This window comes from Aeromonas aquatilis (assembly GCF_054052405.1).
Window position 1 is genome coordinate 1 of the sequence record NZ_JBSTYP010000016.1, and the last position, 87,847, is coordinate 87,847.

The following is an 87,847-nucleotide window of genomic DNA, read 5'->3' on the forward strand; positions in this document are numbered from 1 at the left end:
CTCTGAGCATGGTGCAGTCCATTTATTGACCATGCAGCAATTAGATCAAACCCCGGGATCGGCGTCCAGGGGTTTGTCAGCAGTCTGAGAGCGCCTGGTGGCGCTCTTTCCATTCTATCAATAATCAGAACTTCATGTTGAACTGGGCAGAGGCCAGGAAGGCGTTGCCGTGGGAAGTACCTTGCCAGCGGTTCAAACTATCATGTTTCGGCAGGCCTTCATCGACGTCAACCTTTTTGCCATCCAGATAAGCCATACCAAAATCAACGCTCATATCGGTGTTGATATGGTAGGTAGCGCCAGCGCTATACCAGATACGGTCTGAGTCCGGAATACTCAAGCTACGGTATTCAGCTTCAATCGGGGTGTTGTCATAGGCGAAGCCCAGACGTGCTTCCCAAGCCGGGTTGATATACCAGGTACCACCGATGGAATAACGAAGAGAGTCTTTAAAATTCTCTGGTTTTTGCAAGCATTGACCAACAATTGCGCCATCTTTACAACCATTGCTGGTTGCTTTGAGTTCTTCAAACGCACTCCAGTCAGTCCAGTTGACGGAGTAATGAACTGCAAATTGCTGATTCAAACGGTGATATCCGGCAAATTCAGCTTGAGCTGGCAAGTCCAGCTTTAGATTGCCATCTACTGTTTTAAATACAGGCTTGCCATTCTGGAGACCGGCTACACCGGCAGTCGCTCCCTGAAAATCACCATCAAAGCTCATATCCACTTGTGAGCGATAAGTCAGAGCAAAGCGATGGTTTTCGTTAACTTCATAGAGAGTACCGATGTTCCAGCCAAAGCCCCAAGTATCCCCCTTAAGATGAGCGACATTGGTATCTTTGGGCAACGCTGTGCCAGTGTAACCCGCAAAACGGTTGAGTTCTGCAGCACCGTAAACGGCATTGATACCGGCACCGACACTGAAGTGTTCATTGATACGATAGGCAATGTTCGGGTTGATATTGAAGGTCATCAACTCGGTATTACCAGCACCGGCACCAGCCGCGAAGGTTTCCGTATATTCGGTTGCGAGACCGTAGTTGGAGAACAACCCAATACCCCAAGCCCACTGGTCATTTAGTGGCTGAATAAAGTAAGAGGCGGGGACGAAGGCTGCCGGAGCAATGCCTGACTCGCTTGCATCGGTTAATTTGGCAATTTTGTTCCCGTTTGCATCAACCCGATTTATTGCACCATCCACATCCACATCCGGTTTGATGTAGGTGCCGGAGACAGAAACCGCCATCTTGTCGAAGGTGGTCATGGCGGCCGGGTTACGGGCCAGAACGGAGGCGTTGTCGGCGATAGCCGCTTCACCGGCATAGGCGCGACCCAGACCGGAGGCCGAGTGCTCGTTCAACTGGAATGCCGCGGCATGGACTTGACCGGTGGCCAGCGCGATGGTGGCGGCAATCAGGCTCTTCTTGAAAATAGTTGTCGTCATGGTGTTCTCTCTTGTAGGCAGATTTTTTTGCCGATATTGGCTGCACGTTCAATGCAAACCTCGACAAAATCCGTTTTTATTTCAGCTTCTTCCCAATCAATTCTGGCGTGATTCTATGGATCTGGTAGGAGGTAAGAAATCAGACCAGTGACAGCAGAATACATAAAAGTGATCGATGTGTTAATCATTTGTTTTAACCTGCTGTTTAATTCATCATTTTCAGGGGCTAAAGATGGATTATTGACCTGGATTGCCGATCTCCGTCACAAAAATAATTTTGTCAATTTTTCGAAATTTTGAGGCAAATGAGTGACAAAGGGGAGTAATCAGGGGGGAACAGGCAGCGGCTGGTGACCGCCGCCTGCTATTGAGGATGGTTCTGAGGTTGTTAACCGGCGATGTTAAATGTCCCACTGCAGACGTGACTGCAGTGCGTTGGCAACGGGGGCAAGTGGCTCTTTCATCTCGCCAATCAGTACCATGTTGGCGCCTTTGAGCTGGACAATCTCCCCTTTGAGGGTGCCATCTTCAAAGGTGGCCTGTTGCAGGGTTAATGGCACATGTTTGGGCACTAAAAAGAGAGTGACTGGCCCCATCTTTCCCTGGATCACCATGTGCAAGGCTGGTCCTTGATAAAACGAGCAGTGATTGACATAGGTCACCTTGAGCCCATCCATCCCGCTTAAGGTGGCGCCATACTTCTCCATCTTGGCATTGATGTTATGCAGATTGACCTGCTCATCGACACCTTCAATAAAGGGCTCTTCGCCATAGACATGAGCCATCGCCACCTGTGCGAGGGAGAGGGCCGCAGGAGCCGTTTCTGGCAGCGTGATCCAGCGGGTGCTCATTCCCAGCAGGAAGGCGACCGATGCAGCCAGGGCGATCTGGCTCCAGGATGTCGATGTCCGGAGCTTGACCGGTGCCGTGCCAAGGGGTCGGGATGGCGGCATCTCATCTGGCGCGTCACTGTCTTGCAGCATGGCTTGCCTGAGCAGGATCCGTTCGGCTAGTCCGGCGGGGACCTCTACCTGCATGGCGCGCTTGAGGCTTCTGTCGAACTGCTTCATCTCGTCGAGGTAGTTCTGATTGGCCCGGCTGGCTTCAGCGGTTTTGAGAAAATCCGGTTGTTGATCGTTGGGCTGGATCATGGCGTTGCGGCGAAATTCGAGTTCATCCATGTCCGTGTCCTCTTGCTTGGTTCTTCTGCTCCATCGCCTCCTTGATCTGGTTGCGGGCGCGAAACAGGCGGGTCATGACGGTGTTCTTGTTGAGGCCGAGCATCTCGGCAATCTCCTCACCACTGAATCCTCCCACGACTTGCAGCAGCAGTGGCTCCTGATACTCCTCGGGCAACCGAGCGATGTGACGGTGCAACCACTCGTTCTCCATCTCCTGTTCGCTGTGCAGCGCATCGTGCTGGGGCTGAGGGTGATCGTCGAGATCCACCAGCTCTAGCTGTTTGCGTTCAAAGCGGCGAGCGTTCTCCCGTCTGAGGATGGTGATCAGCCACCCCTTGGCCGCCTTGTCATCCTGCTGGGTGTCGATAGCCTTCCAGGCACGCAGGAAGGTCTCTTGCACCAGATCTTCCGCTACGTTGGGATCCCGGGTCAGCCAGTAGGCATACCGGTAGAGATCGCCGTGAAGCGCATGAACCAGTGCTTCAAATTTGGTTTGTTTGTCAGCCATGGGATCAGAGACCGGCGAAGTAGCCGGATCATTTCCACCAATATGCTGCTGAGCACGTTTTTTTCTAAAAAACAGCAGTGCCATAGGGCAATCCTTGTCAGGGGGCGTGGCGGCGGGAGCGGGAACTCCTGTGCGCCAGCAGGTAAATCAGATGCGCAATACCGGCGGTTTCATCAGCCCTGAGGGTACGCGCCAGAGCGCGCCACTCGATAGGCGGGCCAGAAGAGGGCCGAGCAAAACAGGCTCGCTCGAGTGCGGCGAGCGTGTTGCCGACCCGATTATGCCCAGCGTCAGGCAACTGGCCTAATTGATAATAGGAGACCTGCCAGCGCATGGTCGCCCACAGGATCAGTGCCTTGCGACTGGCATCCGGCTGGTGTTGGGCAAGGGCACGTTGCAGTTGATAGAAGGCGCGCCAGCGGGGCCAGTGGCGCCATAGCGCACGCAGCGTTATGGCCAGCACGACCCACCAAAGGCTCTCTCGCAGTGCCATCTGCGATGTCTGCTGATCAGGTTGCCGATTTGTCGTTGCCTGAAACGTCAGCGTGATGGCAGGTAGGCTGGCCTGCTCAATCCGGCCACTTTGGGTATTAAACCAGGGCAGAACAATGGGGGGCAGGTGATAGTCGCCGCTCTGCTCCGCGACCAGAGTCTGGCGCCACTGTCGCTCAAACAGTAGCTTGCCATCTCGGTAACGCTCCTGCTGTTGCTCGCCATCGGGATGTGCCTGTATGCCGTTTGGCAGTTGATGGGCCATCAGGGGGGCAAGCTGTATCTGGCCGCTGTCACCATTTTCCATGGTCAGGGTGAGGATACGGATCAGCGGTTCACCCATTTCCCCCGTGGAGGCCGGTTCAAGCCGTTGACTCAGGGTCAGCCGGGTGGCCACCTGCGTGGCGGGGGCTTTGTCGACCCGAACCTCGAGTGGTGCCGCGCGGGCCGAGAGTTTTTGCGGCTTGTTCCCTTGCTGCGTGAGCTGCCCCTGCAAGCGGGGTGAGTCGAGGTACCAGAGTCCCGGCGCTTTTGCCTGAATAAGCCAGCTGCGGGTGAGCCGGCCGGGCAGACCAGCCTGAGCGGGGGCGATCCACTCGTCGCTACCGAGGCGACGGATAGTGAAGTTAGCAGAGCTGAGTTCGCTCAGCGCCGGGTTTTGCATACTGGTGGGCAGCCACAGTGTCAGCCGGTAGATCACCGGCTGGCCGGGATAGAGCGGGCCCTGATGATCAAGGCTGGCCTGCATCTCGAGGGGCGAGGGTGCTGGGGGCTTGGGCAGCGCGGCTGTTTTCGCCTCTCTCAATGGCAGGGTGAGCGAGGGGGTGAACTCATTTCCGAGCTTGAGCGGGGCAATCACCACCTCTGTATTTGCGGGTGAATTGCTCAGGTGCAGCGGGATCTGCCAGCGAGTCAGTTGTTGTACCGGGGTGGTGACCCGGCTCATGGTTACTCTGCCCACCGCAAACTGGCGCAGTAAAGGGGTGAGCTCCAGCTCGCTGCTCTGGCGCTCGTCATCCGCTTCGATGATCAGCAGCCAATCGCTGGGGTCAGCCCCCGGCAGCAGCTCTGCCCGGGGGGGCAGGGCCCAACCAAGTGGACTCGTCAGTGCGAGCAACAGCCCCCATCCAGCCCGCGTCACCAGGGCTCCTCCACCTTGATCAGATCCCGGCGCAGCGCCTCTTTGCGCAGCCGCTGCTCCAGCAGCAACACCGGGGGAGAGGGGGGCAGGGGCATTGCTGCTGCCTGCTGAGCAGCCGCTGGTTCGTGCTGTTTGCTGCTGTTGGTGTCGAGAGCTGCGGCCGCTCCTCCCTGTAACAGTGAGAGGTTATAGAGCGCATCTTCATGGCCGGGTTCAAGCGCCAGAGCGGCCAGATAGGCCTCTTTGGCGGCCGCAAACTCCCCCAGTTGCAGCAGGGCATTGCCGCGGTTGTAGTGGGCGGTGGCACTCGTCGCTTCCTGATAGGCTGAGATAGCTTGCCGGTAGGCACCAGCTCGATACCAGGCGTTGCCGCGCCAGACTGGATCGTTGAAGGTGCGGGCAGCCCTCTGAAAATCCCCCTCTTGATAAGCCTGCATCGCTTGCAGATCTCCCTTCTCTGCTGCTTGCAGATCTTGCGGCGTAAGCAGCTGAATTCCCACCATCAGCGCCACCATCAACCGGGCGCCGACTCTGGCCAGCAAGGCGAGCGGTAACAAGGGGATTAGCAACCAGGGGCCAAGATCCAGTGGCGCCGTGGTGAGGGCCGAGGTCGTGGTGGGGAGGGGGGCAAAGCGGGGGACGTCGCTGCCAAGCCACTGTAGCTCACCGCCGAGGCGATTGGCCAAGGCGGTAATGGCCTGACTATCGGGGGCGGGCAACTGAGCGGGCATGCGGGTGGCAAACCCCAACTCATTGGCCGGAATGGCAGGCATGGGGGCCGGTTGACCGCTGCTGGCAAGCAGAATATCGAGGCGTGCCGACTGGGTGTCGCGGCAGAGAAGGCGTTGCTGGCAGGGCCACAGAGCAGCGATTTGGGTCATCTGACTCCGGGTGAGGTCGTCGGTGATCAGCAGCAGACGCGCTTGTTCTCCAGGGGCCAGCTGCTTCATGGCAAGTTTTACTGCCCGTGCAGGGTTGCTGCCCTGCAGCGGCATTATATCGGGGCGCAAGTCGGGCAGTAGCAGCGAAAGGGCCTGATGATCCCGGGTGGGCGGCATGGCGAGGTAGGCATCGCCCGCGTAGAGGATCAGCGCAATGCGCTCGCCATTGGCGCGGCTCAGCAGCTGCTGTAATTGCCATCTGACCCGGGTTGCCCGATCCGGTTTGAGATCGGTGGCGGTCATCGAGCGTGACAAGTCGAGCAGCCAGATATCGAGCGGCGCCGCAGGTTGCTGTTGCAGCTCACCGCGCAGTGCGGGGCCACTCAGGGCCAAAATCACAGGCAGGGTTGCCAGCCAGAGCCAGGGGCGCTGAGGACGGGATGCTGGCAGCAAATAAGCCTGCATCGCAGGTGCGAGCAGCGGGGGCTGGCGACGGCGGCGCCATCCTTGCCAGAGCCAGGGGATGAGTGCGATCAGCCACAGGGGGCGGAGCAAGATCAGCTCCATCTGCGCGTGCCTCGTGCCAGCCAGCTACGCACCATACGCAACTCCAGCTTGCCACGCCCTGCCGGCAGCAGCAGCAAGCCACCCAGCAGAGCCAGCGGCCAGGGGTAGAGCTCGATCACCGGTTGATAATGGGCTACGGGCATGGGGGCCGGTTCAAGGGCATTGAGAGCCGCGTTGATGGCATCGAGATCGCTCTGGGTTCGCGCCCGGAAATAGCGCCCCTGTCCTGTCTCGGCCAGCTCTTTCAGGAGCGGTTCGTCCAGTTCGCTGCTGGGATCGGCCTGACCGCTGCCCGCCTCATCGTAGGGTTGGATAAAGGTATCGGGATCGGCCCCAACCCCCAGCGTGTAGATCCGTATTCCCCGTGCCGCGGCGAGTTTGGCCTCCTGCAGCGGGTCGGCATTGCCTGCGGTATTGCGGCCATCAGTGACTAGCAGCAGGGCGGTGGGGCGGCCAGGATCCCCATGCTGACGTGCCAGCTGGATCGCCTCGCCAAGGGCGGTGGTTCGGCCGACCAGATCAAAATCGAGCTCATCGCTCAAGGTCAACAGCGCGGGGATCTCCTGAGTGAGGGGAGAGAGCAGATAGGCGTGATCGGCAAAGACGATGAGGCCCACCCTGTCTCCGGCCCGTTTGGCGATCAGCGCCTTGATCTGCTGACGCACCGCCGTCAGCCGCGCTTGTTGTTCGCCGCTGTCGAGCATATCGGGGGTACGCATGCTGTCTGACAGATCCACCGCCAGCAGCAGATCCCGACTCCCTTCATATTGGATAACCGGTTCCCCCCACCACTGGGGGCGGCAGAGGGCGAGGATAAGGGCGCACCAGAGCAGCATGGCGCGCCAGAGCGGCAATCCGGCCTGAGGACGCAGCAGCGCAAACCCGGGGTGAGCCAGATAGCCGCGGCGCAGGGGTGGCAAGCCGAAGCGCACCAGCAAGGGCAGCACCAGCGCCAGCGCAAACCAGGGCCAGGCCAGGATCATGGGTGCCTCCGCGCGGCTTTACGCCTCGAGTGGGGAGATCGTTGCAAGAAGAGGGTCTGACCCCAGCGCCGATAATTTTGCTGCAGCTGTGCGCACTGATCGCGAGTCGGGTTCTGGCTACCATAGAGCCAACTGCTCCAGTGAGGCGAGAACTGGCTAAAATCGCTGCCGCCGTGGCGATCGACAAAGGCGAGCCACGCCTCTCCCTGCAACTGGCGCGCCTCGGGCCAGCGTTGCAGCGATTCGTGACGCAGGGCTTCCTGTATGCGTACCACCAGCAGCGCCGGATCTCCCTCCAGCTGACGGCACCAGCGGCGGTAACGTATCACCCTGCGGGCAATCAGGACGATCAGCAGCAGCAATAGGCCTGTGATCAATAGCCAAAATAGCGCCTGCACTCTGGGGTCAAGACTCTGTTCAATCAGATCCGGCCCCGGGTGGATGTCTCGCATCAGGGCGGCCAACGGCGGAGTGATGGCGTCGGAGGCGGGACTGGCGCTGTTGAGTTTGGCGGGTGAGATCATCCCTGATGACATAACCCCTCCTGCCATTGCTGTTGTAGCGTCTGGCTGTTATCGAGCAGATAAAGGCGCTGCACCAGCGGCAACAACAGTTGCTTGCCGTGGGCCAGCTGCTGCTCGGCGGCATGCCGGTAGCGCTGGGAGAAACCGGCATGGCTCCCATCCAGCCAACCCTGATAGTGCTGTCCTGGCCGATCGATGGCCACTGGCAGCTGGCCGTCAGGGGGAAGGGCTGCTTCAAGGGGATCGCGGATCTGCCAATAGTGAATATCGTGGCGCCGTGACAGTTGCTGCAACTGCTGACAGAGCGCCGACTCGCAGGGTCTGTGATCGGTGATGATCGTCAGCTTGGCACCGTGAGGTAGCTTCACGCCGGACAAGGTATCGGCCAGTGAGTGAGAAAGCGCCCGGCGGGCCAGCCCTTGCTGATAGTGATGGCAGAGGGATTCGAGCAGAGGCAGCACGCTGCCGCGCTGGCTCTGGTGATGGGGGATAAGCCCGTGGCAGACCAGGGTGTTGTGCTGCTTCTCCCCTTGCCAGATCAGGGCTGCTGCCAGCTCGCATCCCAGACGCGCCTTGAGCTGCAGCGTGGAGCCGAAATACATGGCGGGAGAGAGATCGATCAACAGCCAGTGCGCCTGATCGAGCTCCTCGCTATAGAGGCGGGTATAGGGACGACCGAGGCGTGCGGTCACTCGCCAGTCGATATGGCGTACCTCGTCACCAGCCTGATAGGCGCGCAGCTCTCGAAACGTGAGTCCGGGAGAGCGGCCCGGTTTGCCGCGTTCGCTGCTGCTTCTGCCTGCGTGAGGTGACTTCTTGGCTTTGGCCCAGAGCCGAATATTGAGCAGCCGTGGCAGCGACAGGGCGATATCGGGATGTAGACCGGGATCTAGGGGCATGGCACCTGATCCAGCAGTTGGGCGATCAGGATATCGTTATCCAGATTGTCGGCCAGTGCCTGATAGCTGGGTATAAGGCGGTGGCGCAGCACCGGATAGGCTTGCAGCTGGATATCTTCCGGCAGCACATAATCTCGTCCGGCAAGCCAGGCGCGGGCGCGGGCGGAGCGAGCCAGCCCCAATGTGGCGCGGGGGCTGGCCCCTACGGCAATTAGTGGCTCAAGGGCAGGGCACAGGCCGCTGCCCGGGCGAGTGGCGCAGACCAGCTCCACCAGATAGTGCTCCAGTCGGCTTTGCATGGTCACCGCCAGCACTTCACTGCGGGCACGTTGCAAGCTGGTCTGGCTCAGGGTCACTGGTGCCGCGCCAAGCTGTTCGCCGCTGGCGTTGAGCTGCAAGATGGCGAGCTCCATCGTAGGGCTCGGGTAATCCACCATCAGCTTGAGCAGAAATCGGTCGAGCTGGGCCTCCGGCAAGGGATAGGTTCCCTCCTGCTCGATAGGATTCTGGGTGGCGGCCACCATAAAGAGCGGCGGCAGCCGCCAGCTCTTTTTGCCCACTGTGATCTGGTGTTCGGCCATGGCTTCCAGCAGCGCCGATTGTACCTTGGCCGGTGCCCGGTTGATCTCGTCGGCCAGCACCAGATGGTTGAACAGGGGGCCTGGTTGGAATACAAAACTGGCATCCTGCGGGTGAAACACCTCGCTACCGGTGAGATCGGCAGGCAGCAGGTCGGGGGTAAACTGGATACGGGCAAAGCGCCCCTCGACGGCGCCAGCGAGCGCCTTGACGGCGCGGGTTTTGGCAAGGCCGGGGGCCCCTTCGATTAACACATGTCCTTCACATAACAGGGCAATCAGGAGCCCTTCTATTAGCTCCTCTTGCCCCAGGATCTGACTGCCAAGATAGTCCCTAAGTGCTCTGAACTCGGCCGCTGCCATGCGATAAACCCGTTGTTTTTATGGAAGTTGATCTTTTTATACTCCAGTTGCTTCCCAAGGGCGAGCAAAGGGGCCTTGTCGTGCTTAATTTAGTTTCAATCAGCTGTATGAAACTTGTGATTGGATTGTTAAGATGTGGCGCAATGAGGTCAGACCTCTGCCTTTTAAACCAAGGAGCCAGGATGAAACAGCCATTGAAACTGACGACTCGCCAGGGCGAACGGATTGCCGTCGTGGCGGGGCTGCGTACCCCCTTTGCCAAGCAGGCCACCGCCTTTCATGGCGTGCCTGCAGTCGATCTCGGCAAACTGGTGGTGAGCGAGATGCTTGCCCGTACCGATCTCGATCCCACGCTTATCGACCAGCTGGTGTTTGGTCAGGTGGTTCAGATGCCGGAAGCCCCCAACATTGCCCGCGAGATCGTGCTCGGTACCGGCATGAGCGTCAATACCGATGCCTATAGCGTCTCCCGCGCCTGCGCCACCAGTTTCCAGGCGGTGGCCAACGTCACCGAATCCATCATGGCCGGTACCGTAGACATCGCCATTGCCGGTGGGGCTGACTCCTCCTCCGTACTGCCTATCGGGGTGAGCAAGAAGCTGGCCCGCGCCCTGGTGGATCTCAACAAGGCGCGCAATCTGCAGCAGCGCTTCAATATTCTGCGTCAGCTGCGGGTCAAGGATCTGCTGCCGGTGCCGCCCGCAGTGGCGGAATACTCTACGGGACTTTCGATGGGACAGACCGCCGAGCAGATGGCCAAGAGTCACCAGATCAGCCGCGAGGCGCAAGATGCGCTGGCTCATCGCTCCCACACCCTGGCCGCGCAGGCTTGGGCTGATGGCAAGCTCAGCGGTGAGGTGTTTACCGCCCATGTACCGCCTTACAAGTCACCGCTGGAGCGGGACAACAATATCCGTGAAAGCTCGGATCTGGCGAGCTACGCCAAGCTCAAGCCGGTGTTTGATCGGGTCCATGGCACAGTCACTGCTGCCAATGCCACGCCGCTGACCGATGGCGCTGCTGCCGTGCTGTTGATGCGCGAAGGTCGGGCGAAAGAGCTGGGCCTCGAACCGCTTGGCTATATCCGCAGCTTCGCCTTCTCGGCCATCGATGTCTGGCAAGACATGCTGATGGGCCCCTCCTATGCCACGCCGCTGGCGCTAGACAGAGCCGGCATCACGCTCAGCGATTTGACCCTGATCGACATGCACGAAGCCTTTGCCGCCCAGACTCTGGCCAACCTCAAGATGTTTGCCAGCCACGAGTTTGCCCGTGACAAGCTGGGCCGCGATCAGGCCATCGGCGAGGTGGACATGGAGAAGTTCAACGTCCTCGGCGGTTCGCTGGCCTATGGCCACCCCTTTGCCGCGACCGGTGCGCGGATGATCACCCAGACCCTGCACGAGCTACGTCGTCGCGGCGGGGGACTGGGGCTCAACACCGCCTGCGCGGCGGGCGGATTGGGCGTGGCTATGGTGTTGGAGGTTGAATGATGAGCGCTAAGACTTTTTCCCTGGATGTTCGCAAAGATGGCATCGGTATCCTTACCATGGATGTGCCGGGCGAGAGCATGAATACCCTCAAGGCCGCTTTTGTCGAGGAGATCCGCTCCGTACTGGCGGAGGTGAAACGCAACAAGGATTTGATCGGTCTGGTGATCACCTCAGGCAAGAAGGACTCCTTCATCGCCGGCGCTGACATTACCATGCTGGCCGCCTGCAGCAGTGCCAAGGATGCCGAGACCCTGTCACGAGATGGACAGGAGATCTTTGCCGAGATCGAGGGGCTGACCATTCCGGTGATCGCCGCCATTCATGGTCCCTGCCTCGGTGGCGGGCTGGAGCTGGCGCTGGCCTGCCATGGTCGGGTGGTGACCGATCACGGAAAATCTGTGCTGGGATTGCCGGAAGTGCAGCTCGGTCTGCTGCCGGGCTCTGGCGGTACTCAGCGTCTGCCGCGCCTTATCGGGGTGGCCAAGGCGCTGGATCTGATGCTGACCGGCAAGCAGGTGCGCGCCAAACAGGCCAAGAAATTGGGGCTGGTGGATGATGTGGTGCCGCCGTCAATCTTGCTGGATGCTGCCATCAAGCTGGCCAAGAAGGGCAAACCGCGCCATCAGTTGAAACGGGATCTGCAGGGCAAGGTGCTGGAGACCAACAAGCTGGGTCGCAAGGTGCTGTTTGATCAGGCCAGCAAGGGGGTGAAAGCCAAGACCCGTGGCAACTACCCGGCGCCAGAGCGGATCCTGGACGTTGTGCGCATCGGCGTGGAGGAGGGGATGAAGGCTGGTTTGGCTGCCGAATCCCGTCACTTTGGCGAGCTGGTGATGACTGCTGAGTCTGCCGCCCTGCGTTCCATCTTCTTTGCCACCACCGAGATGAAGAAAGAGGTCAGCTATCAGGGGGCCGAGCCGCGCAAGGTGGCCCATGCCGCCGTGCTGGGCGGTGGTCTGATGGGGGGCGGCATCGCGTTCGTCACCGCCACCAAGGCCGGTGTGCCGGTGCGGATCAAGGATGTGGCAAGCGCCGGGATCGGCAATGCCATGCGCTACAGCTATGACATTCTGGCCAAGAAGCTCAAGCGTCGTCACATCCTGCGCAGCGAATTGGAAAAGCAGATGAGCCTGCTGACCGGCACCCTCGACTACTCCGGTTTCCACCGGGTCGACATGGTGGTGGAGGCGGTGTTTGAAGATCTCAATCTTAAACACCAGATGGTGAAAGACGTAGAACGTGAGTGCGGTGAACACACAGTGTTTGCCTCCAACACCTCCTCTCTGCCCATCAACCAGATTGCGGCAGAGGCGGCGCACCCGGAGCGAGTCGTGGGGCTGCACTACTTCAGCCCGGTGGACAAGATGCCGCTGGCGGAGATCATCCCGCACGCTGGCACCAGTGCCGAGACGGTCGCGACCACGCTGGCTTTTGCCCGTGCCCAGGGCAAAACCCCCATCGTGGTGAAGGACGAAGCCGGTTTCTACGTCAACCGCATCCTCGCGCCCTACATGAATGAGGCGGCAAGACTGGTGCTGGAAGGGGAGCCGGTGGAGGTGCTGGATAGCACACTGCTGGACTTTGGCTTCCCGGTTGGCCCCATCACCTTGCTCGATGAGGTCGGTATCGACGTGGGCGCCAAGATCTCCCCCATTCTCGAGAAAGAGCTGGGCGGCGAGCAGTTCCAGGCGCCCAAGGCGTTCGACAAGCTGCTGCAAAATGATCGCAAGGGACGCAAGAACGGCAAGGGCTTCTACCTCTATGGCAAGGCGGCACCGCGCAACAAGCTGACTGGCAAAGAGGGCAAGAAGACGGTGGACGAGAGCGTCTATGGCGTGCTCGGCATCAAGCCTTCAGCCAAGCTGGCCCGTCAGGAGATCGCGGAGCGCTGCGTGTTGCTGATGCTCAACGAAGCGGCCATGGCGCTGGATAGCGGTGTGGTGGCCTCGGCCCGTGATGGCGATATCGGTGCCATTTTCGGCATCGGCTTCCCGCCATTCCTTGGCGGCCCGTTCCGCTACATGGACACGCTCGGGATCGATCATCTGGTTGGCCGTCTGGAGTATTACCAGAAGCGCCACGGCGACCGGTTTGCTCCCTGTGCCCGTCTCAAGGCGATGGCCGCAGAGCAGCAGACCTTCTACTGATAAACCGCTGCAGAGTGACTGCAAGGCAAAGAGGCCCGCACACCATGCGGGCCTCCTTCTATGTTGTGGTTTGTTCAGGTTGTGCTGCGATGATGCCGGTAGAGGCGAAAGCTGATAAAAAACGGCCCACCGAAGTGGGCCGTCGAGATATAGGTGCATCGGTCAGATCCCCGGTTTGCGCTCCGGGCAACGACCTATGATATCGGGCGGCAGCTCGCCGTTATCCTGCTCCAACACTACGTCGAACCCCCACAGCTGATGCAGGTGCTTGAGCACCTCATGGCGAGAGTCGCCAAGGGGGATGCGGTTGTGGGGCACATAGCGCAGGGTGAGGGAGCGATCCCCCTTCACGGCGACGTTGTACACCTGAATATTGGGCTCCAGATTGCTGAGGTTGTACTGGGCCGACAGAGTATTGCGCACCTGACGGTACCCCTCGTCATTGTGGATAGCGGAGACCTTCAGATAGTTCTTCAGATCGTCGTCATCAATGGCGAACAACTTCATATCCCGCATCACTTTCGGGCTTAAGAACTGGCTGATAAAGCTCTCATCCTTGAAGTTCTGCATGGCAAAGTGGAGGGTTTCGACCCAGTTGCTGCCGGCGTAATCGGGGAACCAGTATCTGTCTTCCTCGGTCGGGTTCTCGCAGATGCGGCGCAGGTCGGTAAACATGGCAAACCCCAGCGCATAGGGGTTGATCCCCGAGTAGTAACGACTGTTGTAGGCCGGTTGATAGACCACGTTGGTGTGGCTGTGCAGCACCTCCATCATGAAGCGATCGCTCAGCTTGCCCTCGTCATAGAGGTGATTGAGGATGGTGTAGTGCCAGAAGGTGGCCCACCCCTCGTTCATCACCTGGGTCTGCTTTTGCGGATAGAAATACTGGCTGATTTTGCGCACGATACGCACCACTTCCCGCTGCCATGGCTCCAGCAGGGGCGCATTCTTCTCGATGAAATAGAGAATGTTCTCCTGGGGCTCTGCGGGGTAGCGTCTGTCCTCCACCCCTGCCGCTTTATGCTGCTTTGGCAGGGTACGCCACAGCTCGTTGACCTGAGTCTGCAGGTAATCTTCCCGCGCCTTCTGACGTCGTTTCTCCTCTGCCATCGAGATCTTCTGTGGCCGCTTGTAGCGATCGACCCCGTAGTTCATCAGGGCATGACAGGAGTCGAGCAACTTCTCCACTGCATCGATGCCGTGTTTCTCTTCGCACTCGGTGATGTATTTTTTGGCGAACAGCAGGTAGTCGATGATGGAGGAGGCATCGGTCCACGCCTTGAACAGATAGTTGTTCTTGAAGAAGGAGTTATGGCCGTAGCAAGCGTGGGCCATCACCAGCGCCTGCATCGGCATGGTGTTCTCCTCCATCAGGTAGGCGATGCAGGGATCGGAGTTGATGACGATCTCGTAGGCCAGTCCCATCTGGCCGCGCTTGTAATTGCGCTCGGTGTGGATAAAGCGCTTGCCGAACGACCAGTGTTGATAGCCGATGGGCATGCCGACGCTGGAGTAGGCATCCATCATCTGTTCGGCGGTGATCACCTCGATCTGGTTGGGGTAGGAGTCCAACTTGTAGAAACGGGCGACCCGGGCGATCTCCTGGTGATAGGTCTCCAGCAGATCGAAGTTCCAGTCCGGTCCATCATCCAGTGGCGCTACACGTTTTTCAGTTTCGATCATGTGACCTCCTCACGCCGCTTGTTTCTTGAACAGCTCGCGGAACACCGGATAGATATCCTCGACTTTACGAATGTGTTCCATCGCAAAGTGGGGGAACTGGCTGGCTACCGACTCATATTCGTGCCACAGGGTCTGATGGGCACGGGTGGTGATCTCGATGTAGGAGTAGTAGCGCACCCTTGGCATGATGTCCCGCGCCAGGATCTCCCTGCATTGCGGTGAATCATCTGCCCAGTTGTCACCATCCGATGCCTGCGCAGCATAGATGTTCCACTGGTTGGCGGGGTAACGCTCATTGATGATGTCATTCATCATCTTGAGGGCGCTGGAGACGATGGTGCCGCCTGTCTCCTGGGAGTAGAAGAACTCGTGCTCGTCCACCTCCTTGGCCTGTGTGTGGTGGCGGATGTAGACCACCTCTACGTTCTTGTAAGTCCGGCTCAGAAACAGATAGAGCAGGATATAGAAACGCTTGGCCATCTCCTTGGTGGCCTGATCCATGGAGCCTGAGACGTCCATCAGACAGAACATAACCGCCTGGCTGGAAGGGACGGGCCGTTTGACGAAGTTGTTGAACTTGAGATCGAAGGTGTCGATAAACGGCACCGCGTCGATCCGCCGCTTCAGCTCCCTGATCTCCTTCTCGAGCTGGGCAATTTCGGCAAAGTGTTCGTTAGGATCGGCGGCCAGCAGGGCCAGCCGCTCTTCCAGTTCATGCAGTTGGCGTTTTTTGCCAGCTTGCAGCGCCATGCGACGCGCCAGCGAGTTTTGCAACGAGCGCACCACGTTGATGTTGGCGGGCACCCCGTTGGAGGTGTAGCCCGCCCGGTAGGTTTTGACTTCCATCAGCTGGTTGAGCTGGGTTTTCTGCAGCCGCGGCAACTCGAGATCTTCAAACAGCAGATCGAGGTACTCATCCTTGGAGATCTGGAACACGAAATCATCGGCCCCTTCACCCTGATTGGAGGCCTGCCCCTCGCCGGAACCCTGACCGCCGCCCCCTCCTTTGGGGCGGTCAATCTTGTCGCCGGAGACGAATTGATCGTTACCGGGATGCACCATCTCCCGTTTACCGCCTTGCCCCTGATGAAAATGGGGCTCGCCGATATCCTTGGTCGGAATGCTGATGCTCTCGCCCTTGTCTACGTCCTGAATGCTGCGCTTGGAGACAGCATCAGAGACCGCTTGTTTTATCTGCTTCTTGTAACGGCGGATGAAACGCTGCCGATTGACAGCGCTTTTGTTTTTGCCGTTGAGCCTGCGGTCGATAAAATGCGCCATAACTCCCCCTTGAACAGTCAGGGTCAGGATGACTTGCGTACCCTGAGATACCATTCGGAGAGCAGTCGCACCTGCTTGCGGGTGTAGCCTTTCTCCATCATCCGTTCGACAAAGTTATCGTGCTTCTTCTGCTCCTCGGCCGAGGTTTTGCTGTTGAAGGAGATAACCGGCAGCAGCTCTTCCGTGTTGGAGAACATCTTCTTCTCGATCACGGTGCGCAGCTTCTCGTAACTGGTCCAGTTGGGGTTACGGCCTGCATTGTTGGCCCGGGCACGCAGCACGAAGTTGACGATTTCGTTGCGGAAATCTTTCGGGTTGCTGATCCCGGCGGGTTTTTCAATTTTCTCCAGCTCGCTGTTGAGGGACGCTCTGTCAAACAGCTGGCCGGTTTCAGGGTCACGGTACTCCTGATCCTGGATCCAGAAGTCGGCATAGGTGACGTAGCGATCGAAGATGTTCTGACCGTACTCGGAGTAGGACTCGAGATAGGCGGTCTGGATCTCCTTGCCGATGAACTCCACATAGCGCGGGGTCAGATAACCCTTGATGAACTCAAGGTAGCGATCGTGCAGCTCTTGCGGGAACTGCTCGCGCTCGATCTGCTGCTCCAGCACATAGAAGAGGTGCACCGGGTTGGCTGCCACTTCCGCGTGGTCGAAGTTGAAGACGCGGGAGAGGATCTTGAACGCAAAGCGGGTAGAGAGACCATTCATCCCCTCGTCTACCCCGGCGTAGTCGCGATACTCCTGATAGCTCTTCGCCTTGGGATCGGTGTCTTTGAGGCTCTCGCCATCATAGACCCGCATCTTGGAGTAGAGGCTGGAGTTTTCCGGCTCTTTCAGCCGTGACAGTACCGAGAATTGGCCCAACAGTTCGAGGGTGCCCGGGGCGCACTTGGCCTCGGTCAGTTCGCTGTTGACCAGCAGCTTCTCGTAGATCTTCACCTCTTCCGAGACGCGCAGGCAGTAAGGCACCTTGACGATGTAGACCCGGTCGAGGAAGGCCTCGTTGTTCTTGTTGTTGCGGAACTGCTGCCACTCGGATTCGTTGGAGTGAGCCAGCAAGATGCCGTCAAAGGGGAGGGCTGAGAGCCCTTCTGTACCGTTGTAGTTCCCCTCCTGAGTTGCTGTCAGCAGCGGGTGCAGCACCTTGATGGGGGCCTTGAACATCTCCACAAATTCCATCACCCCCTGGTTCGCTTTACACAGCGCACCTGAGTAGGAGTAGGCATCGGCGTCATCTTGGGCGAAGTGCTCCAGCATGCGGATGTCGACCTTGCCGACCAGTGAGGAGATGTCCTGGTTGTTGTCATCGCCCGGTTCGGTCTTGGCGATGGCAATTTGATCGAGGATGGAGGGGTTGACCTTCTCTACCTTGAACTTGGTGATGTCGCCGCCAAACTCGTGCAGGCGCTTGGCCACCCAGGGGGACATGATAGGACGCAGGTAGCGACGCGGGATGCCGTACTCTTTTTCCAGGATCTCCCCATCCTCTTCGATATCGAACAGGCAGAAGGGGTGATCGTTGACCGGTGAGCCCTTGATGCGATAGATGGGTACCTTCTGCATCAGGGATTTGAGTTTTTCTGCCAGCGAGGATTTACCGCCGCCAACGGGGCCCAGCAGATAGAGGATCTGTTTCTTCTCTTCCAGCCCCTGGGCGGAGTGTTTGAGGTAGGAGACAATCTGCTCGATCGCCTCTTCCATCCCGTAGAAATCCTTGAAGGCGGGATAGCGTGCCACGACGCGGTTAGAGAAGAGTCGGCTCAGTCTGGGGTTGGCAGAGGTGTCTACCATCTCCGGCTCACCGATGGCGGTCAGCAGACGTTCGGCTGCGGAGGCGTAGCAGGCTTTATCCTGCTTACACATATCCAGGAACTCCTGGATGGTATATTCCTCTTCTCTCGCTTTTTCATATCGCTGTTGGTAATGCTCGAATATGCCCATAACTTTGCCCTCGTTATAGTCGCTTACCCTGAAAAAAGTGGATGACTACTTTTGTGTTGTGCGCTTTTAAAGCCTAGTCAACAGCCTCCAGTAATCCATCACGGTTGATTGGTTAAATTCTGAAGAATCCTGCCCGATCCTTGTGCGGGGAGGGTCAGTCAACAACACCGCTATGTTACTGACTGTTAAATTATTTTTGCCATGATAGTGAGGTAAATGTCAAAGACATAAAAAATAAATGTTTATGGGAAAGAGGGAACTTATTGCGAAAAGATTAAGGGGTTTGACGAAAGGCAATGGGGCTGCGGGTTGGCGGGGTTATCAATGAAAGTGTCATTACGTGAACGTCAACGTAAATTGGTTTGTTTGGAGTTTATGTTCTAATTTTTACATTGACGCTACATTTTGAGTGCCATAGATTGGCGATGTGTGAGCAGCAAGACGCTTTAGCAAGAGAGTTGACTGTTGCCTCACCAAGCTCTGTTTAAGCACGTTTCCGTTGGCTTGACCCTCGCAACCGCGAGGGTCTTCTTTTTCTTTTTCTGTGTCTGTAAACGCTTGTTTCTGCTGGTGGCTATTGAAGCCACCAGCACTCATCTAGCAAGGGTAGGCTTGTTGCACTGCCGCCAGGACGCGGGCAAACGGGTGGGCGGCCAACTGGCCTGCACCCGCCAGCGATTTGGCTTTGACCCGGCTGGTCAGCGGTGTGGTGATGCCGCACAGGAAACGGGCCAGAACACGATCATCCACCGAACCTGTCTTGGCAATGAGCGGATCGCACCAGGCGCGGATCCCCGCCTCGTTTGGCATGGTCAGTGAGGGGAGGGACGGGAGATGCGCCACCTCGCCGCGACAAACCGAACAGTGGCCACAATGAACCAGCGCCACCTCATCGGCAAAATAGCGGGCGAGGCGGTGGCTCAGGCACTCACTTGATGTGAAAAAGTCGAGCATGGCTTGCAGTCTGGCCAGCTCGCTCTGCTCTTTTTGCAGGAACAGGGCGTGCAGGGCGTTTGCCTCTTGTTCGTTGTCCCACCCCTGACGGGTGATCCGGTAGACCTCGGTCATCTGTTTGCTTTCAAGCTCGATCCAGCCTTGCTGCTGCAGGTAGTCGAGCGCCGCAACGGCCCGCTGCCGCTCCCCCTGATAGCCTTGCCAGAGGGCGTCAAAGTCCATGGTGCACCAGCTGCGCGCTTGCGGGGCGCAGGCGAACAGTTGCTCCAGAAACTGGCGACGATCCGGATTAAAGCGACTCACAATCTCGCCTTTATCCAGCACAAACTTGAAGCGGTAATCTGCGTAGTAGCTGTAGGCCGGGGTGATGATGCCCGCCATCTCCAGATAGACCAGCAGGGTTTTAAGGGGCAACTGGCGGATATTGGTGTCGTTGGAGAGGCGCAGCAGGGTGAATTCCCACTCGTTCCCGCTCTGCTTGATGATGGCAAGGAGCTGGAGGATGGCACTCAAATCCGGCGTATCGCCGTAGACGAAGTTCTCCAGCACCGGCAGCTGGCTCTGGTTGGCCAGCACGATACAGCGCGATGGCTGGCCATCCCGTCCGGCGCGGCCAATCTCCTGGCTGTAGTTCTCGATGGATTTGGGCAGATCGTAGTGAATGACCCGCCGGATATCTGCTTTGTCGATCCCCATGCCAAAGGCGATGGTGGCGACGATGCAATCCACCTTGCCCGCCATGAAGTCGTGCTGGATCTGACTGCGCAGCGCCGAGTCGAGTCCGGCATGATAGGCGCGGGCGTTGATCCCTTCTCTGATGAGTTGCTCGGCGCAGGCTTCGGCGGTGTGCTGCAAGGTGACGTAGACGATGGTGGGGGCAGCCTGATCGTTGGCCAACTCCTGCGCGAGCCAGCTATCCCGCGCGTCGGGCGACAGGGGAATGACCGCCAGATCAAGATTGGAGCGGTAGAAACCGGTGACCACGACCCCTTCCGGCGCGATGCCGAATTTGGTCTGCATATCCTGAATAACCGCCGGTGTGGCGGTGGCGGTGAGCAGCAGCACCTGCGGGATCTTCAGATCATGGCGATAGCTCGGCAGCTTGAGGTAGTCGGGGCGAAAGTTGTGGCCCCACTCAGAAATACAGTGAGCTTCGTCAACCACCAGCAGTGATAGGGGCACTTGCTGGATAAAACGGCGAAAACGCTCGTTCTTGAGTCGCTCCACCGAGATCATCAGGATCTTGAGCTGGCCATCCAGCGCCTGCTGCATCACTCGTCGGCTCTCCTCCGGGCTCTGGCTCGAGTCGAGGGTGGCGGCGCTTAGTCCCTTGCTTTTAAGGAAGGCGAGCTGATCGTGCATCAACGCCAGTAGCGGCGAGATCACCAGGGTCAGGTGTGGCAGGGCGAGGGCAGGCAGCTGATAGCAGAGGGACTTGCCGGAGCCGGTGGGAAAGATGGCGGCGGCACTCTGACCTGCCAGCACCCGGCTGATCACCGCTTCCTGACCTGGCCTGAGTGCGGAGAAACCAAAATATTGGTTGAGCAGGGATGGGATCATGGCAAGGCTCCGCGGCAAATGGGGGATGATAGCACAGCGACACGGTCACGGGTGGCACAGGAATGGTCGTGAGGGTAAGGGCAGAGAGTGTCGATAAAACGTACAAAAATGGGTGGTTGCGCTGTGGTTAAGGTTTTGTTGCGGTTTTTTGTGATGGAAACGGGATATTTTTTGGTGAGTCTCTGGAAAAAAAAGATGGCGAATGGGATATTCCGACATGCAATCCGGTGATTGGCGGATCGGCCCGACAGAAGGCTGGCCACAGACACCACATTCGGGCGACAGGGGTCTCCCGATGGGTGGTTGCAGACAGGACTCATGATTCATGCACTACGGTGCTTAGGGACTTTTTTGATGACACAACAACACCCCCTCCTTCGGCTGGTCAATAGCACCAGTCTGGTCAGCCAGATCCTGGTTGGTCTGGTATTCGGTATCTTGCTGGCACTGTTTGCGCCAGAATGGGCGAAAACGGCCGGTCTGCTCGGCAGCCTGTTCGTTGGCGCACTGAAAGCGGTGGCGCCGCTGCTGGTCTTTGTACTGGTGATGGCGGCCATTATTGGTCACAAGCAGGGCCAGAAGACCAACATGAAGCCGATCCTGTTGCTCTATCTGTTTGGTACCTTCTCTGCGGCCGTGGTCGCGGTGATTGCCAGCTTCCTGTTCCCCTCCAACCTCCATCTGGTGGCCAATACTGCCGAGATCACCCCGCCGGGCGGGATCACCGAGGTGCTGCAGACCCTGCTGTTCAACGTGGTGACCAATCCGGTCAAGGCGCTGATGGATGCCAACTATATCGGGATCCTGGCGTGGGCTGTCGGTCTTGGTATCGCCATGCGCCATGCCAACGAGAGCACCAAGGCGCTGATCACTGACCTTTCTCATGGTGTCTCCGCCATCGTGAAAGCGGTGATCCGCTGTGCTCCGCTCGGGATCCTGGGTCTGGTTGCCTCCACTCTGGCTGAGACCGGCTTTGACGCCCTGTTTGGCTATGCCCAACTGCTGGTGGTGCTGATCGGCTGCATGCTGTTTATCGCATTCGTGGTCAACCCGCTGATCGTCTTCTGGAAGATCAAGCGTAACCCCTATCCGCTGGTGCTGACCTGCCTCAAAGAGAGCGGCGTGACCGCCTTCTTTACTCGCAGCTCTGCCGCCAACATTCCGGTCAACATGGCGCTGTGTGAAAAACTGCGCCTGCCGGAAGACACCTACGCGGTCTCCATCCCGCTGGGTGCCACCATTAATATGGCGGGTGCGGCCATCACCATCACAGTGCTTGCCATGGCGGCGGTACATACCCTGGGGATGGAAGTGGACATGGCAACGGCCGTGCTGCTCTCTGTGGTTGCAACCGTCAGTGCCTGTGGCGCGTCCGGTGTAGCCGGTGGCTCTTTGCTGCTGATCCCGCTGGCCTGTAGCCTGTTTGGCATCAGCAACGACATCGCCATGCAGGTGGTGGCCGTCGGCTTTATCATCGGCGTATTGCAGGATTCTGCCGAGACAGCACTTAACAGCTCCACCGACGTGCTGTTCACCGCCGCAGCTTGCATGGCTGAAGATGAAACCTTGCTGGATGTGGCTTCGGTACCGAGCCGCGAAGCCTGATCTCGCAACGGTCAGTTTCGCAACACACTTGCGCCCTCTTCGGAGGGCGCTTTTTATTGCCGGATTTGCTCTCTTTTCCTCTTTGAGCAATCTCATTGGCTGATGTGCCAGACATTCTGTCGCCCTTGTCCAGGGCGCTACCTTATCTTTATCCCTTCGAGTTGTGCTTACTCCCTCTGTTGTGCGTCACACACCTTTGTCTGCTCTGCCAAGAGCCGATTACTATGGCTTACCCCAGATCTTCAAGACAATCACAGCATCACAGAAGAATGGAGGTGGCTGGCTGCGGCAGATGAACCCAACCCGTCCTATCAGACACGCCATCATGGTTTGGTGAGGGGGAGTAAACGTGTTGTGGATATTGAGTTGCGGGCATGGGGGGGAGTCATGGTGATACCCGACGTGTTCAGTCATGGCGCTGGTGATCATGCAGACAGTCAACAGAGTGAAAGGTGTAATAAGGAGAGAGAAGGGTAATCGCGGTGGCACAGAGTGCAGAGAGAAAAAGCCAGCCGAGTGTTCGACTGGCTTTTTGCTATCAATGGTTGGTGGGGGATTAACCGACCAGCTGATAGAGGATGGCGGAGATGGAGGCCAGGCCCATCACGGTGACGAACACGTTGCTGATATGGCCCTGATACTTGGCCATGGCCGGCACGTGCTTGATGGCGTACATCGGCATGATGAACAGGATGGTGGCGATGATGGGGCCGCCCAGCGATTCAATCATGCCCAGGATGGAGGGGTTGGCAATGGCGGTGCCCCACAGGGTCAGGATGAAGAAGGCGATGATGAACATCTCGACTTTCTTGGCGTTCGGCTCTTTGCCGGACTTGCGCATGTTCTGCACGATCATCCCCTTCAGACCTTCACGGGCACCCAGATAGTGACCGAAGAAGGAGGAGACGATGGCTACGAAAGCAACCAGCGGACCGAAGTAGGAGATGATGGGGCTCGCATGCTGGTTGGCCAGGTAGGAGAGCACGGCGATGTTCTGGGACTTGGCTTCTGCCAGCTGGGCTGGGGTCAGGCTCATGACGCAGGAGAAGACGAAGAACATCACGAAGCCCAGCAGCACCAGAGCGGTACGCTTGAGGATGGCATCGGCTTTCTTGGCTGCGTGCTCACCATGCTCGCGGCGCTGGGCCAGGGCGAAGCTGGAGATGGCCGGGCTGTGGTTGAAGGAGAAAACCAGTACCGGGATGGTCAGCCACAGGGTAGTGGCGAAATCCTTGGCAGAGGGAACCTGCTCCAGCGCGGCACCGGTCCAGTCCGGGATCAGGTAGAGGGAGATACCGGCCAGAATGGCGATCAGCGGGTAGACCAGGAACTCGGTCACTTTCAGCATCAGCTTCTCACCGGCCAGCATCACGGACATCATGCCCATGATCAGCACGATGGAGAGGATCCAGCGCGGCGGTGCACTCATCTGCAGCTGGTTGACCATGAAGCTGTCAACAGTGTTGGTGATGCCGACGCCGTAGATCAGCACAATGGGGTAGATGGCGAAGAAGTAGAGCAGGGTGATTAATTTACCGGCCCCCACGCCAAAGTGCTCTTCCACCACTTCGGTGATGTCCGCATTGGGTTTCTTGGAAGAAAGCACGAAGCGGGCCAGGCCGCGGTGGGCCAGATAGGTCATGGGGCCGACCAGCAACGCCATGACGACCAGTGGCCAGAAGCCGCCCATACCCGCGTTGATCGGCAGGAACAGGATGCCGGCACCGACGGCGGTACCAAACAGGCTGATGACCCAGGTGGTGTCTTGTTTCGCCCAGCCTTTTGCTTGAGCGGAGCTGATTCCTTGCTCCTGTGCAGTCGCAACATCCTGTGCGCCAGTGACAGTATTAGACATCTATCTCACCCCGAATGTGTGGTTTTTATTAAGTCGGCGCAAGGATAAGGTTTTTTTAATCAAAAATGTTGATCAAATTCATCTTTACGGCACAGAAAGCCGCACTTTCTTATGAAAATGTGATCAAAACAATAAAAGTTCAATTTTTGTTTATCAATTGGCACGTTATTTTAGTGTTAACGATTAAATATCACTCGGCAAGATGTAGGTAAATTGTTATCTCTCAAGATGCTGGGCTAGCTGGTTGATCATGCTGGCGGTGGCTCCCCAGATAAAGTGCTGCTGCCAGGGGATCCAGTAGATGGTGTGCTGCTTTCCCCCTCTGGCGATGATCAGGGGGATGTGGTTGCGTCGATCCAGCAGATGGGCCAGCGGTACTTCGAAGGCATGATCCACCTCATCCGGACTCAGAGTGAGGGGATAGTCGCCATCAAGCAGCCCGAGTACCGGCAGCACCTCGAATCGCGACACCGTATTGAGCGGGTTGAGGGTGCCGATCACCTCGATCAGCTGTGCCGGAATGCCGAGCTCCTCTTCGGTTTCCCGCAGCGCCGTGGCAATCAGGTTCTCGTCATCGGGATCCTGGCGCCCACCGGGAAAGCTAATCTGCCCCGCATGGTGGCGCAGCCGGGGGCTGCGCCGGGTCAATAACACGCTGAGCCCCTCGTCGCGCGCCACCACCGGGATCAACACCGCCGCCGGACTGAGCCCGCCAATGGCGAGGCGATGGGCCGGGGCGGGTTGCTGCAACTGGAAGCGGGTCAGCAGTTCGTGGCGATCCATGGCGTGTGTTATGTCCTCTGTGGTGGCCTGACTGTGGGGAGGGTTATAGCGCAGAGAGGGGCGGCAGGATGCGGGCAACCTTGTCATAGGTCTCCTGATATTCGCTGTCGGCATCGGAGTCGGCTATGATGCCGCCACCGGCCCAGCAGTGCAGATGCCCCGCTTCGGCGATCAGGGTACGAATGCAGATGCTGGTATCCATCCGGCCGTGCTGACTGAGATAGCCGATGCTGCCACAATAGGCATTGCGGCGCTGGGGTTCCAGCTCCTCGATGATCTCCATGGCGCGGATCTTGGGGGCGCCGGTGATCGAGCCACCCGGGAAACAGGCACGCAGCAGATCCACCCCTTGCCAGCGTGCATCGAGCTCACCGTGGATGGTGGAGACCAGATGATGTACCGCCGGAAACGACTCCACGCTAAATAGATGAGGCACGCTGACCGAGCCCGGCCGGCTGACCCGACCGATGTCGTTGCGCAGCAGATCAACGATCATCAGATTCTCTGATCTGTCCTTGTCGGCCTGCGCCAGCTCCAGCGCGACTTGCCGATCGGTAGCCGGATCAGGGTGGCGAGGGCGAGTGCCCTTGATGGGCTTGGTCTCGATATGGCGGCCATCGAGCAGCAGGAACCGCTCGGGGGAGAGGCTCAGCAGCGCGCTGTCCGGCAAGCGGATAAAGGCTGAGAAGGGAGCCTTGTTGGCGGCCGCCAGCAGGCAATAGGCCTGAAACTCATCCCCCTGATAGGGGGCGCTGAAACGCTGAGTCAGGTTGATCTGGTAGCAATCCCCCGCGGCGAGGTATTCCTGAATGCGGGCAAACTTCTCGCCATATTCCGCGCGGCTCATATTGCTCTGCCACACCCCCTGCAAGGCAAAGGCGGGGGGCGGTTTGGTCTGTTGTTGTTCGAGCCAGGCCAGCCGTTTGGCAAGGCCCGCTTCATCCCCCCAGTGCACCAGCTGCCACTCACCGGTCGCCACATTGCGTAGCAGCGCCCAGTCATAGATGCCCACCGCCATGTCTGGCACCGCGATATCGGCGGCTGCCTGCACCGGCAGCCGTTCGAAGCGGCGGCCCAGATCATAGCCAAACAGACCGAGGGCCCCGCCAATGAAGGGAAGTCGAGTGGCGCATAGATCCAGCTCCCCCAGCAACTGTTGCTGGGTATGGGCCAGCAGGGCGAGGGGATCCTCATTGTGCTCGCGGATCTCGCCATCTTGGGTGAGGGTGGTGACCAGGCCCCGGGTCTCGAGGGTCGCTAGCGGATCGGCAGTGATGATATCAAAGCCGTTGTCGGCGCCGAGTGGCCCCGCCGATTCCAGCAACATGGCCCACGGCTGATGTTGCAGACGGGCAAATAGCTGATGGCGTTCAGCACTCTGGTCTAGATAATGGATATGCAGTGTTGGCGTCATTTTATGTTACACAGGCAACAGTTTAGTTCCCGAACCCTAGTCGGTGCTGGTGTGCAAGCGTATCATAGGTGTCGGTGACTTAAGAAAAAACTGCCGTGTTGTACGTTTTTTGCTGGTTGATAGTTTTTAGCCAGCACGTCAGCACGGCCCATCATATGGAAGCTCTTGCTCTGCTCCGTGGCAGAGATAAGGACCAGTGAGGATAATATGAGCATTATAAAAAAACAGGATTTCATCGATTCCATCGCAGATGCCCTCCAGTACATCTCCTATTACCACCCCCTGGATTTTGTCCAGGCAGCCAAAGCGGCCTATGACCGCGAGGCCAACCCGGCCGCCAAAGATGCCTTGGCCCAGATCCTGATCAACTCCCGCATGTCCGCCGAAGGTCATCGTCCGCTCTGTCAGGACACCGGTATCGTGACCTGTTTCGTCAAGATCGGCATGCAAGTCCAATGGGACAGCGACATGACAGTGCAGGAGATGGTGGACGAAGGGACCCGTCGTGCCTACACCAATCCTGACAACCCGCTGCGCGCCTCCGTGCTGGCCGATCCGGCCGGCAGTCGCAAGAATACCAAAGACAACGCCCCTGCCGTGGTCCATATCGACATGATCCCCGGCAACAAGGTGGAAGTGAGCATCGCGGCCAAAGGCGGCGGCTCCGAGAACAAATCCAAGATGGTGATGCTCAACCCCTCTGACGATATCGTCGAGTGGGTGCTGAAAACCGTGCCGACCATGGGCGCAGGCTGGTGCCCGCCCGGCATGCTGGGCATCGGTATCGGTGGTACTGCCGAGAAAGCGGCGGTACTGGCCAAAGAGGCCCTGATGGAGCACATCGACATTCAGGAGCTGATCGCCCGTGGCCCGCAAACCACTGAAGAGAAGCTGCGGGTCGAGCTCTACGACAAGGTCAACAAGCTGGGGATCGGTGCCCAGGGGTTGGGCGGCCTCACTACCGTGCTGGATGTGAAGGTCAAATCTGCGCCGACTCACGCCGCTTCCAAGCCGGTGGTGATGATCCCCAACTGCGCCGCGACCCGTCACGTTCACTTCGAGCTGGATGGTTCAGGGCCCGCCGAGCTGACCCCGCCGAAACTGAGCGACTGGCCGGAGATCACCCGTGAAGCGGGTGGCAACGTGCGCCGCGTCAACGTCGATGGCATCACCAAGGCCGAACTCGCCAGCTGGAAGAGCGGTGATACCGTGCTGCTCTCCGGCAAGATCCTCACCGGTCGCGACGCAGCCCACAAGCGTATCGCCGACATGCTGAAAAATGGCGAAGGGCTGCCGGAAGGGGTTGATTTCACCAACCGCTTCATCTACTACGTGGGCCCGGTCGATGCGGTGCGCGACGAAGTGGTCGGCCCGGCTGGCCCCACCACCTCCACCCGGATGGACAAGTTCACCAACATGATGCTGGGTGAAACCGGCCTTATCGGCATGATCGGCAAATCCGAGCGTGGCCCGAAAACCGTTGAGAGCATCAAGCAACACAAGGCCGTCTATCTGATGGCCGTCGGTGGCGCAGCCTATCTGGTGGCCAAGGCTATCAAGAAGGCGCGCGTGGTAGCCTTTGCCGATCTCGGCATGGAAGCGATCTACGAGTTTGAAGTGGAAGATATGCCGGTGACCGTTGCGGTCGATTCCGAAGGCAACAACATCCACGAAACCGGCCCGGCCTACTGGTCGGCCAAGATTGCCGAGCTGGACGGCAAACTCTCCTCCTGAGTGACCGTTTCCGCTGCCTGTTAAAACGGCATCGGCCATGTAAACAAGGCGCGTCCATCCGGATGCGCCTTTTTGCTTGACTGGCCTGTGATGGCTCAAGTTGGCCGTTTGCGGCAAGCTGGTATAAAAAAGGATGGCGTGACGCCATCCTTTTTCGTTGTACTTGTGCTCTGGCAGCAGACAGCTGAGCAATCGCCCTTGGCTTTAGGCCTTTTTCAGGTAGGCAGCAACCAGTACGATCTGCACGCCATTGACCTTGCCTTCGATATGAAGAGGGTTGTTGGTCAGACGGATGCCCTTGACCAGGGTGCCGCGCTTGGCGGTGAAACCGGCGCCTTTCACGTCCAGATCCTTGATCAGGGTGACGGAGTCGCCCTCTTGCAGCACGGCGCCGTTGGAGTCAACGGTCGGTACGCTGTCGTCATCTTCGTCAGCAATACCAGCTTCAGCCCAAGCCTTGGCTTCGTCTTCCATGTACATCATGTCCAGCAGATCCTGAGCCCACACTTCACCCTTGCCGGAGAGAGCTTTCAGCTGGCGCCATGCCATCACCTGCACCGCAGGCACCTGGCTCCACATGCTGTCACTCAGGCAACGCCAGTGGTTCACCACCAGGGTATCCGGTTGTTCCAGCTGACCACGGCAGGTATCACAGATAGCAACGCTGTGATCATCGTCGCTGGCGGGAGAGTGAGGCACCACGAAGGCGGTCAGCGCCTGCTCGGCGCTGCACAGTTCACACTTGGCGCCCGCGCGCGCTTGCAGAATGGCGTTGATGGTCATGTTGTTGGTCCCATAGCTAGTGTAAAGCGACCCGCGTTAGGCGAGGCGCGTGAAAGAGGGGGCGGAATATAGCATAAAACCCTGCATTTTGTCTGGTTGGGCTGCAAGCTGGGTCTAAGCCGTCCCCTTGCCTGTATGCCAAACGACAGTTTACTGCCCGACAGGAGTGCAATTTAAAGCGGGATCGCTAGAATGAGCCTCCTTTTTGACTGCAAGGCAGGGGCATTCGTGCTGGCTCAACGTTTTCAACAACTGGATCGACTGCTCACCCGCTACCGACGCTGGTGGCAATATCAGCCATATCATCATTTGACCATGGCCTTTGCCGATGAGGCGCCCGAACTGGCGGCACTGCTCAATGGGCTGACGCTCGGCCAGTTGGCAGAGCTCGATGCGAATATGGATGCACTCAGCACGCTGCTTGCCCCCTGGATTGCCGAGGGAGCCGAGCTGCAGCAACTCAGTCAGCTTGCTCCGTTTACCCCTGAGCCCATCACTTGCAGCAAGGAGATGGCGCTGCATATGCCGGGGCGCAAGCAAGCTCAGATCGAGTCGTTCACCGCCTGTCTGCCTGCCCATCAGGGCCCCTATCTGGAGTGGTGTGCCGGTAAGGGCCACCTTGGGCGGCTGGTGTCACTTCATCGACAGGCTCCGATCCTCAGTCTGGAGTTGCAAGAGCAGCTTTGTGATGAAGGTCGGCTGCTGGCCGAGCGGGATGGCGCCAATATGACCTTTACCTGCGCCGATGCCTTTGCCCCCGAATCGGTGGCGCTGATCGCCCCCGAACATCACGCCATAGCACTCCATGCCTGCGGCGAGCTCCACACCCATCTGCTGGAGCGGGTGGCCGAGCGCAGTGCCAGCGGCGTGACCATCTCTCCCTGTTGTTACCACTTGATCCGCAGCAGCCACTATCGCCCGCTGTCGGCGGCGGCCAATGCCAGCGAGCTGGTGTTGAGCAAAGCGGATCTCAAGTTGCCGCTACAGGAGACGGTGACTGGCGGTGCGCGGATCGCCCGCCTGCGCGAGCAGGAAGTGGTGTGGCGGCTCGGGTTTGACTGCCTGCAGCGTCAGGTGCGCGGGGTGGATGAGTATCTGCCGGTGCCCAATATGCAAAAGAGCCTGCTGACCGGCACCTTCGAGGCATTCTGTGTTTGGGCTGCTGAACGCAAAGGGATTGTGCTGCCCGCCGGGCTCGACTATCCCGCCTGGTTGGAACACGGGGAGCGCCGCTTTGGTGATGTCGCCCGCATGGAGCTGGTGCGCCACTTGTTTCGCCGTCCCCTCGAGATCTGGCTAGCGCTGGATCGAGCGCTATTCCTGCAAGAGCAGGGTTATCGGGTCGAAGTGGGGGAGTTCTGTGCCAAACCCATGACCCCGCGCAATATCCTGATCCGAGCCGTGCGTGCCTGACATCCGGCTATTTTTGAGCATTTTTCTTGAATATTGATGATGGTTGACTGGCTGAGCGTGTCAGCCATTTTTTTCTTAGCGAATAATGAGTGGGTGGAGATTGTCGTCTCCTTATCCGAAAGGGAATTAGTTTGCAGCTTTAGCCAATAAACCGAAAACAAAAAACAGGATAGAGGGGGGCGCCATGGAACTGGTGGTGATCCGCCATGCAGAGACGCAGGCCAATGCGGAAGGGCGTTATCAAGGCTCGTTGGATATCGGGCTCAACCAAGATGGCGCGCGGCATATATGCTGGCTGGCCGATGAGATAGCGACCACACTGGCCCCGTTCGATCGGCTGCTGGCCTCACCCCTACTGCGGACAAGAGAGTGCGCGGCCATCTTGTCTCGCCAGTTGGGATTGCCTGTTGAGCTTGCGCCGGCCTTTTGTGAGCGTAATGTCGGCCTGTTTGAAGGGCTGACACAGGCAGAGACGAGGGCGCGATATCCCGAACTGTGGGCGCGTAATATCACCCGGCGCTGGACGGAAGCACCTCCCGGTGGTGAAACCCTGGACGAGGTGATTGCCCGGATCTCACAGGGAGTGACTGAGCTCGTTTCGACCATGCAGGGGGAACGAATATTGCTGGTGGCGCACGGTGTGGTCGCCAAGGTGATCCGCGCTGTAACGATTGCCGGATTTGATGACTTCTTCGAGTGGCAACTGCCCAACGGCGGCATGCTGGCGGTCAATCTTGGCTCATCTATATCACAGTTACGATTCAACCGGCCGGTTGGGCAGGGTTAATTGAACGCTGCTTTTTCTACTCTTCGATATCCAGCAACACCAGAATGGCGCTGTCGCCGCCCCATTCGCGAGGAGCCTGATGGAAGGCGCGCACATTGGGGTGCTGGGCCAGCCAGCTGGGAATGCGCTGCTTGAGAATATGTTTGCCGATACCGTGCATCACCGAGGCGACGTGAATGTTCTCTTTTTGGCAAAGGGTGAGCAGGGCAGCCAGCTCCTGTTTTGCTTGCTGCTGGTTCATGCCATGCAAGTCGAGATAGATCTCCGGCGGATAAATGCCCCGCTTGAGCTTTTTCAGCTCAAATTTTGACACATCTTCCCGCACGTAACGGGTCGGCCCATCGTCGTCGAGATGGGGCTGATACTCATCGCTGAAATAGTGGTCAACCCCAAGCTTTTCGCGGGTTTCGCGCAATTCGCGTTTCTGCTTGACCGGGCGTAACTCGGCCCTTATGGTATCTTGCTTGATTTTCCGGGTACCTTTTATCGCATCGCGGAACAGCAGGGTTTCCTCGTCTGTCGGTGAGGGCGTTTTTTTCATCAGATGCTCATGTATTAGGTATGCGTCTTGCCCGCAACGTAAACGGGGCTCGGGCCGGATATTACTCGACTTGGAGGTGGATTTGGACAAGATATTTATCGATGAGGTGGTTGCCGAGATGCACACCATCCAGGACATGTTGCGTTGGGCCATGAGTCGTTTCAACGACGCCGGGATTTTTTACGGTCATGGAACCGACAACGCCTGGGATGAAGCTGTGCAGCTGGTACTGCCCGCGTTACATCTGCCACCGGATGTAGACCCGGCCATGCGCCACTCCCGTCTCACCAGCAGCGAGCGTCACCGTATCGCCGAGCTGATTATCCGCCGCGTACAGGAGCGGGTACCGGCCGCCTATCTGACCAACAAGGCTTGGTATGCCGGTTGGGAGTTCTACGTGGACGAGCGGGTGCTCATTCCCCGTTCACCCATTGCGGAGATGGTGGCCAACCGTTTCGCGCCCTTCCTCAAACATGAACCGACCCGGATCATGGACCTGTGCACCGGCTCCGGTTGTATTGCCATCATCATGGCCCACGAGTTCCCGGAAGCGGAAGTGGATGCCATCGACATCAGTATCGATGCGCTGAACGTGGCCGAGCGCAATATCAACGATCACGGGCTGGAGCAGCAGGTCATTCCGATCCGCTCCGATCTGTTCCGCGATCTGCCGGCGGGCGACAAGTACGATCTCATCGTCTCCAACCCGCCCTATGTGGACTCCGAAGATATGTCGGATCTGCCGGACGAGTTCCGTCACGAGCCCGAGCTGGCGCTGGCGTCCGGCTCCGATGGTCTCAAGCTGACCAAGCGTCTGCTGGCCCATGCGGCAGATTTCCTCAAGGATAACGGTGTGCTGGTGGTCGAAGTGGGCAACAGCATGATCCATCTGGAAGCCCAGTTCCCCGAGATCCCCTTTACCTGGGTTGAATTCGAAAACGGCGGCCACGGCGTCTTTGTGATGACCCGTGAAGAGCTGGTGCAGTATCAGGATCATTTCGCCATCTACAAGAACTAAGCAGGAGCGCGCATGGCAGGGAACAGTTTTGGTCAACTCTTTCGGGTCACCACCTTTGGCGAGAGCCACGGCCTGGCGCTGGGCGCCGTGGTCGATGGTTGCCCGCCGGGGCTGGAGATAAGCGAAGCGGATCTGCAGGGGGACTTGGATCGGCGCAAGCCGGGCACCTCCCGCTACACCACGCCGCGCCGCGAGCCGGACGAGGTGAAGATCCTCTCCGGGGTGTTCGAGGGCAAGACCACCGGTACCTCCATCGGGCTCTTGATCGAGAACACCGATCAGCGCTCCAAGGATTACTCCGATATCAAGGATCTGTTCCGGCCAGGTCACGCTGACTACACCTACCACCAGAAGTATGGTCAGCGGGACTATCGCGGCGGTGGTCGCTCTTCTGCCCGCGAGACCGCGATGCGGGTAGCGGCGGGGGCGATCGCCAAGAAGTACCTGAAACAGGTGCATGGCATCGAGATCACCGGTTTTCTCTCCCAGCTCGGCCCCATCAAGGCCGAGGCGTTTGATGCCGCGCAGATTGAGCAGAATCCCTTCTTCTTCCCCGATGCGGGCAAGCTGGAAGCGCTCGATCAATACATGCGTGACCTGAAAAAAGAGGGCAACAGTATCGGTGCCAAGGTGCAGGTCATTGCGCGCAATGTGCCGGTGGGCTTGGGTGAGCCGGTGTTTGAGCGTCTCGACGCCGACATTGCCCACGCCATGATGGGCATCAATGCGGTGAAAGGGGTGGAGATCGGCGATGGCTTTGCGGTAGTGGAGCAAAAAGGCTCCGAGCATCGTGACGAGATGACCCCGTCAGGTTTTGCCAGCAACCATGCGGGCGGCATTCTGGGCGGTATCTCTTCCGGCCAGGATATCGTGGTGAGCATGGCGCTCAAGCCCACTTCCAGCATCACTGTGCCTGGCAAGACCATCAATACCGAAGGCGAGGCAATCGAGATGATCACCAAGGGTCGTCACGATCCTTGTGTAGGTATTCGCGCCGTGCCCATCGCCGAAGCCATGCTGGCGCTGGTGTTGATGGATCACCTGCTGCGCCATCGCGCCCAGAATCAGGGGGTGTTGACCCATACCCCACAGCTGCGCTGATAGCTGTTGCTGCTCATCGACTGATCGCTCCCTGTTTGGGGAACAAGTTCGACAATACCAAAAAGGCGACCTTCGGGTCGCCTTTGCTATTTTAGGTGGCGGCTTACCCCGTCAATGCTTGCGGAGGGCGCGGGTCAGCAGATCCGCGGCGCCTGGATCGGCATTGAGGCGACACCTGGGGGGCGAATACTTGTTGTGGGGTTTGGGCAAGGCATGAATGGCCTCGTTGACTTTGAGGATCTGTTCTTCGCTCACGCTGTTTTTGGCAAACATCAGACTGACCGGCTGGTGGTGTAGCAACAGTTGGCAGCTGATAAACTCTTCGGCCCCCAGCTGGGCCAGCCGGTAACGGGCATATTGCCACTCCATGATGATGCCATCGAGGCGGCGAGCCAGCAGCAGATCGATCATTCGCTCATCGGCGTTGTATTCGGTCGCCATTTTTAGCGCCGGGCAGCTATCCATCTGATGCATGGGGCGGGTGCCGCGCAACTTGCCTATCTTGAGCCCTTTCTCGTTACACAACGCGGGCAGATTATAGAGCTGCGCCCAGCGATCCTGATGGCCGGGGATCGGGTTATTACTCAACAGCACATAGGCGCTCTGGCGGTAGGGATCCGAGAAGCGGGCGTACTGTTGGCGCTCCGGCAGAGGGAGTGCGGCCATCGCCACATCCAGCTGATCGTGCTCCACCAGATGCAGTGCCCGTGCCCAGGGGATCTCGCGAAACTTGGGGGTGAAGCCCGCCCGGGTGAGGATCTGGCGGGTCAGGCTGACATCCAGCCCGTCCAGCTCGCCCCGGTTGTCGATCTGGCTGAAAGGGGGCCAGTGGCTCCAGGCCACGGTCAGGGCCTGGTCGGCCTGCAACTCAGGGGAGAGCAGCATAAGCAGCAGGCCGATCCGAATGGACCATCTGCTACGGATTGCATATCGCGTGGTCATAGCCAAACCTCGTTATCCCGTTCTTCTATCATGTGGCCCGTCGTCTGCATGTCCGGGCCGGAGCTGCGGAGACAGATATTATGTTGGCAGTTAATAGTGTGGTGCCTGCGCCAGCGGTCAACGGGATTATTCGGGGGGCAGCAGGGGGCTTTTCTGTTTGTGCTGGGAGGAACATCACATTTTTCTCGTTTCTCCTCAATAACTCCGCTAGACTGCGCCCCTATTCTTTCCCCTTTGCTCTGCTCCCCGGGGAAATCGTTGTGTTCTCAACAGGCCCGAGTCTGGCGAGATGGCATCGGCTCAGCAGAGGAGCCCCATCCCGGATTGTCGGCGCCCCTATCCCTAGCAGGTAACTATGAGTTTTACTTCCCTCGGTCTGGCCGAACCCTTGTTGCGTGCCGTTGCCGAACAAGGCTACGACACCCCGTCTCCCATTCAGCAGCAAGCGATCCCCGCCGTTCTGGCTGGCCGCGATCTGATGGCGGCGGCCCAAACAGGGACCGGCAAGACCGCAGGCTTTACCCTGCCGATGCTGCAACGTCTGATGGAGAGCAAGCGCAAGGTCTCTCCGAACCGCGTCCGTGCGCTGGTACTGACCCCGACGCGCGAGCTGGCCGCCCAGGTGGGCGAGAGCGTGCGTAACTACGGCAAACACCTGCCGATGCGCAGCCACGTCGTGTTCGGCGGCGTCAGCATCAATCCGCAGATGATGGCGACTCGCCGTGGTCTGGACGTGCTGGTGGCCTGTCCCGGCCGCCTGATTGATCTTTACAACCAGAACGCCGTCAAGTTCGACGAAGTGGAGATCCTGGTACTGGACGAAGCGGATCGCATGCTCGACATGGGCTTTATCCGCGATATCCGCCGTATCCTGGCTCTGATGCCGAAGAAGCGCCAGAACCTGCTCTTCTCCGCGACTTTCGCCGACGAGATCCGCGAACTGGCCACTGGTCTGCTGGATAACCCAGCAGTGATCGAAGTCGCCCCGCGCAACAGCACCGCGGAGCGTATCGAGCAGCTGGTGCACCCGTGCGACAAGGCCAACAAGATTGCCCTGCTGAGCCACCTGATCTCCAGCAACAACTGGCAGCAGGTGCTGGTCTTTACCCGTACCAAGCACATCGCCAACCGCGTTGCCGAGAAGCTTGAAAAAGACGGCATCAGTGCCGCCGCCATTCACGGCAACAAGAGCCAGGGTGCCCGTACCCGCGCACTGGCCGGCTTCAAGGATGGCAGCGTGCGCGTGATGGTCGCGACCGACATCGCCGCCCGTGGCCTCGATATCGACAAGCTGCCGCAGGTAGTGAACTTCGAGCTGCCGAACGTGGCGGAAGATTACGTACACCGTATCGGTCGTACCGGTCGTGCTGGCGCTGCCGGTCACGCCATCTCGCTGGTTGCGGCCGATGAAGGGAAGCTTATCAAGGCCATTGAGCGTCTGACCAAGCAGAACATCCCCTGCGAGCAGGTGCCCGGCTTCGAGGCGTCCCGCGAGACCCTCGATAACATCGCCCGTGGTATCGGCGCGCCGCTGCGCAAAGAGCCCCGTGATCCGAGCGAGCAGCGCCGTGCGCCGCGTCCGCAAGGTCAAGGCCTGCGTCAGGGTGCCGCTCGCTCCGGCAACAACGGTGGCAACGCAGGCGCTAACCGCTCAGGCAACGGCGGCAAGCCCAAGCCCCAGGGTGGTCAGCGTCCGGCTGAGGTTGCAGCCAAGCCGGCTCAGGCCCGTCGTCCACGTCGCGCCAGCCACAACCAGTAAGGGCAAGGAGAGCCACGCTCCCGCTCTGATCGGTTAAACGAAAAGCCCTGCCATATCGGCAGGGCTTTTCTATTTCTGCTTCTGCAGTTCCGCGTTTGGCTGACCTGCTCTGGTCAGGAGAGCAGGGCGGTGCTCAGGAGACAGGCCGCGCTCAGCAAAATGACGGTGAAGGTCAGCCCCATCCCCACTACCCGATAGCGGAAATTCTCCGGTGTGCGGCTCATGCCGAAGGCGTGACAGAGGCGACCAAGCAGCAGGGCACACCCCAGCAGATGAACCAGCCAGGGGGCATGGCTGCCGGTTTCAACGAAATAGATGAGCAGCAGGGTGAGGGGGACATACTCGGCAAAGTTGGCGTGTACCCGCATGGCCCGCAGCATGGCGGGATCATCGCCGTGTCCCAGCGCCACTTTCTGGCGGTGACGGGTGCGAATGGTGCGCACGCTGAGCAGGACAAAGAGCAGGGCAAGGAGGGCCGCATAGATGGGCAGTATGGTCATGGCATAGGGCTCCCGAGGTGATGGATAAGCATGGATCTGTTGTGCGCTCAATGGCTTGCCCTTGAGGGTAGCAGTAAAGAGGGCACGGCCATGGCGTCCTGATCGCCCTTGCCAGATAAAAAAAGCCCCGCCAGTCTGGCAGGGCTTGTTGTCTGGTTTTAGGTTGCGTGCAGCGTAATCAGCTGCACTTCGCCAGTCAGGCGCCGTAGGGGAGAGAGGAGTGGTGCAGTACGATGAGCACCTTGCCATCATCCCCCTTCTTGAAACCCCAGCTCTTGTCGACAGTGGTTTCTTTGTTGTCGCGATCCACCAGATGCACCTTGCCCATGGTCAGCGTCATGTCGCCGTTGATATAGACTGCGGCATTGTCATAGCGGTAGCTCTGCCAGTTTTTCAGGGCAAAGCCGCTACTGCACTTATCCGCTTCCATTCGTTCAATAAAACTGATCTCCATCAAATTTCAGGACAAAATAAATGCCGTAGATAACATTTAACATACTAGTTGTGTCGGCGTTTGATATCCTGCTTATCCGAGCAAAACGGTTCCAAAGGAACTTGGGATGTAACTATTTGTTGCTTTCTTTTCTAGCCATTTAAATTGATTTTCTGAGTGGTTGTTCAAAGAATATAGCCTTCATTTGTGCAAGCTAATATCAATCATTTTATGGTCTAAAAATACGAAATTTAAATTTACCAGAATAAAGGGAATACAAAATGGGAAAAATTAAAGATCCAGCGACAATCGTGAGTGAATTCGGAGTTGATCCTGTTGTTTTAGATCAGCTTGGTGTTGTGAATGTATTGCTGAACACTGATACATTGTTGTTTATTGATCCTCTACTATTAGCAGAAAGTGCTCACATTGAAATTCGAGAGGGGGCATTCCAATCATATGTAAATCGATTTTATCAGATTATAAAGCTTTTGGCTGTATCTAAAGAAGAAGATGATGTTCCTTGGCGAAATGCTAAAAGATTATTTAAGTTTTCTGAGGTCAGTTGGACATGTTTAGGTTATGGAACAACAGTTAGAGGTTCTGGCTTTGGAAAGGATCTAGTCGCGAGCACCTTGGATACTGCATCAAAAATCGTTTCACTTGGTGTAGATGATATCGACCTTTTTATGGCGTTAGCTTTATTTGAGGAAGGTATTGGCCCTGATCGAATAAGTGATATGACAACGAATATCATCTTAAATGATCTAATATCTTTTTCTATACGAGTTAATGGCATACTGAATATTCCAACAAGAAAATTTATAGTTGGAGGTAAATCGTATGAGCTAGTTGTTAATCCATACTCAAATCAGCCATTATTATTTGTTCCAAATGATATCGTTCGTGATTTACCGATAGCCTCCGATTGGAGTGATATAGCAAGAGTTGTGAAAGAAAATGAAGAACTACGGGAGAGAGTCAATAATCACGTAGGTGAAGTTTGGGCTACAATGACTAAAAAAGAAAAGCAGAGGTTGAAAGATGCAGCTCTGAAAAGTAAGGAGGCTTTTCAGCAAGTATTGGACATGATCCACGAGGTAGAACCAAAGCCATATGATTTCAAAAATGATAGAAATGGAGAGTCTTTTTGGACTGAGCTTTTACATAAAATATCAATAAATTATCCATACGACTTATCTGAATTCTCTGGCAGAAAATTAAATCAAGAAGAAGTTGTGGCAGTTGTCAATAAAATATTGGAGCAATTTCAAGATCTGATAGAAAATAAGGGGCTTTGGAAAGAACTATGGGATGAAAATGGAAAGCCTAGGAAAGAGAAGGCTTCACAGAGACTTTTTTTTGCAGTGGCGTATAGCTATTGCAAAGCAAATAACATTGATCTGACACCGGAAGCTGACTCTGGCAACGGGCCTGTAGACTTTAAACTATCAAAAGGATTTAATTCAAAATTGGTTGTTGAAATTAAACTATCTACCAATAGTAGCTTGGTTCATGGATATGAAAAGCAGCTGGAAATATATAAAAAGGCTGATGATACAGATTTAGGGTTTTTTTTAATAATTGATGTAGGTGGAGTAGGCAAAAAAATATGGTGAAGTGCAAAGAATGCGAGACGAATTTATAAAGACGAATGGTAAAGCATCGGACATTTGGTTTGTTGATGGAAATCAAAAGGCATCTGCAAGTAAACGAGCCTAGCAAATGCCCCGCCAATCTGATTGGCGGGGCTTTGTTATTTTTAGGCATTCCGTATCAGCGAGGGCTTATAGAGCTGGCAGCAGTCCCAGGCTGACGCTGACCTGTACACCGACGATCAGCACGCCCATGGCGGCGGCCAGTCCCAGCGCCACTAAGCCACCCGGGGCGCGGTAGTGGTGGGCGGGCGCCTGTTTGCGGCTCTGCCACACCAGCGCCACCGGCAGCAGCACCGCGAGGATCGCCAGCGCAATGGCGGCGTAGCCAAGCGCCATGATAAAGCCCTGCGGGAAGTAGAGGGCAAACAGCAGTGGCGGCACAAAGGTGATAAGGCCGGTTTGGCTGCGGCCCTGCCAGTTGTCCTTGCGGCGGGTCACCTTGGCCATAAAGTCGAACAGTCCCAGCGTCACCCCGAGGAAGGAGGTGGCGAGTGCCAGATCTGCAAACAGGTGCATCGCCTGATTAAACGCAGGCCAGCTCACCAGCTTGCCGACGTTGGCCAGCAGGCTGTCCAGCGCGCCGCCGGTTTGCAGCAGGGCTTGCTGGCCGAGCAGACCGAGGATCGCCACCTGCCACAGCACGTAGAGGATCAGCGGTAGGGCTGAGCCCCAGACAAAGACCCGACGCAACTGCTTGGGGCAGTCACCGAGGTAAAGCATCACACTCGGAATGGAGCCGTGAAAGCCGAACGAGGTGAAGATGACCGGCAGGCCCGCCAGCAACAGGCCCTGACCCAGCGGCATCGAGAGCAGATGCTGACCTTCGGTGCGGGGCAGCAGCAACGCCAGCACCACCACCATAATCACCAGTTTGACGGTGAACATCAGCCGGTTGAGGTAATCCACCGAGCGGGTGCCGACACAGACCATGCCGCCAAACAGCAGAGTAAAGGCCCAGGCGGCCTGCTCCTGGCTGATGGTCATGCCCGCATCGGCCAGCGCCTGTGCCAGCAGGCTGCTGCCGCCGCTGATGTAAGCGGAGGCCAGCGAGTAGAACAACATCAGGATACAGAAGGAGGCGATGCGCTTGCCCCAGGGGCCGAGCAAATGATCCGCCAGCTGGTGCAGGTACCACTTGCCGGTGTTGAGGCTTGCTTCTACTTGCAGCATGGCGGTAAAGGCCATCAGGGCCCACAGGCCAATCATCAGCAGCAGGGTGGCGGGGCCGCCGAGGGAGGAGGAGGCCAGCGGCAGGGCCAGCATGCCGGCGCCTATAGTGGTGCCGGCAATCAACAGGGTACAACCCAGGGTTTTGGTATTCATGTTATCCATCCGAACGTAGCGGTGTCAGTGCAAACAGGCGATGTCAGCAGTGACGTCAACAAGAGGGGGCCAATTGGCGTTATCAGCAGGCGCCTCCGGGGATAAGGCCGGAGGCTAGCAATATCGGAACGGGAACATCTGTACCTAAAACCTGTCACTTGTAAAAGATGCTTGCCACGTTAGCGGATCAAAATAGCGGAAACAACCTCTTTTATACGGATCTTGTGCTAGCTCGTGGCAACAGTTGGAAATAAATGATGACAGTGATGGCTAATTGCAGAAAAAAGCACCGAAAAAGTGACTGGCAGGGGGTTCATAGATACAGATAAGCCAAGTGGCAGCAGCACGGATAGGGGCGCGGGGAGGGGGTTGTATTGACGTTGGCGTGGCGTTGAGAGGCAAAAGAGTTGTGGAGGTCGGTTGCTTAGTCGGTCAGACGGGTGGAGAAAGCAAAGCGGGCGGGTAGGGTTGTGGGGGAAAACAATAAGGCTGCCGATGCTGGCAGCCTTATTGTCATCTGTTCTCTTTGCCCACCCATTGACAGCAAATCGGGTCTGCTGCGGTCAGGTTAGCGACGGCGCTTGAGGGTGCGGCTCACATAGTGCAGCCCGCTCTGGTATTCGCCGTTCACCGCCTTGAGTGCCAGCTCCAGCGCCTGGTTGGCCAGCGCGTCGTGCTGCTGGGGCAGGGAGTTGATGCCAAAGGGGAGGAAGTCGAGCAGCCGATCGTCCCCGAAGGTGGCCATGGCAAGCTGGCTCATATCGATCTCCTGCTCCAACAGGTAGTCGAGTACCCCCTCCATCAGGATATAGGAGGTAGTGATTAGCGCTTCGGGCAGTTGACCCAGCTGCTGGTGCAGATCTTTGATCAGGCGATACCCCTCAAGGCGAGAGAAGTGATCCCCCTCGCACAGGTGGCGAGCCGCGATGTGACTGGCGACCGCCTGCTCGAAACCGGCTTTCCGCTCCTGACTGATCGTTAGTGCCGGCAGCGCGGTGATCAAGGCGATATGGTGCAGAGTCGGGGTGAGCAGGGAGCTGGTGAGATCAAAGCTCGCTTTCTCGTTTTCACTGGCGACGGTGACGAACTTGTCGGCGGCCATCGCCCGGTCGATGGCGAGGATCTGGCTGCCTTGTGCCTGCAATTTGCCGTAGAAGGGGTCGTCTGGCGGCAGGCAACTGGCCACCAGCAGGGCGTCCACATGGCGGCTCACCAGCATCTGGGCCAGCTCTTTTTCTGTGGCGGGCTCATCTTCCGAGCAGACGATCAGCAGCTGATACCCCTGCGCCCGCGCCCCCTGTTCCAGCCGTTTGGCCAGCTTGGCGTAACTGGCGTTCTCAAGGTCGGGCAGGATAAAGCCGAGGGTCTTGGTCTGGCCGCCACGTAGGGAGGCGGCGCGGCTGTCCGGCTGGTAGTTGTGGGCGGTGACGACGGCCATCACCTTGTCACGGGTGGCCTGGCTGATGCGGTATTGGTCGGCTTTGCCATTGATCACATAGCTGGCCGTGGTGCGCGAGACACCGGCGAGGGCGGCGATTTCATCCAGTTTCATCATATTGGCTCTGTTTGAGTTGCTAGGCCCACGGGCACTGCCTGGTAAGGGCACCGAAAAGTGTGCGCGGGATCATATCATTGAAAAGCACTCTTTGTGGGTACTTGATCAATTCGCTGAAACGATTCAGTCTTAGTGTAAGTGAAACGATTCAGCCTGTCAGCAACGAAGAGACCCAGTGGCCTGAAAATCGGGCCCCGATCACAGTGAACCGTGTTCGGGTCTATTGTCAGCTGGCGAGTTATCCGAATGTTCAATTGTGACGTACCGGCGTGGCCGGAACCTGATGGAGAGTCTCTATGTTGAAGTTGGCGCGAGAGCAGATCTTGCTGGGGCAGTCGGTGGCGACCAAGGCCGAGGCGATTGCCCTGTTGGCAGGCAAACTGACCGAAGCCGGTCTGGTGGAGGCGGGCTATGTCGATGGCATGCTGGCCCGTGAAGCGCAGCATGCCACCTATCTTGGCAGCGGCATCGCCATTCCCCACGGCACCACCGACACCCGTCATCTGGTACAGAGCACCGGCGTCATGGTGGCCCAGTTCCCCAACGGCATCGAGTGGGATGAGGGGCAGATCGCCTACGTCACCATCGGCATCGCCGCCAAGTCCGACGAGCATCTGGGCATCTTGCGCCAGCTCACCCATGTGCTGGGTGACGAGCAGGCGGCAGCCCAGCTCAAAGAGGCCACCGACGCCGACACCATCATCAATATCCTGACCGGTGCCACTGCTGCCAAAGAGGTGCAATACCTGACTCTGGCCGACTTCCCGGCCGATGATCGCGACCAGCTGTTGCTGGGCGCTGCCGCCCGCGCCAAATCCGCCGGTTGGGGCGATGCCGCCATGGTAAGCGCCCTGCTGGCAAGCGAACCGGCCTATCTGGGCGAGGGTATCTGGCTGGCGCGGGCCAATGTTTTGCAAACAGCATCGGCCCAGACCGGCTGGGTGTTGGCAACGCCTAGCAGCGAACTTCGCGCAGGGGAGCTGCCGGTCAGCGCCATGCTGCTGCTGTGTGCCGCAGATAGCGGCCATCTGCCGCAGCTGGAGAATCTGGCCAAACTGGCGGCTGCTGGTCAGCTGGCGACGCTGGCGGGCAGCGACGGGTTGGCCATGTTGCTGGCGGGGCCTGCGAGCGGTCTTTCCGATACTTTCACCATCATCAACCCTCACGGGTTGCACGCTCGCCCGGGTGCCATGCTGGTCAAGGTGGCCAAAGAGTTTGAATCAGATATCCGGGTGGCCAATCTGGATGGCAGCGGCGAGGCCGTCTCCGCCAAGAGCCTGATGAAGGTGATCGGCCTTGGCGTCAAGTGCGGTCACCGTCTGGCATTTCGCGCCGAAGGGGCAGATGCCGAAGCGGCCCTCAAGGGGATCGGTGAGGCGATCGCCGCCGGTCTCGGCGAGGGGGCGCATTGATGAAGATTGTCACCATTACTCTCAACCCTGCCCTTGATCTCACTACTCGCCTTGAGGCGATGAGCCTGGGCGAGGTCAATCTGGTGAGCGAGGCCAACCTGCGTGCCGCAGGCAAGGGGATCAACGTCGCCATGGTGCTCAAGGACTTGGGCCGCGACGTGGGCGTCACTGGTTGGCTGGGCGCTGACAATGAACAGAGTTTTGTCTCCCTGTTTGCTGAGCGGGCGCTGGATGATCACTTTGTCCGCGTCGCGGGCAGCACCCGCATCAACGTCAAGATCTCCGAGCAATCCGGTCGGGTCACCGATCTCAACCTGCCGGGGCTCACCATCCTGCAAGGGGAGGTGAGCTCGCTGGAGCAGGCCATCGACCAACTGGCTGCGCATGCTGAGTGGTTCGTGCTGGCGGGCAGCCTGCCCAAAGGGGTGGCCCCCGATTACTGCGCCCATCTGATCCGCTTGCTCAAGGCCAAGGGTAAGCAGGTGATCTTCGATTGCAGCGGCGCGGCCTTAAGCGAAGGGATCAAGGCGGCGCCGACCCTAGTCAAACCCAATCTGGATGAGCTGAGCCAGTGGGCGGGCCGCCCCATAAAGACTCTGAGCGAGCAGGCCGAGTGTGCCCGCGCGCTGCAGGCAAGCGGCATCCCCAACGTGGTGATCTCCAACGGCGCCGATGGCCTCATCTGGTTTGCCCAGGATGCCGTTTGGCAAGCCATTCCGCCGCGGATGCAGGTGGTCAGCACGGTCGGTGCTGGCGATTCCCTGGTGGCCGGTCTTGCCCATGGTCTGAGCCTTGGCTGGACGCCGGAGCAGACCCTGCGGCTGGCCACCGCCGTCTCGGCCTTGGCGGTCAGTCAGGTCGCGGTCGGCTTTGACGATATCAATGTGCTCAACTTTTTACTTGAACAGGTGCGCGTAGAGCGTCTGGATGCGCTGGCACCGGTTCAGTGCAATGCCCCCTCAATGGAAAACTCAGGAGATGCCCAATGAAAGCAATCTTGGTTACGGCTTGCCCGGCGGGCATTGCCACCAGCTTTCTCGCTGCAAAACGGATAGAACAACAGGCCAAACTGGCTGGCTGGGAACTCACCCTCGACGTCGGCTCCAGCGTGCAGCCCCGCCAGGTGCCGAACAAGGATCAGATTGCCGCCGCTGACCTGGTGCTGGTTGTCGCCAGTGCTCCGGTGGTTCTCGCTGCCTATGATGGCAAACGAGTCTATCAGGGCAGCATGGATCTCGCCCTGCAGGATCCGGCCGCCTTGCTGGAAGCCGCCGCCAACGGCGCCAGCCTCTATCACCATCAAGCCGCCTCCGCCGTTGCCAATGCTGCCGCCAAACCGGCCGCCGCAGGCAAGCGCATCGTGGCGGTGACTGCCTGTCCGACCGGGGTGGCCCACACCTTTATGTCGGCAGAAGCGCTGGAGACCATGGCCAAACAGCTGGGTTATCAGATCCGTGTCGAGACCCAAGGCTCGGTCGGTGCCCAAAATGCCCTGACCGCCGAGGAGATTGCATCCGCCGATCTGGTGTTCCTCGCCACCGACATCGAAGTGGACATGGCCCGTTTCGATGGCAAGCCGGTCTATCGCACCAGCACTAGTGCTGCGCTGAAGAAAACCCGCGCCGAGCTCGACAAGGCGTGGAACGAAGCAAAACTGTATCGCCACAGTGGCGCCAGCCAACCCAAAAAAGAAGAGAAAGCAGGCCCCTACAAGCATTTGCTGACCGGTGTCTCCTTCATGCTGCCGATGGTGGTGGCGGGCGGCCTTATCATCGCGCTCTCGTTCGTGTTCGGTATCGAGGCATTCAAGGTGGAAGGCACCCTGGCCGCCGCTCTGATGAAGATCGGTGGTGGCTCCGCCTTCGCCCTGATGATCCCGGTGCTGGCCGGTTACATTGCCTACTCCATCGCTGACCGCCCGGGTCTCGCTCCCGGCATGATCGGCGGTATGCTGGCAAGCTCGCTGGGCGCCGGTTTCCTTGGCGGTATCGTGGCCGGTTTCCTGGCCGGTTACAGCGCCAAATACCTGAGCGACAAGGTGCGCCTGCCGACTACCCTGGAAGCGCTCAAGCCCATTCTGATCATTCCACTCTTTGCCAGCCTCTTTACCGGTCTGGTGATGATCTATGTGGTGGGTGGCCCGGTGGCCGGCATCATGAATGCCATGACCACCTTCCTCAACAACATGGGCTCCGCCAACGCCGTGCTGTTGGGTGTCATCATCGGCGCCATGATGTGCTTCGATATGGGCGGCCCGGTCAACAAGGCAGCCTACGCCTTCGGGGTCGGCCTGCTGGCCTCCAAAACCTACGCCCCGATGGCAGCCGTGATGGCCGCCGGTATGGTGCCGGCGCTGGGGATGGGGATCGCCACCTTCCTGGCCCGTACCAAGTTCATCAAGGCGGAGCAGGAAGCGGGTAAAGCCTCCTTTGTACTGGGTCTGTGCTTCATCTCCGAGGGGGCCATTCCGTTTGCCGCCAAGGATCCGATGCGCGTTATCCCGGCTTGTATGGTTGGCGGCGCCCTGACCGGTGCGCTCTCCATGCTGTTCGGCTGCGAACTGATGGCGCCTCACGGTGGTCTGTTCGTGCTGTTCATCCCGCACGCCATCAGTAACGTCATGATGTATATCGTGGCGATTGCAGCAGGCTCGCTGCTGACCGGCGTCTCCTACGCCATGCTCAAGCGCGGCGAAGAGCAGGCCAAGCTGGCGACAGCCTGATAGCCCTTCCACTTTTAAAGCAAGCAGTTCAATGCCGCCCGGTTGTGAGACCGGGCGGCATTTTTATATGCCACGCTAAATGGATCATTCCATGTTCGTTCCGTTTGTAGGCCAGAACAACGCCAAGACAGACGCCAGGTATTCATTGTGTGGGGCAGGGGACTTGGCAGGTATCACTCATCCTCCCATGCCTGGATATTTGTTACGCAAGGGATTGAGGCTCGCAAGTGCAGCTGAGCCTATATAGTCACATATGCGAGCGACTGGATGACAAAATCAATGCGATCAATTCCACTCTAATACTGGGGGCGTAGGCATATAAGGATGCTGGAGAGAACAAATATTGCAGTTAAGACCGCTCCAGAATGTCATCGTGCTACATGAAGATGGTATGTGATGGGGCAATAGGGCCAGGTATTAACGATTAATGCAGCAGCAAAAACGCAGAGTGATCACTGATAAATTCAATTCATATGCCAACAAACAAGGATTTGAGAACACTATACAAGCTGTTGAATTAGTCAACATCTCTGGCCAACACCTAACCCCGGAGTTACGCATCGAAAAAGCGAACAAACTAAGCGGGAGGGCCCGTTAGAGAGATAACATGCAGCGGTAGCGACTGCTATTGAGGGAAGGCTAAAGGGATCGGAAGCGGCGATAGAGGATAAAGAAAAAAGCCACACCGGTCGGTGTGGCTTTTGTTATGGGGTTAACCCGGGTCGGTTACGGACGACCAGCAGGACTGGTTGCCACGTTGACGGCAGCCGTGCTGCCGCCATGGCGACCAGATGTGCTCACCTCGTTACGTACCAGTGGCGGGTAGTTCACCGGCTCACGGGCAGGCAGGGCAGGGGCTTCGGCAGGGGTTGCCATAGGCGCGGATGCCTTGCGGGCACGAGCCAGCAAGCCAGTACCGTGTGCGACCTGTTTGGTAACGACCGGCGCCTCTTCCACCACAACGGCTGGTGTTTCGATAACTGCGGCTTCAATAACCGGAGCTGTTTCAACAACGTGTGCGGTTTCAACCACGGTAGCGGTGACTACTTCGGCAGCCGGCGCAGCGACCTGGGCTACTTCTGGTTCTGCGGCAACTACAACCTCAGCGACAGCTTCAACAACCGGGCTCGCGGCCACATCGGCTTGAGTTGCTTCAACCTGGGTTTCGGCCTGTTCGGCAGCTTCTTCAGCAACGGCTTCGACAACCACATGCTCGGTCAGTGCGGCAGAGGCTTGCAGGGCTGCAGCGACGGCTTCAGCGCTCGGGATGGTAACAACAGGCACTACCGGCTCTTCAACCTGTGCTTTGGCAATATCTGCCTGGGCAGCGGTGGTCAGAGTGGTGGTATCTTGCTGTTCTTCGTCACGTTGGCTGCGGGCATCTTCGTTGATGCGCTTGCGGCGCTGGCCTTCGATACGCTGGCTGCGTGGAGTGCGGCGTGAACGGCGCTGGCCTTCACTCTGCTCTTCCTGTTCGTTACCTACGGTGGTATCGATCCCCTCAGCTTGCACGGCTGCATCGTCAACAGCCAGGGCAGGGGTGTCAGCAGCGGCGACATCGACGCGGATCTGCTTGCGCAGTTGACGACGTTCGCGGCGCTCGGCCACTTTCTGCTCTTTTTCCTGACGCGGCTCGATGACGACTGCATCAACGGCTTCTACCGCTTCAACTACGACCTCGGCGCGCGGCTCACGGGGAGCACGCGGTTCACGGGCAGGACGTGGCGCACGCTCTTGACGAGGTTCGCGAGGCTCGCGCTCCTGACGAGGTTCACGTTCCATGCGCTGTTCGCTGCGCACTTCACCACGGGTCTCACTACGTGCTTCACGTTCCTGACGGGGCTCACGCTCTTTGCGGGGACGGCGATTGCGGTTTTCACCGGCTTCGCGGTTGCCACCTTCACGCTTCTCGCCCGCTTCCGCATTGTTGCGGTTGCCACGGTTGTCGTCACGACGAGGACGCTGACCACGGCCGCGGCCTTCTTCGCGCTGGTGACGTTGACCTTCATCCTTGCGTGCTTCACGAGCTGCAGGTTTCTCGGAGGGAGCTTTCACGTCGGCAGGGGCTGCATCGCTGCTGAACAGGCCGGTAATGCCTTTGATCAGCTTGCTGAAGAAGCCGGCTTCGGCAGGGGCCGTAGCAACGGGAGCCGCCGGCTGTTGCGGTGCAACAGGGGCCGGTTGTGCCGGTTGGGCAAAGCCTTGCAGCAGCGGTTGCTCACGCTCGATCACCTGAGCTTGCTTCGGCTGGTAGACCGGCTTGGCAATCTCGGTTTTCAGCTCATAGCTGGCCGCTTCCGGGATCTCGTTCTGACGAATGCGGGTCACTTCGTAGTGCGGGGTTTCCAGATGCTGGTTCGGAATGATGTAAACACGCACATCATTGCGCTGCTCCAGACTGGCGATGGCAGCACGCTTCTCGTTAAGCAGATAGGCGGCAACATCCACCGGCACTTGGCCGTGAACCTGCTCGGTGTTGTCCTTCATGGCCTCTTCTTCGATGAGACGCAGGATGGACAGGGCGAGGGATTCGTTGTCACGGATCACGCCTTGACCCTGGCAACGGGGGCAGATGTGGCTGCTGGACTCGTTGAGGGAGGGGCGCAGACGCTGGCGAGACATCTCTAGCAGACCGAAACGGGAGATCCGACCCAGTTGGATGCGGGCGCGATCCTGATGAACCGCTTCACGCAGACGGTTTTCCACTTCGCGCTGATGGCGAACCGGCGTCATGTCGATGAAGTCGATAACGATCAGGCCACCCAGGTCGCGCAGACGCAATTGACGGGCAATTTCATCGGCCGCTTCCAGGTTGGTTTGCAGCGCAGTCTCTTCGATATCGCCGCCCTTGGTGGCGCGGGAGGAGTTGATATCGATGGAGGTCAAGGCTTCGGTCGGATCGATAACGATGCTGCCGCCGGAGGGGAGGCGCACTTCACGCTGGAAGGCTGACTCGATCTGGCTCTCAATCTGGAAGTGGTTGAACAGGGCTACTTCACCCTTGTACAGCTTCACACGGTTGAGAAAATCGGGACGTACCAGCTCGATATGGGCCTTGGCGCGTTCGAAAATCACCGGATTGTCGATCAGGATCTCGCCCACATCGCGACGCAGATAGTCACGGATGGCACGCACGATGACGTTGCTTTCCTGGTGGATCAGCACCGGCGCAGCGCGCTCCTGAGAGGCCTTGTGGATGGAGTCCCAGTGGTTGAGCAGGACGTTCAAATCCCACTCCAGCTCTTCCGGAGACTTGCCCACACCGGCGGTACGCACGATCAGGCCCATGCCTTCCGGCACGGTCAATCCGCTCAGGGCTTCTTTCAGTTCGGTCCGCTCATCACCCTCGATGCGGCGGGAGATACCACCGGCGCGGGGGTTGTTGGGCATCAGCACCAGGTAGCTACCTGCCAGGCTGATAAAGGTGGTGAGGGCTGCACCCTTGGTGCCACGCTCTTCCTTGTCGATCTGGACGATAACTTCCTGACCTTCGCGGACCACTTCTTTGATGTTGGGACGACCCTGATAGGAGTAACCGGAGGGGAAGTAATTGCGGGCGATCTCCTTCAACGGCAGGAAACCGTGGCGCTCGGCGCCGTAGTCAACAAAAGCAGCTTCAAGGCTGGGTTCTACGCGGGTGATCTTACCTTTGTAAATGTTCGCTTTTTTCTGCTCGTGTCCCGGACTTTCAATATCCAAATCGTAGAGCTGTTGTCCGTCAACCAGCGCTACGCGCAACTCCTCTTCTTGAGTTGCGTTGATAAGCATTCTTTTCATTGAGTTCTCATTATTGTGTCATTTTGATTTCCTCCATCTGGGTCCTGCCAGCGCCGGCCTCGGGTCTTCAGCATACTGGGGCAACCTCCCGGTTGGGGTATGCATGAGGCGCAAACTAAGGGCGTTCTGGTCATCACTTCTCGAGAAGGAATGAATAAGGATGCCGAAATGGAGACAAATAAACGGTGATGTTTGTGTTCTCCATGCGTTGTACCTCGCACCCGGGAACCGTCATGTTCTTGTATACACGGTGTTTCGGGATTGGGTGGCATACATTTTGGCCACTTAGTACAAGGCTTGAACACAATGACAAAACCTTGTTTATTATCCCATTTAAACCTCTTTTATAGCAAGGTGCCATTTTTCAACAAACCATGCAGCCAAGGGGCGCAGGCAGTGTTAAAATCCGCGCCATGACACAGATACAACAACAAGTGCAGCTGCTCACCATCGAAGCTGAGCATGACGGGCAGCGCATCGACAATTTTCTCAAGACTCAGCTAAAGGGCGTCCCCAAGAGCCTGATCTATCGCATCCTTCGCAAAGGTGAAGTGCGAGTAAACAAAAAGCGCATCAAACCGGAGTACAAACTCTGCGCAGGTGACGAGGTGCGGGTACCCCCCGTACGCGTTGCCGAGAAGAATGAGCTGCCATCGGCCAACCTCGGTGTTATCCAGCGTCTGGAGAGCCAGATCCTGTTCGAAGACGATGCCATGATCGTGTTGAACAAGCCCTCCGGCATGGCAGTACACGGTGGCAGCGGTCTGAGCTTTGGCGTGATTGAAGGGCTGCGAGCCCTGCGTCCGGAAGCCCGTTTCCTCGAATTGGTTCATCGACTGGATCGCGACACCTCTGGTGTATTGCTGGTTGCCAAAAAACGCAGCGTCCTGCGCAGCCTGCATGAGCAGTTGCGCGTCAAGACCATGCGCAAGCAGTATCTGGCGCTGGTGCGTGGCAAGTGGCAGGCTCACGTCAAGGTGGTCAATGCCCCGCTGCGCAAAAACGATCTGCAATCCGGTGAACGGGTGGTGCGGGTCAGTGCCGATGGCAAGCCCTCCGAAACCCGGTTCCGCATCGTGCGTCAATTTGCCGAAGCGACTCTGGTCGAATGTAGCCCCATCACTGGCCGTACCCACCAGATCCGCGTGCATACCCTGCATGCCGGTCATCCGATCGCCTGTGACGATAAGTACGGTGAAGCGGCGTTTGACGAGAAAATGCGCAGCCAAGGGCTGAAACGGCTCTTTTTGCATGCCTGGAAGCTCAGTTTCACCCATCCGGCCGATGGTCGCGAGATGCAGGTAGAAGCGCCGCTGGCACCTGAACTCGACAACTTCCTCAACAGCTTGTCACGCTGATGCAGGATATCCGGCTCGCCATTTTCGATTGGGACGGTACCCTGATGGATTCGGTGGGCCGGATTGTGGCCTGTGTGCAGGGGGCCGCCAGAGATTGTGAACTGGCGGTACCTGCACCAGCCCAGATCCGGCAGATCATCGGATTGAGCCTCGATGTCGCCATGTCCCGTCTGTTCCCCTTATGCAGTGACAGTGGCGCTACCAGAGATGAGCGCCAGATCGCCGCACTCATCGATCGCTATCGTCATCACTATCTGCACGACGCTACCCCCAGCCCGCTGTTTGCCGGGGCAGGTGAGTTGCTACATGACTGGCAGTCACGAGGGCTACAACTGGCCGTCGCTACCGGCAAATCACGCCGTGGGCTGGATCGGGTATTGGATGAGACCGGGCTGCACCCGTTGTTTGTGACCAGCCGAGGGGCCGATGAGGCTCGCTCCAAACCTGATCCGCTGATGCTTGAGCAGATCCTGGACGAGCTGGGGTTTTCAGCTCGGCAGGCCGTGATGATCGGCGACTCTGTTCACGATATGGCGATGGCCGAGGCGATCGCCATGCCGCGCATTGGTGTCACCTGGGGGGTGGATAGTAGTGATGCTCTCAGTCGTCACGGACCTGTAGCGGTGGTGGACTCCATGACGGCTCTTCACGCGCTGTTGTAGACGCCTCTCTTTTAAGAGACATCAATCTAATTGATAACAGAAGCCCGGTGTATTGACCGGGCTTTTTATATCCTCGATCTAGCTTATCTATTTACCCGCAATCAGGGCAGGGCAATACCGTGGCGCTCCAGCAGTTCGATCAGGCCGATCAGTGGCAGACCGATCAAGGCGTTAGGGTCGCGCCCCTCCAGCCCCTTGAACAGAACGATCCCCATCCCTTCACACTTGAAGCTACCCGCACAATCTAGGGGCAATTCTGCCTCTACATAGCGGCGAATGGCGGCTTCATCGAGGTTGCGAAAATGGACGGTGAAAGGTTCCACCAGTTGATGAGCCTCACCGGTTGTGGCATTCACCACGCACAGGCCGGTGTAGAAGGTGACACTGCGACCTTGAGCCGCCATCAGCTGGGCGATGGCATTGTCGATGGAGCCAGGTTTGCCGAGGATGCGTCCATCGCAGACACATACCTGATCAGAACCGATGATCAATCCATGATCACGATGTTGGGCGACAGCATCTGCCTTGGCACGGGCCAGTCTGGCCACCAGCGCGTCGGCGGATTCGCCAGCCAACGGTCGCTCATCCACATCGGGGGCTGCACATTCAAAGGGGAGACCGAGCTTCTCCAGCAGGGCTTTGCGATAGCGAGAAGTTGAGGCGAGGATCAGATTCTGTGGCATGATTCGGTACCGTGATGAAATGTTATTTTGTTTCAATGGTTTACAGCTTGTTTTTATCCGGCTGGGGCGTCATTGGGGCAAAAAGCCCTTTTGACTGCATCTGTTCCCAGATCCGTTGTGCCTCTGGTTTATTCGCCGAGTCGAGCCATTTTCCATATACCCGCTGCAGCATTTCAAGGTTCTTGTGGCCCATTTGGGTGGCAATATAGGCAAGATTACCATGTGATGTCAGATTCCAAGAGGCATAGGTATGGCGAAGCTGGTAGAACCTGCGATAGCGAACGCCGGATACCCTGATCACTCCCCTCCACATTTTGCTGATCGCCGCGGCGCTATAGAATTTTTCGACCAAGTTGTTGTGCGCCGGGTCTGATGGGCAGAAGACCGGCCTGAGCCAGAACCTTTCCCATCCATCATCGACATCCACGTTGATCTCATAGGCCGGTAACATGAAGGTGAACAACTGCTGTGATCTGAGCGCCTCAATTACTGGCGGCTGCAAATCAACAATTCTGGTTTCCCCCGTTTTTGGCAATTTGAAATATTTGGCCATGTCATCGGAGTTTCGACGGATCAGCATCACCTTCTTTTGCAGATCGATATCTTCCCACGCCAGCGAACGTAATTCACCGGTTCGAAGACCCGTGTAGATGGCGAGTGTAATCATATTGCGTTGCTGTTCGTCTTTGCAGGCTTTTAGCAACCGCTGGAACTCATCAAACTCAAAGGGATCAGCACTGCTGCCTTTCCCAACAGGGACATACTCAAATTGCTTTGAGAGAGTCGAGCCTTCTTTACCGAAATTATTCTTTTCACACCAAGCCAGCATCTGGCGAAAGCGAGCCATGCAGAGGTTTATGGTTCTCGGCTTACGGTTCGTGCTCAGGGTATTTCTCAGTAGTTGTAAGTCCAACGGTAGTAATGTGGAGAGTTTTCGGTCAGCCCCCAGGATCTTGATGCAGGTTTTCAGGCTATACGGGTATGAGGCTTGTGTGGTGGGTTTGAGGCTGGGGCCATGGAGGGCCCAGTACGTCAGATATGCCTCCCACAGTGTGGGGTTTTGTTGTGCTGGCTCGAATCGGGATAGCGCTTTGCTATCAGGGAAGTGTCTTGCGTAATTGAAGGTATTGGTGGCGATTTCGTAATGGATACTCGCCAGCTTGTTTTCGGCAAACTTTACGTTGGTCTTCGTAATGGGGAGGTTCAAGACCTCCCGGCAGCGGATGCCTTTATACGAAAAGTTCAATCGCAACTTTTTGCCATGGATCTCCAATCCTTTGGTTTTGATAGCTAGATCAGCTGCGATTCGACCCATTTGTCGTACTCCACTATGTTGTAGCGGACCTGGCGATCCGGGGCATAACACCAGATGCGGCCTTCTGGCCATTCTCCTTTCAGGCGCCGTCCTTCGGCGGCTTTTTCAGTCATTCCCGTCAGTTCAGCAAAAAGCTTAGGTCTTACCCATTTAGCACAGGGATAGGCGAATTGATGCATGTTTGGTTCCTCAGCAGTCTGGATATGTCATTCAGGTTTGTCTGGGGCGGCAACATGGCGGGATCTTCATGCGGGAGGAGGATCTCAACCATGTAATCTTGATGGAAGGGCCGTCAAATCGGAGGGGGATACAGCGCGGGGGCAATGATGCCCCCGTTCGATGGTGTTGAAAGTGGGATTAGTCGTTTTTGCTGAGCAAAAACAGAACCAGTGATTGAAAGTGAGCCTGGGAGGTGATGGATTCCAGCTTCACCATGTATTTACCATTGACGATGAATGCAGGAACGCCACGCAGCTTATAGCGACTGACCATCGCGTCGTATTGTGCGGTTTTGCCCGAGATGGCAAAACTATCCACGGTATCGTCGAAGTGGGCTGCAGGTACACCAGCCTTGATGAAGGTCTGGCGAACATCGTCACGGTTACGCAGCGTGCGGACATTGTTAAACAGCAGGGGGGTCACCTTGTCTTCCACCTGGAGCTCATCGGCAACAGCAAAGGCGCGCTGTGTTTCTGCTCCCATTTCTCGTCCCAGGAAAGAGACCGGTACTTTTTTGAACGGCACATTTTGTGGCAGGTTTGCTTTGAGCTCGCCAACAATGGGTTCAAAACGGCCGCAGGTGGGGCAAAAGTAGGAGAAAAACTCCAAGACTTCGGGTTGTTCACTCTTCGGCTGTGACAACACGTCGTAGTGTTTGCCTTCTTGGAACTCTGGTGCGGCTGAAACTTGGAAACACAACAGCAGAGTGGCAAGCATGCCTGCAATCTTTTTCATCATGACTCACTTTAATCGTTGGCTAAATAATTGAGCGCGAAAGGTTAGTGACTTATTTATCAATGGTCAACTTTCAACGCTTGCTTTCACCACCTTGATTTCAGTGGGTAGGGATTGTCAGAAGGATGATCCCTGAGCTTTCGTGGGGACAGCTTACTTATCCACTGTTTCTGTGTGCCAGGCAGTGGATGGTTTGGGGGTATCAGGCTGCATCTCTAGTGGGCTCTGCTCCTGCGAGCATTAGAGATTGCTTACTGATATCTGAAATTCGGCAGGTGCCGTGCCAGTTTGGGGCGAAGATGAGCAGCATGGATCCTTTGGGGTTGCCCTTCATTTCTTTGCCGGTTGCCTTGTTGATGAAATTGATCCGGCCATTACGCCATTTTCCATGTTCATCGTGGTAACCCTTGATGTGGCGAACCTCGCTGGCCAAATCCCCGGGGTACCATTCAGTGCTGGTGTCCTGCGGTACCAACATGACGGTACCTATCCCCTTATGTTGCTGCTCGATGGCTTTATCTCCCCATGGACCGATATCGGAATAGGGTGGGTTGAGCCAAGCCCAGGGGGCACGCAGAAAGGGGCTGATGAAGTCACCCCAATCCACACGGAGCGCATCAATGCCTGGTGTCAGATAGTGCTGGCATAGGGCTGTCTCTGGTAGGGCTGCAGCATCAAGAGCAAAGTGGAACTCCCGATCCAACGCTCTAAAAAGGAACATTGGCGTCTGGGTGAGATCTCGGGTATCGATAGGTGTGGTTGAACCTCGGAAATCAGCCATTTAGCAGATCCTTATGTTCTTGTTCTGAGCTCATGCTGAGAGATTCAGCGCGAATGACGTGGGGTAGTTGATTCGGGGTTGTTAAAGGACGTGAAAGAAAAAACCCAGCGATTGCTGGGTTTAGTTCGTGGTATGGGTTATCAAGGTTGGCGGCGAATAAACGCGACGGCAAGTGTGCCCAATGCAGCGGATGCGATAATTCCACCTAACCATGGCTGTCCTTGAAGTCCGACATAGCCACCACCGATAACGCCAATGCCGCAGACAAAAACGGAACAAACCATACCGAACAGGCGCTCTGTCAGAATGTATCTATCTACTCGTTTTGTTCTTGCTCTGCGATCTTCGGCTTCAATTTTGGTTTGTTCAACGACAAAATCTACAAGATCGGGGCGGAATGAGTGTAATTTTTCGAGCTGTGCAACGGGTAAAATGGGCGAGTCAGAATCATGCGAACTGACGGCCAGCTCACTTCCATTAGCGCTTTTTGCTCGCACCTGATGTTGCTTTGCCATAAACGGTATCGACGCTCTTGGTGAAGTCTCTGCCCAAGTTTTTCGCGTCTCGACTTAGGTTTTCAGCGTCTTCTTTAAACCCACCAGAGTGGGCATAGCTGCGTGGCTGAAAGCCCGTAAATACGTTCGAAAATCCTTGCAGGATGTTGCGTAAGTGGTTCATAGATCCTCCTGTCAACAGGTAACCATTGGTTATATTGACATGCCCAGTATCTTTTTTCTGTTCACATAAAGCAACTTTTTACACTGAAAGTGTAGAGTTTGAGCCCTCTTGAGGGGCGGTTGGATTATCAGTAGTTGATAGTCAGGTGCGCGATCTTGTGGCTGGCAATGTGCCTGATGAGGTTGACTGCGTTCTCTTCCTCAATGCCCAAGCCCATCATGTCCATCATGATTGAGCTGTGGATCCGGCCGCGGTGATCTCGGTCGGCAAGGCGGCGGGCATCATCTTCGTCTTTGAGGCGTTGTTCATCGGCGATGCGCTGGCGTTCCTGCTCTGCCGCGCGGGCCGCCGCTTCTTCAGCTTGTTGTGCAGCGTTGGCTTCGGCCTGCTTGCGGGCCAGCTCGGCAGCTTCTGCATCACATCGGGCTTGGGCTTCACGCTCTATTGCTATCTGGGCTTGGTGCAGTGCTTCCTGCTCACGGTGCCGAGCCGCTTCACGCTCGAGACGTTGACGGTCTTCTTCTTGGATGCGAGCGCTCTCAGCGGCTTGCTCTGCTATCAGGCGTTCGCGGTCGATGCGCTCCTGCTCGGCCTGCTTTTTACGTAGTTCCTGCAGCTCTTCCTGCTCGGCTTCGTACTTCTGGCGGGCGGTTAGTGCCTCGCTAAGGCGTTTGACTGCCAGCTCCTGAGCAATGGTCGCCTGAGGCAGCAGCTCTTGCCATGTGTCGTCCAGAACGGTCTGCTCGACCTCCAGCAGCATGGCCTGCAGATCTGCCGCTGCACACTCAGTGCTGGCTGCAGTGTTGAATGCTTTGAGCCGAGCGAGGCGGTCTTGCAGACCTGCAACCCGGGTTGCTTCTGCTTCTTCAAATTTGGTGAGCGGGGCGCGTACTTCTTCTTTCAGGGCGTCCAGAGTGTCGCGGATCAGCTTACGGTTGGCGTCAATCCGTGCCGGGATCTCCTTGTACTTGGCGGTCAGCACTTTGCCGACGCCATCCAGATAGGATTTGGTCTTGGCTACGGCATAGGCGACGCTGGCGATCTCTTTGCGGCCCTTGGCGGTTGAGACATCAGGCACCAGACTGGATGCCTTCTTGCGAATGTCTGCCAGCATGGAGTTAATTCCATCCCCTTCGGTGAACAGGGCAATTTCTGTTGTGGGGTCGAGGACAACCAGTTGGGTCTGGGCTGTGTCGGTCTTGGCTTGTTCGGTCATGGTGGGTCCTTGGGTATAAAAAGCCTGCTGGTCGGTGCAATGCTATTTACTTAAGAGAATGTGAGTTTCAGCCCACGTAGTATCAGGGCTAAAAAGCGAGGGAGGCATGATGCCTCCCTCTTTCTATTGCAAGCTTTGCTGGATAAAGGCTGGAGTCAGATTGACTGGATCCTGCCTTGTTCACTCATCTCAAGTCACATTTATGAATGACTCGTCAAAAAGTACTTATCAGAATGACATTGCTGCCAAGCGGGGGGTCTGTTATTGCTGTTTGCAGTCCTTATAGGCGGTCTGCCACTCGCCGGCCAGATCCCACATCTCGACAAATCCTTCACTTCCTTTGCTCCACCAGATGGCCTCGTGCTCGTCCGTATAGCGGGCGCCGGAGGCTGAAATGGCCTGAGGCAGGGTGTAGTCTTTGCCATCGGGCAGGGATAGCTTGATAAAGTTGAGGCTCTCGTCGGAGAGGGCGAAGTAGCGCACTTGCACCTTCTTGCCCTGCTCGCACCTGTAACTGATCGGTTCACCACCTATGACAGTGAGGCTCTTGCCCTGATTGCAGCCAGCTAGTGCCCCCATGGCCAGCATGCCGATGGTCATCATATGAGCATTTTTCATGATAGCAGTCCTATTTATGTTATCCGAGCATGCGACTAACAGCTTGAAGCTGATCTGCAATAGCTGTCTGGCGTCTGCGTCGATAGTGGTCCGGAACCTTATGCCAGCGCAGGCTCGGCTCGGGCGGTATCAGCCACCGGCTGGGCTAGCGCCCCTTCCAGAATGTCGAGGATCTGGCTGTCGATGGTCTCATCGAATTTGCGGGCAAACAGATGCTCGCTTTGCAGCAGCGCCGTGGCATCTTCCGCCAGATAGTCCCGTGGCCTCAGCTTGATGTCTCCCATGGGGATCCAGTCGATGGCCCGTTTGTCGTCATTGACGATCCGGCCCTGATAGCTGGTGTTCATGATCACTGTCTGGAAGAACCCCTCATCGGCGATCAAGGTGTTTTGGTAGAACGTTTTGAAGCGAGCCACCTCGGGGCTGTGGCTGACAAATTCACAAAAAGCGCGGCTCAGGATCATCCACTGATTGCCAATGTAGGGGGTGACCCCTTCCAGATAGGGGCGGGTGGCGACCTGTTCACAGATCAGCTCCTGCTCCGTCTCGGTCACATGGTGATCGATGCGGTGCAATGTATCGGGGCGCAGCTTGCGCTGATCGAGGACTTTGAGGAAATCCTTGCCGCGATGGCCGCGCAAGAAGCGGTGGATCTGCACCTGGGTGCGCAGCGGAAAATCCTGGGCACTCAGATTGATGAAGAACTCCCATTCCACACCCTGTTTCAGCAGTGCCGCTATGCCGCGCAATTCGGCATCCACCAGACTGTATCCTCCCCACAGTGCATTCTTGCTCGCGAGCATCGAGGCATTGGGATAGTCGCTAAGGAATAGGCCGATCTCCTGCTGCAACTCAGGGCCCGAGCTTTTGTCGACGTGGATCAGGTAGTGATTACTATCGTGGTAGATCGCCTTGAACAGGCGCTTGAACTGGTCGGGATAGCGATGAACCAGAATGAGGTAGGCAATCATGGCGGTGTGTCCTGTGTTGGCGGCAGGGCAGCGCCAAACAGCAGGCCGCTTCAGGCCGATGGCTTGAAGCAGGTTCCCGTCGGGCTGACCGCTGTCGCAATAAAAGAGAGTGAGGCGCATATGACAACAGTGAGAACAGGCTGCGACAGGGGGGATGCGCCTTATGGCATCGGGTCAATACAGCCTATCTGGCAAGTCAGGTTGAGGATGAGAGGGGGGCAAGGGTGCCCTGGCGGGAGGCTCTTTTGCATGACAAGCTAGTCATCAGGTGCAGAGCGCAAGCGGCCGGTAAGTGAGGGGCCACAGTAGCACGGTTCGGATGGGTGGCGTCATATATCGCCGCAGCTGAATGAAAAGTGCTCAATAGAGTACAGGTTTAGCCTCGAAATCCTGCACCAGCCACTCATTTGACCTTTTTGAGCTTGGCTTTGCGCTCGCCAGCAACCTGTTTGATGCCGTCGGCTATGGCATGGTCGCCGGTTTCGCTGGCCCATGCCCAGGCGCTGGTATAGGCCTGCTGCCATTCGACGGTATCGCTTGCTGCTTCGATAGCTGCGCAGTGGTCCGCGTATGCGCTGGAGTGGTCAACCTGCTCACTGGTATCAAGGGGTAGTTGCGGTTCCATCTCTTCTGGCTGAATGAGCTCTTCTGTGGTGCGTTTTGTCTCCATGGCCTTGGCAGGGGAGGACTCTTGGCGCATTGCGTTAAGTGCGCGGCTTTTTTCTGGCAGGGCCTCTTTCTCCTTCGACTTGAACCAGTCGCCGGGCTTGCTCATGCCATCCCGCAGGGAGGCATAAATCTTGCGCATCTGGACGTACTGCGCTGGCTGCATTGTGTCCGCGCGTCTGCCGAGATATGTCTGCACCTGCTCTGTTGTTACCCCAAACTCAGCACTGAACGTATCGAGCATGCGCTTGATCGACTCGGGACTTGTGTCAGCGTGAGTGTTCAGGGTTACCTCACATTGACGCTGGGCGGCCTCTATCACATCCCCCGGGATCACCCCGAGAATGCAGGCGCGCAGGCGGCGAGCACCATTGTTTGCCACTAGCTCGTAGATATCGCGCGGATCTTCCAGTTGTTTTTGACCGTTTTTGGTGTGGCGGATGTGTGGGACTGTGAAAATCTTTAACTGCTTGGTGTTGGTTTCTACATCCCAGGCGAACGCCTCCACAATGGATTCGCCTTTGCGTTGCTCCAGCTCGCGGATGCCGAACTGCATATTTCCCCAGGCTTGTGCCAGTGCCTCTGCCAGTCTGATACTTGGGCCGGTTACATCCGACCCGCCACGGTTATAGCTGTATAGCGCCCCCTCTGCGAGGGTTGGGCGTGAGCATGCTTGTAAGATGCGATCTGCGGCTTCTACGGGATTGCGCGGGAATTTCTTGGCAATCACCATTGCTGCTTGAACTTCTTGAATGGCCCGCTGTTGCTCGACAGCCACTAATCCTTGCTCTTGACGTTGACTGGCTGCGCCAAATGGGTTTGAAATGGTTTGGTTCATGCTGCCTTCCTTGCCCATGCTGGGCGGTTAAGTGGTATCAGGTCGTGCCAATCGTTGTTAACGCGGCACTCGTGGTACTTGATAAGATCTCGGCGGTAGAGCTCTCTGCCTGACTCTTTCCATTCCAGCTCCAACGGGCGGACCCGTACTGGGTAGCGGCCGCACTCAATGGATGAGCTAACAGCCAGAAAGATGAAGTCCGGGATCTCGCCGTAAATTTGAAAGAAACCATCGGAATACATCGCGTCTTGGACGTGATAGCGGAACTCCTCAACGTGGCGTTCGAATCTGGCCATGTCATCCACCTTCTTCACGTCAGCCAAGATGGGGAAGTGGCTGAGCTGCTTGTCTGGGCGGCACCGGCAGAGCTCATCAGTTTCGGCGTCAGTCCAGTAGAGCGACCCCTCACAGATGCCATCTTGTTCCAGCAACCAGCGGGCATCAGGATGGGCAAACACGCTTTCACGCATCAACTTGAGCTTGCGGTCGTCCTCGAACGAGATGACGGTTTTCCCCAGCTCGGCACAACTGGCCAGGAATGCCTTCTCTTCGTCCTTACCCGCATTGGTACGGCGGTTGAATTCAGGAGCGATGATGTAGCTCTCTTTGAAGGTTGCAGGCTCCAGCAAGAGACAATGAAGTGCGGTTCCCATATCCAGTGCAGCGACTTTGTCGGTATCGATAGGCGCGTATCTACGCCAGATGTAAGTTGCCGGGCTCTGGGCAATGTCATCCAACTGGGATTTACTGACTCCTGGGCCGAAGTGGTAGTCCTGATTGCTGAGACCTGGTACCAGGCCGTGTAGCCGTGAGGGACGGGTATCAACAAGAGTGTTCATGCTGCACTCCTCTGTTGGTATTGCTCCCATTGTGCATCGTTCATGGTGTCGTGAAGTGACGCTACGTGGTCACCCCAAGCGCTATCGGCCAGTGCAGTCAGTCTCTCCTCGATCAACTGCTGGAGTTGGCGTGTTAGCGGCACGTTGTCGTCAGAGACGATCAACAGGTAGAGGGCTTGATTTAGCTGGGTCGCCTGGTCGGCATTGACCTCGGCCAGCAGGGAGACAGCATCGATATCGAGTTGGCCGGATAGCAGTGGGAGGCGGTTTGCCTCCACCCACTCGGCAATCCATTCAGCCCTGGCATTTGCTTCGGCCTCTTTACTGTCCAGCAGTGCAAGCAGAATGTGTTCATTAGTCATCGCTAGAACTCCATTTCTAGGCGCAGAGCGCGCTGCAGGATAAGGATCTTCATTGTGATGCCCCCAATTTATCCGGCGCGTTTTCTTGGCCTGTAACCAGCCAATGGAAGTGGGCAGACAGCTCCGGATGCTGGGCAAACAGCAGCAGGGTACCGCCGCTAATCTCCCGGTAATTCAGTTCATAGTTCTTGAGCGTGGTGGATGGGATGCCCAGCAAGTCGGCGAACTTGGGGCGGCTCAGGCCAAGGCGCTGCCGTAACTGGCGCAAGCGTTGGCGGCAAGCATCATTGAGCGGTGGGATGGTCAGGTCGCTTTGTTCGGTACGTTTTTTCATGGTCAGGTCCTGTGGTGGTAAAAACAAAAACCCCGGCGCGAGAGCCGGGGCGGATGGTAGTTTGGTGCTTGGGATGAGGGTTATAAGTCATCCAGATGTTGTAGGCGCTGTTCTTCAAGGATGTCTTCAATCGCGCGACGTGTTTTCAATCGTTGGCGGTTTTGTTCAATCTCCAGCCGTGTCGGCCGGTCATCTTCTGTTAGTTTGCGCAGTCTCGGTGGGGCTAGGTCACCGAGAAAGACAGCCATTTGAGCGGGTGTCAGTCGTTTCATGGTGAATTTCCATTGGTTGAATATTAATCACATTTTCCGAGGCGGGATTAAGATAGCGTGTGATGTGTCTCGTTCTCAACTGGAGGGTAGGGGATGACATCATTTTTTATGCCTTGCCCCTTATGTGGGGAGCGGGCACATGCATTGTTGGTTGAAGATGGCCGAGCCAAGGATATTGATTGTCCTGATTGTGGCTGCTACATCGTGGCGTTTTGCGCTGAGATGCAACTAATTGAAATTAATGGTGATATTCAAATGGCGGAGATCAGATCCAGGTTGCAGTCAGGGCCAATAGATGGCTGTTTGCGATACATCGAGTTCAGTTCTGACCATCAGGAGTTTGTGATCAACATACTTCCTCGATAGGCATCGTTATGAGTTTTTTAGTGATTAATTTTGTCCCAGGATGATGCTGTTGGGACATGGCTGTGGCCGAGCAACAGGTGCTGGTTGGTGTGCCACAAATGGAAATGTGGTTTATGGGAGGATCCCACTATGCGCCAATGGTATTGCTTGAAAATTGACTATCCCCAGCCAGCTCTTGATGTGATGCAAATCGTGCAGGAGTTGTTTGATGATGTGTGGCCTGACGGTCTGAAACATGCCGTGGTGTTCTCACGGCTAAATGATGACCATGACGAAATGAGTCTGTATTTCTCACCCGAGACAGCACGTATTGCCCATGTAGTCGATGCTCGGCCATGCAAGCAGCCGCTCATCGTGTTGCAAAACGGGTTCAAGATGGTGGTCGGTGATCTGCTGACCAAGCATCGTTCACGTGATATCGGCAATTTGCATCAAGGTTGATCAGTATTCACAGCTGCTTTCGCAGTTATCAGGGAAGAATGAAATGAGAAAAATCGGTTTAATGGTAACCCTCATGATAGGTGTGTCTTTTTCAGGTTTGACGCATGCCGATCTAGAGCAGTGTTTAGCCAATGCCAAGACTCAAAATCAAATCCTGGCTTGTCTTAACGAATACAACAAGGGTTAGGTATGGAGCAGGGAGGTGTTCAGATGAGCTGACACCTCCTTGTATTTTGAATCTTCGTTAGCCAAATGTCTGGTTTAGTCCCTTGAGTTGGCTTGCTTTATTGAAGCTGGCCATTACAAGCCACGTATTGATGTTGATTGTCCTCCACATCCAAACGCCACTCGTGACGCTTGGATGTGGTGCCTGGTCAGGCACACATCACCTCATCCAGCCGCCCAATTTCTGATTCTACAGGTCAGGGCAGATCCACCGGGAACGTGGATTTCGTTCGAGGTATCCCAATCCTTATTGTTAAAGAGCCTGGCAACGCTGAATTCAGGTTGCAGTTAGCCAAAGCATCCTTGCGGAGCCTGAGAAAGAGGCTTTGGCTAGGGCGCTATCAGGGCAGCGCCAGACCCGGGTCAGACGGCGTGGCGAAGATAGTCAATGCGCCAGTGGAAGAGGGAGCAGTGCCTAGTGGCGTTGGCTCTTCGTTGCTGGGCTGCACGGGCTGCAACAATGTGATGTTGCTCTGCGGCCAGCATGGCCAGATACAGGCGCTGCTTGATGGCCTGGCGGCGTGTTGCATTGCCATTCAGGCGGTCTGCAATGAGGGTCATGAGCTGGTCTGCTCGTTTAGCCGCTCTGGAAAAAATGCGCATGGTCATGGTACATTTGCTCCTGTTGACGGGTTGGTCCCCGTCAGCTCCTGCCTCGCCTCTGGCGTGGTTGGGTCCTGTATAGCCAGGGTTGGTCCCCTGGCAATCTGACTAGGGGTGGTACCCTGGTCCTTCGAAGCCCGCCTTGTGCGGGCTTTGTCGTTCTTACGCGCTGGTCAAGCGCATGCCCTGGTAAGGGGCGGGTCCTGTTGCTGGTGGCCGATGATTCATAGCCTTGTCGGAGTAGTCTGATTGTTTTACAGAACAAGATGGAAGTTAATATTGAAGAACCAAATAGTCAACACAAATTGTTCGCTAATGTGAATGTTTTTTTATGGGCGTATCTTTGAAAGATTTTAGGTACAAAAAAGCCCGCATTGTGCGGGCTAATGGTGAGGGGGGAAGGATTACTACTCCTTCATGTCTCTACGTAGTTCGATCATTCGGCCATAAACAAGCGCATCCTTGAGAGGGATTACACCAAGCCTGGGATCATCGGTTACCAATGTAATGCCTGACAGTCCATCTAGGGCTTTGAGCAGGCGCTCCTGCTTGTTGCTATCGAGTCTTACCAGCACGATATCGTTGTGGCGAGGGGCTCGATCTGCAAGGTCAATGATACAGATATCACCATTTTTGATGCCAGACCCCATAAGGTTATCGTCATTGGCGATCACGCCAATAAGATGCCCTTCTGCGTCACTAAAAATGCTGCGTCCGCTCTCTAGCGTTGAAAGGGCATCCGTCGGGTGCTTGCCAAGCTCAGGCATCTCCCATACTGGCACCTCACCGAGATTGGTAGCAGAAACATAGGTTCCACTTTCCTTTCCAGTGTAAAGCCAAAGAGGATCACAACCTAAGGCCTTCGCGATAGATAGCAGGCTGCTAACCCGCAGATCTTTAAGCGGGTCAGATAAGAGAACAGATATAGCGGCCTTGCTCACCCCAGATTTACGTACAAGATCAGCCTGTTTGAAGCCGCGCTCACTCATCATGTATTCCAGTCGATCTCTGAAAGAGGTCATGTCGATTCTGTTCTCATAATAAAACACTTCATCATTTTGTCTCATTTATAGATCGTTATGGTGATCATTGATATGTTCATAGTAAGGAACTAACATGACGCTTGTACTGCTACTACCACAGGACCCGACCAATGAAGAAACGTGAAGTGATCGAGCATTTCGGCAACATGGCCCGCGCGATGAAAGCCATCGGCATCTCCCGCAGCCTCGCCGTGAAGTGGGGCGACGTGATCCCGGCTCAGCATGCAGTCAGCTTTGTCATCGCCAGTAATGGTGAGCTGCGTCTGGGGTTGGACGATTACCCCCTAGACAAGGACCAAGACCATTCCGCTCAACAAGCCGCCTGACCACCGGCTTTATGACCACACCAAAAGGACCTGACCAATGGGACGACCAGCACTGCCTGATCACGCAAAAATGGACTCTATTTCTCCACTACGCCTACGCGGCAACCCAGCACAACGCTGCGTGTGGCAAGAAGTCGGGGCTGAATTTGGCATGACGGAAACCGCCTTCGCGCGCACCTCACTTCTGATCTTGCTTAATTCCATATCGAAACATGAACCCCTGATCTTGGCGAGAGCCGTCAAACGGGCCAATCGGAGCCTTATCGAGCAGGGGTTTCCACCTGTGACCATCGAAGAGATCCTGAACGGTACTGGCCTTCCTGAGCGGGGATTGCTGACCTTTTTACCCTCCGACGAGATCGCCTATGACGAGGAGCGCCCCAAGAAGCCGCTCCAAAAGCTCGTTGGCCTGATCAACTTCATTCTTGGGAGATAACAGCATGCCCATTTTTACCCGACCGCCACGCCCAGCATCAGAACGCGTCAGCGAACGCGACAACATCGTATTGAAAGCAGTTATGCATGAGTTGGCATTAGCGATTGATGAACCGTTGATCTCGACCGCCCAGGCTGCAGGAACTGACCGGCAGGCATTGCGCCTGGCGCGTGAGCTCCAGGCCCGAGCGGCTGAGCGCGAAGAGGGGCAACCTAGCGCGTAGCCAATCTGCCCGGCTCACCACCGGGCAACAAGACACACAGGATCCGACTATGACCAAATTGACTCTGGCCCGTGGGGAGTGCCCCATGCTGCATGCTTTTAACGATGACACCTGCACCGAGGAACAGGCTTCTGAGAGCCTGGGAGGAGGACAAGAATGAACATCAACTTTCTTGACCGACCAATAGCCTTTCATCGCCCTTTTGTAGCCATTACGGGTTCAGTCACTGCCGCTCTGTTTCTATCGCAGGCCCTCTATTGGGCAAAGCGCTGCAAAGAGCATGAAGATGGCTGCTCATGGTTCTATAAGACCCAGGCTGACTGGGAGGAAGAGACGGGGCTGACCCGCTACGAACAAGAAGGGGCGCGCAAGGCATTACGCAATCTTGGGGTGTTGAAAGAAAAGCGGGTGGGTTTACCGGCGCAGCTATATTTCTGCATCGATTTGGTTGCACTTGAAGCTGTCATGAATGCATGTGATGTCTTGCAACCTAGTATGCGGAAAACCAGCAAACAGGCGAGGGGAAAACCTGCAATCAGTAGTGCTGGAAACCAGCTATCTATTACAGAGACTACTACAGAGACTACTACAGAGACTACTACAGAGATCCAAGATCCCCCTGTATCCCCCCAGGGGAAAACGCGACCTGAAAGCGAAACTTCGCGTCGAGGTACCCGCTTGCCGAATGACTGGTTCCTACCTGCAGAGTGGGGGAGGTGGGCCAGCCAAGAAACTGGATGGCCACGAGAGCGGATCCTCCTCGAGGCCGCGACGTTCGCCGATTACTGGCAGTCACTGCCCGGGGCCAAAGCAACCAAGCTGGATTGGGAGAAAACATGGCGAAACTGGGTGCGTCGTGCTGCCAGCTCGTTTAGGACGGCAGCACAGCGCAAGCCATTGGCAAACCTGCAGGCGGCCCAGAACGCAGCACAGGCTCTCAGAGAGTCGGGGAGGGGGGTCTATGACGACAACACACCCCTCTAACGTGACAGCCCTGCCTGGGATGCAGGAACGGCCATTGATGAGCGACCGCATGGCGGCGTTTATGGCCGAGGAGCTGTTGCCGATGATGGCTGGTAGCTGGCCCGCAAGCGCAAACCAGTTGGATGCCAATGCTCGCGGCGTGGCACTGGCCTGGGGTGGCGTGCTGCACGGGTACACTCCAGCCCAAATCCGGGAGGTGGTGCTGGATATGGCTGCTGACGTAGATCGCCAGTTTGCTCCGCGCCCGGCAGAGGTTCGGGCGGAGATACTTCGTCGTTTTCCTCCTGTACGGACAAAGCTACGCCAGCTTGTGTTCTCAATCGCAGCGTGCCAGATGGAGGCGACAGTTACCGTACTGCAGCGTGACGGCGAGGTTACTAGCGATGCCGTGAAGGTTGAGATGGAGCGGATCCTCACCGACCGCCGCCAACTCGGTTACACCATCACAGGTAGGCTATAGGTATGTTCAACCCAGATATGATCGCAGCCGTAAAAGCAGCGAAATTCTGCTGGGTGGTGGTCTACCCGGCCGTTCGCGGGGAAAGTCGTGAGCGTGTGTTGCTGGAGGTGGCAAATGAGATCACCGTGTTTGGGCACACGGATTACCAGTGCGGGGCAGGGCATTGGCTGGTAAGCGACAGGATGTCAGTGTGCTTGGCACAGGAGTTATTTTCCTTAGTGGCTGGGCTCTGGGCCAGCCACTACCACCTTAATCACTAAACGCAACGCATAGTAAAAATGCCACGCGTTGCGAATCACTCTTGAACAGTTTGTTATGCGACACTTTCGGCAAAACTCTTCCAGTCTTCGTTTTCTACTAATGTAGAGCGATACACTTTTATGTTTGAGCAACCGGAAATATTCTTAATAACGGATTTAACATGGTCAGCGACTGATTGTGGCAGCCATGGACTCAGGACAATACGGCTAATTGACGCCAAATCAAATTTCAGACGTAGCACCGGGCCAAGATCGGTATCCGAACCGACAAAGAGTCTAAACTCTTGTTCATCTTTAAAAACTATTCGCTTCAAAAATGGAAACTCATTTGTTTCGGGATTTATCTCTCTAAGTTCTGTAATTTTTTTATACTCAACGGATTTGGTTTGTAAATCAGTTTGGTTTTCCAGGCTTGTTAAAAGCTTATCTCTGTTGAACTCAACATATATCCCACTAGTGCCACTTGAGAAAATCTTCCAATGGTGATACGTTTCAGAAGCTTCAGTCAAACAAAGTGCATATGTGGACTTTAGACCTTTAACCTTGGCATATTGTTTTATATAGAAAGAGTCATTCCTATCATCCCATGTATCCGGATTCAATAGAGCCATCTCTTTTGTCACCAACATATCTATTAAAAAAGGTAGCTCTGTATATCTCTTTAATGAAAGTCCCAATTTTAACTCCTTATTTTCTGTTGCATAACGCCCGCCTAAGGGGCTGGCAACGCATTGCCGAACTCAAAAAAAACACCGTAAACACTGAACTTCAATTTTGAACTAAAGCCGCCACGCGTTGGCAATCCCCCCCTCTTGAGCCGTTTGTTATGTCATTTTACACGTATAGCACTTCTTTAACGCTATTACGCCAACCTCGATACGCATCTTTAATTGCTTTTATTGCAGCTTCCATTTCATCAGATAACTGTCCATAAGCAGCGCTATCATCCCAAGAGCCGGCTCGATCACAATTCAATTGCGGCGCAAGGCACATTCGATAGTTATCAGCCGACTGGGTATATGGGTATATATCAAAGTGTTCATCAACAAAATGAACAAATTTGGTCAATGACTCACATAACAACTTCGTTTTTTCGTTGATATCTTTACACACAAAAGAGTTGCTTGATGACATCGCTTTAATAACAAAGTTGCGCATGCTTTCATCACTATCTCTGCAAAGCGAATGGTCACTTCTTAAACGAGAAAGGATATGAGACAAAGTCTCTTCAGTGATAATATCGTTCAGTTGACTAAAAATAGACCTGTCATGTAACTCTTTTTTCTCGAGAGTTGCTTTTGATGTTACAGATGACGCAACTTCATGCAGGCCTGTATTCAATAAATGATAGACCAAACCGAGACAACACAACAAAAAACCCCATAGCGCATCTGAGTCATTAGTTATTGATAATTCGAGTGTTTTACCCAAAGCTGCATTAACTACAGTAATCCACAAAGGGGTACTCATTAAAGACAAACCACAAACTACTATTAGCCATGTGATTTTGTTATAAAACTTTGGTTTTAAGGCCTCAATCAATTTAAGAACAAAACTAAAGAACTTTTCCATTATTTACCTAACTATAATTAAAGTGACATAACGTTTGAGTTCAGGAGCCTTGCGCGGCTTTATGCGCAAGGTCCCCTGCAACGATGGGTTGGGCATACAGCTACTCACGCTCAGCCCAACCCGAGCCGGCAAAGTACGCAGAGTCTCTGACGATTAGATTCAACTTTGACGTGTATGACCGAGAGTTCAGGTCCTTGTAGTTGATCTCAATCTGAGCCGAAGCGCCGTAATTCAATACGTTCTTCTCCTTGTCGGTACTTGTGAGGCCAAATCCGTTCTTAACACTCTTCCCAGGGTGTAGTACCGCGATGCGCCCTTCATCGGTAAAGCAGCGTTCAACTTCTTTTCTGAAGCGGTCACGTGCATTCGAGTCTAGGAGTTTTTGAATAGCGTCAGCGGTAGCTTTAAGTCGGATATCTGTAGCGGGGCGGTTCCCAACATTATGGATAACGAGATTGAACGCAATCGCTTCATTCCCTCCGTCGTGAGTGGCGATCTCGGCCGTAACTATTGGTCGGTTGGTTTCGAGCCAAGCTCGCCGCGTGAAGATGAAGGCCGACAGTGACACCAGAAATGCGCCAGCGGAAATGGCTATAGGGATGATTGAAATCGGCTCGATATTCATTGCGAGTCCATGTATGCCCAACGTTTGGTTAAGGGGCGGGCTTTAGCCCGCCCCAGTGAGCGAAGCGAACGATTTGAACCAGTTGTTATGTGTTTCGGCACGGACTAGATTCTTCTCCGTCATGCAAGGTCAATCCACACTCAAATGCAACATACTCATGATCAATGTCATGATCGCGGCCTTGGTATTCCACCATTTCAGAGTGGAAAGTACGCTCAGCCATCGGTGACTTACAGTGGGGGCAAAAGTACTCGGACATGAGCTCGTGAGCATTTGAAATTTGACGACTAAGTTCGTCTGCTTCTTCTTTTATTGATTCCAATTCCTTCTCTTTTTGTGAGATTAGAGATTGGTTTTTCTCCTTGTCGCCAGATAGGCGCTCAATTTCTTGAATTAATATATCAACTCTTTCAGATAGTGATCTGGCTAATGCGTCCGGCTTTTGCTTTTCCGCGAGAGATAGCTGACTCTCCAAAAAAATAGCCTTCTCTTTTAGTAGCTCTATCGTTGCGTCCTTTTGACTTACTAACACCCTATACAAAACGAAAAGAGCCGAAATGAATGCCAAGATTGAAACTACTTGCGTATAGAAAAGTACTTCAATGCTCATGAGTTTCCCTTAAGCACATAACGCTTTGCTAAGCGGCAATAAAATAGTTGGCTAAAATTAGCGAGGAACGAGCAAAAGCCAACTGTTTTTTGTCCGTTTGAGCAACTTGTTAAATGGCTGGCTACACCTTACTTTACGTGTTTCATGTATGTAGTACTGGTACCGTTATCTATAATCTCATCAGCAAATTTTTTACATAGGCTATGCGATGCAATATTATCTTTATCAACTTTAAGCTCAAGATAAAACTCGGAGATACCGTTTCTAAAAAAGCCTTGTTTCATTTCATCAATGCTTTTACTTAAAACTTCTTGTCCAAACCCTTTTCCCCTGAATTTTTTTAAAGTTGTAACTCCAACATCAAAGCAAGGCTTCTCTTTATATTGGTCTGTATTAACAGCCACACAAGATGCTTTGATTCTGGTACCTGTCGCCATTAGAGCGTATGTGAAACGGATTTGCCCCTCCGGTCTATCCATATGAACCCGTAATTTTTTATGTATTGCACCGGCATCTGTTTTGATTAGATTATTATTTAAAGCTTTTTGGAATGCCTTAAAAGCAATTTCTGCTGTTTCCTGATTATTCATATTACCTCTAGCTTTAATGCTCTAAAAATGGGAGTGCGCGAAACGTTATACAAGCCATTTAACGCCGCCAGCATGCGCGGCTTTGTTGCGAAGGCGAAGCCGCAGCGAAGAAGACGTCGCCATGACTGGCCTTGTTAGTGCATTTAATTACCGGAAGTCCGGATAGGAAACTCGCCCCGTCTCACTTACGGATATAACCTTTTGTTTTATTAAATTCGCAATAATGGCATCTTTATCTGGCTCTGATATGCCACCTTGGAATTGAAACATCGCAGCTATGGAATTAGAAAGTGAAGATAATTTAGCCGGTTTAAGCTTCAACAAACGTTCTGTAACGTAACTTATCTGATCCTGCCCATCAGGCCCAGAAGCCTTTCGTGGGGCCGGATATTCCTCCTCTTCCTGCTTTCGACCAAGTTGGAGTAACAGCTGCGCAAGTCTGAACTTGTCTCTGTAGCTCAATGCCTCACACGCTTTTGCTATTTCCTCATATGCCATACTTACTCCTTGTTTGAGAACGAACTTGGTGCACTAACAGTGATTAGATGGAAGGCGGTACTAACACGTTAGTAGTGCCTTCCATCTAACTCCGCCCGCCCTGATACGGGGAATCAAAAATTATATTTTAAATCAATCTGTTACCTACTGGTCTCTGAAGCTGAACGTGTTCGCTTGACTTCCTCTTTTTGCTCCAGCATTACGACTGTGTATAACAACAGTGATGGGGCAAACGCATTGGCTACCGCCCCTAGGTTACAGCCCCCAGATTGCTGCTTTTGACCAGTTGTCTGACGGTATTGAAGATCACCATCCTAAGGCCCTGAGTGAGACATGGGCATCAGTCGAATAGCTTACCAATCGAATCTCTGAAAGTTGAGCGATTTATCCGCTAACTCTGTGATATCAGACATGTTTTTGATGCAAATCAGGAATTAATCAGTAGTGGGTTATTTATTAATTATCGATGTGGTAGAACCAGTGGTATCCATAAGAGAACTAGATAGGATGGGTTGTGAAACGCATACTTTTACTGGCTCTGTTGAGTGTTGGCTTCGCGGCCAGCGCCAAGGAGCAAGTGCCTGATGCCAGGCTTGTAGATGAGCAGATCAAGCAGCAGATTATCCAGGAGTCCATCGATAGCTATCCCGGGAACTGTCCGTGTCCATACAACTACGCCAGGAACGGCAGCCGTTGTGGCAAACGCAGCGCCTGGAGCAGGGCAGGTGGCTATGCGCCGATCTGCTACAAGGAAGAGATAACGGACGAGATGGTTAGTGAGTGGAGGGGTAGGGGGGCAGCAAGATAAGGCAGCACACAGCAATCAGTTACAAAGAGCTGCCGACCATGCTTTCCAACTTAAGTGGTTGGCATATCTTGATACTGCAAATAGATGGCGTGAAATGCTTCCTTATTCTGTAGGGCTGCAGCAACACAAGCTGGGTCAAGGTGACTACCAGCTTGTTCTTCCAGATAGGCAAACGCCTCATCAAATGACCAGGCTCGTTTGTAAGGGCGTTCACTACTTAAGGCATCAAATACATCCGCTACGGCAACGATACGCGCTTCGAGCGGAATTGCATTTCCCTCCAATCCCTCTGGGTAGCCATTGCCATCAAAACGTTCATGGTGGTGGGCAACGATGTTCTTGAGCATGTCAGTGTGGTGGATCCCATCAAGATCAAACTCGCAGATCATTCTCGAGATGATGACCTTTCCTTTGATGGCATGGGTTTTCATGACATCGAACTCTTCAGCGGTCAACTTACCAGGTTTCCGTAAGATGGCGTCGGGGATCGCAATCTTGCCAATATCATGCAGGCCGGAGAAGCGGTAGATGAATTCAACATCCTCATCAGTCAGGTTGTGAGTTGAGGCCAGAGCTTTGGCTATAGTACGAGAATACGCCGACATTCGGAGTAGATGGTTGGCGGTCTCTTCATCTCGATAGCGACTGAACTCCAATGCTGTTGCCAAGGCGCTTCCGAGAATCTTGATGGTCATAAACTCCATAGCGATGACACTGGACAGCATCTGTGCATAAGACGAGAGCTCGCCCTGAACATTCTCATCAAAATAGTTCGGTTCTACAGCATCACAGAATAGAAAGCCGAAGAGCTTATTATTGAACCATAATGGCTCGGTATAACTGGAGGCATAGCCTGCAGCGAGCAGTTTGCGATTGTTTTCAGAGTCAGGGTGCTGAGAATGCTTCAGATTGTCGATGACTCTGGGTTGCTTGTGCTCAGCGAGATGCCGCAATGAGGGCACATTGCTTAATTTGGCCTCGTATTGCAAAAAAGGGGAGTGGCCCTCTGTCGTGCTTGTTGCAAATGTCTTGAGCATATCGGTGCGCTGATCATAAATCGCGACAGAGACCTGCCCTAACTTGTTCAAGTGCTTCCTTAGGTGAACATGCATACTTTGCAATCTTTCGTCAAATGAGCCATCCATAGCTATCCCATCCCTGCACAGACAATCACTGATTTCATTATCATTTGTACTTTTGAGGTTAACAGATAAATGATGAATATGTTAATTGAACGGGGTGCATTTTCACCTATAGCTTGATGGGAATCCTTCATAAGCTATTGTTATATCTCAATTTCATTGAGATTTCCTAAGTTCTATTTGTGCTTATGTATAAACCCTGATTAACAGTCTGAAAATACTTTATGCAGCTATGAAAATAACTCTCTCGGAGGCACAAAGGCGGCAGTTAAGAACCGGATCTCTCACGGTGAGATGGTCAGTGATTGGTGGGGGAGTGCCCAGATACCCCTCCCTACGACGCAAGCTGGGCAGGCCCTTAAGAAGCTTTTGCCGCCAGCTCAGATCGCACCTCTGATGCCGTACGAAGTATCGGCAGTCCTATCAATGCGATCACCACCATCGATAGCCCAGAGACTATCGCCACGCCGAAGCCTGCTCGCGCACCATAGGTATCAATAACAAGGCCGGCCAGCAACCCGCCAAGCGCGACACCAATGCTGATGCCTGTCGTCATCCAGGTTAGACCCTCGGTGAGCTTGGAGGGTGGCAGAATAATAGTGCCAAGGTTCATCACGATGATCATCGTTGGCGCGAACGAGAGGCCTGCGATGAAGAGGATGCCTGTCAGGATGTAGACGTTCGGGGAGAGGATAGGCAATAGCGCGGTACCGGCTGTAACCAGTATCCAAAAAATGAACTGCCTCTCAATCGGTAAGGCAATTCTCAATGCGCCGAACGTCAGGCCAGCAACCAACGATCCCAAGGCATAAGCGGCCAGGATGAAACTGGCGGCTGTTGGCCAACCTTGTGCATTGGCAAAGGCTACGACGGCGACATCGATCGAGCCGCCGATCACGCCCATTGCCAAAAGCGCCAAAATGATGATGCGAAGGCTGGGGATCTTCAAGATTGACTCACTGCTCCACTTACTGCGCTTGACCACCTTTGGCTCAGTTTGCCGTTGTAGGACAAAGGCTGTTACGCCAATAGCGAGCAGTAAGATGGCAGCAAGAGGTCCAGCTTCGGCGAAGGCACTCGTACTCATGCCAATTGCCAGTGGAGGGCCAATGATAAAGGCCATTTCCGTGAGGACCGTATCCAGGGAAAATGCTGTGTGCAACTGTGGCTTCCCGCGAAAAAGCACTGTCCATCGGGCTCTTATCATGGCCGGCATTGTCGGCATCGAGCCAGCCAATGCTGCCAGGATAAATAAAAGTAGCCCCGGAGCGTTCATGTAGGCAGCCGTCACGAGCATCAACAGCATGCCAATACTGAATGCGGTCACGAAAGGTAGAACCCGGCTCTGGCCATGTTGATCCACCAGTTTTGATATCTGAGGACCTATAAGCGCATTCGATAACGTAAATGTGCCTGCGACCGCACCAGCCAGCCAATAGAGATTACCCTGTTGTGCCAGCATAGTGATGATGCCAATGCTGATCATTGCGTATGGCAAGCGGGCAATCGAACTCGAGATCACTAACCCTTTGACGCCAGGGGTTGTCAGAATTTCGCGATAAGGGTTAGACATAATATTTCCATGTTGTAATTCGATGAGGAAAAACGTTCCGTTTTCCTGCCTATTTTCCGTGATGAGATTCACTGCAGAACTCTTTTCCAAAAGCGAGTATTAATGTGTGCAACTGACAGAAAGGATCGGGAGATAACCTTTATCCCTCCATACAATCATTTGAAAGTTCGTTTTGCCAGAGATTAATTCTTAAGCGTTGGGTCTGATTTCGTGATGCAAAAGCTATTGGATAGGGCTGTGCGTGGTAGGGGATGAGATGTTATATCTCTAAAGGTGTTCGATTGGGTATGCTCAAGGGGTTTTCGGAGGATCAGGATGTCAACAGAAGAACTCTTTGAAAAAGCCGCAGTCTGGGCGCAGTAGCAGAGACAGTTCATAATCAGCTTGCAGTTGTGTGATCAGTTCAATGCTTCTTTAGCTGTTGCAAGTCGGCTCATTCGCAAGTTAATCACCCATCCCCGGATCACTGCTGAGTGCAAGCAGGAGAAGTGTGTCGTAGACGATAAGCATTCTATGAAGATGTTGATGGTTAAGGTCACCAACGTTGTACGCGAACTCATTGGACCACCAAAGCAAGTAAAACCAGCAACAAAATACGACATTCTGCTAGTAGAACGATCAGAGTAGGGGATTGTGCATTGTCATTCATGGGGAGTTCAAGTGTAATGTAAATGATGAGGTTCATATAGAGATATCTTATCTCTGTTTGATAGTCCATCCTGGCTGTAAATAAGTGCATCAACAAGGATTTTCCTAAGTCTACGCAAGTGTGTGGGGGCATGAAATTGAGGCGGAGTGAATGTAGCAATGAAAAAATTTGACTTGAATATTGACCGGATGCTTGAAAACTGGGATGCACATCATGCGATTCGGGAAATTATTGCCAATGCACTCGATGAGCAGATTTTGACGAGCACGGGGGACATTATCATTGTCCGTGACAGTGATAGCCAATGGCGTATCAGAGACTTCGGACGTGGCCTAAGACACGAGCACTTTACAATGAACGAGAATCAGGAAAAGCTTGTACATCCTAGTCTCATTGGAAAGTTCGGTGTCGGTCTTAAAGACGCTTTAGCTACATTCGATCGTTTAGGCATCGAAACTTGTATCCGCTCTAAGTTCTGTGATGTCACCTTTGACCGCACTGAAAAGCACGATTTTTCCGATGTCATAACCCTGCATGCCTGCATCTCTGAACCCTCCGAACCGGAATTTATCGGGACTGAATTCACCCTTAAAAACTGCTCAGACGAAGATATTGAGAAGGCAAAGCAGTTGTTCCTGCGGTTCTCTGGCGAGGAGATGCTTGAAAAAAACCAATACGGGGAAGTTCTGCAAAATACAGGAAATACCTCCTATATCTACATCAACGGCATTCGTGTGGCTGAAGAAGATAATTTTCTATTTTCCTACAACATCACGTCACTGACCGCCCCAATAAAGAAGGCTCTCAATCGAGAGAGAACGAACGTTGGGAGATCTGCCTATTCTGATCGTGTGAAGTCGATCCTGCTAGCATCATCGTCAGAAGCCGTCGCCAAGGCTCTCGTTGAAGACCTAAGTAACTTCGGAAGTGGAACGCTGCACGACGAGATGAAGTGGACGGACGTTTCTGTACATGCTTCGAAGATTACGAATGCTTCGGGGCATGTTTTGTTCCTAACGGACGAGGAAATCATGAATGCTCCACGTTTCGTCGAGGAGGCACGAGCGAAAGGACGACAAATCATCACGATCCCCAGCACCGTCAAAGAGAAATTGTCGGGACAGATAGATACCGATGGCAATGCTATTCAGGATTTGGGCAATTTTATTTCTAAATGGAACGACTGCTTCGAGTTCCGTTTCGTCACCCCCAAACAGCTTACCCAAGACGAAAGGCTGATTTTCGACATGACTAGCAGGATTGCCGATCTAGTCGGAGGACTTCCGCTGAGGGTTCAGGAAGTGAAAATCTCAGAGACAATGCGACCTGAGACGGGGAGTTTCTCTGAAGCCCTAGGGTTGTGGAATGGTTCGGAAATTATAGTTAAACGCAGCGAACTTATTTCAGTTGAACGTTACGCAGCCGTACTGCTACACGAGCTCGGTCATGCTAGAAGCGGTGCAACTGACGTCACTATCGGCTTTGAGCAAGAGTTAACTTCGCTACTTGGTATGATTGCATCTAAAGCGCTGTGTACTAGTCATGTGGGTGCCAAATTACCACAATCAACTGACCGCGCCAAAGTACCGGCCAAGAAGGCTGGGTTTTGGGCTAGTTTATTCAGGACCTCTTCAAAGTGATGGAGCTTTGCTAATCCCATTTCTTTCTGTTTGATGACTCCCGGCTCAGATAGGTTGGGCTTCGACAGCGTAGCCCAACGTTTACCTGATGGAGATACGCAAAAGGTATGGTGGTGGTATGCACCCGACATGTGGTACCGAAACTCCCACAGGATTTCGTCCTTTTGGCGTGGAGATCCAGCAGGCTGTGATAGCGTATTCTATTGTATTAATGAGTATTTATATTAACTGAATTACTGCTCTAATATGGACTCTGTCTATATATACTTAAGTTAATACCATTCATATTATGAATAGACAGCGCATGATACCTATAAATGTCATTTTAATTGGCATTGTGAGCTGATTTTTATTGGTGATGGTAGTAGGTAACTCTTCTTTTAACGGTTGAAATGTTTATTATGTTTCTTTTTTTCTTGGGCAGTTGACATTTGAATGGTTAATGCTGTCTAGTGACTGTGTATCGATACAAAAAAGAGGTTACTGTACAACTGAAAGTGAGGATATCACAATGATTAACTTCTCTACCCTGTCTCGTCGAATTTCAGCAATCACAGAAGAAAATGCAATGTATACCAAAGGTCAGATTGTTATTCTTAAATGATAGCATCCTGATACAGGCTGCATCTTATTTAGATGCAGCCTTATTTTTGGGGAGATGAAAATGTCTTTTTCGAATGTTAAGCCGCTCATTAAAGAATCGCATCATGTCATTCTTGCTGATGATGGTGATATCTGTATTGGGGAAATTCCTAGTGTATCTCAGATCATAAGTGACCCACCTGCATGGGTTTTACCTGCACTTGAGAAAATGGATGGGAAAAGAACGGTTCCACGAATTTTAAAGGAGTTGCTTAGCGAGGGGGTTGAGATACAAAGTGATTGTCTTGAAAGGCTAATTGTTGGTCTCGCTGAGAGAAAACTGCTTCAGGATAACTCATTTTTTTCAAAAATCCTTTCAGGTGAGGAAATCGAACGATATAACCGCCAAATTCTACAGTTCTCATTAATTGATGCCGATAACCAACACCCATTTATCTATCAAGAGCGACTCAAGCAAAGTCGAGTGACTATTTTCGGCTTGGGAGGGTGGGGCACATGGTGCGCTCTTCAGCTTGCTATGTCTGGTATCGGCACCTTACGATTAGTGGATGGTGATGATGTTGAGTTGTCCAACATCAATAGGCAAGTACTTTATCGTACCGATGATATCGGTAAAAATAAAGTCGATGCCGCTAAAGAAGCCATTTTTGCTTACAATGAGAATGTACATATTGAGACCTTCTTTGAGTTTGCATCATCAGACCGTAACCGGTTAGAACAAATCGTTGGGGATAGTACTTTTATTATCCTTGCATGGGCAGCTCTTGGTTACTACCGTAAGGACACAATTGAAGAAATTATTCATAGTATAGCTAAAGAAAAATACATTCCAATTATAGAGTTGGGAGGGGATCCAATGGAAATTTCTGTTGGGCCAATATATCTCAATAATGGTGTTCAGAAAAGTTTTAATGATGTTGAAAATGAAGTGAAAGATAAATATTACGATACTGACATAGAAATTAGAAAATTCCAGGAGGCTCGCCTAAAACACTCATTCATGGATGGGGAGCGAAGGGTCAATGCATGGCAAAGTGCACCTTCCTTATCGATTATGGCCGGCATAGTCACGGATCAAGTAGTGAAAGTCATTACAGGTTATGATAAGGCTCATCTTGTTGGGAAGAAATTCATTCTCTCATTGCAAAATTTTAAAACACGTGAAGAGAACATTTCTAATGAAAATTAATGATATATCCTTTAATAAGGTAGGATATCTAACCACCAACATATCATGTCAATTTAAAGCAGAGTTAAATGATATTTTTAACGCTGCTAATTCTGAAAGTGAGGAGTCTTGGACTTATATCTATAAGTATGCTCATGAACAAAAAGACCTGCCATTTACTACGGCGCAGCATAAAATAGATCGGATTTACTCAAAATGCTTTAATGGTTTTTGTAAAAATGAATTTAGTTTTTTCTTTAGAAGATTATTAAATGAAGGTATTGAAGATTTTGTAATATCTGAGGCGTCAAAAAAAGCATATGCTTTTTGCAACTCTGATATCTTTAAAAACCTTATTGAAAATGTTACAGGTAGAAATATCGGTGATATCGACGTCTTCTATATTAATAGATTTGACAGGGGGTGTTTTTTAAACACACATACTGACCGTGGGGAAAATATAGGTATTGCGATAAATATTACCAAAAATTGGGATCCAAATTTTGGTGGATTAACACATATCCTTGATGAGAGTCGTAAAAATGTTATCGAAACGTTGACGCCTAAATTTGGTGAAATGTTTATTTTTGATGTATCTGAAATGCAAGTGCCTCATTTTGTGTCTATGGTCGCAGCAAATTCTAAAGATAAAAGAATGTCTATAATTGCACGATATGGGAAGGCTAAAATAAATGGCTAAACGCTCTATATGGTTAATGTTGCTAATGGCCTTAATATGGGGTGCATCTTTCCCTGTATCAAAAGTTGCGGTTGATATTATAGGGCCATATGCATTTAGAATGGCAGGGTCGATAGTTTCTTGTTGCGTTATGTTTATTCTTTTTAAAAAAGAAATATTAGGGAGCGTAAAGAGCATTAGTTTTAATGAAATAATAAAGCTAACCATAATCGCAGTCCCTAATATTTTTGTTGTTCCAATGCTTAATAGTGTGGCCTTGTACTACACCTCTGTTACGAATGCGACTATTCTTGTTTATACGATGCCTTGTTTCACATCTATCATTTTGATGGGTATCGCCAGAAGAATTAACTTTCTATCGATGGCTTCATTAGCACTATGTTTTACTGGAATAGTCTTTACCCTAAAGGAGGTGAATATAGGAATAGGGGAGGTGGTTATCATTTTTAGTGCTATATCTTGGGCAATAGGTGCTGTCGTCTCACAAAAGGTGATTACGCTGGTGCCTTTTAAAGCCAAGCTATTTTGGCAAATTCTGATATCAACTGTTCTAGTGTCTTTATGCTATCCATTTTTGCAGAGTGGGTCGTTATTACAACCGATTATCAATGTGTTTGGTAATACTCAAGTTTTATTCAGTGTTCTGTATTTGGGTGTTATTGGAAATGCATTGGTTTATTACATATGGTTTTATCTAATACAGCATGAAAGTGCTGAGTCTACCAGTTATGCTACGTTACTATCGCCAATAATAAGTGTGATCATAGCCTCTTTGTTTATGAATGAGGTTCTTACAGTCAAGCAGACTCTTGGTTTTGTCTTGATTTTAAGTAGCGCAATATTGGTGAATGTTTTAAGACCTTACTTGAAAAATAACAGATAAAAAGATATCTTCATAAATTATCGGCGTAGTCGAGCGCGCTCGGTGGTTCGTGGCGCTAGTTGTTCGCGAAGGAGGGGAGGGTGTTCAGTCCTTCCAGGTATAGACCTCCCAAGCTAGGCTGTATCTGAAAGACTACATGCTCTCTATGAATAGGTGTAGATAGCAGGCATTCTAGGTTGTCAACTTGTATCTTTTTCAAAATGACTTTATATATTATACCAATGAATCCCCCCTTATATTTCATATAGGTGATCTATAAATGACAAAGCTTGACTGGTTAATCCGGTTTAGACGAGCCAAAACACATACAACGTTAGATTTTATGCTAGATTCTGTTTTGAACAAATTGGAGTCTATTGCTGAAAAAGGTGAAGCTATTCGAGGGCATGAACTGCGCCAGAATGAAATCGATCTTGGCCAACACTGTCGCAGATAAAGCTAATTTTTAAGGGGGGCTAGATCGTCCAGTAGCTTTCTATGTAAATGAGCTTAGGTGGAGATTGTATTGAAAAGCCCTCCAAGGTATTAGGTGAAGCCCTTCGTTGACAGAAAGTAAAGGCGATGATGATCCGGAATGAATAGAGCTCCAAAGTGTGATGTAACGGTATGGGGCAAGCCCCACTGCGCATAAATCAGATTTGGTATGGTGTGGTTGGTTGTCGTGGTTATGATTTGCGATACCTGAGTTCGATGTCGATACGGGGTGTAGGTTATGTCGCGATAATTGCAAACAGTCTTTGCACACCAGTGCTATTTTAACTAAGAGGTCTCAGTCCTGGTTGTACAAAGGTCAGTATTGGGAAGGGTGACGTGCCAGTTTTCATCAACGGACATTATGATGGCGCGGTGAGAGCATCGAGAAGAGGTTTATGAGTAATTGTGGGTCCTTGAGGCTTTATAATCACCGCTATGAAAGGGGATTGAATAGATTGGCCTAGTCATGAATAAATTTTTTTGAATATGGAAAATAAAAAGACATCAGTTTAAGGCCGATGTCTTAAATCACGGATATAGCATCTTCACTTGGTATATTTCTGTTGTTAATCGTTCAGCACTCTTTTTATTTAGAATGTCCGTGGTGGATTGGTTGGGGTATCTGTTTGCACTAAAGCCCATTTGGCTATTTCATCTTTGCGCATAAAGCTGACTCCGGAGTGGCTTTTGGCATATTGAATGAATTTGTCTAACACGTTGACAACTCCCGGTATGCCACCAATGCGATCATGCAAGCTGATAGACATCATGCGTCGCTGGGATACGCCTTCCACATAGAGTAAATCGAACTCATCTTTCAGCTCTTGCAAGAAATCAGCAGCCGTGATGGCACTATTACCGCCCCCTAACCGAACAATATCATTGTTACGTAACGTATAAGGAACGACGACAAAGGGCTTTCCTTCCACTTGGATAATGGATGGCTCATCTCGTGACAGGTCATCGATATGATAAATAAAGCCAAGTTCTTGTAGTATCTTCAGAGTGTCTTTACTGTGACGCATCCAAAAGGCATTGAACCCAATGGGGCGCTGCCCCGTAATTCGTTCCAATGTTTTAATGCTCTCAATATAAGATGAGCGCTCTTCTATTGGTGACATGCTAAATTGTGGCGTCCAGGTCTGGCCATGGCCGGAGATTTCATGCCCTTCATCTGCTACTTGTTTGGCAAGGCGCGGATTTAACTCTGCAGCGCGCCCCACCATGTGTGAGGTCACCTGAACACCATGTTTTCGCCACAAACGCAGCAAGCGGGGTACGCCTTCATTCATCCCATAGTCATACCAAGTGGGCGTGATGGTATCTGGGTAGCCCGGTTCCATGGGTGGAAAAGGACCTTCTGCATTCTTGTCTTGAGCGCCGGCTTCAAATTGCATGGAAATTGATATAATAAGCCGTTCACCGTTAGGCCAAAATTGTCTATTCATTGTATTTCCTTCTGAGGCGTGAGTTGTATTTTTGTCTGGTGACGATTCCGTCATATCTATTGCTAAGGCCGCCTGGCCTAATCCCACTCCAGCAACCAAGACGCTACTAGCCTTTAAAAAACGTCGACGTTGATTCATATCTCATCTCCTATTTATGCTGTTTTAATATAGGCAGTCCAGATCAAGAAGCGATCCTTTCTGACGTTATTTTCGAGAGTGTAAATAAGTTTCTTCCTACTGAGGTTATTAATAGGAAAACCTCTGTGCATTGACTGTTTCTAAGAGAGTAAGGTCGATTTTTTATGACGTCGGATTGCTTCAGCGCCGATCGCCAATATCAATGATGCTATCAATGTCTCTATGGCTGGATACAAGGCAAGAATAGCAATAGCACCATATACAAGGACGCCTAGTCGGTGCCAAAGAAGCAGTGCCCCTCCGCTTGCCAGTGCCGCAATGGCAAAGGTTGCAATAGATGCACGAGCGACACTATCGGTAATGTTTTCCCATCCACCCTGCGCCAATAATCCGGGCATAAACAGGAAAGCAAAGGGGATCAGATAGATGATGGAACTGAGCCGCATCGCCTCTTTGGCAATGCTGAACCACGAGGTCTTGGCAATGCCGGCGGCTACAAAGGCTGCCACACACACGGGCGGTGTGATGGCGGAAAGGGCAGCGTAATAAAGGACAAACAGGTGGGTGGCCAGCGGCTCAAAGCCAATACGGATCATGGCCGGAGCAAGAATGGAGGCTACCAGGATATAGGCTGCCGTGGTTGGTACGCCCATGCCCAATATCAGGCAAGCCAGGGCAACGACCACGGGAGCCAGTAATGGCATGCTGGAAAATTGCGACACTATGCTCGAAGAGAGATTGACACCAAACCCGGTCAGGTTGATGACAGTGACCAAAATCTGGGCGCCTGCTAGCAAGATGGTAATTGTCACAAAGCTGTTACCCGCATCGCGAACCCCCTCCATTATCTTGCCCATACAGACTTTGGCATCTTGTTGACTGCGCACATTTAACCCAAGAAACAGAGCCAGAATCACGACAGTACCCAGAGTGGCGGAAAAGGAGATAGAGCGACCGTTGAAGATGGCCCCGATAAGGACGATCAAGCCCCCCAGCAAAGGCATTAACCTTTTGGGATCCAGGGTTGATGACCAAGAGGGCATCTCCTCTTTAGGGACCAGTGGCAGTTTCCAGCGTTCGGCCACTATGTGGATGATGATAAAAAGGGAGGCATAAAACAGAATGGCCGGGATCAGCGCGGCGAGCGCTATGGTCTGATAGCCAACTCCGACTAGCTCTGCCATGACGAATGCGGCTGCACCCATGATCGGGGGAGCTAATTGTCCTCCGGTCGAGGCAACAGCTTCCACCCCTCCGGCTAGCCGGGGCGGATAGCCAAGTCGATTCATCAAAGGGATGGTGAGGTTGCCCGTTGTCGCGACGTTTGCCACGGCGCTGCCGCTTATCATGCCAAACAGGCTGGAGGCGATGGTGGCCATTTTGGCCGCCCCTCCGGGGGAGCGGCCACTGATCCGCATGGCAAATTCCATAAAGGCTTGTCCGCCCCCCGTACAGAGCACCATGGCCCCAAACAATACGAAGGGGGCTATGGTCGTGGCGGCAACCCCGGTCAGCATGCCCCATAGTCCCAGATCGCCAAGATAGAGGCTCTCGACCATGAAGGCAGTGTCGAGCCCGCGATGGCCCAAGGCGCCGGGGACCAGGTTGCCGTAAAGGGAGTAGATGAGAGACAGCACTATCATGATAGGGAATGCCCACCCCACGATACGGACCATCAGCACCAGCAATGCCAGTATAATGGCCGCTAATGAGATGGTATCCGTTACGTTGGCCTCAGGCAGAGAGGTGATGATTTCATCTGACCGAACAATCACGGCTAAGCAGGCAAGGCCGCACAGGATGGCCAGCCCTATATCAACCGCGCCCCGGACCTTACTTGGGTGCTCTTTTGAGGGAAACAGGGCATACCCCAGCACTATGATCAGCAGCAAAAAAAGTGGCCGTTGAATCAAGTTGGTGAACTGACCAAACAGGGAAGTTAGCATCACCAGCAATACTGCCGTGACGCTGAGCCCCGTGCTCAATCCGCCTCTGAGCCTTTCAAGTTTCATTAATCGTGTCATAGGTGTCACTCACTGGTCATGAAAGCGGGGATCAGGGACGCAGATGCTGCGGGATCTCGTAGCCTTTCTCCACGAGATAGCGGATCACCCCAGGGTGCAGGGGGATTGTCGAGGCATCGATGGTCAACTGGCGCATGTCGTACTCTTTGATAAGCGGCATCACGCCGGCTTGATAGCTCGTATCTTCGAAGACGGCTTTGGCAATCTTGTAGGCGGTCTCCTCATCAAAGTCGGGTCGGACTACGGTGGCATAACCGATTGACCAAGCGCTGTAGGGGGAAACCCCCTCGGCGGCGCCAGCGGGTATATCCATGACACCCACATCTTTGATTTTGGTTTTGATGATCTGTTTTTGTTCGTCACTCAGTCCCAGTATCCGGATCGGGGTAAAGGAGGCCAGATCCAGTGTGGAGCCATCGACCTTGTTGCCTACGCCGCCTTTCACATAGCCGACAATCCGGTTGTCCTTGATGGCATCGACCATGTCGCCTGTTGTGCCCCTGACATAGTCGGGCTTGATATTGAGCGCCTCAAGCACGCGCTCGGCGGTACTTTCGGTAGCCGATCCTCGAATCCCTGGATTGAACTTTTTGCCGTTCAAGTCAGAAAGCGAGGTGATCCCGGAGTCAGCGTGCACGATGACGTTTTGTGGCAGCTCGGCATAGATCCAGAGCATGCGGGTCTCAAGGTGCTGGGGGCTGGGGATAGAGGGATCGCGCCGCGCTGAGAGGCTAGCGATGTTGGTTGTAACCAAGCCCAGGTCAATTTGGTTGCGAGCGAGTCGGCGCAAGTTGTCGAGCGATGCTCCAGTTTCCACGACTTGCATATCGATACCGGCCTCTTTGAGGGCCTGAGCCACCGCCACATAGTAACCATATTGGTTGGATGACGATGCCGTTGTGCCGACGGCCAACTTGGTTTGCGCCTCGGCTATGGCTGTCGTCATCAGCACGGATGCCATTGCCAACCCCTTGATGACACTCAGATAACTTGTTCCAATCTGCATATTGAATCCTTGATTGTTCACTTGGTTGCCCTCTTCTATTGTAGATTGTCTACAATCTGCATTTGTTGTATACGTTAGGGCGTCTATTTTGTAAACACCGATGTTAATCGTTTGTGATGGAGGAGTGATGGCAATCTACGAAGAGCGAATCTATGAGATTCAGGCGGGACGAATGAAAGAGTATTTAGAACGCTACCGCCAACTGGGCTATGAAGTGCAAACTCGCCATTTGGGGCGGCCCATAGGCTATTTCGTCTCCGAAATAGGGGACCTGAACCTAGTTATTCAACTTCGCCGATATGACTCTTTAGCTGACAGGGCCCTGCGACGCGCCAAGATGGAGGCCGACCCAGCCTGGATCCGCTATCGCGAGGCAAATTCGCTACAGGTCAATCAAAAGAACCGTATACTGTTGGCCCAGGATTTTTGTCTGTTATATGACCAGCAAGGTGACGACGCTGAATGAGCGTAACTAATAAACCGGACGATCTACTTACCGCCCTGCGTGAGAGCAGTATGGCGACCATCATCAGGGATCATATCGAGGCGGATATCATCGGAGGCCTCCTCAAAGGAGGCAGCCATTTGACCGAGATTGCCCTTGCCCAGCGTTTTAATGTCAGTCGTGGACCCATTCGTGAGGCGCTGCGCACCTTGGAGGGGCAAGGGCTGGTCAATCAGCAAAAAAATTGTGGCTGGTTTGTGCGCCTCCTGTCTCAGGAGGATATCCAAGAGGTATTTATCGTCAGAAAAATTCTGGACGATGGCTTGGCCGATATGCTGGTAGCCCAGGCGCCAGAACAACTACAGATTGTCGCCGATAATTTGAGTGCCTTGGCTGCGGCCATGGATCAGGCCATTAGCCCTCATGATAGCGGCACCTTTGCCAAGCTAAACCAGCGGTTTCACAACGTGTTGCTGGAAGCCTCCAATAACAGCCGATTGATGAAACTCTATCGCAACATGATGGGAGAGGTGGCCTCCCATGTTGCCATGAGCCTCACCTGTTCTGGTGCCATGGTGGTATCTAATCACGAGCACTATCAAATGATCGATGCCCTGCTGGCCAGAGATGGGGCCGTGTTACGCATCCTGTTTCAACAGCATAGAGAGCACACCCTAGCAAGAATGCTCGAGCACTCCATCTAGCGACACCAGACTCCTCGGCACCAGTCCCTCGGCGATCTGGTGGTCCGAATTGTGATGGGGCATCAGTGATGAGGCTTGTGGTTAATGGATTAACCTTTTAGCTTGTTCTGACGAGGCGCAGATGCGCCATCTGATAAAGCGTCACTGAGGAGTAGATGATGATGAAGCTGATGATCCCGCCCATGGTGGATTTTGCGACTGGCCGTTTGTCCGGTGCCGAACTGGTGGAGAAGAGTACAAGGTTGGCTGATCTGCATGGCTTGTTTGCCGATCCGTCGGCTGAAGCGGAGGTTGATCCGCAAACTGTGCTCTATCGCGTGGCGATGTTGCCCAGCAGTGGTGTGGAGGGGGATCTCAACATGGGCGTCACCCATCTTGAGGCTGGCAGGATAGGGAGCGAGTTTTTTATGACCCGTGGTCATATCCATGCCCGGGCCGAGCAGGCGGAGTACTACTTCGGGTTGTGCGGGACCGGCTTGCTGCTGTTGCAGGATATGGCTGGCGTCTGTCGGCTTGAGCAGGTTTTCCCCGGCAGTGTGCACCATATCCCGGGTCACGTGGCCCACCGGTTGATCAATACCGGCGAGACCCGGCTCTCTGCGCTGGCGGTCTGGCCTGCCATTGCCGGTCATGATTACCGGCTGATGGCAGAGCGGGGGTTTGGCCTGCGGGTGGTCGCAGGGAAGGAGGGGGAGCCTTGTATTGTGAGCAGTGTAGTGAGCAGTGTGATGAGCAGCGAGGTGAGCGCTTCAATCACTTAACCATCAGCCAGCTGGGGTCGTGAGCGACCCCGTTAGCGGCTGCCGCAGGATTGGCGCACCACCAGGGAGGGGGGCAAGATGATGCTCTTGGCCGGTTCGTCATTGCCGGCAATCCGTTCGAGCAGCAGT

At 54.5% G+C, this 87,847-nt stretch carries 81 protein-coding genes; 29 read left to right on the plus strand and 52 right to left on the minus strand.

The features are described from left to right. Positions 1–124 precede the first annotated feature (124 nt). The 9 genes from ACW5W8_RS08060 to ACW5W8_RS08100 all read right to left on the minus strand — a co-directional run bounded on the left by ACW5W8_RS08060 (position 125) and on the right by ACW5W8_RS08100 (position 9,564). Entirely contained in the window at positions 125–1,447 is a 1,323-nt protein-coding gene (locus ACW5W8_RS08060) for an outer membrane protein transport protein (RefSeq protein WP_498627253.1), read from the minus strand. A 401-nt stretch (positions 1,448–1,848) separates the two neighbouring features. Then, positions 1,849–2,628: a DUF3379 domain-containing protein gene (locus ACW5W8_RS08065; protein ID WP_498627254.1), complete on the minus strand. Its 780-nt coding sequence runs from the start codon at positions 2,626–2,628 to the stop codon at positions 1,849–1,851. Beyond that, on the minus strand, positions 2,621–3,220 hold the full coding sequence (locus tag ACW5W8_RS08070; protein WP_139730872.1) for a sigma-70 family RNA polymerase sigma factor: 600 nt from the start codon (positions 3,218–3,220) through the stop codon (positions 2,621–2,623). The genes ACW5W8_RS08065 and ACW5W8_RS08070 overlap by 8 nt, the downstream gene beginning before the upstream one ends. A gap of 13 nt (positions 3,221–3,233) precedes the next feature. After that, positions 3,234–4,745 carry a BatD family protein gene (locus ACW5W8_RS08075; protein ID WP_498627328.1) on the minus strand — a complete coding sequence of 504 codons (1,512 nt, stop codon included), beginning with the start codon at positions 4,743–4,745 and terminating at the stop codon, positions 3,234–3,236. 20 nt (positions 4,746–4,765) lie between these two features. Beyond that, entirely contained in the window at positions 4,766–6,217 is a 1,452-nt protein-coding gene (locus tag ACW5W8_RS08080) for a VWA domain-containing protein (RefSeq protein WP_498627256.1), read from the minus strand. Then, the gene (locus tag ACW5W8_RS08085; RefSeq protein WP_498627257.1) at positions 6,208–7,200 is read right to left on the minus strand and encodes a VWA domain-containing protein; all 993 of its coding nucleotides are present in this window, start codon (positions 7,198–7,200) and stop codon (positions 6,208–6,210) included. Before ACW5W8_RS08085 ends, ACW5W8_RS08080 begins: the two co-directional genes overlap by 10 nt. Further along, positions 7,197–7,736, minus strand: coding sequence for a DUF4381 family protein (locus tag ACW5W8_RS08090; RefSeq protein WP_498627258.1), 540 nt, complete (start codon positions 7,734–7,736; stop codon positions 7,197–7,199). Before ACW5W8_RS08090 ends, ACW5W8_RS08085 begins: the two co-directional genes overlap by 4 nt. Continuing rightward, positions 7,721–8,623: a DUF58 domain-containing protein gene (locus ACW5W8_RS08095; RefSeq protein ID WP_498627259.1), complete on the minus strand. Its 903-nt coding sequence runs from the start codon at positions 8,621–8,623 to the stop codon at positions 7,721–7,723. The genes ACW5W8_RS08090 and ACW5W8_RS08095 overlap by 16 nt, the downstream gene beginning before the upstream one ends. Further along, on the minus strand, positions 8,614–9,564 hold the full coding sequence (locus ACW5W8_RS08100; RefSeq protein WP_064341237.1) for an AAA family ATPase: 951 nt from the start codon (positions 9,562–9,564) through the stop codon (positions 8,614–8,616). The genes ACW5W8_RS08095 and ACW5W8_RS08100 overlap by 10 nt, the downstream gene beginning before the upstream one ends. 182 nt (positions 9,565–9,746) lie before the next feature. Here ACW5W8_RS08100 and fadI point away from each other — a divergent pair, with 182 nt between their 5' ends. Together fadI and fadJ are read left to right on the plus strand one after the other, a co-directional pair. Next, positions 9,747–11,057 (plus strand): acetyl-CoA C-acyltransferase FadI, encoded by a 1,311-nt coding sequence (gene fadI / locus ACW5W8_RS08105; protein WP_201951195.1) that lies wholly within the window; start codon positions 9,747–9,749, stop codon positions 11,055–11,057. Then, positions 11,057–13,204, plus strand: a complete 2,148-nt coding sequence (gene fadJ / locus ACW5W8_RS08110; RefSeq protein ID WP_498627330.1) for a fatty acid oxidation complex subunit alpha FadJ — start codon at positions 11,057–11,059, stop codon at positions 13,202–13,204. The genes fadI and fadJ overlap by 1 nt, the downstream gene beginning before the upstream one ends. Positions 13,205–13,366: 162 nt before the next feature. On the opposite strand, the gene ACW5W8_RS08115 is transcribed toward fadJ, so the two are convergent. The 4 genes from ACW5W8_RS08115 to ACW5W8_RS08130 all read right to left on the minus strand — a co-directional run bounded on the left by ACW5W8_RS08115 (position 13,367) and on the right by ACW5W8_RS08130 (position 20,628). Beyond that, on the minus strand, positions 13,367–14,887 hold the full coding sequence (locus tag ACW5W8_RS08115) for a SpoVR family protein (protein ID WP_498627261.1): 1,521 nt from the start codon (positions 14,885–14,887) through the stop codon (positions 13,367–13,369). A 9-nt stretch (positions 14,888–14,896) separates the two neighbouring features. Further along, entirely contained in the window at positions 14,897–16,168 is a 1,272-nt protein-coding gene (locus ACW5W8_RS08120) for a YeaH/YhbH family protein (RefSeq protein ID WP_042030883.1), read from the minus strand. A gap of 23 nt (positions 16,169–16,191) precedes the next feature. Then, positions 16,192–18,114: a PrkA family serine protein kinase gene (locus ACW5W8_RS08125; RefSeq protein WP_498627263.1), complete on the minus strand. Its 1,923-nt coding sequence runs from the start codon at positions 18,112–18,114 to the stop codon at positions 16,192–16,194. Between the two features lie 597 nt (positions 18,115–18,711). Next, a complete protein-coding gene (locus ACW5W8_RS08130) occupies positions 18,712–20,628 on the minus strand; it encodes a RecQ family ATP-dependent DNA helicase (RefSeq protein WP_498627265.1) in 1,917 nt (638 codons plus the stop codon). A gap of 354 nt (positions 20,629–20,982) precedes the next feature. Here ACW5W8_RS08130 and sstT point away from each other — a divergent pair, with 354 nt between their 5' ends. Then, a complete protein-coding gene (gene sstT / locus ACW5W8_RS08135; protein ID WP_498627266.1) occupies positions 20,983–22,233 on the plus strand; it encodes a serine/threonine transporter SstT in 1,251 nt (416 codons plus the stop codon). 556 nt (positions 22,234–22,789) lie between these two features. Here the strand turns inward: sstT and ACW5W8_RS08140 are convergent. The 3 genes from ACW5W8_RS08140 to pabB form a co-directional block, all read right to left on the minus strand. Next, complete coding sequence (locus ACW5W8_RS08140) at positions 22,790–24,088, minus strand: HAAAP family serine/threonine permease (protein ID WP_498627268.1); 1,299 nt, start codon at positions 24,086–24,088, stop codon at positions 22,790–22,792. A 216-nt stretch (positions 24,089–24,304) separates the two neighbouring features. Then, positions 24,305–24,871, minus strand: coding sequence for a CoA pyrophosphatase (locus ACW5W8_RS08145; protein ID WP_498627270.1), 567 nt, complete (start codon positions 24,869–24,871; stop codon positions 24,305–24,307). Between the two features lie 43 nt (positions 24,872–24,914). Beyond that, complete coding sequence (gene pabB, locus ACW5W8_RS08150; RefSeq protein ID WP_498627331.1) at positions 24,915–26,198, minus strand: aminodeoxychorismate synthase component I; 1,284 nt, start codon at positions 26,196–26,198, stop codon at positions 24,915–24,917. 294 nt (positions 26,199–26,492) lie between these two features. On the opposite strand from pabB, the gene ACW5W8_RS08155 reads away from it, so the two are divergent. Further along, positions 26,493–28,019: a fumarate hydratase gene (locus tag ACW5W8_RS08155; RefSeq protein WP_498627271.1), complete on the plus strand. Its 1,527-nt coding sequence runs from the start codon at positions 26,493–26,495 to the stop codon at positions 28,017–28,019. A gap of 204 nt (positions 28,020–28,223) precedes the next feature. On the opposite strand, the gene ACW5W8_RS08160 is transcribed toward ACW5W8_RS08155, so the two are convergent. Next, a complete protein-coding gene (locus tag ACW5W8_RS08160) occupies positions 28,224–28,802 on the minus strand; it encodes a PhnA domain-containing protein (RefSeq protein ID WP_005333203.1) in 579 nt (192 codons plus the stop codon). Positions 28,803–28,994: 192 nt separating this feature from the next. Here ACW5W8_RS08160 and ACW5W8_RS08165 point away from each other — a divergent pair, with 192 nt between their 5' ends. Beyond that, on the plus strand, positions 28,995–30,215 hold the full coding sequence (locus tag ACW5W8_RS08165; RefSeq protein ID WP_498627272.1) for a methyltransferase: 1,221 nt from the start codon (positions 28,995–28,997) through the stop codon (positions 30,213–30,215). A gap of 184 nt (positions 30,216–30,399) precedes the next feature. Beyond that, a complete protein-coding gene (locus tag ACW5W8_RS08170) occupies positions 30,400–31,002 on the plus strand; it encodes a histidine phosphatase family protein (RefSeq protein ID WP_498627274.1) in 603 nt (200 codons plus the stop codon). A 16-nt stretch (positions 31,003–31,018) separates the two neighbouring features. Here the strand turns inward: ACW5W8_RS08170 and smrB are convergent, their stop codons facing one another. Beyond that, the gene (smrB, locus tag ACW5W8_RS08175; RefSeq protein ID WP_005333198.1) at positions 31,019–31,543 is read right to left on the minus strand and encodes an endonuclease SmrB; all 525 of its coding nucleotides are present in this window, start codon (positions 31,541–31,543) and stop codon (positions 31,019–31,021) included. Positions 31,544–31,625: 82 nt separating this feature from the next. On the opposite strand from smrB, the gene prmB reads away from it, so the two are divergent. Next, positions 31,626–32,561 carry a 50S ribosomal protein L3 N(5)-glutamine methyltransferase gene (gene prmB / locus ACW5W8_RS08180; protein WP_005345333.1) on the plus strand — a complete coding sequence of 312 codons (936 nt, stop codon included), beginning with the start codon at positions 31,626–31,628 and terminating at the stop codon, positions 32,559–32,561. A 12-nt stretch (positions 32,562–32,573) separates the two neighbouring features. Then, positions 32,574–33,662 (plus strand): chorismate synthase, encoded by a 1,089-nt coding sequence (aroC, locus tag ACW5W8_RS08185; protein WP_498627276.1) that lies wholly within the window; start codon positions 32,574–32,576, stop codon positions 33,660–33,662. A gap of 111 nt (positions 33,663–33,773) precedes the next feature. Here aroC and ACW5W8_RS08190 read toward each other — a convergent pair whose 3' ends face one another. Next, positions 33,774–34,604: a substrate-binding periplasmic protein gene (locus ACW5W8_RS08190; RefSeq protein ID WP_498627277.1), complete on the minus strand. Its 831-nt coding sequence runs from the start codon at positions 34,602–34,604 to the stop codon at positions 33,774–33,776. 355 nt (positions 34,605–34,959) lie between these two features. Between ACW5W8_RS08190 and ACW5W8_RS08195 the strand changes: the two genes are divergently transcribed. Next, entirely contained in the window at positions 34,960–36,363 is a 1,404-nt protein-coding gene (locus tag ACW5W8_RS08195) for a DEAD/DEAH box helicase (protein ID WP_498627278.1), read from the plus strand. Positions 36,364–36,476: 113 nt separating this feature from the next. On the opposite strand, the gene ACW5W8_RS08200 is transcribed toward ACW5W8_RS08195, so the two are convergent. Then, positions 36,477–36,863 carry an MAPEG family protein gene (locus ACW5W8_RS08200; RefSeq protein WP_498627279.1) on the minus strand — a complete coding sequence of 129 codons (387 nt, stop codon included), beginning with the start codon at positions 36,861–36,863 and terminating at the stop codon, positions 36,477–36,479. A gap of 196 nt (positions 36,864–37,059) precedes the next feature. Further along, positions 37,060–37,317: a metal-independent carbonic anhydrase family protein gene (locus ACW5W8_RS08205; RefSeq protein WP_498627281.1), complete on the minus strand. Its 258-nt coding sequence runs from the start codon at positions 37,315–37,317 to the stop codon at positions 37,060–37,062. A 260-nt stretch (positions 37,318–37,577) separates the two neighbouring features. Here ACW5W8_RS08205 and ACW5W8_RS08210 point away from each other — a divergent pair, with 260 nt between their 5' ends. Next, on the plus strand, positions 37,578–38,915 hold the full coding sequence (locus ACW5W8_RS08210; RefSeq protein WP_498627282.1) for a DUF8370 family protein: 1,338 nt from the start codon (positions 37,578–37,580) through the stop codon (positions 38,913–38,915). Between the two features lie 168 nt (positions 38,916–39,083). On the opposite strand, the gene ACW5W8_RS08215 is transcribed toward ACW5W8_RS08210, so the two are convergent. Both ACW5W8_RS08215 and cra read right to left on the minus strand, forming a co-directional pair. Continuing rightward, complete coding sequence (locus ACW5W8_RS08215) at positions 39,084–40,277, minus strand: aromatic amino acid transport family protein (RefSeq protein ID WP_498627284.1); 1,194 nt, start codon at positions 40,275–40,277, stop codon at positions 39,084–39,086. Positions 40,278–40,845: 568 nt separating this feature from the next. After that, positions 40,846–41,832 carry a catabolite repressor/activator gene (gene cra / locus ACW5W8_RS08220; protein ID WP_498627285.1) on the minus strand — a complete coding sequence of 329 codons (987 nt, stop codon included), beginning with the start codon at positions 41,830–41,832 and terminating at the stop codon, positions 40,846–40,848. Positions 41,833–42,128: 296 nt separating this feature from the next. Between cra and fruB the strand changes: the two genes are divergently transcribed. From fruB to fruA, 3 genes are read left to right on the plus strand one after another with little or no spacing between them, the layout of a single operon-like run. After that, positions 42,129–43,244 carry a fused PTS fructose transporter subunit IIA/HPr protein gene (fruB, locus tag ACW5W8_RS08225; RefSeq protein ID WP_498627287.1) on the plus strand — a complete coding sequence of 372 codons (1,116 nt, stop codon included), beginning with the start codon at positions 42,129–42,131 and terminating at the stop codon, positions 43,242–43,244. Beyond that, a complete protein-coding gene (gene pfkB / locus ACW5W8_RS08230; RefSeq protein WP_498627288.1) occupies positions 43,244–44,233 on the plus strand; it encodes a 1-phosphofructokinase in 990 nt (329 codons plus the stop codon). Before fruB ends, pfkB begins: the two co-directional genes overlap by 1 nt. Continuing rightward, positions 44,230–45,966, plus strand: coding sequence for a PTS fructose transporter subunit IIBC (gene fruA / locus ACW5W8_RS08235; protein WP_498627289.1), 1,737 nt, complete (start codon positions 44,230–44,232; stop codon positions 45,964–45,966). The genes pfkB and fruA overlap by 4 nt, the downstream gene beginning before the upstream one ends. A gap of 726 nt (positions 45,967–46,692) precedes the next feature. Here fruA and rne read toward each other — a convergent pair. Then, positions 46,693–49,743, minus strand: coding sequence for a ribonuclease E (gene rne, locus ACW5W8_RS08240; RefSeq protein ID WP_498627290.1), 3,051 nt, complete (start codon positions 49,741–49,743; stop codon positions 46,693–46,695). A gap of 413 nt (positions 49,744–50,156) precedes the next feature. On the opposite strand from rne, the gene rluC reads away from it, so the two are divergent. Next, entirely contained in the window at positions 50,157–51,101 is a 945-nt protein-coding gene (gene rluC / locus ACW5W8_RS08245) for a 23S rRNA pseudouridine(955/2504/2580) synthase RluC (RefSeq protein WP_498627291.1), read from the plus strand. Next, entirely contained in the window at positions 51,101–51,763 is a 663-nt protein-coding gene (locus ACW5W8_RS08250) for an HAD family hydrolase (protein WP_498627293.1), read from the plus strand. Before rluC ends, ACW5W8_RS08250 begins: the two co-directional genes overlap by 1 nt. Before the next feature lie 101 nt (positions 51,764–51,864). On the opposite strand, the gene ACW5W8_RS08255 is transcribed toward ACW5W8_RS08250, so the two are convergent. The 15 genes from ACW5W8_RS08255 to ACW5W8_RS08325 form a co-directional block, all read right to left on the minus strand. Beyond that, on the minus strand, positions 51,865–52,446 hold the full coding sequence (locus ACW5W8_RS08255; protein ID WP_431361818.1) for a Maf family protein: 582 nt from the start codon (positions 52,444–52,446) through the stop codon (positions 51,865–51,867). Between the two features lie 40 nt (positions 52,447–52,486). Beyond that, positions 52,487–53,761: an Arm DNA-binding domain-containing protein gene (locus ACW5W8_RS08260; protein WP_429073409.1), complete on the minus strand. Its 1,275-nt coding sequence runs from the start codon at positions 53,759–53,761 to the stop codon at positions 52,487–52,489. After that, positions 53,737–53,940: an excisionase family protein gene (gene xisR / locus ACW5W8_RS08265; RefSeq protein WP_139437731.1), complete on the minus strand. Its 204-nt coding sequence runs from the start codon at positions 53,938–53,940 to the stop codon at positions 53,737–53,739. The genes ACW5W8_RS08260 and xisR overlap by 25 nt, the downstream gene beginning before the upstream one ends. 178 nt (positions 53,941–54,118) lie before the next feature. After that, the gene (locus ACW5W8_RS08270; protein WP_498627294.1) at positions 54,119–54,718 is read right to left on the minus strand and encodes a thiol:disulfide interchange protein DsbA/DsbL; all 600 of its coding nucleotides are present in this window, start codon (positions 54,716–54,718) and stop codon (positions 54,119–54,121) included. Positions 54,719–54,917: 199 nt separating this feature from the next. Beyond that, positions 54,918–55,496 (minus strand): phage N-6-adenine-methyltransferase, encoded by a 579-nt coding sequence (locus ACW5W8_RS08275; protein WP_498627295.1) that lies wholly within the window; start codon positions 55,494–55,496, stop codon positions 54,918–54,920. A 140-nt stretch (positions 55,497–55,636) separates the two neighbouring features. After that, positions 55,637–56,011 carry a hypothetical protein gene (locus tag ACW5W8_RS08280; RefSeq protein WP_075115304.1) on the minus strand — a complete coding sequence of 125 codons (375 nt, stop codon included), beginning with the start codon at positions 56,009–56,011 and terminating at the stop codon, positions 55,637–55,639. Next, positions 55,974–56,174 carry a hypothetical protein gene (locus ACW5W8_RS08285; protein WP_081376074.1) on the minus strand — a complete coding sequence of 67 codons (201 nt, stop codon included), beginning with the start codon at positions 56,172–56,174 and terminating at the stop codon, positions 55,974–55,976. The genes ACW5W8_RS08280 and ACW5W8_RS08285 overlap by 38 nt, the downstream gene beginning before the upstream one ends. Before the next feature lie 127 nt (positions 56,175–56,301). Continuing rightward, positions 56,302–57,390: a hypothetical protein gene (locus ACW5W8_RS08290; protein ID WP_498627296.1), complete on the minus strand. Its 1,089-nt coding sequence runs from the start codon at positions 57,388–57,390 to the stop codon at positions 56,302–56,304. A gap of 261 nt (positions 57,391–57,651) precedes the next feature. Continuing rightward, positions 57,652–58,008, minus strand: coding sequence for an MliC family protein (locus ACW5W8_RS08295; RefSeq protein ID WP_498627297.1), 357 nt, complete (start codon positions 58,006–58,008; stop codon positions 57,652–57,654). Between the two features lie 98 nt (positions 58,009–58,106). Further along, positions 58,107–58,979, minus strand: coding sequence for a beta-1,6-N-acetylglucosaminyltransferase (locus ACW5W8_RS08300; protein ID WP_075115353.1), 873 nt, complete (start codon positions 58,977–58,979; stop codon positions 58,107–58,109). Between the two features lie 403 nt (positions 58,980–59,382). After that, positions 59,383–60,483, minus strand: coding sequence for a hypothetical protein (locus tag ACW5W8_RS08305; RefSeq protein ID WP_075115302.1), 1,101 nt, complete (start codon positions 60,481–60,483; stop codon positions 59,383–59,385). Further along, a complete protein-coding gene (locus tag ACW5W8_RS08310) occupies positions 60,480–61,322 on the minus strand; it encodes a PD-(D/E)XK nuclease-like domain-containing protein (RefSeq protein WP_075115301.1) in 843 nt (280 codons plus the stop codon). The genes ACW5W8_RS08305 and ACW5W8_RS08310 overlap by 4 nt, the downstream gene beginning before the upstream one ends. Beyond that, on the minus strand, positions 61,319–61,684 hold the full coding sequence (locus ACW5W8_RS08315) for a hypothetical protein (protein ID WP_075115300.1): 366 nt from the start codon (positions 61,682–61,684) through the stop codon (positions 61,319–61,321). The genes ACW5W8_RS08310 and ACW5W8_RS08315 overlap by 4 nt, the downstream gene beginning before the upstream one ends. Positions 61,685–61,733: 49 nt before the next feature. Then, positions 61,734–62,018: a helix-turn-helix domain-containing protein gene (locus ACW5W8_RS08320; protein WP_139437721.1), complete on the minus strand. Its 285-nt coding sequence runs from the start codon at positions 62,016–62,018 to the stop codon at positions 61,734–61,736. An 80-nt stretch (positions 62,019–62,098) separates the two neighbouring features. Then, a complete protein-coding gene (locus ACW5W8_RS08325; protein WP_075115298.1) occupies positions 62,099–62,290 on the minus strand; it encodes a hypothetical protein in 192 nt (63 codons plus the stop codon). Positions 62,291–62,785: 495 nt separating this feature from the next. Here ACW5W8_RS08325 and ACW5W8_RS08330 point away from each other — a divergent pair, with 495 nt between their 5' ends. Beyond that, the gene (locus ACW5W8_RS08330) at positions 62,786–63,097 is read left to right on the plus strand and encodes a hypothetical protein (RefSeq protein WP_075115296.1); all 312 of its coding nucleotides are present in this window, start codon (positions 62,786–62,788) and stop codon (positions 63,095–63,097) included. A 588-nt stretch (positions 63,098–63,685) separates the two neighbouring features. Here the strand turns inward: ACW5W8_RS08330 and ACW5W8_RS08335 are convergent. After that, the gene (locus ACW5W8_RS08335) at positions 63,686–63,931 is read right to left on the minus strand and encodes a hypothetical protein (RefSeq protein ID WP_139437717.1); all 246 of its coding nucleotides are present in this window, start codon (positions 63,929–63,931) and stop codon (positions 63,686–63,688) included. Positions 63,932–64,332: 401 nt separating this feature from the next. Continuing rightward, positions 64,333–64,992, minus strand: a complete 660-nt coding sequence (locus ACW5W8_RS08340) for a helix-turn-helix domain-containing protein (RefSeq protein WP_498627299.1) — start codon at positions 64,990–64,992, stop codon at positions 64,333–64,335. Positions 64,993–65,078: 86 nt separating this feature from the next. On the opposite strand from ACW5W8_RS08340, the gene ACW5W8_RS08345 reads away from it, so the two are divergent. From ACW5W8_RS08345 to ACW5W8_RS08360, 4 genes are all read left to right on the plus strand, one after another. Continuing rightward, positions 65,079–65,294, plus strand: coding sequence for a Cro/CI family transcriptional regulator (locus ACW5W8_RS08345; protein WP_075115294.1), 216 nt, complete (start codon positions 65,079–65,081; stop codon positions 65,292–65,294). A gap of 37 nt (positions 65,295–65,331) precedes the next feature. Beyond that, positions 65,332–65,730 carry a hypothetical protein gene (locus tag ACW5W8_RS08350; RefSeq protein ID WP_159163635.1) on the plus strand — a complete coding sequence of 133 codons (399 nt, stop codon included), beginning with the start codon at positions 65,332–65,334 and terminating at the stop codon, positions 65,728–65,730. 379 nt (positions 65,731–66,109) lie between these two features. Continuing rightward, on the plus strand, positions 66,110–66,937 hold the full coding sequence (locus ACW5W8_RS08355) for a helix-turn-helix domain-containing protein (RefSeq protein ID WP_498627300.1): 828 nt from the start codon (positions 66,110–66,112) through the stop codon (positions 66,935–66,937). A gap of 1 nt (position 66,938) precedes the next feature. Beyond that, a complete protein-coding gene (locus ACW5W8_RS08360; RefSeq protein ID WP_498627302.1) occupies positions 66,939–67,397 on the plus strand; it encodes a hypothetical protein in 459 nt (152 codons plus the stop codon). A gap of 313 nt (positions 67,398–67,710) precedes the next feature. Here the strand turns inward: ACW5W8_RS08360 and ACW5W8_RS08365 are convergent, their stop codons facing one another. The 6 genes from ACW5W8_RS08365 to ACW5W8_RS08390 all read right to left on the minus strand — a co-directional run bounded on the left by ACW5W8_RS08365 (position 67,711) and on the right by ACW5W8_RS08390 (position 71,552). Continuing rightward, complete coding sequence (locus ACW5W8_RS08365) at positions 67,711–68,334, minus strand: hypothetical protein (protein WP_498627303.1); 624 nt, start codon at positions 68,332–68,334, stop codon at positions 67,711–67,713. A 157-nt stretch (positions 68,335–68,491) separates the two neighbouring features. Beyond that, positions 68,492–69,229 (minus strand): hypothetical protein, encoded by a 738-nt coding sequence (locus ACW5W8_RS08370; protein WP_498627305.1) that lies wholly within the window; start codon positions 69,227–69,229, stop codon positions 68,492–68,494. A 100-nt stretch (positions 69,230–69,329) separates the two neighbouring features. Further along, positions 69,330–69,854, minus strand: coding sequence for a DUF8453 domain-containing protein (locus ACW5W8_RS08375; protein ID WP_498627306.1), 525 nt, complete (start codon positions 69,852–69,854; stop codon positions 69,330–69,332). An 85-nt stretch (positions 69,855–69,939) separates the two neighbouring features. Beyond that, positions 69,940–70,464: a hypothetical protein gene (locus ACW5W8_RS08380; protein ID WP_498627308.1), complete on the minus strand. Its 525-nt coding sequence runs from the start codon at positions 70,462–70,464 to the stop codon at positions 69,940–69,942. A 128-nt stretch (positions 70,465–70,592) separates the two neighbouring features. After that, entirely contained in the window at positions 70,593–71,054 is a 462-nt protein-coding gene (locus ACW5W8_RS08385) for a GNAT family N-acetyltransferase (RefSeq protein ID WP_498627310.1), read from the minus strand. A gap of 147 nt (positions 71,055–71,201) precedes the next feature. Further along, entirely contained in the window at positions 71,202–71,552 is a 351-nt protein-coding gene (locus ACW5W8_RS08390; protein WP_498627311.1) for a hypothetical protein, read from the minus strand. Positions 71,553–72,066: 514 nt separating this feature from the next. Here ACW5W8_RS08390 and ACW5W8_RS08395 point away from each other — a divergent pair. Continuing rightward, a complete protein-coding gene (locus tag ACW5W8_RS08395) occupies positions 72,067–72,360 on the plus strand; it encodes a hypothetical protein (protein ID WP_498627312.1) in 294 nt (97 codons plus the stop codon). Between the two features lie 50 nt (positions 72,361–72,410). Here the strand turns inward: ACW5W8_RS08395 and ACW5W8_RS08400 are convergent, their stop codons facing one another. Both ACW5W8_RS08400 and ACW5W8_RS08405 read right to left on the minus strand, forming a co-directional pair. Then, positions 72,411–73,505 (minus strand): HD domain-containing phosphohydrolase, encoded by a 1,095-nt coding sequence (locus tag ACW5W8_RS08400; protein ID WP_139437698.1) that lies wholly within the window; start codon positions 73,503–73,505, stop codon positions 72,411–72,413. Positions 73,506–73,860: 355 nt separating this feature from the next. Next, positions 73,861–75,147 (minus strand): MFS transporter, encoded by a 1,287-nt coding sequence (locus tag ACW5W8_RS08405; protein ID WP_498627314.1) that lies wholly within the window; start codon positions 75,145–75,147, stop codon positions 73,861–73,863. A gap of 735 nt (positions 75,148–75,882) precedes the next feature. Between ACW5W8_RS08405 and ACW5W8_RS08410 the strand changes: the two genes are divergently transcribed. From ACW5W8_RS08410 to ACW5W8_RS08430, 5 genes are all read left to right on the plus strand, one after another. Further along, positions 75,883–77,364: an ATP-binding protein gene (locus ACW5W8_RS08410; protein ID WP_075115281.1), complete on the plus strand. Its 1,482-nt coding sequence runs from the start codon at positions 75,883–75,885 to the stop codon at positions 77,362–77,364. 511 nt (positions 77,365–77,875) lie between these two features. Then, positions 77,876–77,968 (plus strand): pantocin A family RiPP, encoded by a 93-nt coding sequence (locus ACW5W8_RS08415; RefSeq protein ID WP_075115280.1) that lies wholly within the window; start codon positions 77,876–77,878, stop codon positions 77,966–77,968. Between the two features lie 60 nt (positions 77,969–78,028). Beyond that, complete coding sequence (locus ACW5W8_RS08420) at positions 78,029–79,156, plus strand: ThiF family adenylyltransferase (protein WP_075115279.1); 1,128 nt, start codon at positions 78,029–78,031, stop codon at positions 79,154–79,156. Next, positions 79,146–79,835 (plus strand): 2OG-Fe(II) oxygenase family protein, encoded by a 690-nt coding sequence (locus ACW5W8_RS08425; protein WP_075115278.1) that lies wholly within the window; start codon positions 79,146–79,148, stop codon positions 79,833–79,835. The genes ACW5W8_RS08420 and ACW5W8_RS08425 overlap by 11 nt, the downstream gene beginning before the upstream one ends. Beyond that, complete coding sequence (locus ACW5W8_RS08430; RefSeq protein ID WP_498627317.1) at positions 79,828–80,718, plus strand: DMT family transporter; 891 nt, start codon at positions 79,828–79,830, stop codon at positions 80,716–80,718. Before ACW5W8_RS08425 ends, ACW5W8_RS08430 begins: the two co-directional genes overlap by 8 nt. 1,064 nt (positions 80,719–81,782) lie before the next feature. Here the strand turns inward: ACW5W8_RS08430 and ACW5W8_RS08435 are convergent. From ACW5W8_RS08435 to ACW5W8_RS08445, 3 genes are all read right to left on the minus strand, one after another. Then, complete coding sequence (locus ACW5W8_RS08435) at positions 81,783–82,778, minus strand: polysaccharide deacetylase family protein (RefSeq protein WP_498627318.1); 996 nt, start codon at positions 82,776–82,778, stop codon at positions 81,783–81,785. Between the two features lie 140 nt (positions 82,779–82,918). Next, entirely contained in the window at positions 82,919–84,802 is a 1,884-nt protein-coding gene (locus tag ACW5W8_RS08440) for a TRAP transporter permease (RefSeq protein WP_498627320.1), read from the minus strand. Positions 84,803–84,833: 31 nt separating this feature from the next. Then, on the minus strand, positions 84,834–85,808 hold the full coding sequence (locus tag ACW5W8_RS08445; protein ID WP_498627322.1) for a TAXI family TRAP transporter solute-binding subunit: 975 nt from the start codon (positions 85,806–85,808) through the stop codon (positions 84,834–84,836). A gap of 127 nt (positions 85,809–85,935) precedes the next feature. Here ACW5W8_RS08445 and ACW5W8_RS08450 point away from each other — a divergent pair, with 127 nt between their 5' ends. From ACW5W8_RS08450 to ACW5W8_RS08460, 3 genes are all read left to right on the plus strand, one after another. Then, a complete protein-coding gene (locus ACW5W8_RS08450; protein WP_498627324.1) occupies positions 85,936–86,274 on the plus strand; it encodes an NIPSNAP family protein in 339 nt (112 codons plus the stop codon). After that, positions 86,271–86,957 (plus strand): GntR family transcriptional regulator, encoded by a 687-nt coding sequence (locus tag ACW5W8_RS08455; RefSeq protein ID WP_498627325.1) that lies wholly within the window; start codon positions 86,271–86,273, stop codon positions 86,955–86,957. Before ACW5W8_RS08450 ends, ACW5W8_RS08455 begins: the two co-directional genes overlap by 4 nt. 155 nt (positions 86,958–87,112) lie before the next feature. Beyond that, positions 87,113–87,718, plus strand: coding sequence for a glucose-6-phosphate isomerase family protein (locus tag ACW5W8_RS08460; protein WP_498627326.1), 606 nt, complete (start codon positions 87,113–87,115; stop codon positions 87,716–87,718). The last annotated feature ends 129 nt before the right edge of the window (positions 87,719–87,847 follow it).

Coding starts and splice junctions, on each gene's coding strand:
- ACW5W8_RS08140 (WP_498627268.1), bottom strand. CDS start 24,088: ATGTCTAATACTGTCACTGGCGCACAGGATGTTGCGACTGCACAGGAG.
- aroC (WP_498627276.1), top strand. CDS start 32,574: ATGGCAGGGAACAGTTTTGGTCAACTCTTTCGGGTCACCACCTTTGGC.
- ACW5W8_RS08390 (WP_498627311.1), bottom strand. CDS start 71,552: ATGGCATATGAGGAAATAGCAAAAGCGTGTGAGGCATTGAGCTACAGA.
- ACW5W8_RS08165 (WP_498627272.1), top strand. CDS start 28,995: ATGAGCCTCCTTTTTGACTGCAAGGCAGGGGCATTCGTGCTGGCTCAA.
- ACW5W8_RS08300 (WP_075115353.1), bottom strand. CDS start 58,979: ATGATTGCCTACCTCATTCTGGTTCATCGCTATCCCGACCAGTTCAAG.
- ACW5W8_RS08435 (WP_498627318.1), bottom strand. CDS start 82,778: ATGAATCAACGTCGACGTTTTTTAAAGGCTAGTAGCGTCTTGGTTGCT.
- ACW5W8_RS08155 (WP_498627271.1), top strand. CDS start 26,493: ATGAGCATTATAAAAAAACAGGATTTCATCGATTCCATCGCAGATGCC.
- ACW5W8_RS08430 (WP_498627317.1), top strand. CDS start 79,828: ATGGCTAAACGCTCTATATGGTTAATGTTGCTAATGGCCTTAATATGG.
- ACW5W8_RS08370 (WP_498627305.1), bottom strand. CDS start 69,229: ATGGAAAAGTTCTTTAGTTTTGTTCTTAAATTGATTGAGGCCTTAAAA.
- xisR (WP_139437731.1), bottom strand. CDS start 53,940: ATGCATCAATTCGCCTATCCCTGTGCTAAATGGGTAAGACCTAAGCTT.
- ACW5W8_RS08455 (WP_498627325.1), top strand. CDS start 86,271: ATGAGCGTAACTAATAAACCGGACGATCTACTTACCGCCCTGCGTGAG.
- ACW5W8_RS08065 (WP_498627254.1), bottom strand. CDS start 2,628: ATGGATGAACTCGAATTTCGCCGCAACGCCATGATCCAGCCCAACGAT.
- fruA (WP_498627289.1), top strand. CDS start 44,230: ATGAAAGCAATCTTGGTTACGGCTTGCCCGGCGGGCATTGCCACCAGC.
- ACW5W8_RS08095 (WP_498627259.1), bottom strand. CDS start 8,623: ATGCCCCTAGATCCCGGTCTACATCCCGATATCGCCCTGTCGCTGCCA.
- ACW5W8_RS08205 (WP_498627281.1), bottom strand. CDS start 37,317: ATGGAGATCAGTTTTATTGAACGAATGGAAGCGGATAAGTGCAGTAGC.
- ACW5W8_RS08130 (WP_498627265.1), bottom strand. CDS start 20,628: ATGATCCCATCCCTGCTCAACCAATATTTTGGTTTCTCCGCACTCAGG.
- ACW5W8_RS08200 (WP_498627279.1), bottom strand. CDS start 36,863: ATGACCATACTGCCCATCTATGCGGCCCTCCTTGCCCTGCTCTTTGTC.
- ACW5W8_RS08270 (WP_498627294.1), bottom strand. CDS start 54,718: ATGATGAAAAAGATTGCAGGCATGCTTGCCACTCTGCTGTTGTGTTTC.
- fruB (WP_498627287.1), top strand. CDS start 42,129: ATGTTGAAGTTGGCGCGAGAGCAGATCTTGCTGGGGCAGTCGGTGGCG.
- cra (WP_498627285.1), bottom strand. CDS start 41,832: ATGATGAAACTGGATGAAATCGCCGCCCTCGCCGGTGTCTCGCGCACC.
- ACW5W8_RS08350 (WP_159163635.1), top strand. CDS start 65,332: ATGGGACGACCAGCACTGCCTGATCACGCAAAAATGGACTCTATTTCT.
- ACW5W8_RS08340 (WP_498627299.1), bottom strand. CDS start 64,992: ATGAGACAAAATGATGAAGTGTTTTATTATGAGAACAGAATCGACATG.
- ACW5W8_RS08445 (WP_498627322.1), bottom strand. CDS start 85,808: ATGCAGATTGGAACAAGTTATCTGAGTGTCATCAAGGGGTTGGCAATG.
- ACW5W8_RS08385 (WP_498627310.1), bottom strand. CDS start 71,054: ATGAATAATCAGGAAACAGCAGAAATTGCTTTTAAGGCATTCCAAAAA.
- pfkB (WP_498627288.1), top strand. CDS start 43,244: ATGAAGATTGTCACCATTACTCTCAACCCTGCCCTTGATCTCACTACT.
- ACW5W8_RS08100 (WP_064341237.1), bottom strand. CDS start 9,564: ATGGCAGCGGCCGAGTTCAGAGCACTTAGGGACTATCTTGGCAGTCAG.
- ACW5W8_RS08080 (WP_498627256.1), bottom strand. CDS start 6,217: ATGGAGCTGATCTTGCTCCGCCCCCTGTGGCTGATCGCACTCATCCCC.
- ACW5W8_RS08425 (WP_075115278.1), top strand. CDS start 79,146: ATGAAAATTAATGATATATCCTTTAATAAGGTAGGATATCTAACCACC.
- fadI (WP_201951195.1), top strand. CDS start 9,747: ATGAAACAGCCATTGAAACTGACGACTCGCCAGGGCGAACGGATTGCC.
- ACW5W8_RS08290 (WP_498627296.1), bottom strand. CDS start 57,390: ATGACCGAACAAGCCAAGACCGACACAGCCCAGACCCAACTGGTTGTC.
- ACW5W8_RS08285 (WP_081376074.1), bottom strand. CDS start 56,174: ATGAACCACTTACGCAACATCCTGCAAGGATTTTCGAACGTATTTACG.
- ACW5W8_RS08415 (WP_075115280.1), top strand. CDS start 77,876: ATGATTAACTTCTCTACCCTGTCTCGTCGAATTTCAGCAATCACAGAA.
- smrB (WP_005333198.1), bottom strand. CDS start 31,543: ATGAAAAAAACGCCCTCACCGACAGACGAGGAAACCCTGCTGTTCCGC.
- ACW5W8_RS08420 (WP_075115279.1), top strand. CDS start 78,029: ATGTCTTTTTCGAATGTTAAGCCGCTCATTAAAGAATCGCATCATGTC.
- ACW5W8_RS08345 (WP_075115294.1), top strand. CDS start 65,079: ATGAAGAAACGTGAAGTGATCGAGCATTTCGGCAACATGGCCCGCGCG.
- ACW5W8_RS08215 (WP_498627284.1), bottom strand. CDS start 40,277: ATGAATACCAAAACCCTGGGTTGTACCCTGTTGATTGCCGGCACCACT.
- ACW5W8_RS08195 (WP_498627278.1), top strand. CDS start 34,960: ATGAGTTTTACTTCCCTCGGTCTGGCCGAACCCTTGTTGCGTGCCGTT.
- ACW5W8_RS08355 (WP_498627300.1), top strand. CDS start 66,110: ATGAACATCAACTTTCTTGACCGACCAATAGCCTTTCATCGCCCTTTT.
- ACW5W8_RS08310 (WP_075115301.1), bottom strand. CDS start 61,322: ATGAACACTCTTGTTGATACCCGTCCCTCACGGCTACACGGCCTGGTA.
- ACW5W8_RS08275 (WP_498627295.1), bottom strand. CDS start 55,496: ATGGCTGATTTCCGAGGTTCAACCACACCTATCGATACCCGAGATCTC.
- ACW5W8_RS08410 (WP_075115281.1), top strand. CDS start 75,883: ATGAAAAAATTTGACTTGAATATTGACCGGATGCTTGAAAACTGGGAT.
- ACW5W8_RS08315 (WP_075115300.1), bottom strand. CDS start 61,684: ATGACTAATGAACACATTCTGCTTGCACTGCTGGACAGTAAAGAGGCC.
- ACW5W8_RS08250 (WP_498627293.1), top strand. CDS start 51,101: ATGCAGGATATCCGGCTCGCCATTTTCGATTGGGACGGTACCCTGATG.
- ACW5W8_RS08460 (WP_498627326.1), top strand. CDS start 87,113: ATGATGATGAAGCTGATGATCCCGCCCATGGTGGATTTTGCGACTGGC.
- fadJ (WP_498627330.1), top strand. CDS start 11,057: ATGAGCGCTAAGACTTTTTCCCTGGATGTTCGCAAAGATGGCATCGGT.
- ACW5W8_RS08115 (WP_498627261.1), bottom strand. CDS start 14,887: ATGATCGAAACTGAAAAACGTGTAGCGCCACTGGATGATGGACCGGAC.
- ACW5W8_RS08170 (WP_498627274.1), top strand. CDS start 30,400: ATGGAACTGGTGGTGATCCGCCATGCAGAGACGCAGGCCAATGCGGAA.
- ACW5W8_RS08125 (WP_498627263.1), bottom strand. CDS start 18,114: ATGGGCATATTCGAGCATTACCAACAGCGATATGAAAAAGCGAGAGAA.
- ACW5W8_RS08440 (WP_498627320.1), bottom strand. CDS start 84,802: ATGACACGATTAATGAAACTTGAAAGGCTCAGAGGCGGATTGAGCACG.
- ACW5W8_RS08295 (WP_498627297.1), bottom strand. CDS start 58,008: ATGAAAAATGCTCATATGATGACCATCGGCATGCTGGCCATGGGGGCA.
- ACW5W8_RS08305 (WP_075115302.1), bottom strand. CDS start 60,483: ATGAACCAAACCATTTCAAACCCATTTGGCGCAGCCAGTCAACGTCAA.
- sstT (WP_498627266.1), top strand. CDS start 20,983: ATGACACAACAACACCCCCTCCTTCGGCTGGTCAATAGCACCAGTCTG.
- ACW5W8_RS08255 (WP_431361818.1), bottom strand. CDS start 52,446: ATGCCACAGAATCTGATCCTCGCCTCAACTTCTCGCTATCGCAAAGCC.
- ACW5W8_RS08120 (WP_042030883.1), bottom strand. CDS start 16,168: ATGGCGCATTTTATCGACCGCAGGCTCAACGGCAAAAACAAAAGCGCT.
- ACW5W8_RS08325 (WP_075115298.1), bottom strand. CDS start 62,290: ATGAAACGACTGACACCCGCTCAAATGGCTGTCTTTCTCGGTGACCTA.
- ACW5W8_RS08085 (WP_498627257.1), bottom strand. CDS start 7,200: ATGATCCTGGCCTGGCCCTGGTTTGCGCTGGCGCTGGTGCTGCCCTTG.
- ACW5W8_RS08145 (WP_498627270.1), bottom strand. CDS start 24,871: ATGGATCGCCACGAACTGCTGACCCGCTTCCAGTTGCAGCAACCCGCC.
- ACW5W8_RS08280 (WP_075115304.1), bottom strand. CDS start 56,011: ATGGCAAAGCAACATCAGGTGCGAGCAAAAAGCGCTAATGGAAGTGAG.
- ACW5W8_RS08335 (WP_139437717.1), bottom strand. CDS start 63,931: ATGACCATGCGCATTTTTTCCAGAGCGGCTAAACGAGCAGACCAGCTC.
- ACW5W8_RS08450 (WP_498627324.1), top strand. CDS start 85,936: ATGGCAATCTACGAAGAGCGAATCTATGAGATTCAGGCGGGACGAATG.
- ACW5W8_RS08260 (WP_429073409.1), bottom strand. CDS start 53,761: ATGGGTCGAATCGCAGCTGATCTAGCTATCAAAACCAAAGGATTGGAG.
- ACW5W8_RS08060 (WP_498627253.1), bottom strand. CDS start 1,447: ATGACGACAACTATTTTCAAGAAGAGCCTGATTGCCGCCACCATCGCG.
- ACW5W8_RS08160 (WP_005333203.1), bottom strand. CDS start 28,802: ATGACCATCAACGCCATTCTGCAAGCGCGCGCGGGCGCCAAGTGTGAA.
- ACW5W8_RS08090 (WP_498627258.1), bottom strand. CDS start 7,736: ATGTCATCAGGGATGATCTCACCCGCCAAACTCAACAGCGCCAGTCCC.
- rne (WP_498627290.1), bottom strand. CDS start 49,743: ATGAAAAGAATGCTTATCAACGCAACTCAAGAAGAGGAGTTGCGCGTA.
- rluC (WP_498627291.1), top strand. CDS start 50,157: ATGACACAGATACAACAACAAGTGCAGCTGCTCACCATCGAAGCTGAG.
- ACW5W8_RS08320 (WP_139437721.1), bottom strand. CDS start 62,018: ATGAAAAAACGTACCGAACAAAGCGACCTGACCATCCCACCGCTCAAT.
- ACW5W8_RS08375 (WP_498627306.1), bottom strand. CDS start 69,854: ATGAATATCGAGCCGATTTCAATCATCCCTATAGCCATTTCCGCTGGC.
- ACW5W8_RS08400 (WP_139437698.1), bottom strand. CDS start 73,505: ATGGATGGCTCATTTGACGAAAGATTGCAAAGTATGCATGTTCACCTA.
- ACW5W8_RS08190 (WP_498627277.1), bottom strand. CDS start 34,604: ATGACCACGCGATATGCAATCCGTAGCAGATGGTCCATTCGGATCGGC.
- pabB (WP_498627331.1), bottom strand. CDS start 26,198: ATGTTGCTGGAATCGGCGGGGCCACTCGGCGCCGACAACGGCTTTGAT.
- ACW5W8_RS08210 (WP_498627282.1), top strand. CDS start 37,578: ATGGGAAAAATTAAAGATCCAGCGACAATCGTGAGTGAATTCGGAGTT.
- ACW5W8_RS08070 (WP_139730872.1), bottom strand. CDS start 3,220: ATGGCACTGCTGTTTTTTAGAAAAAAACGTGCTCAGCAGCATATTGGT.
- ACW5W8_RS08380 (WP_498627308.1), bottom strand. CDS start 70,464: ATGAGCATTGAAGTACTTTTCTATACGCAAGTAGTTTCAATCTTGGCA.
- ACW5W8_RS08330 (WP_075115296.1), top strand. CDS start 62,786: ATGCGCCAATGGTATTGCTTGAAAATTGACTATCCCCAGCCAGCTCTT.